The organism is Pseudomonas sp. LB3P25 (assembly GCF_054897985.1).
Window position 1 is genome coordinate 4,630,660 of record NZ_CM142711.1, and the last position, 115,343, is coordinate 4,746,002.

Annotated in this window: 96 protein-coding genes and 12 pseudogenes (2 of these 108 only partly in view); 46 read left to right on the forward strand and 62 right to left on the reverse strand. The window is 57.2% G+C overall.

From position 1 onward, the window contains the following. Positions 1-252 carry the end of an isocitrate lyase/PEP mutase family protein gene (locus tag ACYZTW_RS21125; protein ID WP_462001648.1) on the forward strand. It extends 618 nt beyond the left edge of the window, so 252 of the gene's 870 nt are visible here — the last part of the coding sequence; the start codon falls outside the window, past its left edge; its stop codon occupies positions 250-252. Between the two features lie 150 nt (positions 253-402). Here ACYZTW_RS21125 and ACYZTW_RS21130 read toward each other — a convergent pair whose 3' ends face one another. The 3 genes from ACYZTW_RS21130 to ACYZTW_RS21140 form a co-directional block, all read right to left on the reverse strand. Continuing rightward, positions 403-705 (reverse strand): hypothetical protein, encoded by a 303-nt coding sequence (locus ACYZTW_RS21130; RefSeq protein ID WP_462001649.1) that lies wholly within the window; start codon positions 703-705, stop codon positions 403-405. A 588-nt stretch (positions 706-1,293) separates the two neighbouring features. Beyond that, on the reverse strand, positions 1,294-2,538 hold the full coding sequence (locus ACYZTW_RS21135) for a M20/M25/M40 family metallo-hydrolase (protein ID WP_462001650.1): 1,245 nt from the start codon (positions 2,536-2,538) through the stop codon (positions 1,294-1,296). A gap of 143 nt (positions 2,539-2,681) precedes the next feature. Next, on the reverse strand, positions 2,682-3,755 hold the full coding sequence (locus ACYZTW_RS21140) for a diguanylate cyclase (RefSeq protein WP_462001651.1): 1,074 nt from the start codon (positions 3,753-3,755) through the stop codon (positions 2,682-2,684). Between the two features lie 193 nt (positions 3,756-3,948). On the opposite strand from ACYZTW_RS21140, the gene ACYZTW_RS21145 reads away from it, so the two are divergent. From ACYZTW_RS21145 to hglS, 3 genes are all read left to right on the forward strand, one after another. Then, complete coding sequence (locus ACYZTW_RS21145; RefSeq protein WP_462001652.1) at positions 3,949-5,403, forward strand: flavin-containing monooxygenase; 1,455 nt, start codon at positions 3,949-3,951, stop codon at positions 5,401-5,403. Positions 5,404-5,425: 22 nt separating this feature from the next. Then, a complete protein-coding gene (locus ACYZTW_RS21150) occupies positions 5,426-6,367 on the forward strand; it encodes an alpha/beta fold hydrolase (RefSeq protein WP_462001653.1) in 942 nt (313 codons plus the stop codon). A 289-nt stretch (positions 6,368-6,656) separates the two neighbouring features. After that, complete coding sequence (gene hglS, locus ACYZTW_RS21155; protein ID WP_462001654.1) at positions 6,657-8,027, forward strand: 2-oxoadipate dioxygenase/decarboxylase HglS; 1,371 nt, start codon at positions 6,657-6,659, stop codon at positions 8,025-8,027. A 169-nt stretch (positions 8,028-8,196) separates the two neighbouring features. Here the strand turns inward: hglS and ACYZTW_RS21160 are convergent, their stop codons facing one another. Next, positions 8,197-8,874: a type 1 glutamine amidotransferase domain-containing protein gene (locus tag ACYZTW_RS21160; RefSeq protein ID WP_462001655.1), complete on the reverse strand. Its 678-nt coding sequence runs from the start codon at positions 8,872-8,874 to the stop codon at positions 8,197-8,199. Between the two features lie 445 nt (positions 8,875-9,319). Between ACYZTW_RS21160 and ACYZTW_RS21165 the strand changes: the two genes are divergently transcribed. Further along, complete coding sequence (locus tag ACYZTW_RS21165) at positions 9,320-9,835, forward strand: Hcp family type VI secretion system effector (RefSeq protein ID WP_054051032.1); 516 nt, start codon at positions 9,320-9,322, stop codon at positions 9,833-9,835. On the opposite strand, the gene ACYZTW_RS21170 is transcribed toward ACYZTW_RS21165, so the two are convergent. Continuing rightward, entirely contained in the window at positions 9,820-9,963 is a 144-nt protein-coding gene (locus ACYZTW_RS21170; protein WP_462001656.1) for a hypothetical protein, read from the reverse strand. The genes ACYZTW_RS21165 and ACYZTW_RS21170 overlap by 16 nt on opposite strands. A 3-nt stretch (positions 9,964-9,966) precedes the next feature. On the opposite strand from ACYZTW_RS21170, the gene ACYZTW_RS21175 reads away from it, so the two are divergent. From ACYZTW_RS21175 to ACYZTW_RS21225, 11 genes and pseudogenes are all read left to right on the forward strand, one after another. Beyond that, a complete protein-coding gene (locus ACYZTW_RS21175; RefSeq protein WP_462001657.1) occupies positions 9,967-12,009 on the forward strand; it encodes a type VI secretion system Vgr family protein in 2,043 nt (680 codons plus the stop codon). After that, positions 11,999-12,742, forward strand: coding sequence for a DUF4123 domain-containing protein (locus tag ACYZTW_RS21180; RefSeq protein ID WP_462005814.1), 744 nt, complete (start codon positions 11,999-12,001; stop codon positions 12,740-12,742). Before ACYZTW_RS21175 ends, ACYZTW_RS21180 begins: the two co-directional genes overlap by 11 nt. Then, the gene (locus ACYZTW_RS21185) at positions 12,739-17,517 is read left to right on the forward strand and encodes an RHS repeat-associated core domain-containing protein (protein WP_462001658.1); all 4,779 of its coding nucleotides are present in this window, start codon (positions 12,739-12,741) and stop codon (positions 17,515-17,517) included. Before ACYZTW_RS21180 ends, ACYZTW_RS21185 begins: the two co-directional genes overlap by 4 nt. Positions 17,518-17,523: 6 nt before the next feature. Continuing rightward, complete coding sequence (locus ACYZTW_RS21190) at positions 17,524-17,913, forward strand: Imm50 family immunity protein (protein WP_462001659.1); 390 nt, start codon at positions 17,524-17,526, stop codon at positions 17,911-17,913. A 174-nt stretch (positions 17,914-18,087) separates the two neighbouring features. Next, positions 18,088-18,894 (forward strand): hypothetical protein, encoded by an 807-nt coding sequence (locus ACYZTW_RS21195; protein WP_462001660.1) that lies wholly within the window; start codon positions 18,088-18,090, stop codon positions 18,892-18,894. 24 nt (positions 18,895-18,918) lie between these two features. After that, a complete protein-coding gene (locus tag ACYZTW_RS21200) occupies positions 18,919-19,656 on the forward strand; it encodes a DUF4123 domain-containing protein (protein ID WP_462001661.1) in 738 nt (245 codons plus the stop codon). Further along, the gene (locus tag ACYZTW_RS21205) at positions 19,656-24,311 is read left to right on the forward strand and encodes an RHS repeat-associated core domain-containing protein (RefSeq protein ID WP_462001662.1); all 4,656 of its coding nucleotides are present in this window, start codon (positions 19,656-19,658) and stop codon (positions 24,309-24,311) included. The genes ACYZTW_RS21200 and ACYZTW_RS21205 overlap by 1 nt, the downstream gene beginning before the upstream one ends. After that, positions 24,312-24,617, forward strand: a complete 306-nt coding sequence (locus ACYZTW_RS21210) for a hypothetical protein (protein WP_462001663.1) — start codon at positions 24,312-24,314, stop codon at positions 24,615-24,617. 148 nt (positions 24,618-24,765) lie between these two features. After that, positions 24,766-24,987: a hypothetical protein gene (locus ACYZTW_RS21215; RefSeq protein ID WP_462001664.1), complete on the forward strand. Its 222-nt coding sequence runs from the start codon at positions 24,766-24,768 to the stop codon at positions 24,985-24,987. A 105-nt stretch (positions 24,988-25,092) separates the two neighbouring features. Then, a complete protein-coding gene (locus tag ACYZTW_RS21220) occupies positions 25,093-25,620 on the forward strand; it encodes a CPCC family cysteine-rich protein (RefSeq protein WP_462001665.1) in 528 nt (175 codons plus the stop codon). A gap of 138 nt (positions 25,621-25,758) precedes the next feature. Then, positions 25,759-25,925: pseudogene (locus ACYZTW_RS21225) on the forward strand (DUF6124 family protein); the annotation flags it as partial. A gap of 65 nt (positions 25,926-25,990) precedes the next feature. Here the strand turns inward: ACYZTW_RS21225 and ACYZTW_RS21230 are convergent. From ACYZTW_RS21230 to ACYZTW_RS21255, 6 genes are all read right to left on the reverse strand, one after another. Next, a complete protein-coding gene (locus tag ACYZTW_RS21230; protein ID WP_462005881.1) occupies positions 25,991-26,269 on the reverse strand; it encodes a hypothetical protein in 279 nt (92 codons plus the stop codon). Between the two features lie 414 nt (positions 26,270-26,683). After that, the gene (locus tag ACYZTW_RS21235) at positions 26,684-26,851 is read right to left on the reverse strand and encodes a hypothetical protein (protein WP_462001666.1); all 168 of its coding nucleotides are present in this window, start codon (positions 26,849-26,851) and stop codon (positions 26,684-26,686) included. 11 nt (positions 26,852-26,862) lie between these two features. Beyond that, on the reverse strand, positions 26,863-27,105 hold the full coding sequence (locus ACYZTW_RS21240; RefSeq protein ID WP_462001667.1) for a hypothetical protein: 243 nt from the start codon (positions 27,103-27,105) through the stop codon (positions 26,863-26,865). 126 nt (positions 27,106-27,231) lie between these two features. Further along, on the reverse strand, positions 27,232-28,296 hold the full coding sequence (locus ACYZTW_RS21245) for a lipocalin-like domain-containing protein (protein WP_462001668.1): 1,065 nt from the start codon (positions 28,294-28,296) through the stop codon (positions 27,232-27,234). Further along, complete coding sequence (locus ACYZTW_RS21250; protein WP_462001669.1) at positions 28,286-30,757, reverse strand: ABC transporter permease; 2,472 nt, start codon at positions 30,755-30,757, stop codon at positions 28,286-28,288. Before ACYZTW_RS21250 ends, ACYZTW_RS21245 begins: the two co-directional genes overlap by 11 nt. Position 30,758: 1 nt before the next feature. Then, positions 30,759-31,427, reverse strand: a complete 669-nt coding sequence (locus ACYZTW_RS21255; RefSeq protein ID WP_462001670.1) for an ABC transporter ATP-binding protein — start codon at positions 31,425-31,427, stop codon at positions 30,759-30,761. Between the two features lie 164 nt (positions 31,428-31,591). Here ACYZTW_RS21255 and ACYZTW_RS21260 point away from each other — a divergent pair, with 164 nt between their 5' ends. After that, positions 31,592-31,885, forward strand: a complete 294-nt coding sequence (locus ACYZTW_RS21260; protein WP_462001671.1) for a type II toxin-antitoxin system RelE/ParE family toxin — start codon at positions 31,592-31,594, stop codon at positions 31,883-31,885. A 2-nt stretch (positions 31,886-31,887) separates the two neighbouring features. Beyond that, the gene (locus ACYZTW_RS21265) at positions 31,888-32,196 is read left to right on the forward strand and encodes an addiction module antidote protein (protein ID WP_008153842.1); all 309 of its coding nucleotides are present in this window, start codon (positions 31,888-31,890) and stop codon (positions 32,194-32,196) included. Between the two features lie 13 nt (positions 32,197-32,209). Here the strand turns inward: ACYZTW_RS21265 and ACYZTW_RS21270 are convergent. From ACYZTW_RS21270 to ACYZTW_RS21300, 7 genes and pseudogenes are all read right to left on the reverse strand, one after another. Beyond that, positions 32,210-32,461, reverse strand: a pseudogene (locus tag ACYZTW_RS21270) (SAM-dependent methyltransferase); the annotation flags it as partial. A gap of 673 nt (positions 32,462-33,134) precedes the next feature. Further along, positions 33,135-34,466, reverse strand: coding sequence for an OprD family porin (locus ACYZTW_RS21275; RefSeq protein ID WP_462001672.1), 1,332 nt, complete (start codon positions 34,464-34,466; stop codon positions 33,135-33,137). Positions 34,467-34,751: 285 nt separating this feature from the next. Next, positions 34,752-35,447 (reverse strand): hypothetical protein, encoded by a 696-nt coding sequence (locus tag ACYZTW_RS21280; RefSeq protein WP_462001673.1) that lies wholly within the window; start codon positions 35,445-35,447, stop codon positions 34,752-34,754. A 21-nt stretch (positions 35,448-35,468) separates the two neighbouring features. Then, positions 35,469-36,362, reverse strand: coding sequence for a fumarylacetoacetate hydrolase family protein (locus tag ACYZTW_RS21285; RefSeq protein ID WP_462001674.1), 894 nt, complete (start codon positions 36,360-36,362; stop codon positions 35,469-35,471). 3 nt (positions 36,363-36,365) lie between these two features. Beyond that, positions 36,366-37,166 (reverse strand): 2-keto-4-pentenoate hydratase, encoded by an 801-nt coding sequence (locus ACYZTW_RS21290; protein ID WP_462001675.1) that lies wholly within the window; start codon positions 37,164-37,166, stop codon positions 36,366-36,368. Then, positions 37,163-37,969, reverse strand: a complete 807-nt coding sequence (locus tag ACYZTW_RS21295) for an IclR family transcriptional regulator (RefSeq protein ID WP_462001676.1) — start codon at positions 37,967-37,969, stop codon at positions 37,163-37,165. Before ACYZTW_RS21295 ends, ACYZTW_RS21290 begins: the two co-directional genes overlap by 4 nt. A gap of 290 nt (positions 37,970-38,259) precedes the next feature. Then, positions 38,260-38,676, reverse strand: a pseudogene (locus ACYZTW_RS21300) (fumarylacetoacetate hydrolase); the annotation flags it as partial. A gap of 23 nt (positions 38,677-38,699) precedes the next feature. Between ACYZTW_RS21300 and ACYZTW_RS21305 the strand changes: the two are divergent. The 4 genes and pseudogenes from ACYZTW_RS21305 to ACYZTW_RS21320 form a co-directional block, all read left to right on the forward strand. Then, positions 38,700-39,209, forward strand: a pseudogene (locus ACYZTW_RS21305) (aldehyde dehydrogenase (NADP(+))); the annotation flags it as partial. Between the two features lie 427 nt (positions 39,210-39,636). Next, positions 39,637-41,073 (forward strand): MFS transporter, encoded by a 1,437-nt coding sequence (locus tag ACYZTW_RS21310; RefSeq protein ID WP_462001677.1) that lies wholly within the window; start codon positions 39,637-39,639, stop codon positions 41,071-41,073. A gap of 170 nt (positions 41,074-41,243) precedes the next feature. Then, complete coding sequence (locus ACYZTW_RS21315; protein ID WP_462001678.1) at positions 41,244-42,107, forward strand: shikimate dehydrogenase family protein; 864 nt, start codon at positions 41,244-41,246, stop codon at positions 42,105-42,107. Positions 42,108-42,276: 169 nt separating this feature from the next. After that, positions 42,277-43,296, forward strand: a complete 1,020-nt coding sequence (locus tag ACYZTW_RS21320; RefSeq protein ID WP_462001679.1) for a Gfo/Idh/MocA family protein — start codon at positions 42,277-42,279, stop codon at positions 43,294-43,296. Between the two features lie 288 nt (positions 43,297-43,584). Here the strand turns inward: ACYZTW_RS21320 and ACYZTW_RS21325 are convergent. Beyond that, positions 43,585-43,853: pseudogene (locus tag ACYZTW_RS21325) on the reverse strand (bifunctional methylenetetrahydrofolate dehydrogenase/methenyltetrahydrofolate cyclohydrolase); the annotation flags it as partial. Between the two features lie 102 nt (positions 43,854-43,955). Between ACYZTW_RS21325 and tnpA the strand changes: the two are divergent. The 4 genes and pseudogenes from tnpA (at position 43,956) to ACYZTW_RS21345 (ending at position 47,002) form a co-directional block, all read left to right on the forward strand. Further along, positions 43,956-44,288 (forward strand): IS66-like element accessory protein TnpA, encoded by a 333-nt coding sequence (tnpA, locus tag ACYZTW_RS21330; protein WP_462001680.1) that lies wholly within the window; start codon positions 43,956-43,958, stop codon positions 44,286-44,288. Then, a complete protein-coding gene (tnpB, locus tag ACYZTW_RS21335; protein ID WP_462001681.1) occupies positions 44,285-44,620 on the forward strand; it encodes an IS66 family insertion sequence element accessory protein TnpB in 336 nt (111 codons plus the stop codon). The genes tnpA and tnpB overlap by 4 nt, the downstream gene beginning before the upstream one ends. 61 nt (positions 44,621-44,681) lie before the next feature. Next, positions 44,682-46,210 (forward strand): annotated as a pseudogene (gene tnpC, locus ACYZTW_RS21340) (IS66 family transposase). Between the two features lie 273 nt (positions 46,211-46,483). Beyond that, the gene (locus tag ACYZTW_RS21345; RefSeq protein ID WP_462001682.1) at positions 46,484-47,002 is read left to right on the forward strand and encodes a cysteine hydrolase family protein; all 519 of its coding nucleotides are present in this window, start codon (positions 46,484-46,486) and stop codon (positions 47,000-47,002) included. A gap of 349 nt (positions 47,003-47,351) precedes the next feature. On the opposite strand, the gene ACYZTW_RS21350 is transcribed toward ACYZTW_RS21345, so the two are convergent. The 12 genes and pseudogenes from ACYZTW_RS21350 to ACYZTW_RS21405 all read right to left on the reverse strand — a co-directional run bounded on the left by ACYZTW_RS21350 (position 47,352) and on the right by ACYZTW_RS21405 (position 57,510). Beyond that, positions 47,352-48,062: a GntR family transcriptional regulator gene (locus ACYZTW_RS21350; protein ID WP_462001683.1), complete on the reverse strand. Its 711-nt coding sequence runs from the start codon at positions 48,060-48,062 to the stop codon at positions 47,352-47,354. Between the two features lie 67 nt (positions 48,063-48,129). Beyond that, a complete protein-coding gene (locus ACYZTW_RS21355) occupies positions 48,130-49,152 on the reverse strand; it encodes a proline racemase family protein (RefSeq protein WP_462001684.1) in 1,023 nt (340 codons plus the stop codon). 11 nt (positions 49,153-49,163) lie between these two features. After that, the gene (locus tag ACYZTW_RS21360; protein WP_462001685.1) at positions 49,164-50,645 is read right to left on the reverse strand and encodes an aldehyde dehydrogenase family protein; all 1,482 of its coding nucleotides are present in this window, start codon (positions 50,643-50,645) and stop codon (positions 49,164-49,166) included. Between the two features lie 8 nt (positions 50,646-50,653). Next, positions 50,654-51,940: an NAD(P)/FAD-dependent oxidoreductase gene (locus tag ACYZTW_RS21365; RefSeq protein WP_462001686.1), complete on the reverse strand. Its 1,287-nt coding sequence runs from the start codon at positions 51,938-51,940 to the stop codon at positions 50,654-50,656. Positions 51,941-52,034: 94 nt separating this feature from the next. Next, positions 52,035-52,916 carry a 4-hydroxy-tetrahydrodipicolinate synthase gene (dapA, locus tag ACYZTW_RS21370; RefSeq protein ID WP_462001687.1) on the reverse strand — a complete coding sequence of 294 codons (882 nt, stop codon included), beginning with the start codon at positions 52,914-52,916 and terminating at the stop codon, positions 52,035-52,037. A 22-nt stretch (positions 52,917-52,938) separates the two neighbouring features. Beyond that, positions 52,939-53,604, reverse strand: a complete 666-nt coding sequence (locus tag ACYZTW_RS21375; RefSeq protein ID WP_462001688.1) for an amino acid ABC transporter permease — start codon at positions 53,602-53,604, stop codon at positions 52,939-52,941. A gap of 10 nt (positions 53,605-53,614) precedes the next feature. Then, a complete protein-coding gene (locus ACYZTW_RS21380) occupies positions 53,615-54,286 on the reverse strand; it encodes an amino acid ABC transporter permease (RefSeq protein WP_462001689.1) in 672 nt (223 codons plus the stop codon). An 11-nt stretch (positions 54,287-54,297) separates the two neighbouring features. After that, positions 54,298-55,119, reverse strand: a complete 822-nt coding sequence (locus ACYZTW_RS21385; protein WP_462001690.1) for an amino acid ABC transporter ATP-binding protein — start codon at positions 55,117-55,119, stop codon at positions 54,298-54,300. A gap of 55 nt (positions 55,120-55,174) precedes the next feature. After that, the gene (locus tag ACYZTW_RS21390; RefSeq protein ID WP_462001691.1) at positions 55,175-56,065 is read right to left on the reverse strand and encodes a transporter substrate-binding domain-containing protein; all 891 of its coding nucleotides are present in this window, start codon (positions 56,063-56,065) and stop codon (positions 55,175-55,177) included. Between the two features lie 354 nt (positions 56,066-56,419). Further along, positions 56,420-56,605: pseudogene (locus ACYZTW_RS21395) on the reverse strand (histone-like nucleoid-structuring protein, MvaT/MvaU family); the annotation flags it as partial. Between the two features lie 22 nt (positions 56,606-56,627). After that, a pseudogene (locus ACYZTW_RS21400) lies at positions 56,628-56,774 on the reverse strand (NmrA/HSCARG family protein); the annotation flags it as partial. 352 nt (positions 56,775-57,126) lie between these two features. Further along, positions 57,127-57,510: a winged helix-turn-helix transcriptional regulator gene (locus ACYZTW_RS21405; RefSeq protein ID WP_462001692.1), complete on the reverse strand. Its 384-nt coding sequence runs from the start codon at positions 57,508-57,510 to the stop codon at positions 57,127-57,129. A 105-nt stretch (positions 57,511-57,615) separates the two neighbouring features. Here ACYZTW_RS21405 and ACYZTW_RS21410 point away from each other — a divergent pair, with 105 nt between their 5' ends. Together ACYZTW_RS21410 and ACYZTW_RS21415 are read left to right on the forward strand one after the other, a co-directional pair. After that, a complete protein-coding gene (locus tag ACYZTW_RS21410; RefSeq protein WP_462001693.1) occupies positions 57,616-58,614 on the forward strand; it encodes a zinc-dependent alcohol dehydrogenase family protein in 999 nt (332 codons plus the stop codon). Positions 58,615-58,825: 211 nt separating this feature from the next. Beyond that, positions 58,826-59,446: pseudogene (locus ACYZTW_RS21415) on the forward strand (tyrosine-type recombinase/integrase). A gap of 253 nt (positions 59,447-59,699) precedes the next feature. Here ACYZTW_RS21415 and acs read toward each other — a convergent pair. From acs to gabT, 4 genes are all read right to left on the reverse strand, one after another. Continuing rightward, positions 59,700-61,655, reverse strand: a complete 1,956-nt coding sequence (acs, locus tag ACYZTW_RS21420) for an acetate--CoA ligase (RefSeq protein ID WP_462001694.1) — start codon at positions 61,653-61,655, stop codon at positions 59,700-59,702. A 212-nt stretch (positions 61,656-61,867) separates the two neighbouring features. Continuing rightward, the gene (locus tag ACYZTW_RS21425; protein WP_008146530.1) at positions 61,868-62,356 is read right to left on the reverse strand and encodes an Lrp/AsnC family transcriptional regulator; all 489 of its coding nucleotides are present in this window, start codon (positions 62,354-62,356) and stop codon (positions 61,868-61,870) included. 41 nt (positions 62,357-62,397) lie between these two features. Then, positions 62,398-63,054: an HAD family hydrolase gene (locus ACYZTW_RS21430; RefSeq protein ID WP_462001695.1), complete on the reverse strand. Its 657-nt coding sequence runs from the start codon at positions 63,052-63,054 to the stop codon at positions 62,398-62,400. Between the two features lie 92 nt (positions 63,055-63,146). Next, positions 63,147-64,439, reverse strand: a complete 1,293-nt coding sequence (gene gabT / locus ACYZTW_RS21435) for a 4-aminobutyrate--2-oxoglutarate transaminase (protein WP_462001696.1) — start codon at positions 64,437-64,439, stop codon at positions 63,147-63,149. A 287-nt stretch (positions 64,440-64,726) separates the two neighbouring features. Between gabT and ACYZTW_RS21440 the strand changes: the two genes are divergently transcribed. From ACYZTW_RS21440 to ACYZTW_RS21465, 6 genes and pseudogenes are all read left to right on the forward strand, one after another. Continuing rightward, positions 64,727-65,653, forward strand: a complete 927-nt coding sequence (locus tag ACYZTW_RS21440) for a 2-hydroxyacid dehydrogenase (RefSeq protein ID WP_462001697.1) — start codon at positions 64,727-64,729, stop codon at positions 65,651-65,653. Between the two features lie 420 nt (positions 65,654-66,073). After that, a pseudogene (locus ACYZTW_RS21445) lies at positions 66,074-67,414 on the forward strand (OprD family porin). 335 nt (positions 67,415-67,749) lie between these two features. Then, a complete protein-coding gene (locus ACYZTW_RS21450) occupies positions 67,750-68,607 on the forward strand; it encodes a GNAT family N-acetyltransferase (protein ID WP_462001698.1) in 858 nt (285 codons plus the stop codon). Between the two features lie 46 nt (positions 68,608-68,653). Further along, positions 68,654-69,361, forward strand: coding sequence for a cupin domain-containing protein (locus ACYZTW_RS21455; protein WP_462001699.1), 708 nt, complete (start codon positions 68,654-68,656; stop codon positions 69,359-69,361). 84 nt (positions 69,362-69,445) lie between these two features. Continuing rightward, the gene (tatA, locus tag ACYZTW_RS21460; RefSeq protein WP_462001701.1) at positions 69,446-69,676 is read left to right on the forward strand and encodes a twin-arginine translocase TatA/TatE family subunit; all 231 of its coding nucleotides are present in this window, start codon (positions 69,446-69,448) and stop codon (positions 69,674-69,676) included. Between the two features lie 136 nt (positions 69,677-69,812). Continuing rightward, entirely contained in the window at positions 69,813-70,997 is a 1,185-nt protein-coding gene (locus ACYZTW_RS21465; protein ID WP_462001702.1) for an aminotransferase class V-fold PLP-dependent enzyme, read from the forward strand. 83 nt (positions 70,998-71,080) lie between these two features. On the opposite strand, the gene ACYZTW_RS21470 is transcribed toward ACYZTW_RS21465, so the two are convergent. The 16 genes and pseudogenes from ACYZTW_RS21470 to ACYZTW_RS21545 form a co-directional block, all read right to left on the reverse strand. After that, positions 71,081-71,911, reverse strand: coding sequence for a substrate-binding periplasmic protein (locus ACYZTW_RS21470; protein ID WP_462001703.1), 831 nt, complete (start codon positions 71,909-71,911; stop codon positions 71,081-71,083). Positions 71,912-72,140: 229 nt separating this feature from the next. After that, positions 72,141-73,220: a tartrate dehydrogenase gene (locus ACYZTW_RS21475; protein ID WP_462001704.1), complete on the reverse strand. Its 1,080-nt coding sequence runs from the start codon at positions 73,218-73,220 to the stop codon at positions 72,141-72,143. A 41-nt stretch (positions 73,221-73,261) separates the two neighbouring features. Continuing rightward, the gene (locus tag ACYZTW_RS21480) at positions 73,262-74,719 is read right to left on the reverse strand and encodes an NAD-dependent succinate-semialdehyde dehydrogenase (protein WP_462001705.1); all 1,458 of its coding nucleotides are present in this window, start codon (positions 74,717-74,719) and stop codon (positions 73,262-73,264) included. Between the two features lie 200 nt (positions 74,720-74,919). Beyond that, complete coding sequence (locus ACYZTW_RS21485) at positions 74,920-75,783, reverse strand: methyl-accepting chemotaxis protein (RefSeq protein WP_462005815.1); 864 nt, start codon at positions 75,781-75,783, stop codon at positions 74,920-74,922. Continuing rightward, positions 75,778-77,001, reverse strand: a pseudogene (locus tag ACYZTW_RS21490) (nitrate- and nitrite sensing domain-containing protein); the annotation flags it as partial. The pseudogene ACYZTW_RS21490 and the gene ACYZTW_RS21485, both read right to left, overlap by 6 nt. Before the next feature lie 208 nt (positions 77,002-77,209). Then, entirely contained in the window at positions 77,210-78,367 is a 1,158-nt protein-coding gene (gene argE / locus ACYZTW_RS21495; protein WP_462001706.1) for an acetylornithine deacetylase, read from the reverse strand. Further along, complete coding sequence (locus tag ACYZTW_RS21500) at positions 78,364-79,518, reverse strand: NAD(P)/FAD-dependent oxidoreductase (RefSeq protein WP_462001707.1); 1,155 nt, start codon at positions 79,516-79,518, stop codon at positions 78,364-78,366. Before ACYZTW_RS21500 ends, argE begins: the two co-directional genes overlap by 4 nt. Further along, positions 79,515-80,906 (reverse strand): FAD/NAD(P)-dependent oxidoreductase, encoded by a 1,392-nt coding sequence (locus tag ACYZTW_RS21505; RefSeq protein WP_462001708.1) that lies wholly within the window; start codon positions 80,904-80,906, stop codon positions 79,515-79,517. Before ACYZTW_RS21505 ends, ACYZTW_RS21500 begins: the two co-directional genes overlap by 4 nt. Continuing rightward, the gene (locus ACYZTW_RS21510; RefSeq protein ID WP_305421364.1) at positions 80,888-81,196 is read right to left on the reverse strand and encodes a (2Fe-2S)-binding protein; all 309 of its coding nucleotides are present in this window, start codon (positions 81,194-81,196) and stop codon (positions 80,888-80,890) included. Before ACYZTW_RS21510 ends, ACYZTW_RS21505 begins: the two co-directional genes overlap by 19 nt. Beyond that, positions 81,193-83,037: an ABC transporter ATP-binding protein gene (locus ACYZTW_RS21515; RefSeq protein WP_462001709.1), complete on the reverse strand. Its 1,845-nt coding sequence runs from the start codon at positions 83,035-83,037 to the stop codon at positions 81,193-81,195. Before ACYZTW_RS21515 ends, ACYZTW_RS21510 begins: the two co-directional genes overlap by 4 nt. A gap of 1 nt (position 83,038) precedes the next feature. Beyond that, complete coding sequence (locus ACYZTW_RS21520; RefSeq protein ID WP_462001710.1) at positions 83,039-83,911, reverse strand: ABC transporter permease; 873 nt, start codon at positions 83,909-83,911, stop codon at positions 83,039-83,041. After that, positions 83,908-84,864, reverse strand: coding sequence for an ABC transporter permease (locus ACYZTW_RS21525; protein ID WP_223430146.1), 957 nt, complete (start codon positions 84,862-84,864; stop codon positions 83,908-83,910). The genes ACYZTW_RS21520 and ACYZTW_RS21525 overlap by 4 nt, the downstream gene beginning before the upstream one ends. 45 nt (positions 84,865-84,909) lie before the next feature. Further along, positions 84,910-86,556: an ABC transporter substrate-binding protein gene (locus ACYZTW_RS21530; protein ID WP_462001712.1), complete on the reverse strand. Its 1,647-nt coding sequence runs from the start codon at positions 86,554-86,556 to the stop codon at positions 84,910-84,912. Between the two features lie 93 nt (positions 86,557-86,649). Next, positions 86,650-87,924: an NAD(P)/FAD-dependent oxidoreductase gene (locus ACYZTW_RS21535; RefSeq protein ID WP_462001713.1), complete on the reverse strand. Its 1,275-nt coding sequence runs from the start codon at positions 87,922-87,924 to the stop codon at positions 86,650-86,652. Positions 87,925-87,959: 35 nt separating this feature from the next. Continuing rightward, the gene (locus ACYZTW_RS21540) at positions 87,960-88,628 is read right to left on the reverse strand and encodes a haloacid dehalogenase type II (protein WP_462001714.1); all 669 of its coding nucleotides are present in this window, start codon (positions 88,626-88,628) and stop codon (positions 87,960-87,962) included. 522 nt (positions 88,629-89,150) lie between these two features. Then, positions 89,151-90,035, reverse strand: a complete 885-nt coding sequence (locus tag ACYZTW_RS21545; RefSeq protein ID WP_462001715.1) for a LysR family transcriptional regulator — start codon at positions 90,033-90,035, stop codon at positions 89,151-89,153. Between the two features lie 95 nt (positions 90,036-90,130). Here ACYZTW_RS21545 and ACYZTW_RS21550 point away from each other — a divergent pair, with 95 nt between their 5' ends. The 7 genes from ACYZTW_RS21550 (at position 90,131) to ACYZTW_RS21580 (ending at position 97,203) form a co-directional block, all read left to right on the forward strand. Then, positions 90,131-91,267 (forward strand): DSD1 family PLP-dependent enzyme, encoded by a 1,137-nt coding sequence (locus ACYZTW_RS21550; RefSeq protein WP_462001716.1) that lies wholly within the window; start codon positions 90,131-90,133, stop codon positions 91,265-91,267. After that, positions 91,257-91,676, forward strand: a complete 420-nt coding sequence (locus tag ACYZTW_RS21555; RefSeq protein WP_462001717.1) for a RidA family protein — start codon at positions 91,257-91,259, stop codon at positions 91,674-91,676. Before ACYZTW_RS21550 ends, ACYZTW_RS21555 begins: the two co-directional genes overlap by 11 nt. Then, positions 91,673-91,981 carry a (2Fe-2S)-binding protein gene (locus ACYZTW_RS21560; RefSeq protein WP_462001718.1) on the forward strand — a complete coding sequence of 103 codons (309 nt, stop codon included), beginning with the start codon at positions 91,673-91,675 and terminating at the stop codon, positions 91,979-91,981. The genes ACYZTW_RS21555 and ACYZTW_RS21560 overlap by 4 nt, the downstream gene beginning before the upstream one ends. Continuing rightward, positions 91,963-93,354, forward strand: coding sequence for an FAD/NAD(P)-dependent oxidoreductase (locus ACYZTW_RS21565; protein WP_462001719.1), 1,392 nt, complete (start codon positions 91,963-91,965; stop codon positions 93,352-93,354). Before ACYZTW_RS21560 ends, ACYZTW_RS21565 begins: the two co-directional genes overlap by 19 nt. Further along, positions 93,351-94,535 carry an NAD(P)/FAD-dependent oxidoreductase gene (locus ACYZTW_RS21570; protein ID WP_462001720.1) on the forward strand — a complete coding sequence of 395 codons (1,185 nt, stop codon included), beginning with the start codon at positions 93,351-93,353 and terminating at the stop codon, positions 94,533-94,535. Before ACYZTW_RS21565 ends, ACYZTW_RS21570 begins: the two co-directional genes overlap by 4 nt. 59 nt (positions 94,536-94,594) lie before the next feature. Further along, complete coding sequence (locus tag ACYZTW_RS21575; RefSeq protein WP_462001721.1) at positions 94,595-95,452, forward strand: GNAT family N-acetyltransferase; 858 nt, start codon at positions 94,595-94,597, stop codon at positions 95,450-95,452. 263 nt (positions 95,453-95,715) lie between these two features. Then, the gene (locus ACYZTW_RS21580; RefSeq protein WP_462001722.1) at positions 95,716-97,203 is read left to right on the forward strand and encodes an aldehyde dehydrogenase family protein; all 1,488 of its coding nucleotides are present in this window, start codon (positions 95,716-95,718) and stop codon (positions 97,201-97,203) included. Positions 97,204-97,374: 171 nt separating this feature from the next. Here the strand turns inward: ACYZTW_RS21580 and ACYZTW_RS21585 are convergent, their stop codons facing one another. Together ACYZTW_RS21585 and ACYZTW_RS21590 are read right to left on the reverse strand one after the other, a co-directional pair. Further along, positions 97,375-98,244 carry an NmrA/HSCARG family protein gene (locus ACYZTW_RS21585; protein ID WP_462001723.1) on the reverse strand — a complete coding sequence of 290 codons (870 nt, stop codon included), beginning with the start codon at positions 98,242-98,244 and terminating at the stop codon, positions 97,375-97,377. Between the two features lie 33 nt (positions 98,245-98,277). Continuing rightward, positions 98,278-99,213, reverse strand: coding sequence for an NADP-dependent oxidoreductase (locus ACYZTW_RS21590; RefSeq protein ID WP_462001724.1), 936 nt, complete (start codon positions 99,211-99,213; stop codon positions 98,278-98,280). 102 nt (positions 99,214-99,315) lie between these two features. Between ACYZTW_RS21590 and ACYZTW_RS21595 the strand changes: the two genes are divergently transcribed. Beyond that, positions 99,316-100,191: a LysR family transcriptional regulator gene (locus ACYZTW_RS21595; protein WP_462001725.1), complete on the forward strand. Its 876-nt coding sequence runs from the start codon at positions 99,316-99,318 to the stop codon at positions 100,189-100,191. A gap of 175 nt (positions 100,192-100,366) precedes the next feature. After that, a complete protein-coding gene (locus ACYZTW_RS21600) occupies positions 100,367-101,398 on the forward strand; it encodes an IS110 family RNA-guided transposase (protein ID WP_140894597.1) in 1,032 nt (343 codons plus the stop codon). Between the two features lie 530 nt (positions 101,399-101,928). Here the strand turns inward: ACYZTW_RS21600 and ACYZTW_RS21605 are convergent. Further along, on the reverse strand, positions 101,929-102,360 hold the full coding sequence (locus ACYZTW_RS21605) for a helix-turn-helix domain-containing protein (protein ID WP_462001726.1): 432 nt from the start codon (positions 102,358-102,360) through the stop codon (positions 101,929-101,931). A gap of 197 nt (positions 102,361-102,557) precedes the next feature. Here ACYZTW_RS21605 and ACYZTW_RS21610 point away from each other — a divergent pair, with 197 nt between their 5' ends. Together ACYZTW_RS21610 and ACYZTW_RS21615 are read left to right on the forward strand one after the other, a co-directional pair. Then, a complete protein-coding gene (locus tag ACYZTW_RS21610; protein WP_462001727.1) occupies positions 102,558-103,412 on the forward strand; it encodes a helix-turn-helix domain-containing protein in 855 nt (284 codons plus the stop codon). Between the two features lie 386 nt (positions 103,413-103,798). After that, entirely contained in the window at positions 103,799-104,131 is a 333-nt protein-coding gene (locus ACYZTW_RS21615; protein WP_462001728.1) for a hypothetical protein, read from the forward strand. A 60-nt stretch (positions 104,132-104,191) separates the two neighbouring features. Here the strand turns inward: ACYZTW_RS21615 and ACYZTW_RS21620 are convergent, their stop codons facing one another. From ACYZTW_RS21620 to ACYZTW_RS21630, 3 genes and pseudogenes are all read right to left on the reverse strand, one after another. Beyond that, positions 104,192-104,641 carry an antitoxin Xre/MbcA/ParS toxin-binding domain-containing protein gene (locus ACYZTW_RS21620; RefSeq protein ID WP_462001729.1) on the reverse strand — a complete coding sequence of 150 codons (450 nt, stop codon included), beginning with the start codon at positions 104,639-104,641 and terminating at the stop codon, positions 104,192-104,194. A 328-nt stretch (positions 104,642-104,969) separates the two neighbouring features. After that, on the reverse strand, positions 104,970-105,329 hold the full coding sequence (locus tag ACYZTW_RS21625; protein WP_462001730.1) for an XRE family transcriptional regulator: 360 nt from the start codon (positions 105,327-105,329) through the stop codon (positions 104,970-104,972). 508 nt (positions 105,330-105,837) lie between these two features. Continuing rightward, a pseudogene (locus tag ACYZTW_RS21630) lies at positions 105,838-106,389 on the reverse strand (class I SAM-dependent methyltransferase); the annotation flags it as partial. A gap of 184 nt (positions 106,390-106,573) precedes the next feature. Between ACYZTW_RS21630 and ACYZTW_RS21635 the strand changes: the two are divergent. Then, entirely contained in the window at positions 106,574-106,960 is a 387-nt protein-coding gene (locus ACYZTW_RS21635) for a hypothetical protein (RefSeq protein WP_462001731.1), read from the forward strand. A gap of 3 nt (positions 106,961-106,963) precedes the next feature. Here ACYZTW_RS21635 and ACYZTW_RS21640 read toward each other — a convergent pair whose 3' ends face one another. From ACYZTW_RS21640 to ACYZTW_RS21660, 5 genes are all read right to left on the reverse strand, one after another. Further along, positions 106,964-108,394: a sigma-54-dependent transcriptional regulator gene (locus tag ACYZTW_RS21640; protein WP_462001732.1), complete on the reverse strand. Its 1,431-nt coding sequence runs from the start codon at positions 108,392-108,394 to the stop codon at positions 106,964-106,966. Next, on the reverse strand, positions 108,363-109,856 hold the full coding sequence (locus ACYZTW_RS21645) for an ATP-binding protein (RefSeq protein ID WP_462001733.1): 1,494 nt from the start codon (positions 109,854-109,856) through the stop codon (positions 108,363-108,365). Before ACYZTW_RS21645 ends, ACYZTW_RS21640 begins: the two co-directional genes overlap by 32 nt. Before the next feature lie 103 nt (positions 109,857-109,959). Next, on the reverse strand, positions 109,960-110,982 hold the full coding sequence (locus ACYZTW_RS21650; protein WP_462001734.1) for an SCO family protein: 1,023 nt from the start codon (positions 110,980-110,982) through the stop codon (positions 109,960-109,962). A gap of 17 nt (positions 110,983-110,999) precedes the next feature. Beyond that, complete coding sequence (locus ACYZTW_RS21655) at positions 111,000-113,807, reverse strand: multicopper oxidase domain-containing protein (RefSeq protein WP_462001735.1); 2,808 nt, start codon at positions 113,805-113,807, stop codon at positions 111,000-111,002. Positions 113,808-114,000: 193 nt separating this feature from the next. Then, positions 114,001-115,343, reverse strand: the 3' portion of a protein-coding gene (locus ACYZTW_RS21660; RefSeq protein ID WP_462001736.1) for a sensor histidine kinase. The gene runs 106 nt beyond the window's last position; 1,343 of the gene's 1,449 nt are visible here — the last part of the coding sequence; its start codon lies beyond the right edge, outside the window — the gene reads right to left on this strand; it ends in the stop codon at positions 114,001-114,003.

The following is a 115,343-nucleotide window of genomic DNA, read 5'->3' on the forward strand; positions in this document are numbered from 1 at the left end:
CTGATGCTGGTCACCTACGGCAACCCGTTGCTGCGCGACGATAAACGCCTGGCCGAACTGGGCGTGCGGGTCACCATCGACGGCCACGGCGCCTACTTCGCCGCGATCAAGGCCACGTATGACAGCCTGCGGGAACAACGGCAGATCTTTACTCAGGCGTCGGACCTGAATGCGACCGAGTTGACTCACACCTATACGCAGCCTGAGGAATACATCCGTTGGGCGGAAGAGTTTATGAGCGTTAAGGAATAGCGGTTTAGCAGACGTCGAAGTAGTGACTGCAATGGCCCCTTCGCGAGCAGGCTCGCTCCCACATTGGATTGGCGGTGTTCACGAATCTTGTGTTCACCCAAAATCCCTGTGGGAGCGAGCCTGCTCGCGATAGCGTCAGATGCCACACCACTAAACTGCGGTTTTGAACCCCTCCTCCCGCTGCAACGCTCTCGCCTGAACCACATCCAGCATCGCGCAGCCTTCGCGCATCAGCAGATGAACCGCCCGGGTAACGCGCGTCAGATCGCAATCGGAAATGTCTTTGAGGTTCAGGCTGGACAAGGTGTCCGCCAGATCGCGAACCACGGTGAAGCGGTGCGCCGCGCAGGCAGCGAGGTCGCTGAGTTCTTTGTGGGTGTTGATGAAGAGCACCGGGGTTTCGGCGTCGTAGGTGTCGATGGGGAGGTAACGGGGCATGACTTGGTCGAACATGGGTGTAACTCCAAATAGAGCAACCACCGTTCGCGGCCAAGCGAATTAGGTGGCAGCTGTGTGCGGGTTGGCCGACCGGCACACCCACACATCCGGCACACCCAAGGGTGTCCCGCGCACAGCTGCCATAACACGATGTTCAGACATAAAAAGGTCTAAACAATGACGCTGATGCGTTTGGGGTGACCGACCGGCCAAGGTCGTTCGCGGTGTTTTCCGCGAGCCCGAACTATAGGGGTCGATGCCGAAACGCGGCAACAGGGTACGTCGTAGGAAACGTCTTGGAAAGTTGTGGGGTGGTTTTGACGGCGGTGTCCGGCTTGAGAAACACCCCTCACCCTAACCCTCTCCCCAGAGGGTAGAGGGGACTGACCGAGTTGTTTTGGCTATTTGCTGCGACCTGAGAGATTGAGTCGAACTAAGATTTCCCCAACAGCAAAGCACTTAAAAATCGCATTCAATTTTGTTCGTTCACGTCGCCTGATTCCTCAAGAAACCCACAGTCAGTCCCCTCGCCCCTCAGGGGAGAGGGTTAGGGTGAGGGGTCGATCCAACTGACCCACCACCCCCCTCAAAACCGCACGCAATTCAGTGGGCCTTAGCCAACTCCATAATCATCCGCGACAACAAATAAATCCGCGGCGCCACGCTCTCAACCTCCGCGTACTCCTCCGGCGTATGAATATTGCCGCCAACAATCCCGAACCCATCCAGCGTCGGCGTGCCCACACCCGCGGACAGGCTGGCATCCGCCGCCCCACCGCTACCTTCTTCCGTCAACTTGCGCCCAATCTCCCCGTAAATCCCCTGAGCCATGGCCATCAACCGATCCGATTCCGGCGTTTGCGGCATCGGCGGTAATCCGCGCTGAAGGGTGGTGGTGACTTCTGTGTCAGCAATCAGCTTGTCTTTGGAAACCCGCGCCAGGTCCTTCTCGATCCGGTCAAACTCTTCCGGCACCGCCGCCCGCACATCGGCCTTGGCGGTGGCTTGATCCGGAATCACGTTGGTGCGGTCGCCGGCCTTGAGCACGGTGAAGTTGATGGTGGTTTTCTTCTCTGCGTCGCCCAGTTTGCCGAGTTGCAAAATCTGGTGCGCCGCTTCCATGGCGGCGTTGCGTCCCAGCTCTGGCGCGACACCGGCATGAGCCGCCTTGCCCTTGACCTCGACCACGGCGGTGGCACTGCCTTTGCGCCACACCACCAGGCCATCGGCCGGGCGGCCGGGTTCGAGGTTGAGGGTGACGTCGTGGGCCTTGGCGGTTTTCTTGATCAGGTCGGTGGCGATGTCCGAGCCGGTTTCTTCGCTGGCGTCGAGCAGGAAGGTGATTTGCGCGTAGTCCTTGAAGTCGAGGTTTTTCAGGACTTTCAGCGCGTAAATCCCGGCAACGATGCCGCCCTTGTCATCCATCACGCCCGGTCCGTAGGCACGGCCGTCCTTGATGTGGAACGGACGCTCGGCGGCCGAACCTTCCTTGAAGACGGTGTCCATGTGCGCCATCAGCAGGATTTTTGCCTTGCCGGTGCCTTTCAGGGTCGCGATCACGTGGCTGCTTTTGTCCGGGGTATTGGGCACCAGTTCAATGGTCGCGCCGAGCTTTTTCAGTTCGTCGGTGGCGATGTCACGTACTTGAGACAGGCCCGGTTCATAACCGGAACCGGTGTCGATGTTCACCAAACGTTCGAGTAACTTCAGGGCTTCATCCTTGTACTGTTCGGAATCGGCGAGGACTTGTTTGTGCGGTTCGGCGAAGGCTGCGGGAGCGAAAGCGCCGAGAGCGAGGGTCAGGCCAAGGCTGGTGGCCAGCAGGGAGCGAGGGAGCTTGAACGTCATGAATCGATCCTTGTTTCGTGTCGGGGGTGAAAAACACCCTACCTGACTACGGCGCAAGGCTCTAGACCGAATGCGACACTTGCAACGCGAAGAGCGGATGCGGAGCGTCCATGGCTCCATTCCCACGCAGGAGTGTGGGCGGTTCACACCGAATCAAGTAATTCGTGATGCGGTTCGCCATCGCCGCAACAGATGACGCGGTTGCGACCGGTGGCTTTGGCTTCGTAGAGCGCCTGGTCGGCGTCGTTGAGCCACCGGGTCGCGTCGGTGTGGGCCGGGTTGAAGGCGGCCAGGCCGATGCTCAGGCTGACTGTCAGCGCCGGGCTCTGCTCATAGCCCAAGGTGGCGAAACGATCACGCAGGGCATCCATGGCGGCCGCAGCGCTCGTGAGCGGAAGGTCCGGGAGGATCACACAGAATTCGTCGCCACCGTAGCGCCCGGCAACATCCGCCGCGCGCAGGTTCTGCTTGAGCATTTTGCTCAACTGACGCAGGACGATGTCCCCGGCAACGTGGCCGTAGGTGTCGTTGATGGATTTGAAATGATCGATGTCGATCAGCGCAATCGCCCCGCCCTGCTGCTGACGTTTGCAACGCTGGAATTCGACTTCCAGTTGATCCTTCCAGGCGCCGTGGTTCAGCAGGCCGGTGAGGCTGTCGGTGCGGCTCAGGGCCAGTAATTCACGCTTTTGTCGGCCGAGGGTGTGGGCCTGGCGGAAGCAGATCCAGCCCAATGCCAGCGGATACAAACACATCAAGGGCAAACAGGCATACAGCTGCATTGGGCTGGTTTGCGGGATGAAGGCGGGAGAGAAAATCAGCAGTCCGACGCCCATCCCCAGAATCTGCGCCACGGTTCCCGCCAACAGGAAACGCAAACCGCCAATGGCCACATTGTTCATCGCCATCATGGCCAGAGTCGTCGCGCCGGGCAGCGGATTGAAGTGCATGGCTGCGACCCAAAAGCCGCCAAGAAAGGCGTCCACCAGCAGGTTGCGGTGTTCGGCGTGATAAGGCACTTGCGCGCGGCGCGCCCATTGATAAGCCAGGTGCGGCCAGAGTACAGCGTTAAGCAGCATCGCCACCCAGACCCACGGTGCGGGGTTGAGTGGATACATCGCCGCGCTCACGAGCAACAGCCCCAAAGCCAAACCCAGGGTTCGCGATGTATAGAGCCTCCTGGCCAGTGAAAGTCCTTTTCCTCCCGTTTTTCCCATAGAGGCCTCTGCGCCACTGAACGGAACCTGAAGACACAAGGGTTTCAAGTGCGGTGAGAGTCTATCAGGGCAGCGGCAAATAGCCATCACCGGCTGGCGGGCTGAATACCAAGGCATCGCCATGAGGCGAGCGCCCAATGTTTGGCTATACATGAAAGGAGGGTTCGATCAATAACGATAAAAAGGGAGGCCCATGCAAACCTTTCAAGTGTTGATCATCGGCAGCGGTTTTGGCGGTCAGTGTGCGGCGATCAATTTGCTCAAGGCAGGCATCGGCGATTTCCGCCTGCTGGAACGACGGGACTTTTTCGGCGGCACCTGGTGCCAAAACACCTACCCTGGTGCCGCGGTCGACGTGCCCTCGCCGCTCTATTCGCTGTCCTTCGCGCCCTACCGCTGGACGCAAATGTTCGCCGAGCAGGCCGAACTGCACCACTACACCCAGTACGTGGTGGAGCACTTCGGCCTGCGAGACAAGGTGGAACTGCAGGCCAATGTCGAGCGCATCGAATGGGACGATGACGGCAAACGCTGGGCGGTGCACACCGCCAGCCAAGGCACGTTCCATGCGCAGTTCCTGATCAACGCCACCGGGCCGCTGAGCCAACCCGTGATTCCACACTTCGAGGGCCAGGAGCGGTTTCAGGGCAAGACTTTTCACACCAACAACTGGGATCACGCCTACGATTACCGGCAAAAACGCGTGGCCATCGTTGGCAGCGGCGCCAGCGCCGCCCAGGTGATTCCGACGATTGCCCCGGACGTCGAGCATTTGCATGTATTCCAGCGCACGCCTCACTGGGTATTGCCTAGGGCCGACCGCGCCTTTGGGCCTTTCCAGCGTTGGTTGCTGGGGCTCAAACCGGCCTACAAACTGTTGCGCTGGATGATCTACTGGCTGTTCGAAACCCGAGTGATTGCCTTCAAGTATTCGAAACCAGCGATCCGCTTGGTCCAGCAACACGCCCTGCGCTTTCTCAAACGGCAAGTGCCCGACCCACAATTGCGAAAGAAACTGACGCCCGACTATGCCATCGGCTGCAAACGGATAATCGTCTCAAGCACCCTGTACCCGGCGCTGGGTCGCACTAACGTGAGCCTGCACGGCCGCGAGCAAGGCATCGCCTCCATCGATGAAACCGGCATCGTCACCCAGGACGGCCAACACATCGACCTGGACTTGATCGTCTGGTCCACCGGTTACGACGCCACCGACGGGGTGATTTCCTACCCGGTCACCGGCAAAAACGGCACACAACTCAAAGATTTCTGGGCCCTGTATCCGCGGGCCTATCTCGGCACCAGCCTGCCGAACTTCCCCAATCTGTTTATCGTCACCGGCCCCAACACGGGCATCGGCCACACCTCGGCGCTGTTCATCATCGAGTCTCAGATGAACTACATTCTCGATTGCATCCGCACGTTAAAAGAACACGGTTTGCGCAGCATCGAAGTACGCCCCGAAGCAGAACGTACCTACACTGAAATGATCCACCGGGAGATGGAACGCACCGTATGGAAGTCCGGGGGCTGCCACAGTTGGTATCAAAGCAAGAGCGGTCATGTGATTGCGATGTTTCCGGGGTTCAGTTTCAGCTATCACCGGTTGACCAGGGCGCTGAAACCCGCCGATCACATTCTGTCCTGATCACGTAGAAGGAAGATGCCTGATGCTTTTGTTGGTTGTCGCACTCGCAGTTTTCGCGGCCTGGAGCTGGTTGAGTTACCCGGCCATCGGTTATTGGCTCTATGACTTGAACATGTCGATAGAGGCCAAGCTGTATCGACTGCACAAAATTGTCGTGCCGATCGCCGAAATGACCGTTTCGACTTGGCAAGGCGGGCCGTACGAAGCGTCCAGCAGCGTGTTGATGCTCCATGGTTACAGCGCCGACAAGAACATCTGGCTGCGTTTTGCCCGGCACTTTGTCGGCAACTATCGGGTGATCATCCCCGATATCGCCGGCCATGGCGAAACCGGCTTCAAGGCGGGCGGCGGCTACGACATTCCTTTGCAGGCCAAGCGGATGATCCAGTTGCTTGATGTCTGCGGCGTCGAGAAAGTCCATGTGATCGGCAACTCGATGGGCGGTTATATGGCGGCGTGGCTGGCGGCCACGTACCCGGATCGCATCGTTTCGGTGGCCCTGATCGACCCGGCGGGTGTCACCGCCCCCGAAGCCAGCGACCTGGAGCGGCATTTGGCCAAGGGCCACAACCCGTTCCTGATTCACTCACGGGAAGAATTCCAGCGCTTCTACGCCATGACCATGGCCGAACCACCGTGGGTGCCCAAAGTGGTACTGGACGCCATCGCCCAGCGCTATGAACAGCAATGCGAGGAGCTGGAAGAAATCTTCAGAGACTTGCGCGCCAGCCCGCCGATGGAGCCAAAATTGCCCGACATCAAATGCCAGGCGCTGTTGCTGTGGGGGCGCAAGGACCGATTGATCGATGTCAGCAGCGTGGCGATCTGGAGCAAAGGCATCGCCGATCTGCGAGTGGAAGTCTGGGACCACACCGGTCATATGCCGATGGTGGAGCATCCGACGATCGCGGCGCGGTTGTATCGGGAATTTTTGGCATCGCTGCGTTCGGAACTTCCTGTGTAACAGCTGCCTTGTGGCGAGGGGATTTATCCCCGTTCGGCTGCGAAGCAGTCGTAAAATTTGAACGCACGGTCTATTTGATGCACCGCGTCGTCTGAATTCACGACGGCTTCGCCGCCGAACGGGGATAAATCCCCTCACCACAGCCTCGCAGGCTCGGCAGCTGCTACAAGCTGCTACAACCAGCAGTCCTTTGCAGAATGAAGTTCGTAAGATTCTTCGTTTGTCGGCGCCGCACAAGGCTGCGATCTTTTCCCGCATCCTTTACGTCACCGCACCAGGAATTGTTTTCATGAGCCACCCGAACTTCGTCAGCCCTGACCTGATCCGCCAACGCTTCTCCAAAGCGATGTCCGACATGTACCGCGAAGAAGTGCCGCTGTATGGCGCGCTGATGGAACTGGTGGAACAGACCAACCGTCACGTGCTGGACAACGATCCACAGATCGCCCGACAGTTGAACAGCACCGGTGAAATCCAGCGCCTGGACCTGGAGCGGCATGGCGCGATCCGTGTCGGCACCGCCGATGAACTGGCCACCCTCGCCCGGCTGTTTGCAGTGATGGGCATGCAACCGGTGGGTTATTACGACCTGACCCCGGCCGGCGTGCCGGTGCACTCCACGGCTTTTCGCGCGGTGCATGAAGCGGCGTTGCAGGTCAGCCCGTTCCGGGTATTCACCTCCCTGCTGCGCCTGGAACTGATCGAAGACCTGGAACTGCGAACGTTCGCCCAGTCGGTGCTGGATAAGCGCTCGATCTTCACCCCCACCGCGCTGACCCTCATCGATCGCGCCGAAACCCGGGGCGGCCTCACCGACCAGGAGGCCCAGGACTTCGTCGAGCAGGCGCTGGAAACTTTTCGCTGGCACCACAGCGCCACCGTGACCGCCGAGCAGTACCGCAAACTCAGCGCTCAGCATCGCCTGATCGCCGACGTGGTGGCATTCACTGGCCCGCATATCAACCACCTGACGCCGCGCACCCTGGACATCGACATCGTCCAGGCGCAAATGCCTGCCCACGGCATCACCCCCAAAGCGGTGATCGAAGGCCCGCCCCGCCGTCAGTGCCCGATCCTGCTGCGCCAGACCAGTTTCAAGGCCCTGGACGAACCTGTCGCCTTCACCGATCAAGCCGAGAATCGTGGCAGCCACAGCGCCCGTTTCGGCGAAATCGAGCAACGCGGCGCTGCACTCACCCCCAAGGGCCGGGCGCTTTACGACCGTTTGCTCAACGCTGCCCGTGATGAGTTGAAAGACTTCCCCAATGAAGCCAACGCCGCTCGCTACAACGCGCTGATGGCGCAGCACTTTGCAGAATTCCCTGACACCGTTGAGGGCATGCGCCAACAGGAACTGGCGTACTTTCGCTACTTCGTCACGGAAAAAGGCTTGGGGGCCGATGAGCTGAAATCGGGGTCGCTGGAAGATCTGCTCAGCGGCGGGTATTTGCGGGTTGAACCGTTGGTGTACGAAGATTTCCTGCCGGTTAGCGCAGCGGGGATTTTTCAGTCGAACCTGGGCGATGCGGCGCAAACCCACTATGGCGTGCAATCGAACCGGCAGGTGTTCGAGAAGGCGCTGGGGCGATCGACGATTGATGAGTTGGCGTTGTATGCCGAGACGCAGCGGCGCTCGATCGAGGAATGTTTCGCGCATTGAGCCTCGCGGTCTGAGGCGTAGCACGAACATGTAGCAGCTGGCGCAGCCTGCGTTCGGCTGCGCAGCAGTCGTAAAACCGGCAAACACGGTTTGTCTGAAGACCGCGGCGGCTGATACAACGACTGCTTCGCAGCCGAACGCAGGCTGCGCCAGCTGCTACACGTCAGATTTAGCGGAGCTTCGCCAACAGTTCTTGTGCCGCTGCCTCGGACGATGCCGGATTCTGACCGGTAATCAGCAAACCATCAGTGAGCACATAACTCGCCCAGTCAGCCCCCTTGGAATAGACACCACCCTTCTCCTTAAGCATGTCCTCCACCAAAAACGGCACAACCTTCGTCAGTTGCACAGCCTCTTCCTCGGAATTGGTAAACCCCGTCACACGCTTGCCTTTGACCAACGGCTGGCCGTCCGCGCCCTTGACGTCACGCAACACACCCGGTGCGTGGCAGACAGCCGCGACCGGTTTGCCTGCCTTGTAAAACGCCTCGATCAGGGCAATCGAAATTTTATCTTCGGCCAAATCCCACATCGGGCCATGGCCGCCCGGGTAGAAAATCGCGTCGTAATCTTCAGCTCTCGCGCTGCTCAGCAGGGCGGTAGACGCCAATGCGGACTGGGCGGCAGAATCTTTGCGAAAGCGATCGGTGGCTGCGGTTTGCGCGTCTGGCTCGTCGCTTTTTGGGTCCAGCGGTGGTTGACCACCCTTGGGCGAGACCAGCGTCAGTTGAGCGCCAGCGTCCTTGAAGGCGAAGTACGGCGCGGCAAATTCTTCCAGCCAGAAGCCGGTTTTCTTACCCGTATTACCCAATTGATCGTGTGACGTTAGAACCATCAGGATTTTCATGTCGTTCTCCTTGAATTCGCAGATGTTCATTCATCTCGGCGCTGAGTTTGACCTCCAGTCAGCAGTGTTCGTTGCACCTGTCACACTAGCGCTTCTGCTGCCGGTTATCGGCCAATGAGACGATTGGTCACCCCGATGATGGCTAACCGCCTTGATGCGCAAGAAGTTGCGCACTCAACGGTGCGAAAGCCCATCCCGGGGGGCTGATCGCCCGGCCTGCCAGGCGCCCCAGCCAAGTGCGCAAGAAGTTGCGCAGTGCTGCGCAACTTCTTGCGCACATTCACCGGCGATCGCTGCCGAAGATTCTCCACGAGGTCTTAAAAACCTCTCAACCACTTGATTTATATAGTCTTAACCGTTTCTGGCACGGACCTTGATGACAGTCAGGCACCCACCGGGCGATACCGCCTCCCGGGCACCCTAACTTTTAGCAAGGAGCACATCCATGGCTACACCAGCGTACATGTCCGTCACTGGCGAGAAACAAGGTCTGATCACTGCCGGCGCATTCACCGCCGACTCGGTTGGCAACACCTACCAGGAAGGTCACGAAGACCAGGTCATGGTTCAGGCTTTCAGCCACGACGTGATCATCCCGCGTGACCCGCAGTCCGGCCAACCGACCGGTCAGCGCGTCCACAAGCCAGTCGTGATCACCAAGGTGTACGACAAGGCTTCGCCACTGCTGCAGGCGGCTCTAACCTCCGGCGAGCGCATGAGCGAAATCGTTATCCAGTGGTACCGCACTTCGGCTCAAGGTACCCAAGAGCACTACTACACCACCAAGCTGGAAGACGCGATCATCGTCGCCATCAACAACAAGATGCACAACTGCCAGGATCCGTCGAACTCGCACTTCACTCACCTGGAAGAAGTGCAATTCACCTACCGCAAAATCACCTGGACCCACGAAGTATCCGGTACTTCGGGTTCCGATGACTGGCGTCAGCCGGTCGCCTGATCCAGGCCGACCGTCTCAAGCATCGGCCAGCTCTGCTGGTCGATGTTGTTTTCGCCCTTCCAGAATTTTGCGTCTGCTGATTCCTTTTTCCGGTATTGGCGAACGCCGCAGCACTGCACGAGGAACAAGGGATGTTCGCGCCGGCCAATCAAACTCACTTTGCCCTGACCATCGAAGGTCTTTCCAGCGACTTCCAGGTTCTTTCCCTGCAAGGTCGGGAAGCCATCAGCCAGCCTTTTGTGTTTGAGGTGGAGCTGGTCAGTGAACAGCCGTCCCTGGACCTCGAGACCCTGCTGCACAAACCGGCCTTTTTGCAGCTCTCGCCTGACGGCAGCGGCATTCATGGCCAGATCTACCGCGCCGCCCAGGGTGATTCCGGCAAACGCCTGACCCGTTACGCGGTGACCCTGCGCCCGCAACTGTCTTACCTGGCGCACCGTATCAACCAACGCATCTTCCAGAACCTCACCGTACCGAAAATCGTCGGCATGGTCCTCGAAGAGCACGGCATCCAAAGCAATGCCTACGAATTCAAAGTCGGGGCGATTTATCCCGAGCGCATTTACTGCGTTCAGTACGATGAATCGGACCTGCAGTTCATCCAGCGCCTGTGCGAGGAAGAAGGTATCCACTACCACTTTCAGCACAGCGCCACGGCCCACAAGCTGGTGTTCGGCGATGACCAGACGGTATTCCCGAAACTCGCACCCGTGGCCTACCAGCAAGACTCCGGCATGGTCGCCAACGAGCCGGTGATCAAGCGCTTCGACCTGCGCCTGGAAACCCGCACCAGCCGCACCACCCGCCGCGACTACGACTTCGAAAAACCGCGCCTGACCCTGGAAAGCGAGAACCGCGGCGACGCCCTGCCCGACCTCGAAGACTACGACTACCCCGGTCGCTTCATCGACCGCGAACGCGGCAAGCACCTGGCCAAACGCGCCCTGGAACGTCACCGCAGTGACTTCCAGCTCGCCGAAGGCAAAAGCGATCAGCCGTTGCTGGTCAGCGGCCACTTCCTGGCCCTGACCCAACACCCGAAAGCCAAATGGAACGACCTGTGGCTACTGACCGAAATCCTCCACGAAGGCAAACAGCCACAAGTGCTGGAAGAGTCGGTCACCAGCGACACCACCAACCTGAAAGACGATTTCCACCAGGGCTACCGCAACCGTTTCCAGGCCACCCCGTGGGACGTGCCGAACCGCCCGCCGCTAAACCATCCCAAACCGCGCATCCTCGGCAGCCAGAGCGCCGTCGTCACCGGGCCAAAAGGTGAAGAGATCCACTGCGACCAATACGGTCGCGTCAAAGTGCAGTTCCACTGGGACCGCGAAGGCCAGGCCGACGACAAGACCAGCTGCTGGCTGCGCGTCTCCTCCGCCTGGGCCGGCGCCCACTACGGCGGCATCGCAATTCCGCGGATCGGCATGGAAGTGCTGGTTTCGTTTTTGGAAGGCGACCCGGATCAACCGCTGATCAGCGGCTGCCTGTACCACAAGGAAAACGTCGTCCCCTACGCCTTGCCCGCGAACAAAACCCGCAGCACCTTCAAAACCCTGAGCTCACCCGGTGGCGGCGGTTACAACGAACTGCGCATCGAAGACAAAAAAGGCCAGGAACAAATCTTCTTGCACGCCCAGCGCGACTGGGACGAAAACGTCGAGCACGACCAGAAAGTCCGCGTCGGCAACGAACGCCACGACACCGTCGAGCAAAACAGCTACAGCGAATTCAAAGCCGAAGAACACCACACCGTCTACGCCGACCGCAAAGTCGAAACCCGCGCCAACGACCACCTCACCGTGGGCGTCAACCAGCACATCAAAGTCGGCACCGGCCAGTTCATCGAAGCCGGCCAGGAAATCCACCTGAGCAGCGGCATGAAAGTCGTGCTCGAAGCCGGCAGCGAACTCACCCTCAAGGGCGGCGGCAGCTTCATCAAGATCGACGGCAGCGGCGTCACCCTGAGCGGCCCGGCGATCAACATGAACTCCGGCGGCAGCCCGGGCAGCGGCACCGGCGCGGCACCGCTGATGCCTGGGGCGTTGAAGCAGGCTGATGCAGATAAAGCAGGTGCGGTGCTGACCCCGGCCCAAGTCAACACCCTCAAACGCAACGCACCGTTCTGTGAAGAGTGCGAAAAATGTAAGGCAGGTGCTTGTGCGATCTGATCTGTTGACTCCACAGGCGTGGCTGGCTGAATGGCCGTTGAAGACGGGTGAGCGGTTGTACTTGATTGTTAGCGCGGCCAGTGATGCCGAAGCGCTCAAGACGCTTTATCAAAAAGAACCAACAACCCAGGCGACTCCGATTTGGGGTGGTACACCTTATGCGGGCTGGCAGCCGGTGATGCCCTACCTCATCGAGTTGAAACCCAACTCAAGCTTCCTGCCGTGGATTGCCGAAACCGATGCTCAGGACTGGGGTTGGTTGGCGGTGTCCACCAGTGAGCCGGATGTGGTGTTCGAACATCTGCGCAGCCTCACCCAAGTGCGGATGCCGGATGGGACGGAAGTGTTTTTCCGGTTTTGGGATGGACGGCATATCTATCCGATTCTGGAAGGCCTCGGCGATGCCGCCGGTGAGGTGCTGCCGGTGTTTGATCGGTATCTGATTAATGGGAAGAGTCTGGAGGTGGGGCCGCGTGCGGTGCCTCCGGCGAAAGACTGGCCGTGGTGGGAAGTGCCGAAGACGTTGCTTGATGGCCTGACCAAGCAAAACCCGTCGACCGTAATAGGCAACATGATGCAGTGGTTGAAGGAGGATCATGCCGATCTGTACTTCTCGTTTCCCGAATCCAACCTGCGAACAAAAGTGGCGCGCTTCGTAAAACGCACGCCACTCACGGAAGAAAATTTCACCGGGCTGTTGAAGGCCCATCTGGAAAATGAGGTGGCTGTATGAGCATTTTGATGGGTTCGATCGTTGGGAACCTGACAGCGAAACAACCAGATGCTCAGGCCATCATCAGTGACTTCAAGAAGTGCCTGAAGGATTACCGTGAGCATGCCGAGGCCTGGTACGGCGGAGTCCTGGACGCGGAACAGCAATTCAAGGTCGGTGATGAGGTCCACACTCAGGACAAGGACAGCAAAAAGGAAAACACCCTTTATGCCAACTGCCCGGCAAACGGCAAACTCACGCTTGTGCATAGCTTCGAGTCTGCGCGATTTGTTCCCATCGGTAATACACCGGTAAGGCTGACACCTGTGGTCGATGGCCGATTCATTGGCAAGAACGAAGTCGGCCCGACCATCAACAAAACCATCGACTCAACCGGAATTCTGGAAGTCTCCGGGCTCACCCCCAATCAGCAATACAAGATCACGTTCTTCCCCAATCCCACGCCAGCCCAGATCGATAGCCTGTTCAACTCCTATCAGGGCGTGATTGGTGAGCTGAGTGGATGGCTGCAAACCGAGTGGAGCACCAGTTTCCTGCCTCTGTGGCAAGCGCATACCGATGCATCGCTAGGCGGCCGTGCCCTGCAAGAGCTGGAAGCCGCGTGGGAAGGTTTCCTCAAAGCGATCATGGGTTTGTGGGGCGATATCAAGAGCCTCTATGACCTGGTCGCAAACCCTCGCAAGAACTACGAGAAGCTGAAAAACTTCTTCACCGAAGAACAGATCAAGAAGATTTATGACGCCTCAACAGAGGCCATCCACACAGCCTTGCTGATCGCCAGCGATGAGCCGCTGATGTGGATCTATGTCGCTGCCATCATGGCGTGGGTGAAAATGCTGCCGCCGCAGACCTGCACGGAAGTGCTGGCGCAAATGAGCACAGAATTCTTGCTGAACATTCTGGTCGGTGTGGTTCTGACTGGTGGTCTGGGCTTGGCCGTACGTGTGGGTACGAAGGCAATCAAGGGTGTGCAAAGCAGCGGTAAAGTCATAAAACTGATTGAAGACTTTACTGGCATGCTGATGAAAGTCAGCAAATCCAAGGCGGCGCCGCATACCGAGGCCTCGAAGCCATTACTGCTTAATGGAGATGCGGCGTTTAACCCGGCGCGCAAAGCTGACATTCAGATTGCAGCTCCCAAACCCGCCGAAACTGCAACGCACCCGAAACAAAAACAACCTTCCAGCGGCGGAGAAGTGAAATCCGATGCGCAGGTTCAGGTCCGTAAAAAAGATGAGCCTGCCTCGCGTGCCGAGCAAGTAGAACCAGTCGACAACGCTCCCGATCAGTCGAAAAATCCAGCAGATCAACCATCCAAGTGTGCCAACGATACCTGCACCAAAGATGACCCCATTTCGATGGTAACCGGCGAGGAATTGTTGACCCTGACTGACGGTGAACTTTCGGGTTCACTGGCTCTGGAGTGGACGCGCCTATACCGCAGTAGTGCAGTTGAAATAGATAGCCGTCTCGGCCATGGCTGGAGTCACTCGCTCTCTCATCGTTTGCAACTCGACGGTGAAGGCGTTCTTTGGATCGACAATGAAAACCGCCAAACCCGCTTCCCAATGCCGACTGAACAGCGGCCATCTATTACAAATAGCTTGGCACAAGCGGCAATCTTCTTGGGTGATGCGCCTGGCGAACTCATTCTGACGCAGGCCGGGCCAAAAGCACGGTACTACCATTTCCGGGCCGGGCGACTGATGACCATTAGTGACGCCTATGAAAATCGCCTGCACCTCAGCTATGACTTTGTTGACCGAATTCAACGCATTGACAATGGTGCTGGGCGATCCCTTCTGCTTCGTTATGATGATCGCCACATCGTGGCAGTCGATCAACAGCAACTGCGTCCTGAGTACAACGAACGCGGTGAACGTCAGGATCCCTGGCTGACCATCCAGACGCTGGTTACCTATCGCTACAACACCCGCAATCAACTCGTATGCGCGATCAATGCGGTAGGCGAAGCCGAGCATTACAGATACAACGACCAACACGTCATCGTAGAGCGGCAACTGGCCGGCGGCGCCAGCTTCTTCTGGGAATGGGAACGAGAAGGCAAACACTCCCGTTGCGTCCGTCACTGGGCCAACTACTCGCAACTGGAAGCGCGATACGAATGGGATGACAAAGGCTCGGTCACCGCTTACAACTCGGACGGCAGCACGCAGGTCTACGTGCATGATGAAAATGCACGCTTGATCAGCGAGACCGCACCCGATGGCGGTGAAACGCAAAACGCCTATGACGATCAAGGTCGACTGGTCGCGGTTAAAGACGCGATGGGAGCGATCACTGAATATCAATACAGCGACGCTGGACGCTTGATTGCCGTGATCCCAGCGGAAGGTGTGCCGACCCGTTACAACTATTTCAACGGCCAACTCATCGATGTACAGCGTGGCAAAGCCCGCTGGAAATACGAGCGTAACCGTCAGGGTGACATCACCCAACAAACCGACCCCGACGGCAACGAAACCCACTACAGCTATGATCGTCAGGGGCGCCTGCTCGAAATTCGCCACCCCGACGGCAGTCGCCATCAATTGGGCTGGAACAACCTTGGTCAGTTGCTGGAAGAACGTCTCCCTAATGGCGGTCAACGCAAATACCGTTACGATGCACTAGGCCGGCAGATCACTCGCCAAGACGAATTCGGCACGATCACCCAATACCAATGGGACGCCGTTGATCGTCTGACCCAAGTCACCCTGCCCGGCGGCGCCACCCGCGCTTTCACCTATAACCCGTATGGCCGGGTCACCGCCGAACGCGACGAACTCGGACGCATCACCCGCTACGAATACGCCGACAACCTGCACCTCGTCAGCCGCCGCATCAATCCGGACGGCAGCCAACTGCGCTATCGCTACGACAACTCGCAACTCAACCTCACCGAAATCGAGAACGAACGCGGCGAACGCTACCTGCTCGACTACTACCCGAACGGCCTGATCCAACAGGAAACCGGCTTCGACGGTCGCCGCACCGCCTACGAGTACGACCTCAACGGCCAGTTGCTGAAGAAAACTGAATTCGGCGACGACGGCAGCGAACTGGTCAGCGAATACCAGCGCGATGCCTCCGGTCGTCTGCTGGTCAAGACCCTGCCCGACGGCGAAGAGATTCACTATAGCTACGATGCACTGGGTCGTCTGGTAAACGTCGACGACGGCAATTGGCCGCTCGCCTACGAATACGACGTGCAGGATCGCCTGATCACCGAGCATCAGGGCTGGGGCACCACGCGTTACGAATACGACAGCGTCGGCCAGTTCAAACACTGCCGTCTGCCCGACGGCAGCACACTCGAGTACCGCCATCTGTCCGGCGGTCGCCTGAGTAGCATCGACCTCAACGGTTCACGTCTGACAAGCCACCAATTCAACGCTGGTCGCGAACAACAACGCCAGCAAGGCCTGCTACTCAGCCAATACCAATACGATGAACAGGGCCGACTACAAGCTCACAGCGTTAGCCAGCGGGATAAAAATCTGTTCCAGCGTCGCTACAAATACGACGCCAATGGCAACCTCGCAGGCGTCGACGACAGCCGCAAAGGCAACCGCAGCTACCACTACGACCCACTCGACCGCCTCATCAGCGTTCGCGGCGCGACACCGGAAAGCTTCGCCCACGACCCGGCGGGCAACCTGCTCAGCCAGAATAACGAAGGCACGGCCAACCTCGCCAACGTCAAGGGTAATCGTCTGCTCATGCAGGGCGACCGCCATTACGACTACGATGCCTATGGCAACCTGATCCGTGAGCGCCGTGGTGCCAGCCAGAAACTGGTCACCGAATACCGTTACGACTGCCAGCATCGCCTGATCGGTGTGAGCATGCCCGGTGGCAACACCACATCGTACAAATACGACGCCTTTGGCCGCCGAATCGAAAAAACCGTGGACGGCCACACCACAGAGTTCCTCTGGCAAGGCGACCGCCTGATCGCCGAAAGCGCAGAAAACCGCTACCGCAGTTACATCTACGAACCGGGTACCTTCCGTCCCTTGGCGATGCTCGACGGCGAAGGTCCGCGCAGGGCCACTCCGCTCTATTACCAGCTCGACCACCTCGGTACACCGCAGGAACTGACTGACTATAGCGGCGAGATTATGTGGTCGGCCAAGTACCGGGCCTATGGCAACCTTGCAGCCTTGGACGTCAGTGAAATAGACAACCCATTGCGCTTCCAGGGTCAGTATTTCGATGCGGAGACAGGCTTACATTACAACCGTCACCGCTACTACAATCCGGGCACTGGACGTTTTTTGACACCGGATCCGATCCAGCTTGCGGGTGGGTTGAATAGCTACCAGTACGTGCCTAACCCGACGGGGTGGATTGATCCGCTGGGTTTGACTGGATGCCCGGGGCAAAAGAAATTTAAAAGGGGTGATAAATTCTATGGATCCCGTAGAGCCGCATTCCAAGATGCAAAACGTGATGCGAGAATTCCTACGACAGCAGAACCAACTGATGTGAAGCGGATTCCTCTTACCAAGGAAGCTGAGAATGGCGGTACTGAGTTCGTACGTGATGCTGAAGGAAATACTGTTATGACTAGAGAGTACCATTATAAAAACATTGATAATGAACGCGTCGTCATTCAAGAACATTCGTATGGACATGAAGACTTCCCTTCTACACATGCATCGCACAAACCACATTTCAATGTTAGAGAGTACAATCCCGAAACAGGAGATGCTCATCGAACTAAAACATTCCACCTCAAAAGTGTGGCCAATCATTACGTGTTTGAGTAATCTAAAATGTGGACATCATCAATATCAAACAAAAAACAGTGGACTTCTATTTTTGGAGAAGACTACTCCCCTACCAGCATGCGCACTTCTTACGTCATGCTGGACGGAAACTCTATATGCTTAAAACTATGCAGCCAAGTAGAACAAGCAGTCGCCCCTAAGAAATGGCTGGAAAAAGATTATAACGAGTACGAATTCCAGATTTACATAATAAATGTAGAAAATTTCAATGTAGAAAATTTCAATTTCAGCGGCCCCACTACTATAACCGTTACTCAAGATGACTCAAACTACAAAGTCACACTTGGGTTTGGAAACTCATGTACAGCCACATGCAATGCAAAAAACATTACCATAGCAAATATTAAGGCATACCATAACGATGGCGCAGTGTAGCAAAAGAACATCCAAATCAGCTCACACCAAGAGAACTGCCTAAAAAACTAACAAAACTCACCTCAACGCTTCAAAGCAAAAATGTAAAGAAAGGGGACTAAAGGGGACGGACTAAAGGGACTAATGGGTGTCCCCTTTTGGCTATAAGCGACTTGAATCCAGTAGGTACTACATATGGAGTTAAAAAGCTTGTTTCCGACCCTCCACATTGGTCAACCGATGGACATTAAACATACACTTTTCATCATTCTGACTATTTTTTCAGGGTCAGTATTTTCCCAAGACACTGGATTTGGATTCGTTAAAAACAATCCAGACGGGCAAACTTATTTATATACAACCCAGAATATTTCAAGCAACGAAGTCATTTCAGTCCAATTCCCTCAGGATGGAACCGTTGCTTGCTGCAAGTTAACAAAGACAACTGGGAAAAAACAGCAGCAGGGCGATGCAATGGACCTGCTCAACGAATCCGACATGCACATCTATGGGCTTGACATTCAATACACAGCGCCTTTCATCGGCATAGCTGTAGTTGGTAAAAATGCAACCGAAAACGGCGTCTCAGCCGTTGAGGTCAAGGACCAAGCTACAACTATCAGCACCTGCTTGAGTCAAGAAGGCGTTCATCTCTTCTCGAGAAAACATGGGAGTTTGAACGGTCACTTGTATTTGAGCCTAGGATACGATGCAGAGCCAACGTCAAATTCTTGCGAAACGGAAAATGCTGAGTCCGTTCCGACCGACGTCTCCGGCTACATCAAAAACAGAGACAACTGTGATTCTTTGCGCGGAGATATTCCTGAACGGGACCCCGCCGACCCGAAAAATCTCGATCGTGTCATCAGCGATATAAATAAATATTGCAAGGGCACCGACCAGCAGCTGAAGCAGTTGAAAGAAAAATACTCCGGAAACGAAAGCGTTGAGAAGTTGCTCTCGACTTACGAAGAAAACATTGAAGCTGATATGAGTTTTTAGATTCACTCATCAAGGACGGTTGTTGTGACATCTGAAGACATCAATCCACAGGTCTGGTTATCCAAATCTCCGCTGCTACCGGGTGAACGCCTCTACCTGATCGTTAGCGCGGCAAGCGATGCCGAAGCGCTCAAGACGCTTTACCAAAATGAACCAACAACCCAGGCGATCCCGATCTGGGGAGGAACACCCTACGCGGCTTGGCAGCCAGTGATGCCCTACCTCACCGAGCTGAAACCCAACTCAAACTTCCTGCCGTGGATCGCCGAAACCGATGCGCAGGACTGGGGCTGGCTGGCGGTGTCCACCAGTGCGCCGGATGTGGTGTTTGAGCATTTGCGCAGCCTGACTCAAGTGCGGATGCCGGATGGGACTGAGGTGTTTTTTCGGTTCTGGGATGGGCGGCATATTTATCCGATTCTTGAGGGATTGGGTGATACGGCGGGCGAAGTGCTGCCGGTGTTTGATCGGTATTTGATTAATGGGAAGAGTTTGGAGGTTGGGCCAAGGTTGGTGCCGCCGGCGAAGGATTGGCCTTGGTGGGAGGTACCGAAGGGGTTGCTGGATGGCCTCGCCAAGCAGAACCCGTCAACCCTGATCGGCAACCTGATGCAATGGCTGGAAGAGGAACGTCCAGACATCTACGCCGCTTATCCCGAGAGCAATTTGAAGCTGAAAATCGCACGTTTCGTGCGCCGGCCCGATGCTCCGAAAAACCTTAATGAAGCACTGTTAAACCACCTGATTCTGGAGCAAGGCTGATGGATCGCGTTGCCTTTGTTGATGACCAACTGACCACCTTCAAGGACAGTCTGAAGCTTTACCGCGAAATGACCGAAAGCAATTTTGCCAAGTGGCTGGATAAAGGCCCTCAGTTCGTGGACAAACCAGCTTTATTTGGAATGAACAGGACCATCAAACTCGGTAGTGCGAGCGCGACGGCCAGCATGAACGATAGCGATTTCTCGTCCACCGTCGCGGTATGCCCGAAAGACGGCAATTTACTGATTGAAAGTAAATTCGTATCGCTTCATGACATCCCCGTTGGCAACATCAAGGTTGATGTCACGCCGGTAGACGGCGGTAATCCCGTTACTGTTGACTTGGACGAACAAGGCAAAGGTGTTTACAAGGGGATCCCCGGAAAAAAATATTATGTCCGCGTTCAGAGTAATGTGACCAAAGATCAGGTTGCCGGACTCTTCGACTCCTATGACGGTTTGACCCTGCAGCTGAATACATGGCTGGAGGCTGAATGGAAAAACTATAAGCCGCTATGGCCCACCCAGACATTGTCGACAACTTTCCTTGCTCAACTCAACGGCACCGCAAGCGGCAGTTGGGAGGCAATCAAGGGTGCGTTTGATGGCATAAAACGCGTATTCGAAATTCTTAAAGACCCTGGAAAATTTAAAGATGAACTAGGTCAGAGCGCCACCGAGCTGATCAAACTCGCAAAAGAAACACCAGCAGCCATGGAGAAAGTCATGCTGCTGGCAAGTGACCAGGCAGCCCTCTTTCTCCTGCTAAAAACTGCGGCTATCTGGCTTCTTGAGTTACCGCCCAGTCTTGTCGCGGGTAAACTCTCCGAGCAGATGTCCACCATCCTGGTATCGATTCTTATCGATATTGTGTTGGCCGTGGTATTGACGTTTGCGGCCGAAGGGTCAGGCATTGCCTATCTCGGCGTTCGCCTGGTGAACTACGGTGCAAAAATTATTGATGCAGTAACCGGCTTCATCAAGTCCGTCTTCAAGATCCTGAAAGCCTTCATGGAATCTATTGATAAATACAAGAAGATCGCCACTCGCGCAGCCGCTGGGGCCTTTGAAAAAGGCAAAGTGAAAATTGGTTGGGATCGGCAAGATCACGCGAAAGTACATGCCTCGGAACATGTGGATGATAAGTCCAAACAATCAACCAACCACGACGACAAAAACGTCGCGTGCACCAAAGAAACCTGCGTCAACGGGTGCCCGGTTTCGATGGTCACCGGTGAGGAATTACTAACGCTCACCGATGGTCAACTCAACGGTCTGCTTCCATTTGAATGGACTCGTCTATATCGCACCAGTGCGGCGGAAATCGACTGTGGCCTCGGCTACGGCTGGAGTCATGCATTAGCGCAGCGAGTGGAGATCAACAACGACGAAGTTGTCTGGACGGATCACGAAAACCGCGTAACAACCTTTCCCCTCCCTAGCGAACAACGGCCAGCCATTACCAATAGCTTGTCCAAGGCCGCAATTTACATCGGTGACGATCCATCTGAACTGATCCTGTCCCAAGCCGACGATCGCACACTGTTCTATCACTTCCGCTACAACAGCAAGGGCGCAACGCTGATCGCTATCAGCGGTAGATACGGCAATCGTCTACACATCACCCGTGATATTCATGGGCGCATCAAGCGTGTGGACAACGGTTCCGGTCGCGCCTTGCTGCTGCGCTACGACCGCAAACACATCATTGGCGTCGATTACCAGCAGTTCAGTCCGGCAGACAATCTGGAGGATGCCTGGAGTACCATCCAGACATTGGTCAGTTATCGCTACGACGAACAGCATCACTTGGTTGAAGCGAAAAACGCTGCCGGTGAGAGTGAGCGATACGCTTACGATGAGAAGCACGTCATTCTCGAAAGGCAATTGGCCGGTGGCGCCAGTTTCTTCTGGGAGTGGGAAAACGAAGGCAAATCGTCACGCTGCGTCCATCACTGGGCGAACTTTTCACAGATGAACGCTCGTTACGTCTGGAATGACAAGGGTAGCGTCACCGTTACCAATGCCGATGGCAGTGAGGAAATCTACACCCACGACGATCAAGCCCGACTGATCAGCAAAGTCGAGCCGGACGGCGCCGAATATCTCAAAGCGTATGACGACAAGGGCAGGTTGATTGCCGAGAAAGATCCGCTCGGGGCGATTACAGAATTTCAGTACGACGAAGCTGGACGCCTGGAAGTAGTCATCCCGCCAGAAGACGCACCGACCTTATACGAATACAGCAACGGTTTTGTAACGGTTGTCCGGCGTGACGAAGCAATATGGAAATATCAGCGCAATAACCAAGGCGACATAACCCAACAAATAGACCCTGACGGCAACGCCACTCATTACAGTTATGACGGCCAAGGTCGTTTGCTGGAGATCCGTCACCCGGATGGCAGCCGCCATAAACTGGGTTGGAACAATCTGGGCGAATTGATCGAAGAGCAGCTGCCGGATGGTGGTCAACGCAAGTATCGCTATGACGCATTGGGCAGGCAGATCACTCGCCAGGAAGAAACCGGCGCCATCACCCAATACCAATGGGACGCTGCCAACCGTCTTGCGCAAATCATCCTGCCCGGCGGTGCCACTCGCGCGTTTACCTACAATCCATACGGCCGCGTCACTGCCGAGCGCGATGAATTGGGTCGTGTCACCCGCTATGAATACGCCGATGGCCTGCACCTTGTCAGCCGCCGTATCAACCCGGACGGCAGCCAACTTCTCTACCGCTACGACAATTCGCGCCTGTTGCTCAGCGACATCGAAAACGAACGTGGCGAGCAGTATCACCTCGACTACTACGCCAACGGCCTGATCCAGCAGGAAACCGGATTCGACGGTCGTCGCACCGCTTATGAATACGATCTTAATGGTCAGTTGCTGAAGAAAACCGAATTCGGCGACGACGGCAGCGAGTTCGTCACTGAGTACCAACGTGATTCTGCTGGCCGCCTGCTGGTGAAAACCCTGACTGACGGCGAGGAGATTCACTACAGCTACGACGTCCGCGGCCGCCTCGTAAACGTCGATGACGGCCACTGGCCCCTCGCCTACGAGTACGACCTGCAAGACCGCCTCATCACCGAACACCAAGGATGGGGCACGCTGCGATATGAGTACGACAAACTCGGGCAACTGAGCCACTGCCGGCTTCCCGACGGCAGCAAGCTTGACTACCGCCACCAACCCGGTGGCCGCCTGAGTAGCATCGACCTCAACGGTTCGCGCCTGAGCACTCACCAATTCAGTGCCGGCCGCGAACAACAGCGCCAGCAAGGGCTGTTGCTGAGTCAATACCAATACGACGACCAAGGCCGATTACAAGCGCATACCGTCAGTCAACAGGAGCGAGATCTGTTCCGCCGCCGCTACGCCTACAACGCCAACGGCAACCTCGCTGGCATCGACGATAGCCGCAAGGGTAATCTCAGCTACCACTACGATCCGCTCGACCGATTGATCAACGTACGTGGCACTACCCCGGAAAGCTTCGCTCACGATCCGGCAGGCAACCTGCTCGGTCAAGGTGATCAGCAGGCCGCCAACCAGGCAAACATCAAAGGCAACCGCCTGCTGATGCAGGGCGATCGTCACTATGACTACGACGCTCACGGCAACCTGAGCCGCGAGCGTCGCGGCACCGGACAGAAACTCGTTACCGAGTACCGCTTTGACTGCCAGCATCGCCTTATTGGCGTCAGCCTGCCGGGCGGCAGCACCGCGTCCTACAAATACGATGCCTTCGGCCGTCGTATCGCCAAGACCGTCGACGGTCAAACCACGGAATTTATGTGGCAAGGCGAACGCCTCATCGCTGAAAGCGCCGATAACCGCTATCGCACTTACATCTACGAACCAGACAGCTTCCGCCCACTAGCCATGCTTGATGGCGAAGGCCCGCTGAAAGCGACACCGTTCTACTATCAACTCGACCACCTGGGCACACCGCAGGAACTCACCGATTACAGCGGCGAGATAATGTGGTCGGCGAAATACAGGGCTTACGGCAACCTCGCAGCCCTGGACATCGCCGAAATCGACAATCCACTGCGCTTTCAAGGTCAGTACTTCGACGCTGAGACGGGCTTACATTACAACCGGCATCGCTACTACAATCCAGGGACCGGGCGTTTTCTGACACCGGATCCGATCAAGCTTGCGGGTGGGTTGAACAACTACCAGTACGTGCCTAACCCTACGGGGTGGGTGGATCCGTTGGGGTTGAATAGCGATTGTCCGGGGGGAGCGAATTGCAAGCCTGGAACCGTTGAGGACCCGACGAGTAACGCTAAGGTAAATGAAGGGACACCAGGAGCACCTGATGTTCAATGGACGAATCACGGTAACAAGCACGTTGCCCCCAAGGCTCCTTGGCCAAATGTTGTTAAATCAACAGCAAATGGAGGTGCAGCAAAGTATTTACCTGGAACAGATATCGAAGCACTCGAGCGTCACGCGTTCAAAAATGGCCAGGATGTTAACAATGGAAAGCCTTGGAAAGTTATTGACATGGGCAAAACTATTGGTGCCAACGAGGGCAAGGAAACGCGATTTATGAGGGTTGAGCTAAGCGCAAACACTATCCACGGCCACCCTATTTCCGAAGACGCATTTAAAAAGCTCACGAAGGCGAAGAAAAACTGAATGGATATTAAAAAAATAATTGAGCGCGGCGGAACAATCACATTTGATGATATATCCCACCTGGACCAGCTTGCTGACACTTCGATGATCATTGATGATTTAAAGGAGGACCTATTCCAAGCCGTCTTCCCTCATGATCAGATCATTGATATAGGCTGGTACCCTGAGTTCTGTGAAAACGGTACATTTAGAGTTTCTTTAATAAAAGCCTACGATTGGGAGCATCCGACTTTCAGCGACAAAGCAAGAAGCTGGACAGAGCTAAACAAAGCAATTCTCAACGCTTTAAACAAATTAGAAATATAACACCCAACAAAAAACACATCCTTCACAACATAAAAAACAACAAAAACCAGCCCCCCCTAAAAGTTTATAAAGCACCACCAAACAAAAACAACAAGCCGAATACAAAACAGCATAACGGAGTAAGGCAATTCAACAAGGAGTCAGAAAAATGAAAACAATCTCGGCACCATTGAACCCCGAAGCGATGAAACGTTTAGATCTAGATAAGTGTCTGCCAGGGGATCTTGAGGAGTTTCAAATATCAGAGGAGCAATACGTTCAACTATCGCAATCAGGAGAGAAACACACAAAACTCAACAGCATAGAAAAAATAATCTACCTAAACAGGTTGGCTCTACACAACAAGACTGGTTTGTTTTTTTATTTTTAGATCCCGCGATATCTCCCTCCCCAAAAAACAAGAAAGCAAACACAAAGGGGGAATGTATATACTCTACGCATTCACAAAATAAATTTGACCTTTTGGGATCCTAACATGCAAAAAATCTCACGAGTCGACGCAATTTACAAACTGAGCAAAAAAACCTTAGATTCACTCGATAACGAAGCGCGCGAATCGCAGCTATCGAACTGGTGGGGAATTGACGAGAGCGACGAAGAGTTTTCTTTACTATCAAAAGAAATGCAACATCTACTACTATCTAATGATGAACCTCCGAGCGATGTGCTGAACATTCTGTATGACGATTTGTTATTGATTGCATTTGCCTCAGCGTACAAAGGAATGACAAATTCTCACATATCAAAGTCCATGATAAAAATGGGGCTTGGAGAGTATGAAGTATTCGGAATCATCGAACCATTGGAGTCCTGTCCTTGCTGTGGTTATCGCACACTCTTTTCAAGAGCAAACTACGAAATTTGCGACTTATGCAAATGGGAAGATAATGGCGTGGTCGATCCTGAACAATACAGCGGCCCAAATCATATGACACTCGGAGAGGCGAAAGAAATATTCGTGAAAAATATGAATATATTACCCTTAGAGAAGTGGACTATATAAAAAACCACAACAGCAAGAACAAAAAATGTCGATAGCCTCCCCCAGCAGCTGCAACCTCAGCGACCGGTTTTGACAGACCGAACACGATCAAGGCATGCAAATGCCGCTTTGCAGCTCCGTTGATACAGGAGCTTCACTATGAAAAATTCTCCATTCGACTCCCTTGACCCCATCAGCCACGTCGTCACCCTCCTCCCTGCATCGATTCAGAAACACTCCTAAGCCACGCCTGCGAAACCCTCGCCTCGCTCAACGTACTCACCACCGACCTGGCCTGTGAACTCGAAGGTTCGCACCGCAGCTTGCGCAATCAATTCAGGCTCAGATTTAAAGGGCAAAAAAAACGGACGATCTTAAGATCGTCCGTTTTTTATATTCCAACCAGCATTTCAAGTAGAACCTCATCAACCGCGTACTTAGCCAGTTGATAAACGTGATACCGAAACTGTCTTGCTTGGTCGCACAACAACTCCCCTTCCAACTGTTGCTCGGCGACATTGACCTTCAACTGAAAATGGCGATCGGTCGGGTGCGTGGACCTGGGTCGGCCCACCAGGCGGCAGAAGGAAAAGTATTCCTCGGGTGTGATGACGACGCAGTCGATGCTGGCCACCGCGAGATTCAGGTTGATGACTTCGTTGTGCTGCAAGTGTGGATCGCACGTCGAGAAGGTGTTCGCCCAGTGTAATGGCCTGGCAATCCATGCACCGGTAAAGAGCCCTGACACTGGGCGAACGGGAAGTATTTTAATATAAGTTTTCGAATATGTCCGCGTATATGAACATGAAATTTATCGAAACAACATTGATTAAATGTCGGCCCAAATACTATTTTGACAAGCTGCTTAAACTAACCGATCCGACCATTAAAACTGATTGTTCTTGTACCAAAACTTGTACAAGAACAATCAATGCATATAGAGCTAATACTCAACTTTCGTACTGGCTGGTCACTTTCAATATATCGGTGTAGGTCACCACGCCCTCCTTTCAGATCCCTCAGCTTCTTCTGAGCTTCAGGTTTTTCGACGTTGTGGGAGTCGGAAAGAGCGCAAAGGCGCTGATCAGGGCGTTTTTGCGGTTTCTTGTGCGGTGGATTCACCGCTGTCGGTACCCTTGCCGCTCTCCTTGCGTCGGGTCGGATCCGTCGGGCGCAGGGCGTCGTTGTCGCGCTCGACTTCCCCGGGTGGCCGAGGTTCGTCAGGGTGCTCAGTGGGGGTTGTCGTTTTCATGTGGGTTCTCCTCAGGCTTCGGGATCGTCGACTTCTTGAGCGACGTTCACGGCAGGCGAGTCCTTATGGGATTGATCGGCCTTGGCCTTCAAGGCTTGCCATTGTTCCAAGTCAATGGCGCCCTGCCCCAGCAAATCATCGGCCACCCGCAGCAGTTCGGCGTAATGGGCGTCGGGGGACTGCTGCCAATAGGCCTTGTCGTCGAACAGGCGCTGCCACGAGGCAAGGTCAGGTGGTTTTAGGTCGTCGCTCATGTGTGGGCTCCTGCGGGGGTTCTCACGGTAGAGGGTTGGGCGTCGCGAGGAGTTCCGGTGGGATTTCGGGGAGATCAGGATCAACGTCAAAAGATCGCAGGCTTCGCCAGCGCCTACAGGGGCGCCTCAATACCCAGTCATTTCCAGATAACCCTGCCCACCATGGCTGCCGCTCAATTGCACTGGCCCTTCCCAATAGGGAATGCGCAAAGCCATCCACGCATTGGGGTTGAGCGCGCTGATCGTGATGTCGAGGTGTTTGTCGGGGATTTTGATCGACCAGCGCACCGGCATTGAACGCCCGGCGACGTTGGCGGTGTCTTGCGGTGTGAGGCTGATGTCGGCGGCGTGCAGTAACTGCGTCTGACCGTCAGCGGCGATCCAGGTGCCGGTGAGGTAAGGCGCGCCGTCCTTCTGTCGCATACGGTAGAGCATTACCTGCTCGCCGCTGTCCAGGTGCAGGGAAAACCAGTCCCAGCCCGTCTGGTTGACGGTCAGGGGCTGGCTGCTCCACTCACGGTCGAGCCAGGCCGGGCCGCTGACTTGATACGTTTTGCCGTCGATTTCCAGCGTGCCGCGGGCCTGAAAAAAAGGCTGACTGTAGTAGTACGACGCCTGCCCTTGTTCGGATTTCTGGCTGAAGCCTTTGTCGCCCTGAAGCACCAAAGGGCGTGTGGAGGTCAGCCGCAGTTGATAGCCAAAATCCTTGTCCCGGGCGCTGAGTTGAAGATCCGCCAACGGGTCGGCCCCCTGACTGCTGAAACGCCACTCATCGATCCACGCGTTGAACGGCGTGAGGCTCACGCCAGCCTGACCAACGCCACCACGGGCATAGCGCTCGGCGGCGTGATGCACTGTCGCCGACGTCACGGCCGCGTGGCCAAGCCAGATGATTTGATTACCCCAGCCAGCGACCTCCGGCGTCGCTTTCAAGGCGCTGCGAAACAGCGTCCATTGCGCACCAAACTCGCGCCCTTGATCGTCCTTGAGGTTGGCGGTGACGTACCACCATTCAATGCGAAAACCGTCATGAGGACCGTGATCCACCGGAAAGCTGAACACCCGACCGGGCACCACCGGGGTGAATGCTGTCGCTTGCTGGCCGAGGCCGGCGAATCCTTTCTCAACAGGCACCGAGTTATCGCACCCGCCCAATAACGCCAATAGCACCACGCCGACCTTAATCTTCATGAGCAAATGTCCTCAACAGATCCGCCGGTTGCGAGCGATACAGCGAGTACAGTGGCCACGCTGACGCCAGTAAAGTTGCCAGCAGAGCCAGCCCCATCAACTGCAACAGCTGCATCGGAAACACCCGCAGCGGCAAGCGCCAGCCGAAGGCCTGGACATTGATCACCGTGTCCAGGCACCACGCCAGCGCGATCCCCAACGGCAACGCCAGCACCAGGGTCAGCACCGCCAGCAACCAGGTCTGCCCGAGATTGAGCAGCATCAATTGCCGGCGAGTCACACCGAGCGCCCACAGGGGGGCGAGTTGCCCGAGGCGGCTCTGGCTTTGGGTCAACAGGCTGATGAACAGCGCCACGCCCGCCACGCAGAGGGTCAGGCTGTTGAGTGCGGCGGTCGCGGCAAAGGTGCGTTCGAACACTTGCGTGGACCAACCCTTGAGCCGGGCTTGGTCGACGATGCGGCTGTCCTCCAGCGTGAAGCGTGTTTGCAGCGCGGTCAGGAAGGCGGGGATCAACGCCGGGTCGATGCGCAGGTTGAAACGGCTCGGTGTCAGCTGCGGCCAGCCGCGCAGCAGATGGTTGACGTTGACCAGAATGTGGCCCTTGGGATTGCCGTAATCGGCGTAGATGCCGACGATCCGTGGCGACCAGGCGCCGTTCGGTGTGGCAATCGTCAAGTGATCGCCAAGGCGCACCTTCAGCCGGCGGGCCAGTTGCTCACTGAGCATCAGTGCATCGTCCTTGGCCAGTCGGTCCCACGGGTTGTCGCCAAAGGCTTCCAGCAGCGGCCAATGCTGGCGATACGTCGGGTGATCGATCACGCCGAAGACGTCCGCCGGCCAGCCTTGCAACTGGATCGACACTTGCCAGTTGGGCAGCACCGCCGTGAGCGCGGGTTGCTGCTTGAGCCAGGTTTGCAGCTCTCTGGCCTGGGCCGGATTTCGCGGATTAACGTACAGTTCGGCGGTCAGGCGTTGTTCGAGCCAATCGCTGAAGGTCTGACGAAAACCGGCCGTCATGCTGCCCGCTCCAATGTTCGCCGCCAGTGCCAACAACAGCGCCATCAACGCCAGGCTCAGGGCCGGCAGTTGCTGACGGCAGTCGGCGAGAAACCATTGGCCGAGCACCGAGCGACTGCGATGCAGCACCAGGTTCAGCACCCAGTTGAGCACCACCGGCAACGCCAGCGCAGCGCCGATCAACAGTGCCGCCATCAGCACGAAGCCACTGCTCAGGCTGTCGCCAAAGATCAACGCCAGCAGTGCGATCACCGCGGCGATCACGGCAACCCACCCCTGACGCCGCAACCAGTGCGCGTGAGCCTGATGCCAGGCTTGCGGATCGGCCAGGGCCAGCAACGGCAGGCGCGCTGCCCGCAATAAACTGTTGGCACCGGCCAACAACGCACCGAGCAGGCTCAGGCCGACGCCGCTGAGCCACCACCACGGACTGAGGCTCAACTGCCCCGCCACTTCGGCGCCGTACAACCCGCGCAGGCTGGCGGCGACGTCCGGCAACAGCACGCTGGCCAGCAGATAGCCGCTGGCGACCCCGGCCAGTCCGCCGATCAACGCCAGGCCACCCAGTTCAACCGCCAGACAGGCAATCAGCATCCGTGCGCTAACCCCGCAGGCGCGCAGGGTTCTGAGCAAGCCTCGGCGTTGTTCCAGCGCCAGGCCGATCGCGGCATGGACGATGAACAGGCCGACCACGAATGACAGAAAACCCAGGGCATCGAGGTTCAAGTGAAAGCTTTCGGTCAGGCGCGACAAATTGTTCTCTTCGCCGCGGGCCTTGAGCTGCAGTTGTCCCTTGAATTGATCAGGCAGGGTCGCGGTGAAATCCTTCGGCAGCAGCAGGCGTGACAGCTGATCCGGCAGGCCGAGAATCTGCTGGGCGAAGCCGATGTCCACCAGCAACACACCGGGGGCCATATCGGCCTGGGCATGCAGCGGCGGCAATGCCTGACCACTCACACTCACCGGGCGCTCGCCCTCGTGCAGCCCCAGTGCCTGCAACGTCTGCGGCGAAATCCAGGTACTGCCCGGCGGGCTGAAAAACTCGACAATCTGCTCAATCGCCAACGCCTGCCCGGCCACAGAGGAACCGGCGGGCAGCGACACCGGCTCGACCCCCATCAACTGCAAGCGCTGGTCGTCATGCCCCTTAAGCGTCACCCGGCCTTGCAGGACCGGCGACACCGGCCAACCCGCACGGCGCAGGTCGACAAACACGTGCTGGGGGAAGGTCGCGCCGCTGGGCGCACTGAGGCTGGCCTGAGGTTCTCCGCCGATCAACTGACTGGCCCGGGCATAGCTTTCGCGCGCCTGGCTGTTCAGCGCCTGCACGCCGGTCAGCAGGCTGGTGGCGAGCCAGAGCCCGGTCAGCACACTGAAAAACTGCACCGGATGCTGCCGCCAATGACTGAGCAGCGCCCGCAGCGTCTCGCGAAAGACCTGCACCTCAGCGCTCGTCCGCGCCAGCCAGACGACCACCGTGGAGCACCACTTTTTCTGCCAGCCGCGCGGCAACCCGTGGGCTATGGGTGACCATCAACAAGGTGGTGGGACTGTCGTCGAGCAACTCCAGCAACAACTTCAAGACCTCATCGCTGGTGGCTTCATCGAGGCTGCCAGTGGGTTCGTCGGCCAGCAGCAGTTTCGGCTGCGATGCCAAGGCACGGCCCAGTGCGACCCGTTGCTGCTGGCCGCCGGACAGCTGTTCTGGATAACGCTGCAGCAAATCACCCAAGCCCAGACGTTGCACCAGATGCGCCTGCCAGCGCGGATCATGGCGCCCCGCCAATCGCGCCTGAAATGCCAGATTGTCCTCCACGCGCAAACTGCCGATCAGGTTGAACTGCTGAAACACCAGGCCGATTTCGGTCCGCCGCCAGTTCGCCAGTTGCCCTTCGCTCATCTGCTCCAGCCGATGTTCGCCGCTGCGGATGCTGCCGCGATCGACCTTGTCCAGCCCGGCAATCAGGTGCAGCAAGGTGCTCTTGCCACTGCCCGACTCACCCATCAACGCCAGGCTGCTGCCAGGTTTCAAGGTGAGGTCGACACCTTGCAGAACCGCTAATGGGCCCTGGGGAGTGGCGTAGCTTTTGAAGACGCCTTGGACCGAAAGCATGGGAAAAACCGTTCGATGTGCGTGGAGCAAGGATAGCGGACGGCAGCAGCACCGCGAATAGGCCCGCTCAGACACCCCATAGCCCACACACTTCAGGGAAAAAACATACACAACCAAGGAACCGTCTGACTGCTCATTCGTATCCATATGGATACATTTGAGCAATGAATTATCTTATTCAACAAACTATGATCTTCGCGACATGGCATGCCTCAGTTCGTGACTTGCGGGCGAAGTTAGCAATCGCTCGTCGCATTGACCGTGCCTCTGCGGGTAATCTGGGCGACATCAAAACGGTGGGCGATGGCGTTTCCGAAATGCGCGTGGACGTCGGTGCAGGCTATCGGGTCTACTTCACTATGCGAGATAGCGTCGTCATTGTGCTGTTGGCGGGTGGTGACAAATCTTCGCAAACCGCCGACATCAGGCGGGCGAAAAAATTGGCAAAGGAGGTTTAAACATGAGCCAGACTTTGACTACTTTCGATATGGCGGCTCTGCTGGACAGTGACGAAGCTATCAGCGAGTACCTTTCGCAAGTACTCGCAGACGGCGACAACGAAGAATTTCTTCGCGCTATCGGCTATGTGGTGAAAGCGCGTGGAATGACACAGATAGCCAAGGATTCGGGTATGGGCCGCGAAAGCCTGTACAAGGCCTTTGCACCCGGTGCAAAACCACGTTTCGATACGGTTTTAAAGGTCATTCACGCCCTTGGCATTGATCTCTGCGCGCAGCCAGGTCATTCGGTCAATCACTCGACTCTCTGAGAGACTCTTCTGACTAGACTGCTCGCTTCTGCGCAACCCACGTAAAACACAACGGCAGCTGCGCCGTTTGCTGCTCATACCGATCATAGAGTTCCTCGCGGTTGGAGTGCGGGTACTCCTTGAAGTGGCTGATCTGTAATCCGGCGTCGATCGCGCCGGTGAAGATAGCGCCCAGGGTGTGGACGAACCAGTAGGACGAAGCCGCCTGCTGGTCGACTTTGCCTTCGTAGACGATCGGCTGGTCCTGCACGAAAGGTTCGCTGCGAGTTTTATGGGCAGTCCTCGAGACATGTCATTTGAAGAACCGTCCCCGTCTCTATTCCCTTTCGTCTGTTTCAAAATCATCCTTCGCTGACTCAAGGATCGCCTTGAGGCGGAAACTGCCTGATCATTGACTGGTGCCCCCCTTTTTTGCACGCAGCTACGTGAAATCCGAGTCCGGAAGCCTCTGCCAAAAGTAAAGAATTCAATCTCGGACGCGTACTTTTCTGATGCGCAAACCATGGCCGACTTTTTCAACAAAATCGGTCGTTCTCTGCCGGTCATGCCCACGAATCGTGCTGGTCAAATCCGATGCAAATGACAGGTCAGGTCGAATGCAAATGAGAGGGCAAGTCCGTGCAATTGCCCAAAACGCCGAGACACTGCTTTTCAATGCTCGTACGTCCTCAACGTCGCGAGGAGCATTCGGCGGATTTGATCCCTCAGGGCAATTGGTTTCAATATCTCAATATCCGCAGCGCTCGCCAAGTCTGGCTCCAGCTTCTGGTCTTTTTCGAGCGGGTTTTCAGCAAGCCGGTTGTACAGGTTTTCACTCAGACGAAGGCGCGTTAACTGGGGAGGCGAGTAAGCACCTAACGTTTGAGGTCGTTACAGTGATCGTTTCATTTGCTGCAACCGCCTGATGAATTTGTTGCTGACTCAGGCGGTCGTAGCAGCTACGCTGCCAAGTATTGAGCGTGCGGAGTATTCGTTACAATAAACGATATGGGGTAATTAATAAAAATCCGGTTTTCATCAAACTCATTGGTACTGAAATCCCTGCGAACACTCGAATTACGCCATCTGACGCTGAGATTTTTCAGCGCGCCGGACTGCACGACGTAGGCCAATTCCGATTCTCGGCCCCATTCTTTGCCATCTGTGATCGAACCTGTGTGGACATTATCACCGCTGATATATCGGTTCATTAATGTCAGGCCCGGTACACCGAGTACCGCGAAGTTGAAGTCATGGCGCAGTTGCCAGGATTTTTCCTTGGCGTTGTCGTAGCTGGCGTTGTAGCTGTCGTTGGCCAGGGTGCCGCCACTGGTGCCGTTGACCCGCATCCATACGCTGTCGCCGGTGAGTTTTTGCAAGCCCACGTAAAAGGTGTTGCCGCCGTATTTGGCCGAGAGCAGAGCGAAGGTGGTCTTGTTGTCGAGGTCGCCGGCCAGGGCCCTGCCGTCTTCCTTGCCGTTGAAGAAACCGAGGTTAGCCCCCAGGATCCAGTCGCCCAGGGGCTGGCTGTGGGTGAGGTTGACGTATTGTTGCTGGTAAATATCGGTCAATTCGGCGTACCACAGACCGACCTGGGTGCGCTTGTCGTTGAAGCTGTATTCGCCGCCGCCGAAGTTGAAACGGTCGGAGGTGAACGCGGCTTTGCCGTTCATGAACATATCTTCCATGCTCGCGTCGTTGCGCGGGCTGTTGCCACGGAACTGGCCGCCATAGAGGGTCAGGCCGGCGAACTCGTTGGAGGTCACCTGGCCGCCACGAAAGGTCTGCGGCAGAGAACGGCCATCGTCAGAGCGCAGGATCGGCAGCACGGGCATCCATTCACCCACCTTCAACTCGGTTTTTGACAGTTTGGTTTTTAGAGCCACTCCGAGGCGGCCGAAATTATCGGCTGGTCGGCCGTCGTCGTGGATCGGCAACAGTTGGGTACCGCCGGTGCCTTTGCCACCATCAAGCTTTTGAGAATAAAGACCCAATACATCAACACCGAATCCTATCGGTCCAACGGTATAACCAGAGCGAGCGTCAAGGATGAAGCTCTGTGTCCACTCCTCGGCTTTGTTCTGTGGAGCTGCGCTGTTGGGATAGCCAGGATTGATGAAGTTGCGATTGATGTAAGCGTTGCGCAAATTGAGGGTAGCCGAAGCGCCATCGACAAAGCCGCTATTTTGATCGGCTTGAACAGCCGCTGACGAACCCGCGCAGACCGCAAGAGTCAGACTGATCAGAGATTGATGTGCAGGCACGCTGCGGGAAATAACAGGATAGCGCATGATGTTTTCTCACAATGAGTTATTATTGTTTTTGTTGCGATTTTTAGCTCGCGATTCAACTTATTCTCAGGCAGCTCGAAGAGCTAATTACCGAGCAACTGCGGGAGTCCATTATCAGTCTTGTAATAGTCCGTTATTGAGCAACTTGATAATTGTTTAATATCACCTTAAGCAAAACCCGAGCGTGCGCAGACGCGAGCCTAACTCAATGCCTGTAATGGCACGCTCGTGGGGATTGCGTGAGAACAACAACTGAAAGTTAAAACGTGCTCGAACGCTCGGCGATCAACCCGCACTCCCCGGCGTTTTGCAACGTGTGTATTCCAATTGATAAAGCGTGGTTTCTGGTCCCATCGATTGCCCCTCCAACAGCCGTTGTAACTCGGCTACAAAAGACTCGCCGGCGACGCGAACGTAGTCAGGAGCACAACCTTCAATCATGACGATCCAGGCCGGTATCTGGGTCCCTTCGGCGCGGGCCTTTTTCTCTGCGGTTTCGACCTTGCTGACGGCCTCATCAGCCACACACAAATGCACGCCCGTAATACCCTGTTTATCAGCAAGGGGAGGAAGCACGCGTTGACGCAATGCGTCTGATACCGATTTATGTCGCCCTTCGACAACATCGAAACGGACTGTTAACAAATACGCGCCCTGCCCCACACCGCTGGTGTAAGTGACCTCGCAAATGGATCGCGCGACGTTGCGATAGGACTTCACCGACTGCTGGGTCCATGCCGTCGGAGTGTTGAGACGCGATAAATAATCCTGCCCTCCCAACACCTGCACAGTGTCAGCCTCATAGAGGTTGAAATAGGTCGGCCCTGCATCCAAAGCGAGGTATCGGCGTCCCCGCAAAAAACCCGGAATTCCGGCCCGCTCAGGCATGTGCTCACGGTTATGCCATTCATAGAACTCGTCCCGCGCTTCGGGCAATAGATCGTGCCAGATCGCGACTACACCTGTTCCTGCAAAGCTCATAGCGTTTTCCTCTAGCGATAGTCAGTCAACATTGGGATGGCGACCGGCGACCCACGCAGTCCCCATTTCAGCAACGTAAGGAACCACGGTCTGAAATTGTTCACCCAGCCCTTGGCCGCCGACACGCATGGTGTCACCCGCCTTGAGGAATACCGGTGGCTTCTGCCCGAGCCCCACACCTGGTGGCGTACCTGTAATGATGACGTCACCCGGCATTAGCGGCATGAAGCGACTGAGGTACGCGACAATATGTGCGACGCTGAAAATCATCGTACGGGTATTGCCGGTCTGGAGACGTTTGCCGTTCACGTCGAGCCAGAGGTCAAGTGCCTGTGGATCGGCAATTTCGTCACGGGTGACCAGCCAAGGTCCCAGTGGTGCGAAAGAAAAACCGCTTTTCCCCTTGGTCCACTGACCTTCGTACTCAAGCTGATAAGCCCGCTCGGAAACATCATTGGCCAAGCAATAACCGGCGATGTGATCCAAAGCCTGCGACTCATCAATCTGCCAGGCAGGGGTCCCGATGACGATGGCCAGTTCGACCTCCCAATCCAGCTTCTGAGCCCCCGTTGGTAAAATGACCGGATCATTGGGTCCGCTGATGGACGCGGTGTGTTTGTTGAAGACCACCGGCTGGCTCGGGATAGGTGTATTTGTTTCAGCCGCGTGATCGGAGTAGTTCAGGCCGATGCAAATCAGGTTCGGTACGCTGCCTACGCATGGACCAAGACGTGTGCCAGGCGCCACCACCGGAAGCTTTTCAACATCAACAGCACGTAGTTTTTCGAGCACTGTCGGACTCAGGGCCGACGCATCGATGTCGTCGACAATACCCGAAAGGTCTCGCACGATCCCTTGCGAATCCAAAATTCCCGGCTGTTCCTGCCCCGGTAAACCAAAACGAACTAAGCGCATTTGTTACTCCTCCAGCGTTGAGAAATGGACAGACAATGAGCCTGCTTCGCCGAACTGAACATGCAGTGGCTGATTAACGGGCACATCGAGAACACCTGCATAGGACCCGGTGATAATCACCTGCCCTGCTTGCAGCCCTATCCCTTGTGTAGACAGAAAATTGGCCAGCCATACGATCGGCAACAACGGATCCCCGTCCGGATGGCGGCCCTTGATATTCAGAAGCTCTGCCGTTGCATCGCTCAGGGTGATATCCAGTTCAGAGGGCATGCTCGCAGAGTTCGACAGCGTGATTGGCGCCCCAAGTACCAGGCCGTGATTGAATAGACCGTCCGCGAGCAATTGCTCGAACGGCAGTGAGTGTGGATCGGTATAACGGCAATCGATCACTTCCAATGCCAAGTGCACGTCGCTGATCGCAGCAACGATCTCTTCAGTTGTATAAGGCTCGACACGAGCCGGCAAATCATGGGCCAGGACGCACGCCAGTTCAGGCTCGATGCGCGCCTTATCGGCGTCGGCGGCCAGTTGGTAACGTTCGCCTTTTACGATGCTGTCGCTGTAGATCGGGGCAACGATCCACTTGCCAGCCGGGGGTAACGCACACTTCCACCCCCCCACGGTTTTTCCAGCCAATGGCCCCACATGCTGCTGAATGGCAAAACCTTGTGCGAGGCTGCTTGGCAGGTTCGGGCCTGGCAAGGATGCCAGCCGAACACCCTCTAGCCGTGCACGGACCAGAGCGGCAGCGGCGACTTCCAACCCTGGCCCCGCCTCGGTCCATGCAGGTGCGAGCTGGCTCATACGTTCTCCGAATGAACGCTGTTCTGGCGCGGCCAAACCGTACCCAGCTTGTTAGCTGCATCTTCCAGCAGAGCATGCAATTCGTCATAACGTTCAGGCTGCATACGCAAGACCGGGCCGGCGATACTCATCGTGCCGACCACAGTACCGGACGGAATCAGCCTGACCGGTACGGCAATTGCCCAAACACCCGCCTCGGCTTCTTCAATGACCAAGCCATACCCGCGCTTTCGAGTCAGAGCGAGCTCGGCCAACAAACCTTCGATGCTGTTGATCGCTTTCGGCCCCTGCCCCATCCCGGCGTCAGCTTTCCCCAATCCGCTACGCAGCGCATGCTCAATGGCCAGTTCATCAGGCATTGATGCCAGCCAGGCCTTGCCATTGGCGGTGGCGTAGAGATTGATCGGCTTATCCATGGCCGGCGAATACATGAGTCCCGGCGCGGCGCCTTGGGCCGAAGACAGCCAGGACAAGGTGCCCTCGTTGACCACCGTCAACCGCACCAACTCATGACATTGAACAGCCACTTGCTCAATGATCGGCTGGACCAATTCAGGCAAGCCAATTCCATGTAAATAGCGCTGCCCCAACAGTGCAAGCTTCAGTGTCAAGCGGTATTGGGAGGTGGCCTCATCCTGCTCTGCCCACCCTTGCTCGACTAATTGAGCAAGCACTCGATGAGCGGGCCCCTTTTCCAACCCCAGCTCGGCTGCGATATCGGACATCCGCATCCAGCGAGCTTCACGCGCCAACAGCTCAATAGCTTCCAGGCAGCGGTCGACAGCACCTTTGACGACTCTCATATTTTTCTCGACTTATCTTTGACAATGAAGTGAATGTGAGCAACATTGTTCGTACTGGAACGACGTTCCAATAGTATGCAGGCGCCACCCGATAAGTCAAACCCACTTGTATCTGGTTGGCCTCATCGAGTCAGAGTTGGACGCGCGGGCGGTCTCTAGGAAGTGGGGGCGCCTGACGGATTTAAAAAACCGAACCCTTCGGATCCGGCTCTTTTTATCAATAGACGTGCGCCTGTGTATGTTCAATCTTTGCGGAAGAAGGCCCAATGCATCTCACCCTCCTGCCTTACTTACAAAAGCCCGCGGGCAGCAAGATTGTGCATCATCGCTCGCAAGCCGAAAGTCCAGGGCGCAGCCTCGCGGCTGTAGGTGACTGTGTTGCGAAGCGTGCCCAGCAACGGGCTACTTATGCTGACCTCATCCCCCTGCTTATGCGTAAAGCCGCTTCCCGGCTCTTCACGATCTTGGGTAGGCGCGAACAAGGTCCCAAGAAAAAGCATGAAGCCATCAGGGTATTGGTGATCGCCGCCGACAGTCTGAGCCACGAGATCCAACGGATCACGGCTGATCAGCGCCATGGAACTGCTGCCTTGAAGGATAAAGCCGTCGTCGCCCTGAACTTGCAAATCCACAATGCAATTGCGCACGTCATCAAGCGTAAACGCTTCATCGAACAGACGAACACCCTGCGTAGCTATGCAGCTGGCTTACAGAACCTGCACGGGCAGTGCACCTGGCGGGCAGCAACCAACAGGGTCACCAGGCCCAGCCACAGTTGTTCAGGGCCGACGTAGAGTTGCTGCTTAACGGCGACACGGTTCTTCAAGAAGAAATCTTCGGGCCCACGTCTATCTTCATCGAGGTCGTTGACCAGGCGCAGCTCAACGCGGCCATCAATGCCCTTCACGGACAATTGACCGCAACCTTGATTGGTGAACCAGAAGACCTTACGCAATTCGTAGAGTTGGCTGCTTTGTTGGAGATGAAGGTTGGTCGCATCCTCATCAATGGCTACCCAACGGGTGTCGAGGTCTGCGATTCAATGGTGCACGGCGGCCCTTATCCTGCGACTTCCGATAGTCGCGGCACCTCGGTCGGCACCTTGGCCATCGACCGCTTCCTGAGACCAGTCTGCTTCCAAAACCACCCTGATGCATTGCTTCCCGATGCTCTCAAGAACGCGAATCCGTTGAACATTTCGAGGCTCGTCGACGGTCATCTCTCGCGAGATAGCTTGTAGGTTGGCAAACGTGCAAGGCGACATGCAGACGAATTGATTTCCGATTCTCCCAAGGCGCGCGGAGCTAGTGCGCCTTAGGGTCACCTTGCGCTGACACACCCAGCTTTTGCAGAGCAACGTACTACAACGTTAAAAACCTGACGTTGGAGCCATTGCGCTCTATATGAAGCAACAGTGCTGACAGCTTGACGCCTGGGAGCCTGCTCATCCTCTTGCACCCTGTTCGCTCAATTGCACGAGCGGGCTTTAGCGTGCTCGTGCGGCTTGGCGACGACGTCAGACGTATGAACTCAGCACCTTACAAATAACCAGTGTCACGCCTTGATCGATCAAGGAATGACTCCCTTGACAAGGCGGCGGATCTAGTAACAGAATTACTGATGGAACGAAGTTACAATAACAACAAATGAGAAACCGGAGACACGTTATGAAGCAGAGCAAACCGATCGACGCTCATTCCAAAAGCCAGTCAAAGAAAGCCGCAGCTAGCGGTTGGATCGGCTCGGCACTGGAGTATTACGACTTCTTTATCTATGCGACCGCGGCGGCCTTGCTGTTTCCACAGCTCTTTTTTCCGTCTGACAACCCAACGGTCGGCATCATTGCCTCGCTGGCCAGCTTTGGTGTGGGCTATATCGCCCGGCCAATAGGCGCTGTCGTCCTAGGGCATTTGGGTGATCGCCACGGCCGTAAAACGGTTCTGGTTTACTGCATGTTCCTGATGGGATTCTCGACGATGTGTATCGGACTTCTGCCAACGTACCAGCAGATCGGGATCTGGGCGCCGGCGCTGCTTGTGACGTTGCGCCTGATTCAGGGTTTTGCGGTGGCCGGGGAGATCTCGTGCGCCAGTTCCATGATTCTCGAACACGCCCCGTCCGGTCGCCGTGGTTACTTCGCGAGCTTTACCCTCCAAGGGGTTCAGGCCGGGCAACTGCTCGCGGCAGCAGTCTTCTTGCCTCTCGCTCATTTTATGCCTGCGGATCAGTTCGCTTCCTGGGGTTGGCGGATTCCGTTCCTGCTCAGCGTCATCGTAGTCATCATGGGATATATCATTCGCCGCCAGGTCGATGAGACACCTGCATTTGCCGAGCAAAAAAAGCAAGGCGAATCAGCTACTGTTCTGCCAGTTGTCGAAGTCATCCGGCAGAGCTGGGGGGATCTCTTGCGTGTGATCTGCATGGCACTTGCCGCGGTGATCGCCATTGTCGCCTCGGTATTCGGCGCCACCTATGCGGTCCAACCGGCCTATGGAATCGGTTTTCCCGCTGGCGTCTATTTGTGGATTCCACTGTTGGGTAACCTGTGTGCGGTGATTCTGATCCCCTTCGTTGGTAACCTTTCAGACAAGATCGGGCGCAGGCCCCCACTCATTGTTGGCGTGCTCTGCGCAGGGCTACTCTCGTACGCCTATCTGTACGCTATCAGCATCCATAACCTGTGGCTTTCGCTGGTTCTGTCCGTACTCATGTGGGGCGTCGCCTATCAGGGTTACAACGCCATATTTCCAAGCCTCTTTCCCGAGTTGTTCCGTACTCGAGTTCGTGTAACTGGCATGGCCATCGGACAGAACATCGGAACCGCAATGACTGCGTTTCTTCCAGCACTTTTCGTCACTGTTGCGCCCCCAGGCTCCGACAACATCCCACTGAAAATCGGTTCTCTAACATTAGGTATCTGTGTTGTCGCTGTGATCGCGGCGCTCACTACACGTGAAACATACCGGATTCGGCTTGAGGATCTTGGCAAGCGCGGCGCAGTGCCTATCGCCAAGGATGAATATGATCGTATGCGGGCCGCAGCGATGTCGGAGGCGCCCAAGACAGGCGCGCCAAAAGACTTGGCTAGCCAAGCGCACTCCTAACGACTCCGGTGATCATGTTGGGGCGACATTAGGTTTTCGCCCCCTTACAGTTTGGACGAGCAGAGCATCGTCATAGGTCAGGTGATTACCCTTGCCTAATCGCCGACGCTGTAGATTCCCTAAAACCGAGCAAGTCTGCTCCCCCTGCCATCATCAAATATCAGGCAACCATGGCCTCACATATCACAGGAACAACTCGGCTTTATGGATTGGTCGGCCATCCACTGACGGCTGCCAAGTCTCCGCAATTATTCAACCGGCTCTTTATAGAACAGCAGGCAGACGCGGTTTGTATTCCATTCGAGGTCGAGGCCGATGACCTGTCCTCGTTCGTGGCGGGTGCCAGAGCGCTGAACAATCTCGCCGGCATCCTGGTCACCATGCCTCACAAGCAAAGGATGCTGGATGTTGTCGACGAACTTCATCCGACTGCGCGTCAAGTCGGTGCAATCAACGTCATTCGTTGCGAGACAGACGGACGTTGGGTCGGAGCCGTATTCGATGGCCTCGGCTGTGTTCTTGGCATGCAATGGGAAGGCAACCATCCTGCGAACAAAAACGTTCTTTTGGTCGGTGCTGGAGGCGCAGGCAGAGCGATAGCCTTTGCCGTCGCGTCGGCGGGTGCTAGATCGCTCACTATCTCCGATGTCGACGAACACCGAGCCGAGGATCTGGCGAAAGCCGTTGCTGCCGAAACAGGTTGCATCACGCTTTCTGGCCCACCCGACCCACATGGCTATGAAATCGTGATCAATGCCACTCCGCTTGGCATGAGCAAGAATGATCCTATGCCTGTGGATCCTGAGCGACTCGTACCCGGCACCCTCGTCGTGGATATCATCAACTCGCCGGACTCAACACCGCTTTGCGATGCTGCGCGTAAAAGAGGTTGTCGTACCCAGGACGGGGGTCCCATGCACAAAGGCCAGGCGTTGCTTGCACTGCGCTTCCTTGGGTTCGATTACCACCCCGATAACGTAACAGCAGTCGATGCCGAATTATTGTTGCCGTCGGCAAGGGATGTCGGCCGTTGACGTAGCAGCGCTACGGAGAAAACAGGAAAAAGACCCGTTGTCATCGAATCGAATAAAGGGAAAGACTGTGAATGATTCCGAAGCCGCTGAAACCTATAGGGCGATCATTTTCAACCTGAGCATTTCCCATTCCAAATGTCTGCTTGTACCGCGCCAGGAGTGAGTACGTATGAAAGTTGCATTGCTGGAGGTCAGCCATTGGCATGTCCCCCTTTATTTGAATGCTCTTGAGGCCAATGGGGTCCAAGTGGTGGCCGTATCGGATTCGGAGCACGTGAAGGGTGAGGCAATTGCCGAGCGATTCAAATGCGCGTTGTATAGCTCATCCTATGAGTTGCTTGAACGCGAGGAGGTCGATTTTGCTTTCGTGTTCGGCAGGCATTCGGAAATGCCGTCGCTGGCAGAAGCCGTGATCGCACGAAACATTCCCTTTGCCCTGGAAAAGCCCTGCGGCATCAACATGGCACAGGTCACACGGCTACGTGAGCTGGCCGAGCAAGCCAATCTCTACTGTGCTGTACCGCTGATCTTCCGCATGAGTGAACTGCTTAGTGCTCTGCAAGATGCTGAGGGACGCTTGACCGCGGACTTCAACTACATGTCTTTCCGTTTCATCGTAGGTCCACCCGCTCGTTATGAAACTGCAGGCTCAGGCTGGGCCATCGATCCCGCTTTTTCAGGAGGCGGATCCACGATCAACGTGGCTACGCATTTCATAGATCTTTTCAGACTATTGACCGGTAAAGAGGTATCGCGAGTCTCAGCCGTCATGAATTCACTAACGCATCGGGGTGCCGTCGAAGACTATTCGTTATTGACCCTGCAGACTGAAGATGGCGTGATCGGTGTTGTGGAAACGGGATACAGTTTCCCCAGTACCGCCGACGAGCAGCGCGAGTTCTCCTTCACCCTTTCATCTGATCACATGTATGCCAAATCCGGTCCCGACCGAATCGAAATAAGGGATCGACAGAACCTCGCGGCCGGCACTCGAAGCCGCCGACTACAACTGGACACAGACGTCTATTACCCACTGTTCGTCAAGCAAGTGCTTGCTGAATGCCGTAACGGAGCCAAGCCAATTGCATCATTACGCGACGCCGAGGCAATCATGCAGGTCATGGACGCGGCCTACGCTTCAGCTCGGCAAGGAGGTACGCTTTTGACGCTTACGCAGACGCCTGAATAATTTGAGCCGCCGAGCTGAATCGGACACCTGAGCAGCTAACAACTGTGATTTGTGCCGTTGTCTTTTTCAGATCGAGCTGATGGGGGCGCATAATTTTCCGGTCTCCATATCGATATGTTGTCGAAGAATGGGGGCTGGGTCCTGGATCTGTAAACATAAAAAAAGGCAGCGAAAGCTGCCTCTGAATGGGCCTTGAGGGCCCTCAACATTGGAACGCTGAAATCTACACTGCGACTCACCCAACAGGGGGCGATTCGATCTGACGCTTCGCAGCTGTAAGTGTGTTCGCAAGCAAGCGATGGTCATAGGCCCTACTCCACCAGGCACAGGAGTGATGGCCCCGCGTTTTTACATGCGCCATCGAAATCTACATCGCCGACCAATCGAGTACGGCCATCCTCGAGATTGATTCTAGAGATCCCGACATCGATGACTGTGGCACCTGGCTTGATCCAACTGCCCGAGATCATCTGCGGAACCCCAGTTGCCACAACCATGATATCCGCCTCACGACACCGATCTCGTAGATCTATGGTTTTGCTGTGAGCGATTGTTAGTATCCGTCCGGCCAAGTCATCTACCCAACCCCGCAAAGCTACGACATGGTGTGCACTTAAATTTAAGTGGGCACCAGTTCTAGCCTTTTAAGCGGGTATTTCATGCAGCCAACACGCCGTTCCTATTCCAAGTCCTTCAAGGCCCAGGTCATTCAAGAGTGTGCCCAGCCCGGCGCTTCTATTGCCAGCATCGCGCTTAGCCATAGCCTCAACGCAAACCTCGTCCACAAATGGATTCGGCTGCAAGAGCAGAAAAGCACGACGCTGCAACCTGCATTTATTCCGCTCCCCATGCCGCTGACCGGAGCAAATTCGCAAGCTCCATCGCCGAATATCTGTGTTGAAATCCAGCACCCGCGTGGCACCGTCAAAGTGAACTGGCCAACTGAAAATGCTGCTGCCTGCGCAACCTTTCTTCGAGACTTACTGCGATGATCCGCATCGATTCCATCTGGCTCGCCACGGAGCCGATGGATATGCGCGCGGGTACCGAAACGGCATTAGCCAGAGTGATCGCGGTGTTCGGTGCGGCGCAGCCGCATTGTGCTTATCTGTTCGCCAACCGTCGCGCCACTCGCATGAAAGTTCTGGTGCACGACGGCTTCGGGGTCTGGCTGGCTGCTCGTCGACTGAACCAGGGGAAGTTCCACTGGCCAGGTATTCGCCATGGCTCTGAAATGCAGTTGGATTCCGAGCAACTCCAAGCCCTGGTAGTGGGGCTGCCCTGGCAACGCGCGGGCTCTAGCGGCGCGATCACACTGCTTTAACGGCTGCCATTAGCCTATCGGTCTATCGCCGCGAACCGCCTGCTCTGGCAAAATCCGCAGCATGACTTCTTCGCCCAATCTCGACCAAATGTCCCCCGACCAATTGCGTGCCTTGGCAGCGCAGTTGCTGTCGCAGGTCGACACCATGGGCAAGAAAATCAATCACGACCAGACGGTCATCGAGAAGCTGACCCACGAGATCGCACAGCTCAAGCGCTTGAAGTTTGCCAAACGCAGCGAGCAGATGAATCCTGAACAGGCCAGCTTGCTCGATGACCTGATTGATACCGATATCGCAGCGATTGAAGCAGAGCTTCAAGCCTTGCAAACAGCACCAGCGGCGACCGAGAAAAAGCAGAAGCCCAAGCGCACTGCATTGCCGGCTGAGTTTCCACGCACTTTGATCCATCACGAACCGGACAATACTCACCGCCCATGCGGCTGCGCACTCAAGCGCATCGGTGAGGATGTCAGCGAGAAGCTGGACTACACGCCCGGCGTGTTCACCGTTGAACGCCATGTGCGTGGCAAATGGGTCTGCGATGACTGCGAAACCCTGATCCAGGCACCGGCTCCGGCGCAGGTCATCGACAAGGGCATCCCAACCGCCGGGCTGCTGGCCCACGTCATGATCGCCAAGTTTGCCGACCACCTGCCTCTTTACCGTCAGGAGTCGATCTTCGGTCGAGCGGGCTTGGCGATTCCACGCTCAACACTGGCTCAATGGGTGGGCGTAACTGGCGTGCAGTTGCAGCCGCTGGTCGACGCGCTGCGCGACGTGGTGCTTGGGCAGCAGGTGATCCACGCCGATGAAACACCGGTGCAGATGCTCGTTCCGGGCTCGAAGAAAACCCACCGTTCTTATGTGTGGGCCTATGCCACCAGCCAATTCTCGGACTTGGCTGCAGTGGTTTACGACTTCAGCCCCAGCCGCGCAGGTGAGCATGCTCGCAACTTCCTGAGAGACTGGAGGGGTAAGCTGGTCTGCGATGATTTTGGTGGCTACAAGGCCAGCTTTGAACTCGGCGTGACTGAGATCGGCTGCATGGCGCATGCCCGACGTAAGTTCTTCGAACTGCACGCTACCAACAAGAGCATGCTCGCCGAGCAAGCCTTGCGCTATATCCAGTTGTTGTACGAAATCGAGAGCGAAGTCCGCGACCTGGAACCGGATTTACGGCGCCGAATACGACAAGAAAAAGCCGTACCCGTGATGAATATGCTGCATGCTTGGATGATCGCCCAGCGTGACCTCGTGCCCGAAGGTTCGGCGATCAGCAGAGCCCTGGATTACAGCCTCAAACGCTGGGCAGCGCTATCGCGCTACCTCGACGACGGGGCCGTACCCATTGATAACAACTGGTGTGAGAAAACCAGATCCGCCCCTGGGCTCTTGGACGTAAAAATTGGCTCTTCGCAGGATCGCTACGCAGCGGAAAACGGGCGGCTGCGATCATGAGTTTGATCCAGTCGGCGCGGCTGAATGGGCATGATCCGTATGCCTATTTGAAGGACGTACTCACGCGCCTGCCGACGCAGCGGTCGAGTGAAATAGACCAGTTGCTGCCGCATAACTGGCAGCCTGCCTGAGTTACACAAGACCTGATATCCGTAAACTTACACTACCCCATCTGCCAAAAGCACTCACTCTAGGATCTTGGCTTGTCAGCTCGCTGCGATATTGCTAGTGTCGATTCATGACTACCTATTGCCTCACCTCGACTACCACCACCACGACCGCTGAAAGCGGAGCGTGCGAGGTTTCGTGAGCCGATAGCAGACGAACTTCAAAGGCCCGCCAGCGATGGACAGGGCCTTTTTTATGCCCTTGTGTCGCTGGCTCAAACGCAAGGAGATGCACCCATGTACGCCCTGTTGATACTCGATATCCAAGTCGGGCTTGTTCACGGCCCGGAAAAACTATGGCGCTGCGAAGAGTTGTTGGAAACACTGAATACCCTGATGGACAAGGCACGCAGCGCAGGCGCTCCGATTTTTCTCGCGCGCCACATCGGGCCCGCTGGATCTCCAATCGAACCAGGCAGCCCGCTTACGATGGTTGCACAGGAACTGAAGTTGCTGGGTGGAGAAGTGGTGTTCGAAAAACGGCGGCCCAACGCCTTTGAAATGACCGACCTAGCTGACAATTTGCGCTCTTGCGGCGCTACCGGTGTGGTAGTCACTGGGATGAAAACTCAATACTGCGTCGACAGCACCTGCCGTGCTGCTCGTGATCTAGGCTTCGATGCGGTACTCATCGCCGAAGGCCATACCTGTTCAGACACGCCAGTGATGAAAGCTGAGAACATCGTCGCGCATCACAATGCAACTCTTGATGGGCCGTTCTGCCAGCTAGTTCGGGCTGAGGAGTGGAGCTTCTAGCAGAGCCCGAAAGTGCGGGAATGCGCATGACTTGCCGTAAGCACTGGCACCATACGACATTCCCGCACGTCTTAATGAGCCGTTAAGTATCTGCTATGGGTCGATTTTATTGATGAAAAATTGGCCGAGGCTCTGTGTATCAGACTACGAACACCGTCACACTTGGTGATGTGCCGCAAGATGTATTGCCGGAACGCCTACATTTTTATCCCCCATACCTATAACTTCATCCAACAAAAAAGGGCCCTCGAAGGGCCCTTTCTTGTACTCAAACCGAAATCACTTGGTCAGCCAGGACTCGAAAATAACCAGCTCATAGCCTTCGTTCGGAACAACTATAAAAAGTTGTCTACTTCACCGAAACAGCTTGGGTCAGATTTTGCTGCATATAAGCGAGAAAACGGCGCTGGAAGAGCATTGTATGCTCGTGAGCTGCTTGCTCAGCCTCGTCGGGATTTCGAGCAGCGATAGCCTCAATAATTTCATCATGATCACGACCTAGACGTGTGGTAGTGCTCGCAGCACTGATGATGTAATCAAAATGCAAATGCGCAAGTCTTTGCCCCTCTCCTAACAGCTTCTCGTAGTAACTGATGAAGTAGGGGTTTTTGCCTGCCTGAGCAATGGCAATGTGAAAGGCTTTGTTCGTCTCCGACATCGCCTGGAAATCCCCCGAGGTAACTGCATCGAGATAGGCGGCGTCAGCCGTGCGTATCCGCTCCAGATCCTCCTCATTATGCTGAGTCGCAGCCAGCCGCGTGACGGCTCTTTGAATGAGATCGAGCGCCGAAATGTAGTTGGGGAAATCCTCTATCTCGAACGGCGTTACCAACGTTGTCCTGTTGGGCAGGATGGTGACCAGCCCCTCGCTGATGAGTCGCGCCAGCGCATCCCTTACCGGAGAACGGGAAAGACCAAACTGTGCAGCCAACGACACCTCATCCAGTGGCGATCCTGGCTTGAGCTTGAGCGTTAGAATTTGTCTACGAAGCTCTTCGTAGATGTAGCGCCCGCCATGGCGTTTGATGCTTCCGTTGTTCTCTGGGGTATCTTTGCTCATTGAGTAGCTCTCAGGGTACTGGCTGGTCGTTTGACCGAACGTAAGCCTAACACCAGCCATAGCTCGGTTAGAAACCTTCGCCCCAGGTGTCGCTCAACATAAATCCATCGGCGAGCGGATCATCAGGGTCGACACCAATTTGATGCATGCCATACACCCAAGCTCGCCCGGTTATTCGAGGCAGCACTGCCGCCCGATCTCCAACTTCCGTCAAACCTAGAAGCTCGACCTTGAACTCGCCCCCAATAGTTGAACGAGAAATCAGTTGATCGCCTGGCGTCACCTGACCACGGGCACTCAGGGTCGCAAGGTTCGCTGAGCTGCCAGTACCGCATGGAGAGCGATCTACGCGACCTGGGGGCAATGTCGTGCAGGTTTGCCAAGTGAATTGATCGATACGGTTGCGGAACATCACATACGCGACCTCATTCAGACTATCGATCAGCGGATGCTTCACAGACACCTGCTCGTTGATGACGCGTCTCAAGCGCACCCCCGCATCTGCAAGTTCGCGGGCCTTACTTGGCTCGATACTCAGCCCGACCTGCTCAACATCGATCAGGGCGTAATAAACACCACCAAATGCGATATCCGCTTTGATGGGGCCAAACTCGTCAGTTTGTATAACAGCATCCAGATGTTCCACAAACGACGGCACCATATCCAGCGAAACACTCACACAGCGGCCATTGGCACATTGCGCACGCGCGGTAACCAGGCCGGCTGGAGTATCCAGTACAACGGTTGTGTACGGCTCCTCCATCGCTAAAATGCCAAGCTCAAGTAATGCCGTGACGACGCAGATACAGTTACTACCCGACATCGGATGAGCCTTGTCAGCCTGCAAAACAATGAAGCCTGCCTGGGCCTCAGGACGCGTAGGCGGGAGCAACAGATTGACCGACATCTGCAGGCATCCGCGTGGCTCCAGAACCACCAGGCGACGAAGGCTATCGTCCACCTCATTGATATAGTTCATCTTGTCGAGCATGGTCTTGCCGGGGATGTCGAGGACACCTCCAGTGATGACTTTGCCGATCTCGCCTTCGCAATGCACGTCGACCATTTGAAGCGTTTTCTTCCAGCGCATGACGTCCTCCCTTACTTGATGTACCAGCCCCAAGGTTGATCGCTGTCGTAACGGGTGATCTGTTTGGTTTCGAGGTAATTATTCAGCCCCCACTCACCTAACTCTCTACCAATACCGCTTTGCTTGTATCCACCCCAAGGTGCTTCGGTAAACGTCGGTTGAGAGCAATTGATCCAGACAATTCCCGCCCGGAGACGGCGTGCGACCCGCTCTGCCCGCACCAGGTCTTTCGACATGACTGCTGCAGCCAGTCCAAACCGCGAGTCGTTGGCACTCTTCAACGCCTCGACCTCATCATCGAATGGACGTACACAGACCACTGGGCCAAAAATCTCTTCATTCCAGATCCAGCTATTCACTGGCACATCCGCAAAGATAGCGGGTGTCAGGAAGTACCCCGATTCGCAATGCGAAGGTCTAGTGCCACCGTACAGCAGAGTTGCACCCTCTTCCTGGCCACGTGCAACGGCTTCCAAAATCTTGGTGTATTGAACACTGCTGACTAAAGGCCCGAGCAGCACCCCTTCCTTCAATCCATCACCAATACTGAGCTTACTCGTCTCCTCGACCAGGCGTTTGAGCAAGGGCTCATACAGGCCTCGTTGCACCAGGACGCGTGAGGTCGCCGAGCACACCTCCCCCTGGTTCCAAAAGATTCCGAACATGATCCACTCGACAGCCGCTTCAATGTCGCTGTCATCAAAAATGATGAAAGGTGATTTACCACCCAACTCAAGACTGATGTTTTTGATATCGCGAGCTGCTGCTTGCATGATCTTGGAACCGGTTGGGACACTGCCGGTGAACGCTAACTTGTCGATCCCTGGATGCTCACTCAGGGGAGCGCCTGCATCAGGCCCCAAGCCAGTTACCACGTTCAATACACCTGCCGGCAGACCAGCCCCATGTGCAATGTCAGCCAATTCCAGCGCCGTCATAGGTGTTAGCTCCGAAGGTTTGAGCACCATGCAGCAACCAGCAGCCAAAGCAGGTGCCACCTTCCATGCGGCCATCAGCATCGGGAAGTTCCAGGGAATGATCGCCCCCGCCACACCCATCGGCTCCTTGCGAGCTATGCAGCTGAATCGCTCATCAGCAAGGTTGACCCGCTTTTCTTGCTGAACATCGAGTTCCTCTGCGAGGTCGGCATAGAATTCGAAGCACCCAGCCGTATCACCAATATCCCATTGAGCCTCCGGCAGAGGCTTCCCATTGTCACGCACCTCGATCTCTGCAAGAACGTCCAGGCGCTCCCGAATACCCGCTGCGATGCGGCGTAAAACGACTGCCCTTTCGGCGCCGGCCATCTGCGGCCAAGGGCCGTCGTCGAAGGCTCTCCGTGCCGCTTGTACTGCCAGGTCGACATCCGTTGCAGTGGCCGCGGCAACATGAGCAAAAACCGATTCATTACTAGGATCAATAGTGGCGAAAGTGCCGCCTTTGACAGGCTTTACCCATTGGCCGTCGATGTAGAGATGGTCGTAGGATTTCATAATGAACCTCAGTTGAACGCAAAGCGTTTGGCGCTGAATGGAGTCAAGTCTTGTGCAGGTTGGCGCCCGGCGACCATGTCGGTGATGAGGCGTCCAGTCGTTGCCCCAAGCGTCAGTCCAAGCTGGCCATGGCCGAACGCAAGGAAGACATTTTTTAGTCGCGAGCTTCGATCAATCACAGGCTTTGTGTCCGGTAAAAATGGCCGGTAACCAATGCCGTATTCGATATCGTCGAGTTTCAGCTGCGGAAGGATTTTGCGGGCCTTTTCCAGAATGATTTCGGCACGTTTGAAATTCGGTTCGGCGTTGGGCCCGGAGAACTCGATGGTGCCGCCGATCTGTAGTCCCCGAGTCATCGGTGCAAAACAGAATCCGCCATCGGCATAAATAACCGAGTGACGGACTTCCACGCCCGAGTGGGGTAACAGCACCTGGTATCCAGCGATGCCTGCAAGTGGCACTGAACCACCAATCTGGGAGAAAAACCGACTTGAACCGGTGCCAGCTGCGATGACGACGTGGTCAGCTTTGTAACGCTCACCGTTGACCAATGTGACGCCGCTGGCACGGTCAGAGATCTCGTCTATTTTTTCGACCTGCCCACGAACGCGGACGCCTCCCTGCTCGATGAAACTTTGCGTGAGGGCGGCGATAAATCCTTTGGTATCACTGACCGCGCGCCAATCAGGGAACAATAAACCGTGACTGAATTTTCCAGCCAACGCAGGTTCAAGATCCGATATTGCCGCACGATCCAGCACTTCGGATTTGAAACCCAAGGATCGACGTAATTCCATATGGGGCCCCTCTTGGGCTAACCCCTCAGGGGTGTCAAATACCTCAATGATTGGACGTTCGCCCATTAACGCTTTGTCAGCGCATCGCTCCAGTAACGGCGCGTAGTCTTCGTAGACGTGGTGAGTCAATGTCGCCATCTCATTGGCGATTTCGACTATGCGCGAATGACGAGCACAAGCAACGAAACGCAGAAACCAAGGCAAAATCCCAGGCAAAGCGCTTGGTCGCAGAGCCAAGGGGCCCTTTTGATCAAGCAGCCAGGCAGGTATTTTTTTAAGAATTCCCGGCTTGGACAGAGGAATAACCTCGCTCACCGCCATCTGCCCACAACTCCACTTGGCGGTGCTGTCACCCGGCGCCTGAGGATCGACCAACGTGACTCGGTAACCTTCGCGTTGCAGATACAAAGCGCAGCACACACCGACAATGCCACCGCCAATAACGACGGCTGCCTCGCCATTGAAGGTCTGATGGGTGGGCGGTTGCATAGTGATCATAAAGACTCTCGATTAGCGCAGAACCTGCATGCATGGACATTTATCAGCGACTAAAAAGTCCGCATCAGCGCTTATCGCCGATGCGGGATCGTTATCAGCCCTGAAGCTTTTCGAACTCCCTGCGAAATTCGGATTTTTCCTCATTGGTCAGTGGCAACAACGGCATGCGCGCTACGCCGACATTGAAGCCGGCGAGTTCACAACCATACTTAACCTTTTGAATGAATTTGCCACTTTCCAGGTTGTTCATCAGCGGAAACAGCGAGCGCACGATTTGCTGCGCACCCGCGAGTTGCCCGCTGACGTAGTTTTCATAGAACGCCACGATTTGCGGCGCCAGGAAATTCGCTGGCGCACAGATCCAGCTGGTGGCGCCCCATAGGAAGAAGTCCAGAGCCTGGTCATCAGAACCGCACGAGAGCTGGATCTTCCCCTTGTAGCGGTCATCGATTTCGATGGCACGCAGCAAGTTACCTGCGCTCTCTTTGATGGCAATGACGCGCTCATGATCCTTGAGCGCGTCCATGACGCTGTAACCCACCTCCACGTTTGTGCGGATCGGGTAGTTGTACAAAACGATGTTCACGTCGGGTACCGCATCCAGGATGGCGTTGTAGTGACCGATGAGTTCGTCTTGAGTCGGGATGGCGTAGTACGGCGGAGCAATCAGCAAATTGCTGTACCCGGTATCCCGAGCCTGTTTGACCTGCTCGATGACTTCGCGGGTACAAGAGCCATTCGCACCGGCAATCAGCATGACGCGACCATTGGCGACCTCTCGAACGGTGGCCATAACCTTGCGCCGCTCTTCATTGGTCAGAGCGTAGTATTCACCGGTTGAACCCAAGGGTACTAAACCGCCTACACCCTGCTTGATTTGATACTCAACCAAAGATGCCAACACGTCGTAATCAACTGCGCCGGTCTTGTCGAAAGGGGTCACCAGGGCCGGCATGATGCCGTTAAGTTGCTGCATGGGAGAGTCTCCAGTGTGATAGTCAGTATGCGTAGCGTTTGAGCATCCGGGTCTCGACCACCCCGACCAGTCTGGTCAGGGGGAATGCCACCAGGAAATAGATCACCGCCACCGCCGATAAAAACTCCACCGGGCGTGCGGTACTGTTCGAAATGTTTTGCCCTACGAACATCAGGTCAGCGATGCCGACAGATGAAATCAGTGCACTCTCTTTGAAGAGGCTCACCACGTTGGAAAGAAGCGGAGGTACCGCTCTGAGAAGCGCTTGCGGAAAGATGACGTAGAGCACCTTGTTCCACTGGGCGACACCCAGGGCAGTGCAGGCATCGTGTTGCTCGCTGGGAATGGATTTCAGCGCCCCACGAAATGTCTCGCTGGTAATGGCGGTCATGTACAAGGTCAATGCCAGCACTACAGAGACATACGGTGGAATAGAAATACCAAACACCACCGGCAAGCAGAAGAAAATCCAGAACAATTGAATCAACAACGGCGTGCCGCGAAAGAGCTCTACATAAAGCCCGGTGGGAATGCTGATAAACCGGTTTTTTGAGAGACGCAGAAGACTCAAGAGAAAACCGAAAACGCTGCCCAACACCGCGCAACTGACCGTGAAAGCCAGCGTCAACGCCAGTCCTTTTGCCAAGACCTGCCAGTAAGAAAAGACGACCGTAAAATCAAGCTGCATGACGATCTCCTCAGCGCGCGAGCGCAGTGTCCTGACGACGCTCGATCCACTGCACCAATTGCGCGATGGGCAGTGACAGAGCGAAGTAGATCAAGGCAATTAGTGAGTAGGTTTCCAGTGGTCGATACGCCTCTGTTGCAATGCTCTTGCCGACGTACATCAGGTCAGCAACCGCGACGATGGCGACCAGCGCACTCTGCTGAAGGATTGAAATGCCATTGGTCATCAATACCGGCAATGCGGTACGAAACGCCTGCGGCAAAATCACATAGATCGTTCGCTGCCAGGGGCGAAGCCCCAAAGCCACACAAGCGTCTTCATGCTCCCTTGGAACAGCCTGTACACCTGCCCGATACGCTTCCGCATTGAACGCGGTGAGATTGAGGCCCAGTGCAAGAACCCCCATGGTGATGGGGTCAATGAATACGTTGAACAGCATCGGTAAGCAGTAGAAGAACCACACGATCTGCAGCAGTGCTGGCGTGCAACGAAAGAACTCGATGAACAACTGAGCAGGCCAACGGATGAAAAACCATCGGCTCAGCGTCAAGAGACAAAGACCGAACCCCAGCACCAGCCCCACGACGTTCGATATCAACGCGAGCTGTAACGTGACCTTCAGGCCATCCCACAGCACGCCGAAATTACCGGCCAGAAAGTGAAAGTCGAATTCATAATTCATGGTCGCGAGCCTCAATCCAGATGCAGGACTTTTTCCAGGAACTCGCGGGTACGCGGCTCCTTGGGCTTAGTGAAAATCTGCTCTGGCGGCCCTTGCTCGACTACTTTTCCGTTGGCACAGAACACGACACGTGAGGCGATACTCCGGGCAAAGTGCATGTCGTGCGTGACAATGATCATGGCCATTTTTTCTTCAGCCAATTGCATCATCACGCTCTGCACTTCGGTAACCATTTCCGGATCGAGCGCCGAGGTGACCTCATCGAAAAGCATCAGCTTGGGCTCCAGCATCAAGGCGCGGGCGATGGCTACGCGCTGTTTTTGCCCGCCTGAAAGCTGACTCGGATAAACATTAAGTTTGCTTTCGAGGCCAAGTCGAGCAAGGAATACACGCGCTTTTTCCGTTGCTTGAGACTTCGAAAGACCATGTACCTTCATTGGCGCGAGAATCAGATTGCCCAGTACAGAGAGGTGCGGGAACAGTGTGTAGTGTTGGAAAACCATACCGATCTGAGCCTGCAACTTTGCGTCCAACGGCTTACCGGCCCCACGAGTTGAACCATCAATGTAAGGCTTGCCCTGAAAGGCGATCTTGCCCCCCTGAATGCTCTCAAGTCCCATCATGACCCGCAGCAGCGAGCTCTTGCCGCTCCCGCTCGGGCCAATGATTACCAGACGATCATCTGAGCGCATGTCGAGATCCAGGTGATCCATCACCACCAAGCCTTCGCCATACGATTTGTACACATCACGCAACTGGATAAAGTCGCCCTTAGCCGAATTAAGGGTGAGCGAATCCTGCGGCTGAGCAGCCACCAGATAAGGAGCGGTCATAGAACTTTCTCCAGGAGAACGCTAATTCAAAGCCGTTCTCGGGATCGTCGGAAAATTACTGAGGGGTTTTATCGCCAGCGTTGGCGAGCGCAGAAGCCTTATCAACAAGAGCGGATATCTCCCCTGTTTCTCGACGTTGCGTGAGATAGATATTCAATACTTGCAGGTCAGACGGAGTGGCATTGCGTGACAGGCCAAACGCAACCCCCTGCTTTGCCAGTGCGGGCACGGGCAATATTTCCTTCGTCCAATCAGGATTGGCAATGGCGAATAGATGATTCGTATCGCTGGCATCGACCAGCACATCAGCGCGCTTAGACATCACGGCCAAACGTGTTTCGTCCATGCCTGGCAGGCGCATGATCGTGGCGTTTTTCACCACAGCGGTGATGGCTTTGTCCGCCGCAGTGCCGGACATCACGGCAATCGAAACGCCTGGCTTGTCATAATCGGCTACAGCATTGCCCGCGCTCGCAAACTTGGGATTATCTTTGTTGGTTAAAAGCGATATCTGATAGTCGGTTGCAGGCACCGAGAAGGTCACTGCCATCGCGCGTTCAGGTGTCTGATTCAGCGCCATAGCCAAATCCCATTTGCCGCCTTGAAGCCCCGCCACCAGGTTGTCCCAGTTCGTGTCCACGAACTCAACCTTGACCTTGAGAACCTTCTCGCCGAAGTCACGGCACAGATCCACAAAGTATCCACTGTATTGCCCGGAGCGGGCATCGCGCATGACATACGGTGCAGCCACTGCCGCCCCGCAACGCAGCACACCTGCCTTCTGAATGCCTTGCCAAAGTGTTGAATCTGCTGCGTTCGCGGGTGCCTGGGCTAACAACGCGCCGAGAAATGAGACGCCTACGAGCAGTTTGCGGAGGGGGGAAGAAAGGAGCCGTGTCATGTTGACCTCACCGATATTTAATTTTTCTTGGGCAGAAAGGTACAAGCGTTCAAGCTGTGCGCGCCGTCATGTATGCAGCGCTGTATGCAGAATAGTTTTGAACGAATTGATGTGTCAACAGCGTTCAGGATTTTTTTGCTGCGGGGGCGATTGACGGTCAGATGCCTGACGCTGAATCGCACCACGTGTCGCGAGGGAATGAAGCTGTACTTCAGCCAATGCTGGAGGCCGAAGTTCTAGAAATTGATCAATGGGTACGTGAAAGCGTTAGGATTTCCGAGACCTGCGCTCTAGATGCATGTCATGCACTCTCTTGGTCATGGAGGTGGATGCAGGGTGTGAAATTTAGGCGCCCACAAAAAAGGGCCCTCTCGGGCCTTTGTTTGTACTCAAACCAAATCACTTGGTTAGCCAGGACTCAACAGTCGCAGAGCCATGTTCTGCTTTCCATTCCTTCAGCGTCTTATGATTACCGCCTTTGGTTTCGACTACTTCGCCGGTGTGTGGGTTTTTATAAACCTTTACCTGGCGCGGCTTGCGGCTGCTGGCTTTGGACTCAACGGCTGGAGCGCGACGGCCCGCCTGTCCGTCCCCTTGCCCTAGCTGTTTAAACCTCAGCAATGGCCTCGCGGACGAAGTCTTCATAGGTGCGCAGCGGGTGCCCGATGATGGCCTGTAGCCGGTCCACTGTTCCTTCAGTTGCTTGCATGCCGAACTTCTGGATACCCGCCATCATCAGGCGCATGTCATAAGCATTAGAGGATAGACGGCGCCCGCCTGCATCGATCCGATAACGATTGTGAGCGGCTGCATTTGGCCGATTGTTATCTGTCACGACCGACTGAAATCGGCCAGAAGCGGACAGTAATATTCCCCTCGCGGGATGCAGAACTTCCATTAACCAAAGGTTCGCTCCGGGTATGCGAAAAGGAACGGCTATTTACCACCGTGCCATTAGCGGTCGGGACCTGCGTTTTTTCTCATAAACAACCTTGGTACACATCAAGACGTATTGCTCCGTTGAGTCTTAGCAGCTCTTTGGCCGCGTATGTTCTGCTCTGAAAACGCTGGCGGTGCTCGCGTGGCCACGCTGAAATAGTTTCAAATCAGGCATCATCCGTCAGGGCATTTTGATTATTCGCCCGCTCTCTGTTGAGTTCCAGCTCATCCAGTAAGCCAGAGTTATCTTTCGCCCAGTCGTACAACGCAAGTAATGGTTCTACAAAGCGCTTGCCTAGTTCCGTAAGCGAATATTCAACCATGGGCGGTACGATCTGAAATACCTTGCGATGGATCAATCCATCGCCCTCCAGCTCTCGCAGTGTTTGCGTGAGCATCTTCTTCGATACACCAGGCATGCTGCGCTGCAATTGCCCTGTGCGAAGCGGGCCATGGTGCAAGATGTAGAGCACCATGGAAGTCCACTTAGGTGTCAGCAATTTGTGAATGCGTCTGGTTGGACAGCATTCATCGACGATCAGCGGGTTCATGGTTACTCCAAAGTATCTAGGTGACAAAAAAGTGCCTAATCGACAAATCAAATACTAGATTCCAATATTGCGCCTTCTTCAATCAAAAAGCAGCGAGCCCCTCTGATGAGTCAGCCAACTATCCGTGCATTGATCCTCGACGACTACGCCGACAACTATTTTCGTGAAGCACAAATCGAACGTCCTGAGCCGGGCGTGAATCAGGTGCTGGTTCGTATCGTCGCCAGTGGCGTGAATCCTATCGACCACAAAATCCGTACCGGCAACGCGCTTTATGCGATGCCGGAACTACCGGCAATCCTCGGCACCGACATGGCTGGTGTGATCGAAGCAGTTGGTACAAACGTCAAGCGCCTGTCCGTCGGCGACGAAGTCTATGGCTTGGTAGGCGGCGTACGTGGCTTGCAGGGCTCTCTGGCCGAGTACGTTGCGGTCGACTCAGATCTGGTTGCTGTCAAACCGAAAAATCTGAGCTTCCGCGAAGCAGGGGCTATGCCCCTTGTCTTTCTCACCGCTTGGGAAGGTCTGGTGGATCGCGCGAAGATCAAGGCCGGTCAGAAAGTTTTGGTTCATGGGGGCGCTGGAGGTGTCGGCCATATGGCCGTGCAGATCGCGCGGGCATTCGGTGCCGATGTTTTCGCAACCGTTTCACAGGAAAAGAGCTCTATCGTGGAGGGCTACGGTGCCACGGCTATCGATTACCAAAACGTATCAGTCGAGCAGTACGTGAAACAACACACAAGCGATGAAGGTTTCGACGTTATCTACGACACGGTTGGTGGCAAAAGTCTGGATGATTCATTTGCTGCCATTCGCCACTACGGCCACATCGCAAGTTGTGCAGCCTTCAAAACACACAACCTCGCTACTGGCTCGCTCCGCGGCTCAACTCTATCTGGCATTTTTGTTCTGCTGCCAATGCTAACCGGCAACGGCCGTGTGCATCACCGTAACATCCTCGCAGAGGCAACCCGGCTGGTCGAACAAGGCAAAGTGAAACCACTACTGGATCCTCAGCGCTACACGCTGAATGAGGCCCAACAGGCCCACGATGCCGTTGAGCAGGGCACCGCCACCGGCAAGGTAGTGATCGACGTTGCCTGATCAGCCATCACTCCTGGATTGCCGACGCCTCAGTAAGGCGTCGCATACCAATGCAGTGAAGTAACCGAAGCTCTTCGTCAGACAAATACAACAGCATGACGGCTTCTAGCCGTTTACCCCCAGCGCCGACCGGCTGCTTCGGGTCGGATAGCGACCACCAGCCATTGTGACTGATCCACCCTTGTCCTCCCCTCAACGTGGAGGACGAGCCATGAACACTATTGCTAGATACCGACATCAGCCTTGGAATAAGGGAAAGCTTGTCGGGCAGAAAGCTCCGCTTCGAGTCAGAGATATCTGGGCTATCCGCGTAAGACTTCAGCTTGCTGAGAAGACGCGTGATTTGGTGCTCTTCAACTTGGCCATCGATAGCAAGCTGCGTGCCTGTGACTTAACCAAGTTGCGAGTCCGAGACATCGCCCATGGGGAGCATGTGTCGTCACGGGCCATCGTGATGCAGCAGAAAACTCAGCATCGAGTGCAATTTGAAATCACCGAGTAAACCCGAACGGTTCTGGAAGCTTGGATGCATCAGGCGCGTCTTCGCAGCGAGGACTTCTTGTTCCCGAGTCGGTTGCACGCCTCAGACCATCTTTCCACCAGGCAATACGCTCGAATAGTCAAAGCGTGGGTGACAGCCATTGGCCTTGACCCAACCATGTACGGTACCCACACGCTACGGAGAACTAAGGCCTCGTTGATCTATCGCAGGACGAAGAACCTGAGAGCCGTACAACTCCTGCTTGGTCATACGAAGCTTGAAAGCACTGTTAGATACCTGGGAATCGAGGTCGATGATGCCTTTGAAATGGCGGAGCAGACGGAAGTCTGACCATTCACTGCGACGGTCGATGCTAGACCGTCGCTATCCGTCCCATAGCTGTCAGTCAATTGTGTCTACAAAATCAGGGGTCATTCAAATCAGAGGGCAGTCTTGCGCTGAGTAATTTATGACTGCCGTATCCTCAAAATGGAATCTGTGATGGCTTGAGCATTAGTGTCCAGCGTTTCCATGTCCAACAGCTCAACGGACAAAGAAGCTCCTCCCGATAAATGACCGGGCGAAGCTTCATCTTCGACATGGCTTATGAAGCGTTCATGGTTTTGTGGGTGTCGATCAGATGCTGCACCACACTCGGATCGGCCAGGGTGGAGATATCACCTAACCCATCGTATTCGGCAGCCGCAATCTTGCGCAGAATCCGCCGCATGATCTTGCCCGAACGGGTTTTCGGCAGGCCCGGCGCCCACTGGATGACATCCGGAGAAGCAATCGGGCCGATCTCCTTGCGCACCCAGTTCTTGAGTTCGGTACGCAGTTTTTCGTCCGCCTCTTCGCCGCTATTGATAGTGACGTAGACATAGATGCCCTGCCCCTTGATGTCATGCGGCACGCCGACGACGGCAGCCTCGGCGACTTTCGGGTGAGCGACCATCGCGCTTTCAATCTCGGCGGTCCCCATGCGGTGGCCGGACACGTTGAGCACGTCATCCACGCGACCGGTAATCCAGTAGTAACCGTCTTCGTCACGACGCGCACCGTCACCGGTGAAGTACATGCCGCGGAACGTCTTGAAGTAGGTATCAACGAAGCGGTCATGGTCGCCATACAGCGTGCGCGCCTGGCCTGGCCACGAATCGAGAATCACCAGGTTGCCCTCGGCAACGCCTTCGAGGATGTTGCCCAGATTGTCCACCAGTGCCGGCACCACACCGAAGAACGGACGTGCCGCCGAACCCGGCTTGAGGCCATGAGCGCCCGGCAGCGGGCTCATCATGTTGCCGCCGGTTTCGGTCTGCCACCAGGTGTCGACGATCGGGCAACGGGACTGTCCGACGTTCTTGTAGTACCAATCCCACGCTTCCGGGTTGATCGGCTCACCGACCGAACCCAACAGTCGCAGGCTGCTGCCATCAGCGCCTTCAACAGCGGCTTTGCCCGATGCCATCATCGCGCGGATCGCCGTTGGTGCGGTGTAGAGAATGTTGACCTTGTGCTTGTCGACGATCTTCGCCACCCGGGTGATGTCCGGGTAGTTCGGCACGCCTTCGAACAGCAAGGTGGTCGCGCCGTTGGCCAGCGGGCCGTAGACGATATACGTGTGGCCGGTGACCCAGCCGACGTCGGCGGTGCACCAGTAGACTTCGCCCGGGCGGTAGTCGAACACGCGCTCGTGGGTCATGGCGGCATAAAGCAGATAACCGCCGGTGGTGTGCTGCACGCCCTTCGGCTTACCGGTCGAACCGGAGGTATAAAGGATGAACAGCGCTTCTTCAGCACCCATTTCTTTCGGCGCGCACACGGTGCCCGCCACCTTCATCAGGTCTTCGTACCAGATGTCGCGATGCTGGTTCCACTTGATGTCGCCACCGGTGCGCTTGCACACGATGACTTTCTGAATGCTGCTGGTTTCCGGGTTGGTCAGCGCGTCGTCGACGTTGGTCTTGAGCGGGATCTTCTTGCCGGCACGAATACCTTCGTCGGCCGTGATCACCACTTTGGATTTGCAGTCGATGATCCGACCCGCCAGGGCTTCCGGCGAGAAACCACCGAACACCACCGAGTGAATCGCGCCGATCCTGGTGCACGCCAGCATGGCGACCACGGCTTCGGGGATCATCGGCATATAGATAGTCACCACGTCGCCGCGGTGCACATCCTGGCCGCGCAGGGCGTTGGCGAACTTGCAGACTTGTTCGTGCAGTTCGCGGTAGGTGATGTTGCGGCTTTCGGCAGGGTCATCCCCTTCCCAAATAATCGCGATTTGATCACCGCGCTCGGCCAGATGTCGGTCGAGGCAGTTGTAGGAAACGTTCAGGGTGCCGTCGGCGAACCATTTGATGTCGACATGGTGATCGTCGAAGGAAGTCTGTTTCACCGTGGTGAAAGGCTTGATCCAGTCGAGGCGCTTGGCTTGCTCGCGCCAGAAGCCATCCGGGTTAACGACGGACTGCTGGTACATGGCTTTGTAGGTTGCCTCGTCGGTCAGCGTGCTGGCCGCTACCTCGGGGCGAACGGGATACAGAGAAGCCGCACTCATCTTTGTTACCTCGGTGGAATAGTTGTTTTTGTTAAATGTTTTGTACTGATTAAACGTGCTCGGCTCACAAGCGCAATTGCCGAGGTCTCAAGCCCGACCGTGATGGTGTTGTGCTCTTTTAACGACAAGTCATATCCGGAAGCGGCTGATCAATATGGATTTGGACTCTGAACCGCTTATTACTTCATCTGATCCAATTGACCTGGGTGGAATCAGTGACGCAACAGCCTACGCAGCGGGACCCCATCTTTCAGTACCGGCGATTTGATGACGATGTAACTGAAGTACTTGGATATACCGATGTTCTTGTCCAGCAGCCCTTCAATCACTTCCTGATAATGCTGGATGCTGCAGGTCATGAAGCGCACCAAGTAATCGTAACCACCGCTGATCAAGTGGCACTCGAGCACCTCATCGACCAAGCGGATATTGGACTCGAACTTGGCGAAGTCCTCCCTTTTATGGTCGCTGAGCGTGATCTCAGTGAATACCGTGACCGAGTCGGTGATCTTGGCAAGATTGAGATGAGCTCTATACCCGGAAATATAGCCAGCCGATTCAAGCCGCTTGACCCGCTGCAAGCATGGGCTGGATGACAGACCCACCGCATCGGCGAGACTGACGTTGGTCATTCGACCGTCTTTTTGCAGTTCAACCAGGATACTGATATCAATTCGGTCTAGTTTGATTAAACCTTCCATCGCGTACCTCTTGATTGCCGTAGACAGAGGTTAGAGCAAAATCAGCGGCGCAAAGATTGCTGATGCTGAGCGACCAGATCGGCCATGCTGTTGATGTAATAATCCGCAGGATATTGCTGGGTATCATTCCCATGATCACGACAGATCAGGCACAAACCAGCCGCTTTTGGCGGCTGCGCAGGAGGTCTGGAAACCTGCAGAATATTTTTGGGCTCCAGGTTGTTGGCCAGCAACCATTCGCCGTCCGCCAATGGATTACTGGCTCGGGAATGCAGGTCTTCGGGCAAAATCCCCAAACGCTCACAGAGCTGCTCGCGATCTTCAGCATCACGATCGCAGTACACCAGCAACCGATAGAATTTGCGCAGATACAACATGGCACCGGGCGCGTCCTCGAACAGCGACCAGTTGCACGCCGAACGGGCGAAACTCATGCCCTCTTCCCAACTGGCCTTGAGCCCAAAACGCTCTGCCAACTGGCGATGGGCAAAGCACAATAGGCCACTGAAACCCAGCTCGGAAAAACGTGGATAGAGCGTGCGCACCGCCTCGTCAAACTCAGCCAATACCTCTTCCCTGCCCAGCATACCCGGATGGTTTTCAAGCAAAGGTTGCAGGGCCGTCCAGATACCGGAATCCCGATCGACCAGAACTTCATCGCAATCGATCAGCAGTGCACGATAATCAGTCAGGTGCATGGTGTGTAGCCTCCCATGATGCATTCATCAATCCATGTGCTCTAAATGGCCTCGGTCGGCGCATGCTACATTGCGCCAACCGAGACCTGAGATTAATCCAACACTCGTAACAATGCCGCTTCAAGAATTGTCAGCGCTTCGTCGATCTGATCCTCTTCGGTTACCAAAGGAGCAAGGAAGCGCAGCACATTTCGGTACACCCCACATTTAATCACCAACAGCCCGCCAACCCTGGCCTGATCGATCAGTTGTTGGGTGAGTTCTGCATCGGGGCTGCGGGCCTCATCGTCTTTGATCAATTCGATTGCCAGCATGAAGCCGGTGCCGCGCACGTCACCAATACGAGGGTGAGATGCCTGCAAGCGCAGCAGGCCCTGACGCAGCCGCTCGCCCAAGACCTTACTACGCTCGAGCAACTGATCCTGTTCGTAAGTTTCGATCACTGCCAACGCGGCCGCACAAGCCAGGGCGTTACCGCCGTAGGTACCGCCGAGACCACCGGGTAATGGCGCGTCCATGATGTGCGCACGACCCACCACGCCCGATATCGGCAAACCACCGGCCAGGCTCTTGGCGACGGTAACCAGATCCGGCTGAATGCCTGCGTGCTGGAAACCGAACCATTTGCCGGTGCGGCCGAAGCCGGTCTGAATTTCATCGAGAATGAGCACGATGCCATGTTGTTCGGTCAGAGCCCGCAGCGCCTGGAGAAATTCCGGCGGTGCGGAAAGGAAGCCTCCGTCGCCCTGCACCGGCTCGATGATGATCGCTGCTACTCGATCCGGAGTGACTTGAGTCGCCAGCAATTCGTTCAGGGCTTGCAGCGCCATCTCGCTGCTGAAACCACGATAGGCGTTAGGGTATGGGGTATGGAAGACTTCGGGAGCGAAGGGCCCGAAGTTCTGCTTGTAGGGTTGGCTCATGCCAGTCAGGGTCGTACCCAGTAAAGTACGACCATGGAAACCGCCACGAAAGGAGATAACGGCTGGACGATTGGTATGTGCGCGAGCGATCTTCACCGCGTTCTCAACAGCCTCCGCACCGGACGTAAACAGCGCCGCCTTGTAGGCTTCTTGACCACCCACCAACTCGCACAAACGCTGTACCAGGTCGATGTAGGGTTTGTAGGCCACGACCTGGAAGCAAGCATGGCTGACCTTTTGCAATTGGGCTTGCACCGCCGCGACCACCTTCGGGTGATTGTGGCCAATGTTCAAGACGCCGATGCCGCCGACGAAGTCCAGGTAGCGCGTCCCATCCACGTCCCACACCTCGGAACCTTGGGCCCGGTCGATGACCAGCGGGTGTGCCGTGACCAAACCCCGTGGCACGAATTGATCGCGCTGACGGAGCAAACTCGGGGTTTCTTCGACTTTACTGTTCATGGCATCTCCCATACTGAGCCTGGCAACCGGGAAACGGCTGCGATGTGCTTCACAGGTTAAGCTTTCGACGCAATTGTCTAAGCCGAACTTGGCCTTTGAGAAATTCGGATCGACTGTTTTCACCCCGGTAAACAGCAGAATCCTTCAGCTGTTGCTGTCCCCCATGGAATCTGCCGACATGCGCCCCATACAACGCAACGTTTTGCGTTTACGCAGATTCTTTCGACATATCCTGCTCTGCCAGTCGGGCATGCTGGATACTCCCTATTTAATGCGAGAAGTTACCCATGGCCCTGCTCTATAAAGCTGACCCGGTGCGCGGCGAACAATGGAAGCGTCTATTCGCCGAGCACGCTCCGGATATCGAATGGCGTGCCTGGCCGGACATCGGCGATCCGCAGGATATTCGCTACCTGGCGGCTTGGCAGGCACCGGACGATCTGGACACCTTGTTGCCAAACCTGCAGGTATTATTCGCCTTGTCGGCCGGGGTCGATCAGCTTGACCTTGACCGCTTGCCCACGACCCTGCCGGTGGTCCGTTTACTCGACCCGAGCATCACCCGAGGCATGTGCGAATACGCCACTTTTGCGGTGCTGAGCCTGCACCGGGATATGCTTCGTTATCGCCAGCAACAAATGGCCCGGTGCTGGCAGGCTCACCTGCTGCAACCGGCAGCCAAACGTCGGGTGGGCGTGATGGGGCTCGGCACGCAGGCTCAACAGATTCTGGCCACGTTGCAGCCTTTTGGCTTTGCCTTGTCGGGCTGGGCGCGCAGCGAACATCACATTGCCGGAGTGGACTGCTTTGCGGGTGCCGAGCAACTTCCGGCCTTCCTCGGCCAGTGCGACATCGTGCTTTGTGTCCTGCCATTGACCGAACAGACTAAAGGGATTCTCAACCGTCAGTTGTTTCAGCACCTGCCCAAAGGCGCTGCCTTGGTCAACATGGGCCGCGGTGGGCACCTGATAGAAGAGGATCTGCTTGAGGCTTTGGCCAGCGGCCAGCTCAGCGCGGCGGTGCTCGACGTACTGGAACAGGAGCCAGCGGCGCCGGACCATCCCTTCTGGCACCATCCCCAGATATTGCTGACACCGCATATCGCTGCGATGACCCAACCGGAAAGTGCGTTTAGCGTGTTGCTGGAGAATATCCGCCGGCATCAACGCGGTGAGTCAATGCTTGGCCAGGTTGACCGCAAGCGAAGTTATTAACCACTGGTTGTCAACTCACCAGTAACGACCAACCGACGCCAGATTTTTTTACTTCGCAGAGGCAAATCTGGCTTATACAAGCAGACCTGATGTTCATCCAATTTTGCAGTTCTGCGCATACCTCCTTCCAAGAATCAGCCGATATTTACTGCTGACCTCTCCCCCCAATTGAGCAGTAATTGCGGCCCGTGAAGCCGCAACTCATGCAATCTACCGAATTGATTGCACCCCATTGTCAGGTCTCGCCGTAACTGCGATACAGCCACCGCTGTGCGGAGCCCGGCGGCAGGTCAAGTCCACTGCAAGGCGCTGATCGACAGGACTCTCTCGGGTTACTTTGCAGTGGTTTACCTGAGCTGCCGCAAGGGCATCGCCTGCCGAGCAGATTACCAACACTAATAAAATCAAATGGGGTAAGCGATGAACATCGCAAAACAAAGCTCTCTCTCCTTAGCTGTCATTGCCGCCACCGCGCAACTGGCAATAGCTGGACAGTAACAAGCATCCAACGGCTTCATTGAAGACAGCAGCCTTGGACTGCTCAACCGTAACTTCTATATGAACCGCGACTTTCGCGATGGCGGCAGCAACAGCCAGGGCACCAATGGCTCCAAACCGGCCAGCGAGCGCAATGGTTATCGGGAGGAGTGGGCACAAGGGGCCATGCTCAACTTCGCCTCCGGTTTCACCCAGGGCACCATCGGTTTCGGCACCGATGCCTTCGCCTACGGTGGGGTCAAGCTGGACACCGGCCGCGGCCGGGCCGGTAACGGCCTGCTGCCAATCAGCAACAACCGCACCGCCGAAGCTGAAGTGCCGGATAGCTACGGCGAGATCGGCGGCGCAGTGAAGATGCGCATTTCCTCTACAGTGCTGAAGTACGGCGAACAACGCCCCACCGCTCCGGTATTCGCCACCGGCGACAACCGCTTGCTGCCGGAAACAGCTACCGGCTTCCAACTGTCGAGCAAAGAGTTCGACGCCTTTTCCTTTGAGGCTGGCCACTTCACAGCGTTCAACAATCGAGCCTCGACCAACTCCGATGACGGGTTGTTCACCACATACGGGGGGACCGAAGCTGATAGTGTCGACTTCATTGGCGGTACCTATAAAGTCAACAACAACCTTAGCCTGATGGCGTACACCAGTGAGGCCGTCAATGTCTGGCGTCAGCACTTCGGCAGTGCCTCTTATACGATTCCGCTGGCTGACCAGCAATCACTGAATTTTGGTTTGACGGCCTATAAGACCGAGGACCAAGGCGATGCCCGTGCCGGTAAGCTGGACACCACAAGCTGGTCGGCGAAGGCGGCCTATTCCTTCGTTGCCCACAAGGTCACCCTGGCTTATCAGAAGATCGATGGTGACGAGTATTTCGACTACATAGGCGTGGACTCGATCTGGCTGGCCAACTCGATTCAGTACTCCGACTTCAACGCCCCCAACGAGCGTTCCATCCAGGCTCGTTATGACCTGAACATGGCTCCATTCGGCATACCAGGGCTGAGCTTTATGGCCCGCTATGTCAAAGGTGATCAAATCGATGGCACCAAGGCCGATCCGAAGGGTGCCTATGCCAACAAGGTGGGTAACGACCAGAAGGAGTGGGAACGTGACCTGGAAGCAAAATACGTGGTCCAGGAAGGGACCGCCAAGGACCTGTCCTTCCGCCTGCGCCAGGCTACGCATCGCGCGACCTCGTTCGAGAGCGATATCGACGAGGTCCGCCTGATCATCGAGTACCCGCTGAGCATTCTGTAACGGTTGATCCTGGCCGGTTTTGCTCGTGGACCGGCCGACTTTCTTGAAGGTCTGCTCCCGCTCCCTTAGCCTTGAGGCGCCCATCCGGGCGCCTTTTTTTAAGCGATGCACCCATCAGAAGCGCCTTTTGCGTTGGCCTGCATCCTGAAAACCGACCCGGTATTTGCTGCCGATACTGCTTCTCATTTGAGCAGTAACTGTGGCCTGCAGATCCATCGATGACGGAATCTGCCGAATCAATTGGAGCCTCTTGTCAGGCTTCGCCGCAGGTGAGATACCAACACTTTCAGCGGAGAAATCCGACCGATTACGCTCCCTTCCAATGGAGACCTGACATGTCCGTCTCGCCACGCCCTGCGTATAGCTATCGCCCCATGACTCCGGCCGATGTGCCGTTGGCCCACGCCTTGTCCGTACAGTTGAAATGGCCCCACCGCCTGGAGGAATGGGCCATGTTGCAGCGCATCGCGAAGGGTTTTGTCGCAGAAGACGCAGGCCGCTTGATCGGTACCGCGTTTACCTGTCCGCAGGGACATTACGCCACCATCGGCCTGGTGATCGTCAGTGATGAGTACCAGGGCCAGGGTATAGGTCGCAAGCTGATGGAACTGGCACTTGAGGCATGCGGATCACGTACCGCCATACTCAATGCGACGCTGGCCGGTGCCCCGCTTTATGCCAGCCAGGGGTTCATTGACTTTGGACATATTCAACAACATCAGGGGCACGCGCAGGTTCCTGCACCGAATGACCTGGCACCCGGTGAACGCTGCCGCCCGCTGACCAAAGCCGATCGGAGCGTCCAGATTGAACTGGCCAACGCCGGCAGCGGCCTGGACAGACACGCCGTGCTCAATGATCTGTTCGATGTTGTCGAACACTCGGTCGGTATCGAGCGCGAGGGTCAGCTCCGCGCCTTCGCCATGCTGCGCCCATTCGGCCGTGGTCGCTGCATCGGCCCGGTCATCGCGGAAAGTCCAGAGCAGGCCAAGCACTTGATCGCGGGGTTGTTGGCCCAAGTGCCGGACGCATTCGTGCGCATGGATATACCGTCCGATAGCGGACTGGCCTCTTGGCTCGAAGAAGCCGGGCTGAAGCACGTCGACACCGTTGCGCAAATGGCTCGTGGCACCCCACCGCAGGCTATCGGCACAGTGCGCCAGTTTGCTCTGGTGACTCAGGCCATCGGCTGACAAACCCAGCGTTACACCCAATGCAATTTCCTGGAGAAACACCTTCATGCTCGGACCCACTGCAGTGCTGTTGGCACACGCCGACGGCAGTCCCGCTTCAACAAAATTCACCCCCGGTTCGTTGGGGGCCACCGATCCTTTCGACCGGCACATTGCTTATCTCGGGCCGGATGACATCGCTGCCGGCGTGGTCCAGGCGAGCGGGCAGTTCAATGTCGATGACTATCCCTACAGCGAAACGATCGTGGTTCACGCGGGACGCGTCACCCTGCATAGCCAGGATCACAGGCTCCAACTAAATCCCGGCGACAGCGCCGTGATCGCCCGCGGTACGTCGCTCCAGATCGAGGCGCAACCCGACTCTCTCTGGGCATTCTGCGCGGATACCCAGCTCGTCGAAGAGCGCCATCCCGGGCTCACCGCGCTCCCCGCGCTAACCCTGCTCTCTCCCTCGGCGGCACCGGGGCCAGAAATTCTGCAAAGCCCGGCACCGCAATGTCGCTCACACAATTTGTTTGTCGAAGAACCGACCAACCTGCGCATCGGCGTCTGGGATTCGACACCCTATACCCGCGGGGCGAGGCCGCACCTGCTGCATGAACTGATGCACCTGATCGAAGGCAGCGTCACCCTCCAGCTGGCGGACGGGATCGATCTGACAGTCAACACTGGCGATACGGTATTCGTGCCCCGAGGTGCCCCATGCGCCTGGAATAGCAGCGCATATGTACGCAAGTTCTACGTCGTCAAATAATTCGAACCACGTTAGCGCCGGCAGACGGATTTTCCTCCGCCGGCCCCACCATAAAACCGATCAATCACTTGCGGAGCTTAGACAATGGGATTAGGTGGCTTCAGTACCGGAAAACTCCTGATCATCCTGTTGATCGTGGTCATGCTGTTCGGAACCAGACGCCTGAAAGGTTTGGGGTCGGACCTCGGCGACACGATCAGGGGGTTCCGCAAATCCATGGGCGACGATAAGCCAGTCACTGAGGAACCCAGGGACCCACCCATTGACGCTCAGGCGCGCACGCTCGAAGACTCGGTAAAAAATACTGAACCCTAATCTATATCGGCTTTAGCGAACGGCTATTGATGGTCCAGACAGCTCTGAATAGATCACCAACCGTGGCGTTGAAGCTCATGGGCGTGGCGAATGTCCAAGCCTCAGTCAACCATTCAAATAGAGGTGAGAAGCGGAAATGGAAGTGCAGTCGATGTCAGACAAGTCGGTCGCTGGGGAAGCATTCTGGGAGCGCGTGCGCGCAGCCTATCCGGAGCAGCGACCCCTATTGAACCTGAACAACGCGGCCGTGAGCCCGCCGCCGCTGGTGGTAGAGAAGGCTATGATCGATGCCTATCGGCTGATCAGCCAAAACCCGGACGTCAATATGTGGAACAAGCTCGACGCCGAGCTCCCTACGATCAAGCAACAGCTGGCTGACATGGCCGATTGCGATCCCGATGAGATCGCCCTGAACCGCAACTCATCCGAAGGCTTGTCGACAGCCATCTTCGGCATTCCATTGAAGGCCGGCGACCAGGTGCTGGTCTCACTGTGGGACTATCCGAGCGTAATAGCCGGATGGCTGCAGCGTCAGCAGCGCGAAGGCATCGAAGTAGTGACCGTCGACTTCGACCTGATGGACGACGAAAATGTCATCGTGCAAGCGTATGCGCAGGCAATTACCCCGCGCACCCGGGTGATCCAGTTGACCCACATGCTGCACTGGACCGGGCGGGTCCTGCCGGTCAAGCGCATCTGTGCGCTGGCCCGGGCGCAGGCGATTATCACGGTGGTGGACGGTGCCCAGACGTTCGCGCAGATGCCGCTCAGCTTCCGCGAACTGGATTGCGACTACTTCGTCACCAGCCTCCACAAATGGCTGGGCGCGCCGGTCGGCAATGGCATGCTCATTGTCAGGCGCGACCGAATCGACAGCACCTGGCCGTTGCTGGGACCTTTCGATCCTCCGCCGCTGCAGATCGACAAGTTCGACCACTGGAATCTCGGCACCTATAACTCGGCGATACAGGCGGGCATTGCCCCGGCTATCCGTTTCCATACGGAAATCGGCACGCAAGCCATTCACGCGCGTCTACAGGAGCTGACCCGCTACTGGGTTGACCTCGCCAAAGACATTCCCGGTTTCAGGCTTCACACGCCACTTGATACCGTCGAGCTGGGCGCAGTAAGCCTGTTCTCTATCGATCAATGCGATGCTCGATGGGTTGAGCAGGAGCTTCGAAACACCCACGGAGTGCATGTCAAGTTCCGCCAGATCAGACACATCAGCGGACTTCGGGTATCGCCGAGCATCTACACGCAGAAGAGCGATCTGTGCCGCTTTGTCGAGGCGCTAAAGCAGGTGGTTGCAAGCAGATAGCCCGGCTGGTCAGGGGATACACTTGAGACCCGCGGAAGCGGTGGCCCTCTGAAGGAGGCTTGAGTGTGTTCCCCCCACCGCAGCTAGATGCCATCACCCGGGGAGTACAAGGGACTAACCAAATCGTAACTTTTTGCCAGGCGTTCGATGCTGCCATCACGTTCCAACTCCGCCAGGATCTTATCGAGACGCTGCATGAATTTGGGCTTGTAAGGGTAAGCCGTAGCATTGAGCCGGGTATAACCAAGGTACCCCGCCTCTCCGGAGAGCCAAGGTCCTTCGACTAGCCAGTTGAGATCACTCTGGGCAAAGACGCCCTCGCGCTGCATCTGGTCAAGTTCCCACAGGACCGAAAGGCGGTCATTGATATAGACATCTATTCGCCCATGGTAGAGCCTGGCCAGGTTGGTACGATTGTCGTTGGCATAACTCTGCTTCAAGGCACCTGTAGCGAGCATGCTTTGGTAATCCTGGTCGTCAATGCTCATGAACCCTCTATTCACGCCAATACGTAGACTGCTATAGGCGAACGGGAAACGTTCGACCGGCCGTTTTCGCGCCAACTCTGCGCGCACAAAGACGACTACCTTCTCCTTCAATATAGGCCGCGAGTAGTCCATCCAGGGCCGTGCGCTGGGGCGATGGTAGGGCGGATAGAGAGCAAAGGCACGGCCGCTGGCCACTTCCGCCAGACCGCGCGCCCAGGGCACGGGACGAATGTGCACGTTGTATTCCGGTATGCGGCTAAAAGCCTTTCGCAGAATATCGGTGTAAAGCCCTTTGACCTCATCCCCCTCGGCGTAGCTGTATGGCGGGTAGCCGGCGTCACATAGAATGACCACGTCGATGGGAGAGCTCGCCCAACTCTTGGCGTGCATGGCGCAGCCCACCAAAACCATCAATAACAACCGCATACTCGACTTCCTTCACATTCCTTTGACCCCTCTTCGCTGGCCCTTCGCAACACTGAAGGAAAGAGCCGTTAGAAGCGGTTCCACTGCGCAGGCGCTCAGCAGGCCACCTTGAGAAAAGACTGTCAGAGGGGTATTTGCGCACGATAAAAAAAGCCCGCAGTGAGACGGGCTAAAAGGGTGACACACAAGAATGAATAGAGCGGTCAAGCCGACCTGGTGTTTCCTCAGCTCACAGCGCCGCGGCGATTGCCATGCCGACATCCTGGGTTGAGCCCTGTCCACCCAGATCAGGGGTAATCGGTCCCTCGGAGATAACCTGCTCGATGGCCTTGAGAATACCGTCATGGGCCGCCCGGTAGCGCTCATCGCCATTGCCCAGGAAGTCCAGCATCAAGGCACCGGACCAGATCATCGCAATCGGGTTGGCGATGTTCTGCCCATAGATATCCGGCGCTGAGCCATGGACCGGTTCGAACAGCGAGGGGAAGCGTCGCTCTGGATCGAGGTTGGCCGAAGGAGCGATGCCGATGGTACCGGCGCAGGCAGGTCCCAGGTCGGACAAAATGTCGCCGAACAAATTCGACGCCACCACCACATCGAAACGATCCGGCTGCAGCACAAACCGCGCGCACAGGATGTCAATGTGTTGCTTGTCCCAGTTAACGTCCGGGTACTTCGCGGCCATTAACGCCGTGCGTTCATCCCAGTACGGCATGCTGATGGAAATGCCGTTGGACTTGGTCGCCGCCGTCAGGCGTTTACGCGGCCGAGTCTGGGCCAGGTCGAAGGCGAACTTGAGAATCCGGTCCACGCCACGCCGGGTAAATACCGACTCCTGCAGCACGAACTCATGCTCGGTGCCCTCGAACATCTTGCCGCCGACCGAGGAATACTCGCCCTCGGTGTTTTCGCGGATCACCACGAAATCGATGTCCCCCGCTTCGCGTCCGGCCAGCGGACATGGCACACCGGGAAACAGCCGCACCGGACGGATGTTCACGTATTGGTCAAAGTCACGGCGAAACTTCAGCAGCGAACCCCACAGGGAAATGTGATCCGGCACTTTGTCCGGCCAGCCCACGGCGCCAAAGTAAATCGCGTCGAAGCCCTTGAGTTGTTCGAACCAGTCGGCGGGCATCATCTGCCCGTGTTCCAGGTAATAGTCGCAGTGAGCCCAGTCGAGCACTTCGATGCTCAAATCCAGTTGCCATATCTTCGCTGCCTGCTCCAGTACCCGCAGCCCTTCAGGCAAGACTTCCTTGCCGATACCATCGCCGGCAATCGCGGCGATTCTGAATGGTTTGCTCATCAATCGTGGCTCCTCAATGTCCTGTTCAAACGGTGACCGGATCACAGCCCACCGATGTGGAAGGCTTTGACTTCCAGGTATTCATCCAGACCGTACTTGCTGCCTTCACGCCCCAGACCCGATTGTTTGATACCGCCGAATGGGGCGACTTCCATGGAAATGAGCCCGGTGTTGAGGCCGATCATGCCGAACTCCAGCGCCTCGCCGAACCGCCATGAACGGCGCAAGTCCTGGGTGAAGAAATAGGCGCCCAAACCATAAGGCGTGGCATTGGCCAGAGCCAACGCCTCTTCTTCACTGGTAAAGCGCATCAACGGTGCAACTGGGCCGAAGGTTTCTTCGCTGGCCAGCAACATCCCGGCATGGGCCTCACCCAGCACCGTTGGCTGGACGAACTGGCTGTCGCCCTCGGGGATGCCGCCACAGAGCAGACGGGCTCCCTGACTCAAAGCATCGTCGATATGTCGAGCGACCTTGCTCACCGCCGCCGCATTGATCAGTGGGCCGATGGTCACGTCGGCGTCCAGGCCATTGCCAACCTTGAGCTTGCCCACCTCCTCCACCAGACGCTGGGCGAAGCGCTCATAGATTCCATCCTGTACCAGAATCCGGTTGGCGCAGACGCATGTTTGTCCGGCGTTGCGGAACTTGCTGAGCATAATGCCGGCCACCGCCTGTTCCAGATCAGCGTCGTCGAACACAATGAACGGAGCGTTACCGCCCAGTTCCAGGCTCAAGCGTTTGATGTGTTCGGCGCTCTGACGCATCAGCAGCCGACCGACAGCGGTGGAACCAGTGAACGAGATTTTGCGCACCGTCGGGTTGCCGGTCAGTTCTTCTCCGATGCCGGCGGGCATGCCGGTCACTACGTTGAAAACTCCCGCCGGAATACCGACGCGCTCGGCCAGTACCGCCAGCGCCAAGGCCGACAACGGTGTCAGGTCCGAAGGTTTGACAATGATCGGGCAGCCGGCCGCCAGGGCTGGTGCGCATTTGCGGGTGATCATTGCGTTAGGAAAGTTCCACGGGGTGATCGCGGCGCAAACCCCGACCGGCTGCTTAAGCGTGAGCAAGCGGCGGTCGCCGCTGGGTGCCTGTATGGTCTCGCCGTAAATCCGGCGGGCTTCTTCGGCGAACCATTTGACGAAACTGGCACCATAGCGAATCTCGCCCTTGGCTTCATTCAGCGGCTTGCCCTGTTCGCTGGTCATGATCAGCGCCAGGTCGTCGAGGTTGTCGATCATCGCCTGATACCAGCGCTCGAGCAGCGCCGCACGTTCCGCCGCCGGGCGTGCGCGCCAGGCCGGCCAGGCGCGTTCGGCAGCTTCGATGGCGCATCGGGTTTCGCTGCCTTGCATCGCGGGTACGCGGGCGAGCAACTGGCCGCTGGCCGGGTCGATAACGTCGAGGGTGGCGGCGTTGTCGGCGCTGATCCACTGACCGTCGATGTAAGCGAGTTCTACCAGCAGGCTGGGGTCTTTCAGGCGATTCTTGAGCATGGTCGAGTCCTGTTCCGAGACAGCCTTCAGTCTATTGTGTCGCCACAGGCGAGGATGCTGAAAGCGTCGCCCCTGCAGCCTCGAATGCTGAAAATCAGCATTCGACAGCAGGCTCTACTGGTTTGTGCTGGCTATCGTCACGGTCCCCTGTGCCGAGACGCAGCCGGTCATCGGGCATGAATGAGGCGCAACGAGCTCGGTCAGACGATGAAGTGCTTGACCATGCTATTCAACTCGCTGGCCAAGCCCGCGAGTTCCCGGCTAGAGGCCTGGCTCTGATGGGCCCCGGCCGAGGCTTGTTGCGAAACGTCACGAATATTGAGCAGGTTGCGATCCACCTCACGGGCAACCTGGGATTGCTCTTCGGTGGCACTGGCAATACACAGATTGCGTTCATTGATCTGGGCGATGTCGGCTACGATGGCATTCAGTACCGCACCTGCCGCGCGGGCAACCTCCAGGGTTTCCCGCGTTTTACCATTGCTGCTGTGCATGGCTCGCAGAGTACCGTGACTGCTTTTTTGCACCGAGCCGATGATGGTCTCAATCTGTTTGGTCGACTCCTGGGTTCGTTGCGCCAAGGCCCGGACCTCGTCGGCCACCACGGCGAAACCCCGTCCGCTTTCGCCCGCGCGAGCCGCCTCGATCGCCGCATTCAAGGCGAGCAGATTCGTTTGCTCGGCAATGCCGCGAATCACGTCCAACACCGAGCCGATGTCACCTATCTGGCCTGCCAGGGTTTGCAGGGCGCCCGCGGTGTCCTCGATATCCTCGGTCAACGATTCGATGGCACCGACCGTACGGCTGACGCTCTCCTGCCCCTGACGCGAGCGCTGGTCTGCTGCCTGGGAAACCTCCGAGGCCCAGGCGGCATTCCGCGCCACGTCTTCGATTGCACCCGTCATTTCTGTGACCGCAGTGGCCGCGTGGTCGAGTTCAGCGCTCTGCCGTTGCACACCACGGGTGGCGTCATCGGTCACTGCATTTAACTGAGCGGACGTCGTGGCCAGTCGTTCGGAAGAACTCAAAATCTGCCTGACCGTACTGCGCAGGTTCATTTGCATACGCCCAAGCGCCTGCAACAGGCGCGCCGCTTCATCCCTACCAACGATATCCAGTGGTCGGGTCAGGTCACCCTCGGCGATACGTTCGGCTGCCGCCATGGCGATCGCCAATTGTTTAAGCAGACGCAACACGATCAAGGTGGCCAAGGTGCCGCCAGCTAACAGCAGCGCCAGCAAACCTGCGGACATCAGGATGAAGCTCTGCCGGGCACTGTCGCGGCGTTTCACCAGCGCCTCATCGAGTGCCGTCAGCGCTGAACGGCCAACGGCATACAAGGCGTCAACAGGTTTGTTGTAAGCCGTCAGATATTCGCCAACCGGGTAATTCAGCTTAAGCGCGTACAAGGCATCGGTAGACTCGTTATTCCCGGCGGTGTTTGCACTGGGAGCGAAATCCATGTCCATTTCGACGGCCGATACCAATCGCGCATTGCTGAGTTCAAGCGCCTGATGGATTTGCGGACCTAGTGCCGTTAGCGGCGCGTCCAGCAGAGTCTTGAGTTCGGGCTCGGCGGCACTCGCCTTGGTCAAGGCACGTGCCGTCTTGTCAACGCTGCTCAGCGCCTGGGTGGCCAAGCCACGCAGTGCACCTTGTTGCTCGGGCAGGATCCGGCCCTGCGCCAGATACAGGCCGCCGGCGCCCCGTAACTGACTTAACAACTCGCTGGCTTGCGGCAATTCGATCAAGGCACCCGCCATCAGCGAGTAAGTCCCTAAAACTGGATCCAAGGACAGTTTGAAGTGATCGAGCATTGCGTCCTCGATCAGTAGATAGGTTGCGATCAACTGGCTGTGCTGGGCCAGACTCTGCGGGCCCTTGACTGTGGACTGGCCAACCTGGCCGGCCAGTTCTTGCCATTGATGCTGCGCCTGTCGCCAGGCAGCCAGAATGGTGGGGGCGACTTGGGCTTCCTGTAAAACGAGCTCGGTTGCCTCGACGGCGCGATCCACTTCGGCCTGCTTGTCCTGACGGGCTTTGTTGAAGTCCCGATTGCCAGTTAGTACAACGGATGCCAAATCGCGATGCTGCTGCGTCAAGTGGATTAACTGGAGCAACGCCTGCACCGGTCGTATGCCCTGCAGCTCCAGATTTGTCTGGTGGCTATTCTGGTACGCACCCAGTACGTAGAGGCTAGTAGGAATGGTAATCAGGGTCACGGCTAGCAAGCCGAGCAAGACGAACTTGCCCGCGAATGTCAGGCTCTCAAGCACTTTCATAGGGGACTCCGGAAGGGTTGCGAGTGGCTGGCGGTTTTTCTCAATAGGCACAGTCAAGCAAGCCTGGGAAGCCTTTCTCAGCACTTCCCACACTGTCAGTACGATGAGCGGGTGAACTCAAACTCGGGACGTCAAGCGTTCCTGGACGCCATGCCATAACAGAGCCATAAGCGCGGTGAGCGAGTGTCCGGAGTAGGCAAACGGAACACTAGAGCCGCATCGAGCCCAATAACCCTTGCAGAAAGTGCTCGCCGGCTTCCACCTGGCTGATTTCGATGAACTCGTCAGGCTTGTGTGCCTGTTCAATCGAGCCCGGGCCACAGACCACCACCGGCACATCCAGGCGTTGTTTGAACAACCCGCCCTCGGTGCCGAATGAGACTTTGGCAGTGCCGGTATCCGGTGCGGCGAAGTTTTTCAGAAAACGCACCGCTTCGACGCTCGGGTGGGTATCGAGGCCAGGATAGACGTTCAGGGTTTCGATCTCGATATCCGCCACGCTGGACAGCTTTTTGGCTTCGCGCACGATCAGTTCGGCCCGTTCGCGCATCTGCTCCAGAAACTGATCTAGGTCATCCGCCGGCAGGTTACGCACTTCGAAATCCAGGGTGCACAGGTTCGGCACGATGTTCAGCGCCTTGCCGCCGACAATCTGCCCGACATGCACGGTGCTGTAGGGCACGTCGTAGTCAGCATCCTGAGCGCCCTGCTCTTGCAACTGCTGCTGGCTTTGACGCAGCGCGGCAATGAAATCGCAAGCCACGTGAATCGCATTGACCGAGCGCGGTGCCAGGGAGGAATGGGCTTCCAGGCCGCGACAGTAAGAACGGTAAGAGCCCTTGCCCTTGTGCCCAAGCACAAACTGCATGTTGGTCGGCTCACCGATCACACAAAGAAACGGTCGCACCGGTGCCAGATGCAACACATCCAGTAAGCGTCGAACACCCACGCAGCCGATTTCTTCGTCATGGGACAGCGCCAGTTGCAACGGCCGACTCAACGAATGATCGGCGGCATCGAGCATGGCGTCGATAGCCAGTGCGACAAAGCCCTTCATATCGCAACTGCCACGGCCATAGATCCGACCGTCCTGCACCGTCGCCTGAAACGCCGGAAAGGTCCAGGCTTGCCCCGCTGCCGGCACCACGTCGGTGTGTCCGGACAGCAGAATCCCTGGCACCTCCCGCGGACCGGTGCTGGCAAACAGATTGGCTTTTTTGCCGCTTTCATCCTTGACGATCAACGACTCGATGCCCTTGCTCAGCAGCAGCTCGCGCACGTACTCGATCAAGGCCATGTTCGACTCCGCAGAGACGGTGTCGAAGGCCACCAACCGTTTGAGAATCTCCAGTACACGGGGTTTCATGAGGCCTTGCTCCGCTGTTCGACTGAAGAAGCGAACCGGTTGATGGAGAACGGCAAAATCGAAGTACTGGTGCTGCCGGTGCTGATCAGTTCGGCCATCACGTCACCGACCCCTGGGCCAAGCTGAAAGCCATGGCCGCAGAAGCCGAACGCATAGAACAATCCATCGACAGTGCCGCTGGGGCCCATCACCGGCAGGGAGTCGGGCAGATAACCTTCGATGCCGCTCCAGACCCGAATGATATTCAGGTTGCCGACACCTGGCAGCAGGCGACGCATCTGATCCAACTGATTGAGAATGCTGCGCGGCTCGACATAGGCCCGGCGGTTGAGCATGTCCGGTTCGCTGCGATAGCCGCCACCGATGACGATGTTTCCACGGGGTATTTGGCGGAAATAAATCACTTCCTCGGGAATCTTCGTATAGACACCGATGACTGTTGGCAAGGCGTAAGGCACTGGCTCGGTCACGGCCATTTGCGGGCCATGGGTGTCCAGCGGCACCGGTTCGCCGAACTGCGCCGAGAGTTTTTGGCCCCAGGCACCAGCGGTGATCAACAGCTGAGCGGCGCTGAACTGACGACCGTCGGTGGTACTGATGCTGAACTCGCCGCCGACCTTTTGCACCTCGGCCACTTCAGTGCGCTCTTCGATCCGCGCACCGAGGCGTCGTGCCGCGCAGGCAAACGCCGGGGCCGCCAGACGCGGGTTGGCGTGCCCGTCGTGGGGAGCATAAGAGCCGCCCTTCACATCCGGGCCGAGAAATGGGAAGCGCTTGTGTAACTCGTCGCCACGAAAGATCTTCAGTTCCAACTGCTCCGCTTCGGGCGCATCGGCATAGGCTTGCAGCTCGGCGATCTCGTCTTCGCGGTAACACACCCGCATATGCCCGCTGGCGATGAATTCCAGGTCATCGTCGATCAGCTCTGGCAGACGCTTCCATAACGCCCAGGAGCGATTGGCCAATTCCAGTTGCCCGAGGTAACGCCCTTGACGTCGTACGTTGCCGAAATTCACGCCGCTGGCGTACTGACCGATCTGATCGCGTTCCAGCAGAATCACCGACTGCCCGCGCTGGCGCAGGAAAAACGCCGCCGCCGAGCCCATCAGGCCGCCGCCGACAATCACGACATCGGCTTTGTGTAGCGTCATGACGACACCTCCTCGGTGAGCATCGAAAGGGGTTTGACCGGTGCCTGACCGCGCTGCCGACCGACCTGTTCCACGCAAACGCCAGCGGCCGCGGCAATCACTTCAGCCCCGGCCTGGGAGCAATAACGCCCCTGGCAGCGACCCATGCCGACACGGCTGAACGCCTTGGCCCGGTTGACTTCACAAGCGCCTTTTTCCCGGACCACTGCACGCAACTCGCCCGCGCTGATCATTTCGCAGCGGCAGACGATGGCCGTGTCCGGCAAGGCTTTGGCTTGCGCCGCCGGCCAGGGAAATGCCTGGGCCAGACCCAGGCGAAACTGATCCATCACCGCCAGCGCGTGCCGTTGTTCGTCGCGCAACCCGATGCTCAGCGGTTGCTGCAGATCCTCCAGCAGGGCCATGGCCACCAGTCTTCCGGCGTGCTCGGCGGCATCGGCACCGCGAATTTTCGAACCGTCACCGGCGGCATATACACCGCTGACCGAGGTCCGACCGTCTTCATCCACCGCCAGCCACCATTGGCTGGAGGCCTCGTCAAAGCGCATACGGCAACCGGCCAGATCGGCCAATTGGGTTTCCGGGCGCAAGTGATACCCCAGGGCCACGGCATCGCAATCCACCGCCAAGGTCTCACCGCGCGCCGTGCGCACGCGTACGCCACTGACACCACTGGCCGCATCGCCCCGCACTTGAAGCGGCGAAATGCCCAGATGCACCGGGATTTTCGCTCGATAGAGCTGCGCCAGCAGTTTCATCCCGGTGAACAGCAAACCGGGGCGTGCCAACAGCTTGGGCAACGCACCGATTCGCTTGCTCAACGGCGAAGTGTCGAGCACCGCCGCGACCTTGGCCCCGGCTTTCACATACTGACTGGCGACCAGATACAGCAACGGCCCGCTGCCCATGAACACCACGCGGTGGCCGATGGACACGGCCTGGGATTTCAAGGCGATCTGCGCCCCGCCGAGGCTGTAAGTGCCCGCCAATTGCCAGCCTTCGATCGGCATCAAGCGGTCGGTGGCGCCGGTGCAGAGGATCAGCGCGTCGTAATCCACCGTCGAGTGCTTGCCCTGGCTGACGCAGCACAGTTGCCCCGGCGTCAGGTTCCACACCAGTGTGTCCGGACGGTAGTCGATCGACCCGCGTAAACGGTCGAAGCTCTGGTGCAGGTCGTTGGCCTTGGCGGCTTCGGTGCCGTACAGCGTGGCGTAATCGCGGGTGAAACCTTCCGGTTGGCGCCGGTAGATCTGCCCGCCATCCCGGCGATTCTCGTCGATCAGGATCGGCTTGAAACCAGCGGCGACCAGGGTTTCGGCACAACGTATGCCGGCCGGCCCGGCGCCGACAATAACGACTCGGTGAGTGCTCAGCCGCGCAGTGGCCATATCGCCTCCGGTTGTGTGGTGACAATATCCAGGCCTTCACGGACCTCGTTGGAACAGGCGCGTAGACGCTCGCCGCTGCGGGTCCAGACCCAACAGTCCTGACACGCGCCCATCAGGCAGAAACCGGCGCGGCGACCCGGATCGAACTCCGATTGGCGCAACGCCGAGCCCTGAGTCAGCAACGCGACCATCAGCGTATCGCCCTGCAGCGCCTCGATGGGCTTGCCGTCTACCTGCAGTTTGATGGTGGGCCGGCCCTGTTCGGCCAGCCTTACGAAACGCCCGTTCATGCATAGGCTCCCGCGATCATGCTGTTTGAATCCTTCTGGGTTTTCAGCAATTCGGCACTGTCGTGATGGCAAAGGATTTCACTGCCGCCCACAATCATCCGACGGTCCGGCGGGACGCAATTGCACAGACCGTCAACCCGCACCGGGCAACGATTGAGGAAAGTGCACAGCCCAAGCACATTGGCTTTTTCACCAATGGGCGGCAGCGTGCCGCAGGTCGTTGTTCCGCAGCCTTCCAGCCAGCCTTGGCGCAACTCCGGCACCGAATGGATCAACAGGTCGGTGTAAGGATGGAACGGCGCCTCAGCGTACGACTGGCGAGTACCGGCCTGAATCTTGTGGCCGCTGTACATCACCACAATGTCGTCGCACAGGGCTCGCACGGTTGAGATGTCATGGCTGATGAACAGGTACGAAACCCCCAATTGCTGACGCAGGTCGCGCAATAGTTCGAGGATTGCTGCACCGACCACGGTATCCAGCGCCGAGGTCACCTCGTCGCAGAGAATCAGATCCGGCTTGGCTGCCAGGGCGCGGGCCAGGTTGACCCGCTGCTTTTGCCCGCCGGACAGTTCGTTCGGGCGGCGTTCGGCCATGGTTCGCGGCAGGCGAACCAGGTCCAGCAGCTCGCCGATGCGCTCGCGCAATGCGGCCCCTTTGAGACCGAAATACATCTTCAGCGGTCGGCTCAGAATGGTGCTGACACTGTGCATCGGGTTGAGTGCAGTGTCGGCGTTCTGGAAGACCATTTGAATGCGTCGGAACTGTTCATCGGTGCGCTCGGACAGGCTGCCGCCCAGCGGTTGACCATCGAAGGTCAGCCCGCCGAGGGCCGGCGCCAACAATCCGGCCACCACGCGTGCCAAGGTCGATTTGCCGGAACCGGACTCACCGATCACCCCTATGGCCTGACCTCTGCGAACCGTCAGGTCGATGTCTTCCAGCACGCGAATGGCCGGCATGCCTTGCGCGTTCTTGTTGCCGTAACCGGCGGTCAGGCCCTGGATGGTCAGCAGCGGCGTCTCTTCAGCGATACCGCAGGGTGGACGGATAGTGGTGTCCGGCCGTGCCGCCGCCAGCAGGCTGCGGGTGTATTCATGGGCCGGGCCGTTGAGCAAAGGTCCGGTGGCGCTCTGTTCGAAGATCTCGCCGCCATTGAGCACCACGATTTGATCGGCCATCTGCGCCACTACGGCCAGGTCGTGGGATACATAGACTGCCGTCGCGCCACGTTCGCGCACCACCCGTTTGAAGGCACGCAGCACGTCAATCTGGGTCGTCACATCGAGTGCCGTGGTCGGTTCGTCGAGCACCACCAGCAGCGGATCGCTGATCAGTGCCATGGCGGCCATCACTCGTTGCAGTTGCCCGCCGGATACCTGATGCGGGTAGCGCTGGCCGATGCGATCGGGGTCCGGCAGGGCCAGGTCGCGGAACAACTCGATGGCCTTGGCCTCAAGCACGGCCTGGCTGCCCAGACCATGAATCAACGCGCCCTCCACCACTTGGTCGATGAGTCTTTTCGCCGGATTGAACGCCGCCGCGGCACTTTGGGCGATATACGACACCCGATTGCCGCGCAGGCCTTGCAGCTCGCCTTCGCTCAACGCCAGCATGTCGTGCTCGCCGATTTGCACCACGCCGCCCGCCAGTCGACAACCGCGCCGGGCATAACCGAGCAACGCGAGGGCGATGGTGGTCTTGCCGGAGCCGGACTCACCGATCAACGCCAGCACTTCGCCTTTTTGCAGGGAGAAGCTCACGCCCTTGACGATTTCCACCTCACCAAGCTCGCCACAGGCGACCACTCGCAGGTCCTGAACCCGAATTAATTCACTCATTTCAATGACCTCCCGAACGTCGACTACGTCGCGACGACAGCCGGTCGATAAACAGATTCACACCGATGGTCAGTGTGCCGATGGCCAGGGCCGGAATCACGATGGCCGGTGCTCCCTGATTGAGGCCACCGATGTTCTCGCGCACCAGCGAGCCGAGGTCGGCATCCGGCGGTTGCACACCCAGGCCCAGAAAGCTCATGCCGCTGAGCAGCAGCACGATGAAGCCAAAGCGCAAGCCCAGGTCCGTCAGCACCGGGTTGAGCATGTTCGGCAGGATTTCCACGCAGGCGATGTACAGCCGACGCTCGCCGCGAGTACGGGCCACTTGCACGTATTCCAGCGCTTCGATGTTCACCGCCATGCTGCGCGCGATGCGGAATGCGCCCGGTGTGAAGCTCAATACCGCCGTGCAGATCAGCAAGGTGACCGAGGAGCCGAAGGCCGAGACCATGATCAGCGCCAGCATCTTGCTGGGGATCGAAATGAAAGCGTCCATCAGGCGACTGATCAGTTCATCCAGCCACTTCGGTGACACCACCGACAACAATGCACAACTGGTCCCCAGACTGCTGGCCATTACCGCGGCAATCAACGCCAGGCCGACGGTGAATCGTGCGCCGACGAGGATCCGGCTGAGCATGTCGCGGCCCAGGTAATCGGTGCCGAACGGGTAAGCAGCGCTCAGGTTGTCGAAGACATTATCAGAGACCACTTCCCCCACCGGATGCGGCGCCAGCCACGGGCCGAAGATGGCCACCAGCAACCAGATCACACACATCGCAGCGCCGATCAGGCCGAGCCAGGACGATCCGTGGGAAACCTTGCCCAGCGCCAATTTGGTAGTAGCCGGCGATTTCACAATGAGATTGTTCATTGATTTCTCAGCCTCGGATTGGAAAGAATCGCGCACAGGTCGGCAATCAGCACCAACGTCAAATACGCCGTACAAAACAACATGGTGCAGGCTTGAACCAAGGCCATGTCGCGGTTGGTTACAGCATCGACCATCAGGCTGGCGATGCCGGGGTAGTTGAAGATCGTTTCAACGATCACCACCCCGCCCAACAGGTAAGACAGGCTCAGGGCGATGGCATTGGCGATGGGCCCGATGGCGTTGGGCAAGGCATGGCGTAGAACGATCCGAATCTTGCTCACACCTTTGAGCCGGGCCATTTCCACGTAAGGGCTGTCGAGCTGATCGATCACCGCCGCCCGGGTCATGCGTGCCATCTGCGCGACAATCACGCAGCACAGCGTCATCACCGGCAACGCGTAAGTGCGCATGAATTGCCAGGGTGAAGTGATGTCACTGGCGTAGGACAACGCCGACAACCAGCCCAGGTTCACCGCGAATATCAGCACCGCCAGGGTCGCGACCAGAAACTCCGGCACCGCCACCATGGTCAAGGTGAAAAAGCTGAGGACACTGTCGATGCGCCCGCCCCGGCCCATGGCCGAACCGATCCCAAGAGTCAACGCCACCGGCACTGACACCAGCGCCGTGGCGGCCGCCAGCATCAGGGTGTTGGGCAGACGCCCGGCCATCAAGTCGCTGACCGGCATGGCGTTGGACACCGACAGCCCCATGTCACCGCTGAGCAGGCTCATCAACCAGTGCAGGTAACGCAACACACCGGGCTGATCCAGCCCCATTTTCAGGCGCAAGGCTGCCACCTGTTCCGGCGTGGCGAATTGCCCGAGAGACTGTTGCGCCGCGTCCCCCGGCAGCACCGCCGTGATGGCGAAAACCACCATGGACACAATCAACAAGGTCACGATCGCCGCGCCCAGGCGCCGGCCGATCAACCACAGTGTGTTGCTATTCATTACCCAATCCTCATGCAATGTCGCTGCAGCAAAAACCCGACTTCATCAAGCGTCCAGCCAGACCTGCTCGGAGAACATGTACCCCATGAAACCGCCCAGGGGGTTGGTGCCATAGCCCTTGACCCGCTGGTCGACACCATCGATGTTGCTGATGAACACCGGGACGCCGATACCGCTGTGGTTATGCACCAGGGTCTGCATGTCGGCGTACATCTTGCCGCGCTTGGCCTCGTCGGTTTCACCTCGGGCTTGTACCAACAGCTGGTCGAACTGTTCGTTTTTCCAGCCAGACTCATTCCAGGGTGCTGTCGACTGGAAGAACTGCGAGAAAATCATGTCGGCATTGGGCCGCGGGTTGATGTTGCCGAAGCTCAGCGGATGCTTCGCCCAGTGATTGGACCAGTAGCCATCGGCCGGCAGGCGGTTGACGTCGAGCTTGAGCCCGGCCTCTTTGGCCGACTGCTGCAGCAGCACGGCGATGTCCACCGAACCGGTCGCGGCCGGCGAGCACATCAGCGGCATGCTGATATTTTCCATACCGGCCTTTTTGAGCAGGAATTTGGCTTTTTCCGGATCGTAGGCACGTTGTGGCAGGTCGGCGTTGTAGAAGCGCGCACCGGGTGCGATCGGGTGATCGTTGCCGACCCTGGCGTAGCCACGGAATATCGCCGACTTGATCTGCTCGCGGTCCAGCAAGTATTTCATGGCCTCGGTGAATTCCGGGCTTTGGCCCGGCAGCTGGTCCTGACGGATGATCAGGTCGGTGTAGTTACCCGACGGCGAGTCCACGACCCGATGCTTGGTGCTGGCCTTGATGCGGATCGTTGAGCGCGGGTTAACCTCGTTGACGATTTGTACGTCGCCCGATAACAGGGCGTTAATCCGCGACGGCTCGTCGGCAATGGCGATAAATTCGATCTCGTCCAGGTACGGCAAGCCGGGTTTCCAGTAATTGGTATTGCGCACACCAATCGAACGCACCCCGGGCTTGAACTCCTTGGCCTTGAATGGACCGGTACCGATGCCCTGACTGAAATCGCTCGTACCCTCGGGAACGATCAACATGTGAGAGATGGCAAGAACCGACGGCAATTCAGCATTCGGGCCGCTCAATTGTATCTGCACTTCGTGGGTACCGACGGCCTTGACCTCGGCGAACTGCGACGCCAGCGGCAGGACCTTGGAACCGGTGATTGGATCCTTGTGCCGCAACAGAGAAAACACCACATCGGCGGCTGTCAGGGCCTTGCCGTTATGGAAAGTCACTTCCTTGCGCAGGGTGATGACCCAGAGCGTGGCGTCAGTGGTTTCAATGCGCTCGGCCAACTCCAGTTGCGGCACCATATGGCTGTCGAAACGCGTCAGGCCGTTGTAGAACATGTAATGACGCACGTAGTCGGTTGACGATGAGCCTTTGGCCGGATCGAGGGTGTCGGCGGTGGAGGAGGTCTGACCGGCAACGCGAATCCGTCCGCCCGGTTTGCCTTTGCCAGGGGTTGCGGCTTCATCATCGGCAAACAGCTTGCCGGCGGTGCCGAACAGACTACTGGCGCCCGCGACAGCCACCCCGGCCAACCCCAGCATCTGCAATGCATTGCGGCGCGACATGCCGCGATTGAGCCCTTCGAATACGCGCAGACTTTCTTCACCGGTGATCAACTGGGAGTCGGTGTTATTTTTATTGTCAGTCATGTCACATCTACCTTTCGTCAATGATAAGGCTCAAGTGCTGGCGATTAAACGCAGCGTGATTGAAACGTAAAAATGAGAAGCAACCACATGAACTCAGTGTAGATAGTCCTGCAGGCGGTAATACGCACCTACCAGAGGCAGAAACCAGGGCTTGCCGAAATGACCGGGAATTGCCGGCCAATCGAGTTCGCGCCAGGGATTGGCTTCGACCTTGCCGGCCATGACCTCGGCCATGACCTGCCCCATATGCACCGACATCTGTACCCCATGACCGCTGTAACCCATGGAGTAATAAACGCCTCCATGCTGGCCGGCCCGTGGCAACCGATCAGAGGTCATGTCCACCAACCCACCCCAGCAATAGTCGATCTTCACGCTAGCCAGCTGCGGGAACATCTGGACCATCGCCGCCTGCAACACTTTGCCGCTCTTGGCGTCGGAAACGCTGTCAGACATGGCAAACCGCGCACGACCGCCAAACAGCAAGCGATTGTCCGGCGTCAGGCGGAAGTAGTTACCGATCATGCGGCTGGTGACATAGGAGCGCCTTGCCGGTAGCAGGCTGTCGATCAGGGCTTGTGGTAGCACCTCGGTGGCGATCACGAAACTGCCCACCGGTACGATCCGCCGCCGATACCATCCCAATCCGCCCTGCTGGCACGTGCCTGTAGCCAGCAGAACCTGCTTGGCGTGCAGCGAGCCTTTGGTGGTATTGACCTGATAGCCGCCGGCACGGGCTTTCCAGTCCGTCACCGACACGCCTTGGAAAATCAATGCGCCGTGACGTGCCGCCGCCTCGGCCAGCCCGACACCGAAGCGCCCGACATGCATCTGCACGCCGTTGCGCTGCAGCAAGCCTCCATGGAACTGGGCCGAGTTGACTTCAGCACGGGCCTCTTGCGCAGACAGCAACTCGACCTCGGCATCGACCTCCCGCCGAATCAATTCGCAGGTGCGCGCCAGGCCTTCGTAATGCATCGGTTTGGCGGCCAGCTTGAGCTTGCCATTGCGCTTGAGGTCGCAGGCAATCTGCTCCTGCTCCACCAGCGAGACGACGCTCTGCACAGCGCTTTCATAGGCCAGGTAATAGGCTCGCGCTTTATCAGCGCCGAGGCTGGCGCTGAGTGCTGCGTAGTCCTGAGCAACGCCGGTGTTGCATTGACCACCATTGCGCCCCGAAGCCTCGCCAATCACCCGCCCCGCTTCCAGCACCACTACACTGGCCCCCTTCAAGGCCAGGGCCCGGGCCGCCGCCAGGCCGGTGAGACCACCACCGACGATGGCCACATCAACCTGCCCGGGCAACGCACCGAGCTGGGCACCGGTGAATACCGGTGCGGTATCGAGCCAATAAGACTCACTGCCCATGTCTAACCCCTTTTGCCTTGAAGAGTGCCTGAGACTCAGAGACCGACCAACCCGGCCAACCCGCCGATATCCGGGATCTGGTGGTAGCCATAGACCGCATTCGCCGGCTGTTCGTGACCACGGGCAACAAAGGCCTTGTTCTTGATCTTCATGTCGTGGGCCGGCATCAGGTCATAACGGAAGCTCGAAGACACGTGCAGAACGTCCTCCGGCCCGCAGCCGAGGTTGTCGAGCATGAACTCGAAGGCGGCCAAGCGCGGCTTATAGGCTTGGGCTTGTTGAGCGGTGAAGACTTTATGGAAAGGTGCGCCGAGCTTGTCGACGTTGGACATGATCTGCTCGTCCATTGCGTTGGAGAAAATCACCAAGGGAATCTTGTCGGCGATTTTTGCCAGGCCGGCCGGAACGTCGGCATGTGGGCCCCAAGTCGGTACGGCGTCGTAGTAGAGCTGACCTTCGCCCTTGTACTCGATACCCCAACGCTTGCAGACGCGTGCCAGGGAGGTCTTGATGATTTCATCATATGGCCGCCAGTCACCCATCACCTGATCCAGGCGATAAGCGGAGAAGTCCTTGACGAACTGATCCATTTGCTCGAGAGGGACTCGATCGGCGAACAGTTCGCGCGTCATGTTTCCCATTTGAAAGTTGGTCAACGTGCCGTAGCAGTCAAAGGTAATAAACTTGGGTCGAAGAAAGCTCATGAGTGCAGTCCTGGATGATTGTTGAGGTCATGACGGGGCAAGCAGTTACTCCGTTCGGGAAGCATCGGTGCAACGCTGCATCACGGATTTATTACAACACCAAGAGACCATGCATAAACTGTTAAAAGTATAGGCTTCTTGGTACAAACCACCGTTTTGCAGGGCTTGCTCAGCAGACTTTGCGGGATGCTCCAGACCCAGGCGCTCCACCCCCTGTTTCTATGCCTTTGCGGACTGTTATGGTGCGCTGGTAAGCCACGCACAACGCAATGTGCGGCGGTATTTATGACTGGAGGAAGGAGAACGGGCGCATCCTCTGAGGATACGCCCGCTGATTGTGCTGCGAGGGAGAAGCGGGGCCAATTACCTGTCGGCCTGCGGCCGCAACGATTGACCCAGACCGTTCAGGTCTCGCCCTCAGGGGAAAGACGTAAGCCCCTCATCAGTTATTTGAAAAACGCCGATCATGCATTGCCAACCGGCGCTCTCCAACGAAGTGATCGGTACTGTCTCTCGCCCTGATCATGCTTTCAATGCATCTTCCAGAAATGCCACCAATGCCTGTACGCGCGGGCTGCGGAGTTTGCGTGAGGGCACCAACAGGTTGATCGGTGCGCTGTCGAATTGCCAATCCGCCAACACCCGTATCAGGCTGCCGTTGGCGATTGCGTCACTGACATCCCATTGCGAACGTAGCACCAACCCCAAGCCTTGCTCGGCCCAACGCCGGGCTACGCTTCCATCATTGCTCAACAACACGGGTTCGATGCGCAGCGTTTTGCGCCCCTGCCCCTTACGCATATGCCACAGCGTGACATCTTCATCATTTTCACGAATGCAAATGCAGCGATGCTCGGCAAGTTGATCCGGCGACGACGGCACACCGTGCTGCTCAAGATAGGTCGAACTGGCGCATAACCATCGGTTGTTTTGTGTGAGTGGCCTGGCGATCCACAGGCTGTCGTTGAGGTTACCGATGTGAATCACCGCATCGCTGTCGTGACGATCAGGCCACGGCGTTTCGCGCAAATCGAGGTGCAGGCACAGCTGTGGATGCAACCTGGCAAAGCGGGCCAGCAGCGGCGCAATGCGCTGTCGCCCATAGCCGAACGGCGCCGCCAGCCTGAGTGTGCCAACCAGTCGCTCGTCATGTTGCTTGAAGGATTCCGGGAGCGCATCCAGCTGGTCCAGCAAGATCGCGCATTCACGGGAGAAACGCTCGCCATCGGCAGTAAGACTCAGGCGCCGGGCATCGCGATTGGCCAGGGTCAGACCCAGCAGCGTCTCCAGCTTACGCAGACGCATGGACAGCGCCGGTGGCGAGACATTCAGGACTCTGGCGGCAGCGCTTAAAGACTCGGAGCGCGCCAGCGTTACGGCCAGACGTAGGTCTTCGACAGAGATCATTCAATTTTACTTAATGATTGATGACTACCCATTGAACCATAACTTCACGACGGCTGAGTAGAGTGGGCCCCGTACCCAGCCACCCGAGTTTTGTCATGCCAGCCTCTATTGCCTCCCTCGATACCCCCGTCGCGATAGTCGATGTCCCGCGAATGCAGCGCAATATCCAGCGCATGCAGCAACGCATGGACACCCTGGGTGTGCGTTTGCGCCCGCACATCAAAACCAGCAAATGCCTCCCCGTCATCAAGGCACAGATAGCCGCTGGCGCGAGCGGTGTCACGGTTTCCACCCTGAAAGAAGCTGAGCATTGTTTCGCTGAGGGCATCAGCGATGTGTTCTATGCCGTCGCAATAGCGCCTGGCAAATTGGCTCAGGCACTGACACTCAGGCGCAAAGGCTGCAATCTGAGTGTGCTCACCGACAGTGTCATTGGGGCTCAAGCCATCGTCGCTTTCGGACAGAAAAACGACGAGCGATTCGAGGTCTGGATCGAGATAGATTGCGACGGCCACCGATCAGGTCTGACCGTTGAAGACAGCGCACTCATAGACGTCGCACGGGTCCTTTCCGAGGGGGGCATGCAACTGCGAGGCGTGATGACCCACGCCGGATCCAGTTACGAACTCGACAATCTTGAAGCGCTGCAGATCTTGGCCGAACAAGAGCGCTTCCTCTGCGTCAGCGCCGCCGAAAGAATCCGCGACGCCAGGATGGCGTGCCCAGAGGTCAGCATCGGCTCCACTCCCACGGCACTGTCGGCGCTGAGCCTGAAAGGCGTCACTGAAGTACGCGCAGGTGTCTACGTGTTCTTCGACCTAGTCATGCACAACATCGGCGTCTGCCAGCCAGACGAGTTGGCACTGAGCGTGTTGACCACCGTTATCGGTCACCAGCAAGACAAAGGCTGGATCATCACCGATGCCGGCTGGATGGCCATGAGTCGTGATCGCGGCACGCAGCGCCAACGACAGGACTTCGGTTACGGACAGGTGTGTACCGAAGCTGGCGACTGGATCGAGGGCGCGCTGGTCACTGGCGCCAACCAGGAACACGGCATCATCACACTTGGAGCGGCCGAGAGCGCCAATATCGTAGCGCGCTTCCCTATTGGCAGCCGTCTGCGCATTCTGCCCAACCATGCATGTGCCACAGGCGCGCAATTCCCGGACTATCACGCCTGTGACGCCGAGGGCGTCGTGCACACCTGGAGTCGCTTACATGGCTGGTAATCAAGCAGGTTCGATCGACTTAATCCACACGGCTAACGCAGCAGCTCCGGGTGGACATTACTCCCAGGCGGTAGCGCACGAGGGTGTTTTATATGTGTCCGGGCAACTGCCGGTACGCGCGAATGGCGACCACAGTGCCGACCAACCGTTTGAGGTTCAAGCATCAATCGCCCTCGACAACCTCGTGGCGATCCTCAGCGAAGCGGGCCGGAGCAAGAGTGACCTCCTGAAGGTCACTGTCTATGTCGTAGGGATAGAACACTGGCCCGCCTTTGATCGAATTTATGCCCATTACCTGGGTGAACATCGGCCAGCACGCACCGTGGTACCCGTTCCGGTCTTGCATCATGGTTACTTGATCGAAATCGAAGCACTGGCCCGCGGTGAACAAAAGGAAACCTACCTATGACGGGGCGCCTTGCAAGACTGGGAGAGCACGAACGCCCCAGCGTAAAACTTTGGGTGGACGGCTTGCCCATCACAGCGTTGCAGGGCGACACCCTGATGGTCGCGTTGCTGACCCAGGGCTCGGCGTTGCGCCAGTCGGAATTCGATTCGGGCCGCCGCGCCGGTTTTTGTTTGATGGGCGCCTGTCAGGATTGCTGGGTCTGGACCCGCAGCGGCGAACGCCTGCGCGCCTGTTCCAACGAAGTCCGTGACGGGCTCGACATCGTCACCACACAACCGGAGGCGACATGGCCACTGCACGGCTGAGCGCTCATAAAGTCGTTATCGTCGGTGCCGGGCCGGCCGGCGTTCGCTGTGCCGAAACCCTGCTGACGGCAGGGTTCAAACCGATCCTGATCGACGAAAACCGCCGCGATGGCGGGCAGATCTACCGGCGCCAACCGGAAGGTTTCACCCGCGATTACGCCACGCTGTACGGCACCGAGGCCGCCAAGGCCCGGGACCTTCACCAGAGCTTCGACCGTTTGCGCGGGTCGATCGACTACCGTCCGGACACACTGGTGTGGAACCTGACGCCGGGGCAACTGTGCTGCGTCAGCCAGGGCAAGCACTCGACTGTGGATTACGACGCGCTGATCCTCTGCACCGGCGCCACCGACCGATTGATGCCGATCGAAGGCTGGCAATTGGCGGGCACTTACAGCCTCGGCGGGGCGCAGATCGCCTTGAAATCCCAGGCCGTGTCCATCGGCCACCGCGTGGTGTTCATGGGCAGCGGGCCGTTGCTGTATCTGGTCGCCAGTCAGTATGTGAAAGCCGGGGCCAAGGTCGCGGCGGTGCTCGACACTTCGCCGTTGAGCAAGCGAATCGGTGCGTTGCCCAAGCTGTTGGCACGCCCCGGTTTGCTGTTCACCGGGATGAAACTGCTGGCGCAGCTCTATCGAGCGAAAATCCCGGTGCATCTGGGCATTTCGCCGCTTCAAGTGCGGGGCGATGCGGCCAGTGGTGTCAGTGGCGTACGCGTGCGCACGGCGCGCGGTGAGACCTTGGCGGTGGATTGCGATGCCGTGGCCCTGGGGTATCACTTGCGCCCGGAAACCCAATTGGCCGATCTGGCCGGTTGCCGTATGCGCTTTGACGAGGCCTCCAGCCAATGGTGGCTGGCGGTCGATGAAGACGGTCGGACCTCGGTCAGCGGTGTATATGCCGCCGGTGACGGTTCGAAAATTCGCGGTGCCGATGCCGCCGAGCACGCCGGAAGACTGGTGGCCATGGCGCTGCTGGAGGATCTGCAGCAACCGCTGAGCATCGGGTTGCGCGACGAACAACGGCACGCGCTGGCGGTGATGGATCAGTTTCGCCTGGGTCTGGCCCAGGCATTTCCCTGGCCGGCGGCGCAAGCCAAAGCCTTGCCGGACACGGCCATCGTCTGCCGCTGCGAAATGATCAGCGCGGGCGAGTTGCGTGCAGTGGTCAGGGAAAAAGGCGCTTGTGAAGTCAACCGGGCCAAGGCGTTCAGCCGTGTCGGCATGGGTCGCTGCCAGGGGCGTTATTGCTCCCAGGCCGGGGCTGAAGTGATTGCCGCGGCCGCTGGCGTTTGCGTGGAACAGGTCGGTCGGCAGCGCGGTCAGGCCCCGGTCAAACCCTTACCGATGACGATCATCGAGGAGCCCTCATGAAACCGCAAAAAAGCGATGTCCTGATTATCGGCGGCGGCATCATGGGCTCGACGTCGGCGTTTTTCCTGCGCCAGCGTGGACACTCGGTCACCCTGCTGGAGCGCGACCAGATCGGTCAGTACGCCAGCGGCGTGAACTTCGGCAACGTGCGACGCCAGGGGCGTTACCTCGGGCAGCTGGAACTGGCCAACCGTTCCTGGGCGTTGTGGAAACGACTGCCGGAGCTGATCGACGACGACCTCGAGTTCATCGCCAGCGGCCATATGCGGGTGTGTTATCGCGAAGACGAAATTGCTGAACTGGAGGCCTATGCGGTGGCCCCGGAGGCCCGTGAACTGGACTTGCAGATCCTCACGGGCAAGGCCTTGCATGCACGCTTCCCGTTCCTCGGCCCGGAGGTCAAGGGCGGCTCCTACGCGCCCCACGATGGTCACGCCAACCCGCGCCTAGCGGCGCCGGCCTTTGCCCGGGCGGCCCGTCGCCTCGGCGCCCGGATCGAAGAGCGCACCGAAGTCGCCGAGGTGCAGAAGGTCAATGACGAATTCCACGTCACGACCACCGATGGCCAACTGTTCGTCGCCCAGCAATTGTTAATCAGCGCGGGCGCCTGGGCCGCCAAACTGTCCGAGCAATTCGGTGAACCCGTGCCGTTGGAACCCAATGGTCCGCAGATGTCCGTGACCGAGCCGGTGCCTTACGCCTTGCCGACGGTGATCGGCGTGTTTACCAAAATCAAGGAAGAGGTGATCTACTTCCGGCAGATCCCCCGCGGCAACATCATCATCGGCGGCGGCAACCGCTGCACACCGGACATGCTCAACCGGCGCGCCTACTTCAAGCCGGAAAGCCTGCTCAACCAGATGCGGCAAATGCGCCGCCTGCTGCCGGGGGCCGAGAAGCTGAACATCATCCGGGTGTGGAGCGGCATCGAGAGCTATACACCGGACTCCCTGCCGGTCATTGGCCCCAGTGGCACCATCGATGGCTTGTTCTATGCCTTCGGCTTCTGCGGCCATGGCTTCCAGCTCGGCCCGGGCGTCGGCGACGTGATGGCCGAACTGATCAGCACCGGCAGTACCCGTACCTTGATCAGTCCATTCGATATCCGTCGGTTTACTCACCCCTCCGCGATTGCGATGCCGTTATCTACAAGCCTACTCAGCACAGGCAAACTTATATGAGCCGCGCACCGCAACTCCCTGATCGCCCCACTCAAGATCGCCATCTTCAAGGAGGCTCCATGCCTGCAACGTCAGATTCTGCCTATCTGTACCGCACTGTTACCGCGGCGGATATGCCCGCGGCACACGCTCTCTCCGTGCACCTGAAATGGCCTCACCGAGAAGAAGACTGGGCCATGGTGCAGCGCACGTCTGAAGGCTTTGTCACGGAACATAACGGTCAGTTGGTCGGCGTAGCATTCGCCTGCCATCAAGGCGCTTATTCCTCCATCGGCCTGGTGATCGTGAGTGATGAGCACCAAGGAAAGGGGATCGGACGTCGACTGATGAACCTATGCTTGGAAGCCACTGCACCACGCACGCCGATTCTCAATGCCACCGAGTCGGGCGCACCGCTCTATGCAAGCATGGGGTTCGTCGACTTCGCACGAATCCAGCAGCATCAAGGCGTGCCACAGACACCGGCGCTGCCCCCTTTAATCAAGGGCTCGCAGTGTCGCGTATTAGGCCCAGCCGATTACCCGAGGCTGATTGAATTGGCCAATGCTGGTAGCGGCCTGGACCGCACAGCGGTACTCAACGATTTGCTCCCGATGGCCGAGTACGTGGTCGGTATTGACGCGGATGGACAGCTACAAGGCACTGCCCTGCTCCGTCGTTTTGGCCGTGGCCATATCATTGGTCCGGTTGTCGCACAAAACCTGGAACAGGCCCAACACTTGATTGCCCACCTTCTGCGTTTGATACCTGGTGCCTTTGTTCGCTTCGACATTCTGGCCGATTGCGGGTTGGCCGGCTGGCTGGAGAGCCTAGGGTTGCAGTGCGTCGACAGAGCGCCGCGAATGGTTCTCGGAGCGCCCCCGCAATCAAGCAACGGAATCAAGCAGTTTGCTCTGGTGACTCAAGCTCTCGGCTAGCGATCACGAGCGCCAGCAAGGGTTTTATCGGACGCCATACCCACGTAAACGGCTCAGTTGCATAGATACAAAGTTAGCCTGGCAGATACAGCAGATTATCCCTTGCCGACTTGAATAACGGCATATTTTGCCTGAGCCGTTTTGTTAGCTTATAGAGGTGACAGGGCCCTAGGGATGTACGGGTCGCTACGGTGATGCTCTGACTCGCGACCTCCCCGGCCTGCTGTTCGCCGCGCCTATTACCGCTCCAAGGAGCTAGTTGGATGACAATACAATCTTCGAATGGCTACAGCGTTGATCCACAAACGTCTCATAAGTTTTATATCAACGGCCGTTGGTCTTCCCCCGCCATCCCGGCAAGTTTGCCGGTGATCAATCCGGCAACTGAAGAGGTCGTTGCGCAGGTCGCGCAAGGCACCGCCGAGGATGTTGATCGGGCAGTAGCTGCGGCGCGTGCAGCGTTTCCTGGTTGGTCTGCTACCGCCGCGGAGTCGCGCGCGCTTGTCCTTGGAAAGATCCATGACCTCATCCTTGAGCGAAAAGAAGTGCTCGCGCAGGCCCTCTCTCTTGAAATGGGTGCTGCCATCGGTTCCGCCCGGGCAATGCAAGTGCCTCTGGCGGCCGAACACGTTCGGGTCGCACGTGATCTTCTGTCCACCTATCGCTTCCAAACGGTTGAAAGCGGCACCGCGATTGAACGCGAACCCATAGGCGTCTGCGGTCTCATCACTCCGTGGAACTGGCCGCTTTATCAAATCACCGCGAAAGTCGCCCCGGCTATTGCTGCCGGGTGCACTGTGGTCTTGAAACCCAGTGAACTGTCACCTTTGAGCGCCCTTCTTTTTGCACAACTGGTGCATGATGCAGGCCTCCCACCGGGCGTCTTCAACCTGGTGAACGGAAGTGGTCCCGAGGTCGGCGCAGCAATCGCCGCGCATCCCGATATCGATATGATTTCGATTACCGGCTCCAACCGCGCGGGCGCGCTGGTCGCACAGGCAGCCGCCCATACGGTGAAACGCGTCACACAAGAACTGGGAGGCAAATCCCCGAACATTCTGCTTCCCGACGCCGATTTCGCCAAAGCCGTCCCACTGGGAGTAATGTCTGCATTTCGCAACGTCGGACAATCGTGCAGCGCCCCGACACGAATGATCGTCCCAAAGGACAGGCTGGCGGAGGTCGAATCGCTGGCTGCCGCAACCGCCAATGCGATCATCGTTGGTGATCCGCGATCGGAAGAGACGGTGCTCGGTCCAATTGCCAACGAGGCCCAGTTCAATCGCGTGCAAGCCATGATCGAGGCGGGCCTGAGTGAGGGCGCAAAACTCGTTTGCGGTGGACCAGGACGTGTGCCGGGCTTCGAAAAGGGCTTCTACACCCGACCGACTGTTTTCTCCGAGGTCGACTCCGCCATGCGGATCGCCCAAGAAGAAATTTTTGGTCCGGTACTGTGCATCATTCCGTATGAAACGATCGATGAGGCGGTCGTTATCGCGAACGATACGATCTATGGGCTGGGCGCCCATGTGCAGTCTCAGAACCTTGATCTTGCACGTGCCGTAGCCTCTCGTATCCGCGCGGGACAAGTGCTTCTGAATTATCCCGCCTGGAATCCAATGGCTCCATTCGGTGGCTACAAGCGATCCGGTAATGGCCGTGAATATGGTGTCTACGGCTTGGAGGAATACCTGGAAACCAAGGCAATTATTGGATTTGGCGGATCATCAGATAGTACTTCGCGCACGTAGAACTCAGAAGGCCCTCAACATACAGATCAATTCAGCACGTCTCTGCTCAGCCGTGCTGACTTGATTGGATTTCCTGGGCATTCCAAACGATCCAGGATAAATCGCGCCACTACAGCTGTCCCATCACTGTCAGTATTTGGTTTCAAGTGTTCCAGGTTGCGCCATGGCTGTTTAAACCTCAGCAACGGCCTCGCGGACGAAGTCTTCATAGGTGCGCAGCGGATGCCCGATGATGGCCTGTAGCCGGTCCACTGTTCCTTCAGCTGCTTGCATGCCGAACTTCTGGATACCCGCCATCATCAGGCGCATGTCATAAGCCAACCAGGCGGGGCCGTACGAGGCCATTTGTCCTTCGAAGGCTGCTACATCATCACCACCGTAGGCGATCTCGTGACTCAGGGCGGAACTCCAGATCTTCGCCACGGAGGCACCTGTAAGTGCCTGCGGCCCGACCAACTCCAGCGTTACACGATCCAGGGCAGAAGATGCCTTGTCGCGTCGCAGCAGCTCTACAACGGCGACATCGGCGATGTCGCGCGCATCTATCATCGAGACGCCCGCCGAGCCGATTGGCATCGGGTATACCGAGTAGTTCTGAATCGTTTGCTGGACCATGCGATCGTTTTGCATGAAGTAAGCCGGGCGCAGGATGGTTGCAGGGATGTCGAGGCTTTCGATCATGCGCTCAACCGTATGCTTGCCGGTGAAGTGCGGAACATTGGTGAACTTGTCGGCATGAATCACCGACAGGTAGACGATGCGCTCGATGCCAGCCTCCTGAGCGAGGTTCAGCGTGATGAGGGCTTGCGTTACCTCATCGGGCGTAACGGCGTTGAGCAGGAACAGCGTCCGCACCGACGACAGCGCGACGCGCATCGAAGGTACATCGGTGAGGTCTGCGACAACTTCAGTGACGCCTGCCGGGAAGTCCCGCTTACCAGGTTGGCGCACAAGGGCTTTGACCTCGGCGCCCGCGTCGGCAAGGCCCCGAGTGATGAGTGAACCAATGGTGCCCGTGGCACCGATAACGAGAATGCTCATTTTGAATCTCCTGCAGTGATTAGATGGAGTGGATCAGCGAGAGAAGTCCGCAACGACTTTTCCAGTCCCTGAAACGGTACGGTTGCGTTCAACTGCCTTGGGGATGTCGGCGAAGCCAACGACCTCGCCGATCCTGGACTGCAACGTGCCGCTGGCGATTTCCTGAGCCAGCGACTCCAGAAGTTCGGGGTCAGGTTTGTTCATGAACCAGAGGCCTCGGCGATTCGCCGGCGTGCGCGCCAGAATGTCGGGTGATGACGTGCCTACAATGACGCCGTTCTGCGTCAGCACCTGCCAAGAGCGATCCAGTACCTCACCTCCGACATAGTCGAGCACCAGGTCAATGTCCCGGACGACTTCCTCGAAACGTTGGAGTTGATAGTCGATGACATGATCGGCGCCGAGGCTGCGTACATAATCCAAGTCAGCAGTGCCCGCAGTTGAGAAGACCTCGGCGGCTGCCCGCTTGGCGTACTGCACGGCATAGGCGCCCAGCCCACCTGCCGCGCCGTGAACAAGGATTCGCTGGCCTGGATGGATCGGCCCCGCATGATGGAGGCTCTTCCAGGCCGCCACGGCTGCTACGGGTATAGCGGCAGCATGGACGTCGTCAAGATCTTCAGGCGTACGGGAGAGGCTCGCTTCACTGACCGTCACGAATTCGGCGTACGCGCCCAGCCCTCCCACCGCGCCCATGACGCGATCGCCAACACGGAAGCGAGAGGCTCCGGGGCCAACAGCATCGACAACACCCGCCATTTCGGCGCCCAGTACTATTGGCAATGGAAGCGGGAAAGCATTTCGCACATTGCCTTCGCGGACCTTCCAATCGATGCCGTTCACGCCGGCGGCTCGAACTCGAACCAGAACCTGGCCTTGCCCTGGTTCTGGCTTTTCGATCTCGGCCACTTGCGCGGCGTCAGCGCCGCCGTGTGCCCGGACCAGTACAGCGCGTTGAATGGTGCTCATTGCAGTTCCTCGTATCGAGTTCCGATGACGAGAAGGTATTCTGTTGCACTGACAAAACGAAGACGCCAAAATATAGATACGTCGTTTCAAAAATGGAACACCATGAACCTGAACGCTCTGATCGATTTCACGCTCGTCGCAACAAATGAGGGGCTGGGAAAGGCAAGCCGTGCGAGCGGCATATCCAAAGCAACCTTGTCGCGCCGAATCTCCGATCTTGAGGAACAACTGGGCGTGAGGCTGATCGAGCGCAGCGCTCGCGGTCTGAAGCTCACCGAAGCCGGCGAGATGCTGATGGCTCGAACCGAAGGTCCGTTGGGCGAGGTGGCCGAAGCCATGACGGCGGCCCGTGAGGGAGTTTCGACGCCTCGCGGACGCTTGCGTGTCGCTGCCCCAGTCCTGTTCTCCCAGCTTGCGATGGGCCGCATTGGAGCCGAATTCTGTGCGGCCTACCCGGAGGTCGTAATCGAAGTCGTGGCGGAGGATCGCCTGGTCGAACTGGTCGAGGAACAATTTGACGTCGCCATTCGGATCAACCCGAGTCCAGACAGCAGTTTGGTCGGCCGGTGCTTCGCCAAGGACCGGCTGGTAGTTGTGGCTGCGCCTGAAGTACCTAAGCCAATGCCCGGCGCGATCAGACCAGTTCCTAGCATCGTGGCTTTGAATTTCCAGCCCACCAACTGGAAACTCGATGGAGGACACTTGGTCCTGGAGCCGATTCCAAAGCTGCGGTTCTCTTCGTTACTGATGATCCGCGATGCTGCTATCGCTGGCGGAGGCGCAGCCCTCATTCCACAGTCCATAGCATGGAACCAGCTTGCCTGTGGCGAGTTGGTCCAGTGGGGCACGGTATCTGGTGTAGAACCCGAGCTCTGGGTCTTGCACACGTCCAGACGTCTTGCTGCTCCGAAGGTTCGCGCATTCGTCGATTTTATTTGCGCTAAATTCCCGGACATGTCTCTGGTACTAAAGGGATAGAAGACCGTTCACTGGTCTCGGGTATTGATTCGAACGTCCAGCCAGAGTCGTTTTCAGTCGGTCGCGACAGGCTGAAAACGGCCAAAAGCAATGGGATGGACTCCTCCTCACCTCGGCATCTTGAGTGCCAGACTGAAGGTGCGAACCACAGTCAACAGTGAGAAGGAGTCCACATATGAAGCTTATGCGCATTGGGGTCGACCTGGCCAAGAACGTGTTTCAGATCCACGGTGTGGATTGCCATGAGAAGCCGGTCTGGCGGCAGCGGCTACCACGTGATCGCTGGCTTCAAACGGTGCTGGAAAAGGTCGAACCTGGTTGTGAGATCGGCATGGAGAGTTGCGGTGGGGCCCATCATTGGGCGCGGCAACTCGAAGCTCGAGGATTTCGAGTCAAGCTGATCGCCCCCCAGTTCGTTAAACCTTATGTCAAAAGCAACAAGAACGACGCGAACGATGCCGAGGCGATCTGCGAAGCGATGAGCCGTCCCAGCATGCGCTTCGTCGCCATCAAGACGATCGAACAACAGGATATCCAGGCGACGCATCGCATCCGGGCCGGCTTAATCGAACAGCGGACGGCCAAAGCCAATCAGATCCGTGGGCTGGTCGCCGAGTACGGTCTCGTTGCACCGAAGGAATTGCTGATGCTGCGTCGTGCAATACCGTGCTGGCTAGAGGATGCGGATAACGGTTTGACGGCACGCTTTCGTCGTCTACTGGATGGTTTGTGGGACGACCTTCGTGCGCTGGATGGGCGTGTATGCAAGCTCGACGGCGAGATCACTGCGATCGCGACAAACGAGCCGTCCGCCGTTCGCCTTCAACAGCTGCGCGGTGTCGGTCCAATGATCGCCACAGCGCTCGTCGTCGCTCTCGGTGATGCCCGTCAGTTTGCCAATGGTCGACAGTTTGCCGCCTCGCTGGGACTGACACCGAGGCAACACAGTTCTGGTGGTAAGGATCGACTGCTCGGTATCAGCAAGCGCGGTGATACGTATCTGCGAACATTGATGGTGCATGGCGCACGCTCGGCGCTACGCACAGCCAAATCCAAAGAGGATCGGCTCAGCCAGTGGGCCGTTCGTTTAGCCGAGCGATCGCATCCCAATGTGGCCGCTATTGCGCTGGCCAACAAAACTGCACGCATGGCTTGGGCGATGCTGCGTCACGGCACTGATTACCAACCGAATCAGGCTGCAGCCTGATCTATTTACCCGACGTGTTCTACGAGAGAAACAACTCTTAACCACGATTGCGAAGCAACCTGAACGATGGCAAACCGGTCGAACCGGCGTCGGCAAAACCCTCGAATGTCCAAGTGCGAAAAGCACGAAAAAGCGATCGGGAGCCGGCGCGCGAATAGCCCATCATGGCCCTGCATCGAAACGATGCCGTATTTAGAGGCCGAATATACGTGTGCAGTCGGCACGGGCGCCAAAGCAACGGGGCTTGCAATAAGGAGGAGTCCATATACGGTCATCCAAGATAGGCAGCTTTAGGCCAAAAACAGTCCGTCAGGAGCGGCAGCTTTCAGCCAAAAGCTGACACTCAAAAATGTCTACACAAAAACTGGTGCGATTCAGTCTGGTCAGTCTTGAGTGCCACTCCCTCGCGTAGCGCGGTCCAAGCTTGTTCATCAGCGTGCAACGATTCAGCCTCGCGGTGGAGCATACAATCAAGCAAATTCCAGACGAGGCCCGACAAAACTCAACAAGCGACCGAATCAAATACTTCCCTACCTATCCCCAAGTCGGTCACCTGAAGCCAACACCCCCACACGCCAGGCCCTCGGATTAATCCCCTCGACTTTCAGAAAACTGCGACAGAAATGCGCCTGGTCGCAGAATCCACATTCGGCACTGATTTGTGTAAGCGTCATATCGGAATCGACAATCATTTGCTTTGCCTGGGAGATGCGCTGCCGGTTGATCCAGTCCTGCGGCGAGAAGCCCATACTGCGTTTGAACGCCCTGGAAAAATGACTGCGTGACATCACGCAGGCTACGGCTAACCGCGCCACAGTCAGATCGCTGCTTAAGTTATCCACGATCATTTGCTTGGCCAGCCGTTGCCGCCAAAGTGCCAGTCCGCCCACTTCTCCTGCGTCGTTTTGTTTATCCGAATGTTCAGCGTTTGGTAAACAGTACGCGCGCGCAAGGTTCGCCATAACAGATGCTCCGGCAAGGGATTTTTTTGAATGGGGAGTTGTGCAGGTGCTAACAAACGAAAGCTACGGCTGCTATAGAGGTCACAGAGATTAGCCGAGCATTTCCCGATAAATCTTGAAGAATCTTGCAGGCTAACGCATTTGCAGCTGCGTACAATCGCCTGGTTTCATTACCCGGATGGCAGGAGACAGACTTCGTGCATGATGATTTTGGTACCGATGTCGGAAAGAATTCCGTCAATGTCTGGACGATGGCGGATCTTTACGACGCCGAGCTGTTAAAAGGCGCCTACTTCGACCATCGCTATCCGTGGCATACCCATGAAGAACTCAGTCTGGGGGTGGTGCTTGCCGGAGGCGTTCATCTGCGAACTCTCCGTTCAGACGGCATCGCCAGGCGCGGAAGTTTTGTCTTGATCAATCCAGACGAACTCCATTGCGGACGACCAGATGCGGGCGGTTGGTTGTGCCGAACGTTGCATATCCATCCGGACGTATTTCTGGAAATAGCCATGAGCACCTTTGGGATATCCGGGCTACCGATGTTTGCCAGCCCGGTGATTGAAGATCCCGTACTGACTACAAACCTTCTGGACCTTCATCGTCTCTCGGAGACTCATTGTTCATCGCTTGAGCGCCAGTCCCGGATCACTGAAATGATCATCCGTTTGCTCACGGTGCACGGTAGTCGTATGTGGCTGCCTGACACGACCCGCTCTGAGCCGTCAGCGATCACTCTTGCGCGTTCCTATCTTGATGAAAATCTGTCGGACAAGGTGACGCTTGATGACCTCTCCAAATTGACTGGATTGCCATCGTTCCGGCTAATGAGGACGTTCCGCCAGAACTGCGGGGTGACACCGCACGTGTATCAGTTGCAGGCACGGGTGCGGCGAGCGCACAAACTATTGAGAACAGGCATTGGTCTGGCTGAGATAGCCATGGCTTCGGGGTTCGCCGATCAGCCGCATTTGAACCGGGTATACAAGTCAATCATGGGCGCTACACCGGGCCAGTTCCGGCGTAGTCGAAATAGCTGCGCTACTCATTAAAAAATGCGCGGCCAATCATGCATTGAGCGGTGATTACGGCGTGTCGCGACTGTAGATTAGTGGACCTAAAATTCGCGTAAGAGCGCGATTTTTGTTCCGATTCTAACTGTCAAATCTGCTCTAAGTGTTTTTACACAGCCTCGACCGCTTCTGGCCGTTCTCTGCCTCTTGCGATGGACAGTTTTGCTCGATTACTGTCAGTCAGCAACGTCAGCTTAGGTTCGACTTTAGCAGGCCATATGGGCGAGCAAGCGAACAAATGGGCCGTTCCTAACGTCATAGGTACAAGGCTGATTCAGGCTTTTTCCCAGAGACTCGCCGCTATAGAAACCGATCATGCTGATAGAATCAGACCGTTTGCACATAACACCCATCTGAGAAATGGCGTGAACGAAGAACTGACTGAAGAAGAGATACGCCAAGCGCTGTTTGGCGGTGCAGAGCCCCTTTCGCAGGCTCATGCCTTTCCTGTGCAAGACACCCACTCGGATATCGCGACCTCACAGTCAGCAAAGGCGGCGGAGAAAAAGAACGTAGTGAAAGCGTTCACGCCCAGGTTGAAAGTCACGCTGCGGGTCGGCAATGAGTTTGAGGGCAAGAGGCACGAAATGGTCCATGTGGCGGATACGCTCAGTACTCTTCTAGCAGAACAAGAAGCGACCAAGGCGGCCAAGAAGAAATTCCGATTTGTAGAAGTGGTTTCCGTAAAGCCGATGTAGCGTGACTTCACAACATGCCATTAAGGATCAGTGCTCCCACCAACACCTTGATGCGCCCCATTACAACACCATCCCTTCAGCAACCAGAATCAGCAGTTCCTCGACCATACGAGTGCCCTGGGTAGTGGACAACAGTGCGATGGGCTGTTCCCAGGCGAAACGCTGCTTAGGTTTGCTAAGCCAGCGCTGGGCTTTTTTGACGTCCCCGAACAGCACCTCGACCATTGCTGTCACATGCGCAAGACGGAACAAACGATCACTCTCGCCCAGGCTTAAGCGCTGACTGCGAGCCAATCGGGTGTTGAGGATACCAAGCGGAATAATCTGATTAAGGGCTACTGCGTCGTATCCGCCCAACTCGCTAAGCATTTTGACTCTCTCGGCTGCGAATCCAGCCGCGATAAGCTCGTGGATCTCCTGCTCTGATGCGCCGACGGCAATTTGCAGTGACGCTTCCAGACGGAGTCGGTACTGACGGTAAGCCGGTTTGGGCAGCAATTCAGCCAACATAGGTCGCCTCTTGACTTGCCATGGTCTGTTCAGCCTCCGGTGACTTTCACTGCATGAAAAGATGGGCTGGTCGCAAAGCCCTGTCAACGGACACACCTGACAACATCAAATTCACCGTGAAGGAAAAGCCGATTTGCAAGACGTCAGTTGGCCACAGGCATATCCGCCATCGGCGAAAACTCGATCGACGATCAGTTTAAGACCGCGGTGAGCGGTCAAGTAAATTGAAAACACTACTGATTTGCGATAAACGCTGTCGCTGCAGCTGCATCAATTGTGTCGAAATGGCATTGGGCTTGTGCTGGTCCCACCGCCTCATGCCTTTTGGTCACCAATCGCTGCTTTTGTCCTTACTTGAACGAGCCGCCTCGACTGCATCGGAGGCACTGCGAGAACCGGAGGCACGCCGTCGCTTTTTGCCTTCCATGCGCACGATTTGTAGGGGGCTGGGCATCACTTCTTCCAACAGCGAACTCAAACGCTCCAGCTCGCCGATTGCGCGCAAAACGGCGATCAGGTTGATCAAGGTGCCTTTGCCCTGATTGAGCATCAGGTGCAACGTCTGACGGCTGATCGCCGCGTTCTCGGCCACCGCCTCGAGGCTGATGTTCTTCTTCAACCGCAGCGATTGCAGGCGTGCCCCGACAGTGGCAGCGAGGACTTGATCCGATTGAACGCGAAGTCGCATAGCGTCTATTTTCCTAGACATTAACTGGAAAACATGCACTTTACGTCAGCAATTCTAGACAGTACAGCAAAGAAACAACCGCCTGCTCGTCGCCACTGATGAGTCCCGCAGGCCACGGCCAATACTGACCTGCATTGTGAGGCTCATCGGCTACGCTCAAGAGCGCTGGCGCTGAGCAGCTGCAAATCAGCTCTGTTTAGCCGTGGCGTACCGCGCATCGCGTTTTTCAGCCCGCAAATGTTGCTGAGGTTTGAGAATCTTGCATTCTCAAACCTCATCAATTGCTCGCCAGAACGATAAAAATGCATACGACGGATTTACCCTTTCCTAACCAGTGGGTAACCAAGCAATCACATTACACTTGCCTGAATGCCCAGTGATCGTAACTCTGATGTCAATATCTCAATGTCAATTGATCAAAACCAAACCAAGCCAAGACCCTATCTCTCCTAAGCTTTAGCCAAGTTGAATCGTTTTGACACGATGTGTCTGCCCATAAAACGATGCAGTACGAGCTGTCCGGCCGATACGGATCGGCTGACTCGGGGTCGAACATTTCGAGGAAGGGATGGGTTTCGTACACCACCAGGCTGCCACCGGGCTTGAGGGTTTGTGCGACATGGCGCAAGAATTCGGCGATGTCCGGCATCCAGTTCAACACACCGATGGTGATCAGGGCCACGTCGAAGCGGCCATGAAGTTCAGTCGGCAAGTGATGGATGTCTGCCTCGATGAACTCAGGCGCATGAGGCGAGCGTGACGCCAGTTCCCGCGCCTGATCGAGGAAGGCCTCGGACTGGTCGACGCCCACGACGCAGCGAGCACCCAGCGCAAACAACGACAGGCTTTCGCGCCCGTTGTTGCAGCCCAGTTGCACCACGTCTTTGCCGTCGACGCCGACCTGCTCCAGCAAACCGCGCAGCGTGTCATCCATGCAGCAAAAATCCCGATGGCTGACCGCCGTCAAACGGGCCCGCCATTCGGGGGTGTCTTTGTGGTGTCGGGCGGAGTCATTCCAGGCATCGCGGTTGCTGGCGATGGCTTTTTCTTTTGTCGGCATTTCCTTTGCGCGCTCCAGACTGGGGTCTTGATTGACCGGCACGAGTCTAGATCAGGCTTTCGAAAAACCCCATTCAGCCTTTGTTCAAATCTTGTAATCCGGGCATCGCAAACGCGTCCCCGTATGGCAGCTATAGTTAATGTCCTTGGGGAATGCGGGAAAAACCGATTTCGCAGGTGCTGCCATGAACACAACCGATCTGAGACTACTGCTCGCCCTCTGCCTGATCACCACAACCGGTGCTCACGCGGACGACAGCCTGACACCCACTACCGATTACAGCAGTGCGTTCAACTATTACGGGGCCGACCAACCCTTCGCTCACCCTGTGCCACCGTCACTGAGTACGGTGCCGCCAGGGTCGTACATCCCGACAGCGCCTCAGGACTTCATCCCCATTTCGAGCCAGCATGAGTTCTACGACTCAAGGTTGCCGACAGTAGCGGATGCCACGGTTCGCGTGTTCATCCGCTCCTACGATCAGCAACGCGGTGTCTACATTAACGAAGAGGTCCTCGACCCCACGTGCCTGCTCGCGTGCCTCAGCCGTCAGGGGCCATTGATGCAATAAGGCCTACCACTGGCGTTTGTCCGGGCGCGCGAGGCCGAGTTTTTCGATCCGGTAGCGCAGCATGTCGCGGCTCAGGCCCAGCAGCCGTGCGGACTTGGTGACGTTCCAGTCGGTCTTGTCGAGCATCTTGCGCACCATGTCGCGCTCCACTTCCGGCAGGTTCATGGACTCGGTGCCGTTGTAGACCGGACGTGGCTCGCTGTGTTGCGGCTCTTGCTGAAACAGCAGCGGCTCATCCACCAGGCTCAGGCACACGTTCAATTGATGGGCGGCGATGGTGTCGCTCTGGGCCAGCAGCACGGTTTGCTCTAGCATGTTGCGCAACTCGCGCACGTTGCCCGGCCAGCTGTAGCTGAGCAGCAATTCCTCGGCCTGATCGCTGAAATACAGGTTCGGTTTGCCATAGCGTTTGCCGTGAATTGCCAGAAAGTGTCGAGCCAGCAGCAGGATGTCTGCGCCACGGACATAGAGGCGCGGCACCTTGATCGAGATGATCCGCAAACGGAAGAACAGGTCGCGGCGGAACTTGCCCTGCTGGACCATTTGTTCAAGGTTGCAGTTGGTCGCACTGATCACCCGCAAATCGACCCTGCGCTCCTTCACCGAGCCGACCCGGCGGATGGTCCGGTCCTCCAGCAGCTTCAGCAGTTTGGCTTGCAGCAACAGGTCCATCTCGCCGACTTCATCGAGAAACAGCGTCCCGCCATCGGCCGCTTCCACCAGCCCGACGCGGCGGTCCTTGGCGTCGGTGAAGGCGCCCTTCTCGTGGCCGAACAGCTCCGACTCCACCAGGTTGGAAGGAATCGAGGCGCAGTTGAATTCAATGAACGGGCCTTTGCTGCGCGGGCCGTCGAAGTGCAACGCACGGGCCACCAGTTCCTTGCCGGTGCCGGTCTCGCCTTCCACCAACACCGGAGGCAGATCGGTATTGGCCATGCGCCGCTCGGCGTCGAGTAACTGGCCAATGGTGCTTTTGAGGTACTGCATCGGTGCCGATTCGCCGATCAATGCCTGCACCCCTGACCTCTGCGCTTCGCGTTCCTGATAGAACGACAGTGTGCGTTCCATTCGGTCGGTGGCCAGGGCCTTGTCCAGCAGCAGCTTGAGCTCCGGCAAGGCCACCGGTTTGGTGACGTAATGGAAAGCGCCCTCTTTCATCGCCACCACGGCGTCGTCGACGTTGCCGTAGCCGGTCATCATGATCACTTTCAGATCCGGCGCGCTGATGCGCAGCTTCTGGATCAGTTCGTGACCGCTCATGCCCGGCAGCGAGTTATCGGTCAGCACCACGTCCGGGACGAAAGTGCCCAATTGCTCCAGCGCGTCCTCAGCCGAGTGGCAGACCGTCACCTCGAAGTCCTTGCGCTCCAGGTAGGTCTGAATATTCTCGGCGAGGAGTTCATCATCCTCGACCAGCAGAATGCTGTGCTCCATATACCCCTCCCGTTGCCACTTTAAAATTGAGACAAACGCGGGTTCCTTCCTGCTCTCGGCTGGTCAATTCGACCGAGCCTTCGAAACGCTCCATTATTCTTTTGACCAGGGCCAGGCCCACGCCCAACCCTCCTTGTTTGGTGGTGAAAAACGGCTTGAAGGCCATTTTTTGTTGCTGTGTGGTCATGCCCTTGCCGGTATCGCTCAGGGTCATGCGCACGAGTCCGGACTGCGGTGTTTCGATATCGATACTCAGCACGCCACCCTTGGGCATGGCTTCCAGGGCATTGGCAAACAGGCTATTAAGAATTTGCGTGAGCAACACCTGTTGGCTGACGACCGGCGGACAACTCTTTGGCGTGAAACGCACTTCGATGCTGGAGCGTTTAATCAGCGCGTCAAACGCACTCAACGTGTCGTCGATGACCAGCACCAGATCTACCGTTTCGTAGTCGTCGTTTATGGGTCGCAATGACACCAGCAACTCCCGAACCCAGCGCGACATGCGGTCGACCTGACTGATGATGTCGCCGATGTTCTTCTGCGCGTTCTGGCTGGCGATTTCCTGAGCCAGTTCAGCGCTGGAACGAATGTTGGCCAACGGATTGCGCAAGCTGTGGGCCACTGCCGAGGACATTTCCCCCAGCGCGACGAAGGTCTCGTTGCTGATCAGTTGTTTCTGCTGGCTCTGCAGCAGCATGGCCGCACGCTGCACAATCCAGAACAGCCCGAGGTAGATGGCCAGACCGCCCAGTACAGTTGCCAGCCAGATCAGCTTGAAGCCACGCTGGATGCGTTCCACCAGGTCAGCGGGTTCCTTGTAGATCTCCACCATGGCGATCACTTTGCTCTTGTCGGCATTGAACATCGGGATGTAGTTCTCGATGAACAGAAATTCAGGCTCACGCAGCAGTTGCTGCTCAGGACGCTCCTCATCGATTTCGTGGTAGCTGGTGGACACGAGTTCCTTCATTTCGAAGGACTCATCCAGTTCCTCATCACCTTCGACGCGCATGCCAATCATTTTCGCATTGGTCGACCAGACCACGGTGCGATCCAGGGCGTACACCACCGCCAACAGCGTGTCCGGCAGGTGTTCGACATGATCGAGAAACTCTAGGCGGGCAGCGGCACGGGCCGCCGGATCTACGTCGGGATAGGTAATGTCATCGCGCGGATCGAGCATTTCGCCCATGGTTCTTTGCAGGGTGATGCCGGCATGGCGAATTTCCGCATCACCAATGGCCTGAATGAACTGCGCAGTCAGCATGGAATCACGCTCGATGCTCTCATCGACGACGAAACGCGTGGACACATAGCCCAACCCCAGCGCCACGGCGGCGATGATGAAAAAGCTGCCCAGGGAAAACCAGCGCAGCAAGTCGAACTGTCCTCGCCAGTCCTTGCTTTCTGCTGCCGACATAGCCGACGCAGGTATTTTTTGTTGTCCTGGTATCTGCATAGGACCTTCCCGGATGCCTTGCATCAAGCCTTTTCAGCCGTGGTTCGGATCAGTGTAGGTGGCATTGATCGAGACTGACGGCCCCAATGATAGGAATAAGCCGCTATTGCGTTTGCGCCGCCTGTAGCGGTTGCTGACGATCGGTTTCTTCCTGCAAAAAACCCACGATGGACTGCGCCGCGTTCTCATCCAGGCGCAGGTTGGGCATGGGGATTTTTTCGAAACGTTCAAACAGTTCCAGCGCGATCGGGTCTTTTTCCGCCAGCATGCGGTCCGGTTCGCGAATCCAGCGACTCAGCCAGGCCGGATCACGCTGACGGGTGACGCCGATCAGGTCCGGGCCGATGCTGCGCATGCCGATGCCCTGCCCGTCCATCGGACCCAGGCTATGGCACGACGCGCAGCGGGTGCGAAACAGTTCTTCGCCATTGCTCGGCGGACGAATCTCGGGCGCATCCGCGTAGTTTTCTTCAACGCTGGGCTGCTTCCAGTTCTGCAGCGTGTTGGCCAACTGATCGGCCAGAATCCACGGATTTTCGAAAGGTGAAGCTTTCATCCAGCGGCCCGTGGCCTGGTTACCCACGATCAGGCTCAGGTTGTGGTCCTTGGTGCGGCCATTGTCGACGCCTTCGATAAACAGCCCGAGTTTTTTCCGCAGATTGGTGATGTCGGCAAATTCCCCGGTGAGAAACTTCCAGCCCGGCCCGACTTTGAAGCGTTGTGCGTAGGCCTTGAGCACGTCGGGTGTATCGCTTAAGGGGTCGATGCTGATGGAGTAGAAAAAAATGTCCTGGCCGACCCGGTCCCCCAGCAACTTCTGCACCTGACGCAGGCGCGCGGTTTCCAGCGGGCAAGAGTCGCTGCATGACGTGAAGATGAAATTGATCACCACCACTTTGTCCTTGATCAAGTCATCAAAGAAACGCACCTGCCGACCGTTCTGATCGGTCAGCAAGGTGTTGGGGAAGTAATCGCCGCCCCAGGGTGTCGCCGACTCCGTCGGTGACGCTGACACCGACGGAGCAGCTTCATGAGCCACCAGCACCCGACTGGCCAGCAGGCAGGTGACCAGCATCAACATCAGGTGCATGCCCAGGGCGCGGGAGCGCGGCGTATGCATTTTCATGTCGGCTCCCTCGCGGTTCATGGTTTGACCACCACTTTAGGGCCGAAACCGTCGCCAGTGCGGAAGGTTGGCAGCGCGGCGGAGTTCACGTAGCGCACACCATCCCAACTTGGCAGCGGTGTCGGCATCAGCTGGAATTGCCCGGGTTTTTCAATGTCCCAGCGCAGCAGCATGGAGTTGTCCTCATGCTGAGTGTTGTGACAGTGCTCCATGTACGTCCCGGCGAATTCGCGGAAGCTGATCGCCATCTCGACGCTGTCCAGGCCATCCTTTTCCGAGCCGATGCGGTACACGTCCTTGCGTGCCCATTTTTCCCATTCCGGTGGCGCCTTGCCGCCGCGACTGAGGATGATCCCCTCCTCGAAGTGCACATGCACCGGGTGGCTCCAGCCCTCGCCGCCGAGCTTGATGTTCCACACTTCCAGGGTGCCGAAACCGGCGGCACCGGCATCGGTGGGGCCACTGGCCAGTTGGGTCGCGGTGTTCAAACGCCGTGGGTCCATGTGGAAACCGAAACCGCCGTCAGTCTTGACCGTCCAGGGCGCTTCATCGGTGCCGTCGGAACGGCCGAAGGTGAAGGTGCGGTGACGGGCTTTGGCCAGCAGCACCTTGTCGGCAGCATTGTCGCGGTGAATCTTCAACGGGATCATCACCAGGCCTTCAGCCTTGCCCGGTTTGGCCGGTTCATAAGCGGCCGGGTCCATGGCCAGGTCCTGGCCGGTGTACGCCTTGACGTTGAGTTGCAACACCTTGCCTACCGCCGGATCACCGTCCTCCCACTTCGGCCCCTTGCTGGTTTGCTTGATCACGGCTTTGTATTTTTCGGACAGCACGTTAGCCAGGGAGACGGGTTCTTCCGGGCCCTTACCGTCTTCGTGCACCAGCAGGTTGACGAAGAACAGCTTGTCGCCCGGTTTGATCCCGTTTTTCGAGAAGTTGACGATGATGTCGAAACGTTCGGCGATGCCCAGGGTTGGCAGGATCGCGTTGTGGTTCTGTTTATCGCCGTCGGCATCCAGGTCCATGCTGCCGTCGAACGGCACGCTGTGTTCCATGATGTTGCCGTCGTTGGCAATCATGTGGAACGGCACGCGGGCATACGACACTCCCGACCCGGCAGGCCCCTGGAACTCCCCGCTGGTGCCCTTGATCTCGCGCACGAGCGCCAGTTTGAAGAAGCGCGACACTGAGCCATTGAGCATGCGGAACCGATAGCTGCGGGCGCGCACATCCAGGATCGGTTTCCACTGCCAGTTGACCAGCACCTGATCACCGAGGAAGCCGTCGGTATTGAACGGGTTGAACCACAGTTGACCGTTTTTATCCCACGCCTTGTCCGCAAACAGCAGGTTGACGTCATAGTCGCGGTTACCCCAAGGCAAGGCGCTGCCACTGGGAAGTCGCAGGTTGACGCCGTCATTCACCGATTCATTACCGCGGTCCAGGGCGCTGTAGTAGTTCATCATTGCCGCGTTGCCCTTGTAGACGTTCTGCGCGGTGAAATCGAGCATGTGGTCGTGAAACCAGTGGGTGCTCATGGTTTCGCGCCAGTCGCCGCGGATCTTGATCGTGCCGTGGTCGCAGGTCTTGCGGCTGGGGATGAGGTCGTTGGTCCACAGGGTTTCGCCCGGCGCGCACGGAAAGGCTGCACGCGGGTCTTCAGCCTTGGTGTTGATGCTGTCGTAGCCGGCCAACTGGATCGGCCAGCGATAGTCGTAAAATTGCCCGGGGAAGAAAAACGCATTGGCATAACCGTCGCTTTCCGCCGGTGTGTGGCCGTTGTGTTCGTGGGTGGTGATGGTGTGCAAACCGAACCCCATGTTCGCCGACGGGTCGATCGGCAAGCCGTTGTAATGACGCATCAACGTGGGTTGCCCGTAACGCACCATCAGCAATTTTGGCGGCAAAGTGCCGTCAAAGGTCCAGACCGAGTTGTGATTCTGAATCGGCATTTTCGGGTGGAAACGCGCATCGACGCCCTTGGCGGTGCCATCGGTCGCCGGTATGCCAGCCACGTTGTGATAGAGGCCGCCTGGGCCAAACTCGCCCACGGCATAGCGGTGCATCTGACGACTATCACGCCCACCGGTATTCAACCGTGCGCCGGTTTGCACGGTCTTGTAGGCCATTTGCGGGTAAAACTCGTTCCAGCGCTGGTGCGACCAGCCTTTTCCTGGCGGACGGCCTTCAGCCGAGGAGCCGATACGGCGGTTGAGGAAAAATTCGATCTGCTTCTGCCACGGGTTACGGTCGATCACGTTGGAGTACAGACTCGGGAACGGTGTCAGCCCCGGTTGACGCAGAAAGGCGTCCAGTGCCGCACTCGGTGGCGCACTGCGGGCCGCACTGGTGGGGTCCTGCTGTGGCAACGGGCCGATGGCTGCCGGTGGAAAACCCAACGGCGCCGCCGGTGTGGTGGGGTCGAGTTTTTCCGGGCCGAATTCTTCGAACAGCACCAACTGCTGAGTGAACGGCTGAGCGCCATACAGTGGGCTCGGCTTGCCATTGGTGGGGTAGTTGAAACTGGTCTGCACCGCCGGCGGCAGGATGTTTTCCTTACGCGTGTCGTCTCGGCTGCCTTTGACGCCACCGGGTAAATCGAAGGAATCTCTGTTGGCCTCGGGCATGGTCAAAATGGCATTCAACGCCCCCGCTTTGTCAGCCGGTTCATCGTAGTAAGCCGAGGGGTCGGAAGGTTCTGGCTGTCGCTCATCATCGATGGGGCTGGCGCGCAGGGTCGCCGTGCCCAGCGTCATTGTCAGAAGGACGCTCAGAGGCGTCAGGAGGCCAAACCGTTGGAAGGGGTACCGCGCTTTTCTGTCCATCACCAGCCGCCTCGAAGTCATGAGTCATGAAGGGGGTAATGGGGGCAGTGCAAGGACCTCGCCAGACTTGTAATCGTTTTTTACGAAAGGATTAACACTTAACAAAACAATGGCTTGTCAACATCAATGTGCCATAACCGGGGAAAACGACTGGGGAATGACACCCGCTAACGGGGAAAGTTCACACCCGTTTTCAGGGGACCAATTTGAACGACAGACGGACACTCGTGCCCTCGCCTTCACGGCTTTCCAGGGTCACCGCACCACCAAACCGCTCCATGATCCGCTTGACCAGCACCAGCCCGACTCCCAGCCCGCCTTGTTTGGTGGTGAAAAACGGCCGGAAGGCCATGCTGCGCTGTTCTTCGTTCATGCCTTTGCCGGTGTCGCTCACCACCACGCTGAGACCACCGGAATCGGTCGGCTCCAATGTGATGGTTAACGTGCCGCTCTTGTCCATGGCTTCCAGTGCATTGGCCAGCAAACTGTTGAGGATTTGCGTCAACTGCACCTGCTGGCTCAGGACCATGGGCGTCAGCTTCGGGTCGAACACCACGTGGACCGAGGCTTTGGTGATTTGATGCTCGAAAGCCATCAGGCTGTCATGCAGCGCCGCCACCAGATTGACAGGCTCGGCGTCATCGTTGAGCGGACGCAAGGATTGCAGCAGCTCCCTCACCCACGTCGACATGCGATCCACTTGGCCGATGATGTCGTTGATGTTCTTGTGGGCCGGGCCGCTGTCGAATTCCAGCGCCAGTTCGGCACTTGAACGGATGGTCGCCAGTGGATTACGCAAACTGTGGGCGACCGCCGACGACATCTCGCCCAGGACGACAAAGGTTTCGTTGGTGATCAGTTGCTTTTGTTGCACCGCCAGCAAAATGGCCGCCCGGCGCACGATCCAGTAGAGCCCCAGGTAAATCAGCCCGCCGCCCAGTGCAGTGGCCAGCCAGATCAGCACCAGACCACGCTCCATGCGGCTGATCAGGTCCTTGGGTTCCTTGTAGATCTCGACCATCGCCGTGACTTTGTCGCCGTTGGCATCGAACAACGGAATGTAGTTCTCGATGAAGATGTATTCCGGGGGCGTCACGAACTTCTGTTCCAAGCGGCTCTTGTCCACATCGTGATAACTGGCCGACACAGGAATTTTGGAAGCAAAGGCTTGATCCAGGTCTTCGTCGGCATGGATCGTGGTGCCCATTAACGCCGGGTTGGTCGACCAGATCACCATGCGGTCGGGGGCATAGATATTGGCCAGGATCACGTCCGGCAAGTGCTCGACATGGTCGAGGAATTCGCCCCGGGCAATGGCGCGGGCCAGCGGGTCGACGTCGGAATAGTCCTTGTCTGTGCGCGGATCGAGCAGCTCGCCCATGGTCCGCACGTTGGGAATCGAAACGTGGCGCACCTCGACCGAGGCAATCGCCTGAATGAACTGGGACGTCAACAACGCATCGCGTTGCACGCTTTCGGTAATCACGAACCGGGTGGACACCGACCCCAACGCCAGCGCTACCGTGCCAATCACCG

Excerpts from the sequence above, each read along its gene's own strand:
- ACYZTW_RS21130 (WP_462001649.1), bottom strand. The coding sequence starts at position 705 with ATGTTCGACCAAGTCATGCCCCGTTACCTCCCCATCGACACCTACGAC.
- ACYZTW_RS21135 (WP_462001650.1), bottom strand. The coding sequence starts at position 2,538 with ATGACGTTCAAGCTCCCTCGCTCCCTGCTGGCCACCAGCCTTGGCCTG.
- ACYZTW_RS21140 (WP_462001651.1), bottom strand. The coding sequence starts at position 3,755 with ATGGGAAAAACGGGAGGAAAAGGACTTTCACTGGCCAGGAGGCTCTAT.
- ACYZTW_RS21145 (WP_462001652.1), top strand. The coding sequence starts at position 3,949 with ATGCAAACCTTTCAAGTGTTGATCATCGGCAGCGGTTTTGGCGGTCAG.
- ACYZTW_RS21150 (WP_462001653.1), top strand. The coding sequence starts at position 5,426 with ATGCTTTTGTTGGTTGTCGCACTCGCAGTTTTCGCGGCCTGGAGCTGG.
- hglS (WP_462001654.1), top strand. The coding sequence starts at position 6,657 with ATGAGCCACCCGAACTTCGTCAGCCCTGACCTGATCCGCCAACGCTTC.
- ACYZTW_RS21160 (WP_462001655.1), bottom strand. The coding sequence starts at position 8,874 with ATGAAAATCCTGATGGTTCTAACGTCACACGATCAATTGGGTAATACG.
- ACYZTW_RS21165 (WP_054051032.1), top strand. The coding sequence starts at position 9,320 with ATGGCTACACCAGCGTACATGTCCGTCACTGGCGAGAAACAAGGTCTG.
- ACYZTW_RS21175 (WP_462001657.1), top strand. The coding sequence starts at position 9,967 with ATGTTCGCGCCGGCCAATCAAACTCACTTTGCCCTGACCATCGAAGGT.
- ACYZTW_RS21185 (WP_462001658.1), top strand. The coding sequence starts at position 12,739 with ATGAGCATTTTGATGGGTTCGATCGTTGGGAACCTGACAGCGAAACAA.
- ACYZTW_RS21190 (WP_462001659.1), top strand. The coding sequence starts at position 17,524 with ATGTGGACATCATCAATATCAAACAAAAAACAGTGGACTTCTATTTTT.
- ACYZTW_RS21195 (WP_462001660.1), top strand. The coding sequence starts at position 18,088 with ATGGAGTTAAAAAGCTTGTTTCCGACCCTCCACATTGGTCAACCGATG.
- ACYZTW_RS21205 (WP_462001662.1), top strand. The coding sequence starts at position 19,656 with ATGGATCGCGTTGCCTTTGTTGATGACCAACTGACCACCTTCAAGGAC.
- ACYZTW_RS21210 (WP_462001663.1), top strand. The coding sequence starts at position 24,312 with ATGGATATTAAAAAAATAATTGAGCGCGGCGGAACAATCACATTTGAT.
- ACYZTW_RS21215 (WP_462001664.1), top strand. The coding sequence starts at position 24,766 with ATGAAAACAATCTCGGCACCATTGAACCCCGAAGCGATGAAACGTTTA.
- ACYZTW_RS21220 (WP_462001665.1), top strand. The coding sequence starts at position 25,093 with ATGCAAAAAATCTCACGAGTCGACGCAATTTACAAACTGAGCAAAAAA.
- ACYZTW_RS21235 (WP_462001666.1), bottom strand. The coding sequence starts at position 26,851 with ATGAAAACGACAACCCCCACTGAGCACCCTGACGAACCTCGGCCACCC.
- ACYZTW_RS21240 (WP_462001667.1), bottom strand. The coding sequence starts at position 27,105 with ATGAGCGACGACCTAAAACCACCTGACCTTGCCTCGTGGCAGCGCCTG.
- ACYZTW_RS21245 (WP_462001668.1), bottom strand. The coding sequence starts at position 28,296 with ATGAAGATTAAGGTCGGCGTGGTGCTATTGGCGTTATTGGGCGGGTGC.
- ACYZTW_RS21255 (WP_462001670.1), bottom strand. The coding sequence starts at position 31,427 with ATGCTTTCGGTCCAAGGCGTCTTCAAAAGCTACGCCACTCCCCAGGGC.
- ACYZTW_RS21260 (WP_462001671.1), top strand. The coding sequence starts at position 31,592 with ATGAATTATCTTATTCAACAAACTATGATCTTCGCGACATGGCATGCC.
- ACYZTW_RS21265 (WP_008153842.1), top strand. The coding sequence starts at position 31,888 with ATGAGCCAGACTTTGACTACTTTCGATATGGCGGCTCTGCTGGACAGT.
- ACYZTW_RS21275 (WP_462001672.1), bottom strand. The coding sequence starts at position 34,466 with ATGCGCTATCCTGTTATTTCCCGCAGCGTGCCTGCACATCAATCTCTG.
- ACYZTW_RS21280 (WP_462001673.1), bottom strand. The coding sequence starts at position 35,447 with ATGAGCTTTGCAGGAACAGGTGTAGTCGCGATCTGGCACGATCTATTG.
- ACYZTW_RS21285 (WP_462001674.1), bottom strand. The coding sequence starts at position 36,362 with ATGCGCTTAGTTCGTTTTGGTTTACCGGGGCAGGAACAGCCGGGAATT.
- ACYZTW_RS21290 (WP_462001675.1), bottom strand. The coding sequence starts at position 37,166 with ATGAGCCAGCTCGCACCTGCATGGACCGAGGCGGGGCCAGGGTTGGAA.
- ACYZTW_RS21295 (WP_462001676.1), bottom strand. The coding sequence starts at position 37,969 with ATGAGAGTCGTCAAAGGTGCTGTCGACCGCTGCCTGGAAGCTATTGAG.
- ACYZTW_RS21310 (WP_462001677.1), top strand. The coding sequence starts at position 39,637 with ATGAAGCAGAGCAAACCGATCGACGCTCATTCCAAAAGCCAGTCAAAG.
- ACYZTW_RS21315 (WP_462001678.1), top strand. The coding sequence starts at position 41,244 with ATGGCCTCACATATCACAGGAACAACTCGGCTTTATGGATTGGTCGGC.
- ACYZTW_RS21320 (WP_462001679.1), top strand. The coding sequence starts at position 42,277 with ATGAAAGTTGCATTGCTGGAGGTCAGCCATTGGCATGTCCCCCTTTAT.
- tnpA (WP_462001680.1), top strand. The coding sequence starts at position 43,956 with ATGCAGCCAACACGCCGTTCCTATTCCAAGTCCTTCAAGGCCCAGGTC.
- tnpB (WP_462001681.1), top strand. The coding sequence starts at position 44,285 with ATGATCCGCATCGATTCCATCTGGCTCGCCACGGAGCCGATGGATATG.
- ACYZTW_RS21345 (WP_462001682.1), top strand. The coding sequence starts at position 46,484 with ATGTACGCCCTGTTGATACTCGATATCCAAGTCGGGCTTGTTCACGGC.
- ACYZTW_RS21350 (WP_462001683.1), bottom strand. The coding sequence starts at position 48,062 with ATGAGCAAAGATACCCCAGAGAACAACGGAAGCATCAAACGCCATGGC.
- ACYZTW_RS21355 (WP_462001684.1), bottom strand. The coding sequence starts at position 49,152 with ATGCGCTGGAAGAAAACGCTTCAAATGGTCGACGTGCATTGCGAAGGC.
- ACYZTW_RS21360 (WP_462001685.1), bottom strand. The coding sequence starts at position 50,645 with ATGAAATCCTACGACCATCTCTACATCGACGGCCAATGGGTAAAGCCT.
- ACYZTW_RS21365 (WP_462001686.1), bottom strand. The coding sequence starts at position 51,940 with ATGATCACTATGCAACCGCCCACCCATCAGACCTTCAATGGCGAGGCA.
- dapA (WP_462001687.1), bottom strand. The coding sequence starts at position 52,916 with ATGCAGCAACTTAACGGCATCATGCCGGCCCTGGTGACCCCTTTCGAC.
- ACYZTW_RS21375 (WP_462001688.1), bottom strand. The coding sequence starts at position 53,604 with ATGCAGCTTGATTTTACGGTCGTCTTTTCTTACTGGCAGGTCTTGGCA.
- ACYZTW_RS21380 (WP_462001689.1), bottom strand. The coding sequence starts at position 54,286 with ATGAATTATGAATTCGACTTTCACTTTCTGGCCGGTAATTTCGGCGTG.
- ACYZTW_RS21385 (WP_462001690.1), bottom strand. The coding sequence starts at position 55,119 with ATGACCGCTCCTTATCTGGTGGCTGCTCAGCCGCAGGATTCGCTCACC.
- ACYZTW_RS21405 (WP_462001692.1), bottom strand. The coding sequence starts at position 57,510 with ATGAACCCGCTGATCGTCGATGAATGCTGTCCAACCAGACGCATTCAC.
- ACYZTW_RS21410 (WP_462001693.1), top strand. The coding sequence starts at position 57,616 with ATGAGTCAGCCAACTATCCGTGCATTGATCCTCGACGACTACGCCGAC.
- acs (WP_462001694.1), bottom strand. The coding sequence starts at position 61,655 with ATGAGTGCGGCTTCTCTGTATCCCGTTCGCCCCGAGGTAGCGGCCAGC.
- ACYZTW_RS21425 (WP_008146530.1), bottom strand. The coding sequence starts at position 62,356 with ATGGAAGGTTTAATCAAACTAGACCGAATTGATATCAGTATCCTGGTT.
- ACYZTW_RS21430 (WP_462001695.1), bottom strand. The coding sequence starts at position 63,054 with ATGCACCTGACTGATTATCGTGCACTGCTGATCGATTGCGATGAAGTT.
- gabT (WP_462001696.1), bottom strand. The coding sequence starts at position 64,439 with ATGAACAGTAAAGTCGAAGAAACCCCGAGTTTGCTCCGTCAGCGCGAT.
- ACYZTW_RS21440 (WP_462001697.1), top strand. The coding sequence starts at position 64,727 with ATGGCCCTGCTCTATAAAGCTGACCCGGTGCGCGGCGAACAATGGAAG.
- ACYZTW_RS21450 (WP_462001698.1), top strand. The coding sequence starts at position 67,750 with ATGTCCGTCTCGCCACGCCCTGCGTATAGCTATCGCCCCATGACTCCG.
- ACYZTW_RS21455 (WP_462001699.1), top strand. The coding sequence starts at position 68,654 with ATGCTCGGACCCACTGCAGTGCTGTTGGCACACGCCGACGGCAGTCCC.
- tatA (WP_462001701.1), top strand. The coding sequence starts at position 69,446 with ATGGGATTAGGTGGCTTCAGTACCGGAAAACTCCTGATCATCCTGTTG.
- ACYZTW_RS21465 (WP_462001702.1), top strand. The coding sequence starts at position 69,813 with ATGGAAGTGCAGTCGATGTCAGACAAGTCGGTCGCTGGGGAAGCATTC.
- ACYZTW_RS21470 (WP_462001703.1), bottom strand. The coding sequence starts at position 71,911 with ATGCGGTTGTTATTGATGGTTTTGGTGGGCTGCGCCATGCACGCCAAG.
- ACYZTW_RS21475 (WP_462001704.1), bottom strand. The coding sequence starts at position 73,220 with ATGAGCAAACCATTCAGAATCGCCGCGATTGCCGGCGATGGTATCGGC.
- ACYZTW_RS21480 (WP_462001705.1), bottom strand. The coding sequence starts at position 74,719 with ATGCTCAAGAATCGCCTGAAAGACCCCAGCCTGCTGGTAGAACTCGCT.
- ACYZTW_RS21485 (WP_462005815.1), bottom strand. The coding sequence starts at position 75,783 with ATGCAAATGAACCTGCGCAGTACGGTCAGGCAGATTTTGAGTTCTTCC.
- argE (WP_462001706.1), bottom strand. The coding sequence starts at position 78,367 with ATGAAACCCCGTGTACTGGAGATTCTCAAACGGTTGGTGGCCTTCGAC.
- ACYZTW_RS21500 (WP_462001707.1), bottom strand. The coding sequence starts at position 79,518 with ATGACGCTACACAAAGCCGATGTCGTGATTGTCGGCGGCGGCCTGATG.
- ACYZTW_RS21505 (WP_462001708.1), bottom strand. The coding sequence starts at position 80,906 with ATGGCCACTGCGCGGCTGAGCACTCACCGAGTCGTTATTGTCGGCGCC.
- ACYZTW_RS21510 (WP_305421364.1), bottom strand. The coding sequence starts at position 81,196 with ATGAACGGGCGTTTCGTAAGGCTGGCCGAACAGGGCCGGCCCACCATC.
- ACYZTW_RS21515 (WP_462001709.1), bottom strand. The coding sequence starts at position 83,037 with ATGAGTGAATTAATTCGGGTTCAGGACCTGCGAGTGGTCGCCTGTGGC.
- ACYZTW_RS21520 (WP_462001710.1), bottom strand. The coding sequence starts at position 83,911 with ATGAACAATCTCATTGTGAAATCGCCGGCTACTACCAAATTGGCGCTG.
- ACYZTW_RS21525 (WP_223430146.1), bottom strand. The coding sequence starts at position 84,864 with ATGAATAGCAACACACTGTGGTTGATCGGCCGGCGCCTGGGCGCGGCG.
- ACYZTW_RS21530 (WP_462001712.1), bottom strand. The coding sequence starts at position 86,556 with ATGACTGACAATAAAAATAACACCGACTCCCAGTTGATCACCGGTGAA.
- ACYZTW_RS21535 (WP_462001713.1), bottom strand. The coding sequence starts at position 87,924 with ATGGGCAGTGAGTCTTATTGGCTCGATACCGCACCGGTATTCACCGGT.
- ACYZTW_RS21540 (WP_462001714.1), bottom strand. The coding sequence starts at position 88,628 with ATGAGCTTTCTTCGACCCAAGTTTATTACCTTTGACTGCTACGGCACG.
- ACYZTW_RS21545 (WP_462001715.1), bottom strand. The coding sequence starts at position 90,035 with ATGATCTCTGTCGAAGACCTACGTCTGGCCGTAACGCTGGCGCGCTCC.
- ACYZTW_RS21550 (WP_462001716.1), top strand. The coding sequence starts at position 90,131 with ATGCCAGCCTCTATTGCCTCCCTCGATACCCCCGTCGCGATAGTCGAT.
- ACYZTW_RS21555 (WP_462001717.1), top strand. The coding sequence starts at position 91,257 with ATGGCTGGTAATCAAGCAGGTTCGATCGACTTAATCCACACGGCTAAC.
- ACYZTW_RS21560 (WP_462001718.1), top strand. The coding sequence starts at position 91,673 with ATGACGGGGCGCCTTGCAAGACTGGGAGAGCACGAACGCCCCAGCGTA.
- ACYZTW_RS21565 (WP_462001719.1), top strand. The coding sequence starts at position 91,963 with ATGGCCACTGCACGGCTGAGCGCTCATAAAGTCGTTATCGTCGGTGCC.
- ACYZTW_RS21570 (WP_462001720.1), top strand. The coding sequence starts at position 93,351 with ATGAAACCGCAAAAAAGCGATGTCCTGATTATCGGCGGCGGCATCATG.
- ACYZTW_RS21575 (WP_462001721.1), top strand. The coding sequence starts at position 94,595 with ATGCCTGCAACGTCAGATTCTGCCTATCTGTACCGCACTGTTACCGCG.
- ACYZTW_RS21580 (WP_462001722.1), top strand. The coding sequence starts at position 95,716 with ATGACAATACAATCTTCGAATGGCTACAGCGTTGATCCACAAACGTCT.
- ACYZTW_RS21585 (WP_462001723.1), bottom strand. The coding sequence starts at position 98,244 with ATGAGCATTCTCGTTATCGGTGCCACGGGCACCATTGGTTCACTCATC.
- ACYZTW_RS21590 (WP_462001724.1), bottom strand. The coding sequence starts at position 99,213 with ATGAGCACCATTCAACGCGCTGTACTGGTCCGGGCACACGGCGGCGCT.
- ACYZTW_RS21595 (WP_462001725.1), top strand. The coding sequence starts at position 99,316 with ATGAACCTGAACGCTCTGATCGATTTCACGCTCGTCGCAACAAATGAG.
- ACYZTW_RS21600 (WP_140894597.1), top strand. The coding sequence starts at position 100,367 with ATGAAGCTTATGCGCATTGGGGTCGACCTGGCCAAGAACGTGTTTCAG.
- ACYZTW_RS21605 (WP_462001726.1), bottom strand. The coding sequence starts at position 102,360 with ATGGCGAACCTTGCGCGCGCGTACTGTTTACCAAACGCTGAACATTCG.
- ACYZTW_RS21620 (WP_462001729.1), bottom strand. The coding sequence starts at position 104,641 with ATGTTGGCTGAATTGCTGCCCAAACCGGCTTACCGTCAGTACCGACTC.
- ACYZTW_RS21625 (WP_462001730.1), bottom strand. The coding sequence starts at position 105,329 with ATGCGACTTCGCGTTCAATCGGATCAAGTCCTCGCTGCCACTGTCGGG.
- ACYZTW_RS21635 (WP_462001731.1), top strand. The coding sequence starts at position 106,574 with ATGAACACAACCGATCTGAGACTACTGCTCGCCCTCTGCCTGATCACC.
- ACYZTW_RS21640 (WP_462001732.1), bottom strand. The coding sequence starts at position 108,394 with ATGGAGCACAGCATTCTGCTGGTCGAGGATGATGAACTCCTCGCCGAG.
- ACYZTW_RS21645 (WP_462001733.1), bottom strand. The coding sequence starts at position 109,856 with ATGCAGATACCAGGACAACAAAAAATACCTGCGTCGGCTATGTCGGCA.
- ACYZTW_RS21650 (WP_462001734.1), bottom strand. The coding sequence starts at position 110,982 with ATGAAAATGCATACGCCGCGCTCCCGCGCCCTGGGCATGCACCTGATG.
- ACYZTW_RS21655 (WP_462001735.1), bottom strand. The coding sequence starts at position 113,807 with ATGGACAGAAAAGCGCGGTACCCCTTCCAACGGTTTGGCCTCCTGACG.